The 115,343-nt window shown below is 37.9% G+C and carries 104 protein-coding genes, 18 tRNA genes, 5 rRNA genes and 4 riboswitches (1 of these 131 cut by a window edge); of the genes, 25 read left to right on the top strand and 102 right to left on the bottom strand.

The annotated features are described in order from the left end of the window. Window positions 1–19 precede the first annotated feature (19 nt). The gene (locus CEQ83_RS02650) at window positions 20–247 is read right to left on the bottom strand and encodes a hypothetical protein (protein WP_047751692.1); all 228 of its coding nucleotides are present in this window, start codon (window positions 245–247) and stop codon (window positions 20–22) included. 30 nt (window positions 248–277) lie between these two features. Then, on the bottom strand, window positions 278–670 hold the full coding sequence (locus tag CEQ83_RS02645; RefSeq protein ID WP_013081630.1) for a YhcU family protein: 393 nt from the start codon (window positions 668–670) through the stop codon (window positions 278–280). Between the two features lie 155 nt (window positions 671–825). Here CEQ83_RS02645 and CEQ83_RS02640 point away from each other — a divergent pair, with 155 nt between their 5' ends. Beyond that, window positions 826–1,737 (top strand): RluA family pseudouridine synthase, encoded by a 912-nt coding sequence (locus tag CEQ83_RS02640; RefSeq protein WP_028414321.1) that lies wholly within the window; start codon window positions 826–828, stop codon window positions 1,735–1,737. Between the two features lie 37 nt (window positions 1,738–1,774). On the opposite strand, the gene CEQ83_RS02635 is transcribed toward CEQ83_RS02640, so the two are convergent. Both CEQ83_RS02635 and CEQ83_RS02630 read right to left on the bottom strand, forming a co-directional pair. After that, window positions 1,775–3,793, bottom strand: coding sequence for a methyl-accepting chemotaxis protein (locus CEQ83_RS02635; protein ID WP_155017003.1), 2,019 nt, complete (start codon window positions 3,791–3,793; stop codon window positions 1,775–1,777). A gap of 141 nt (window positions 3,794–3,934) precedes the next feature. After that, entirely contained in the window at window positions 3,935–4,810 is an 876-nt protein-coding gene (locus CEQ83_RS02630) for a cation diffusion facilitator family transporter (RefSeq protein ID WP_028414323.1), read from the bottom strand. 333 nt (window positions 4,811–5,143) lie between these two features. Here CEQ83_RS02630 and CEQ83_RS02625 point away from each other — a divergent pair, with 333 nt between their 5' ends. Then, window positions 5,144–6,100, top strand: coding sequence for an L-lactate dehydrogenase (locus tag CEQ83_RS02625; RefSeq protein WP_098112833.1), 957 nt, complete (start codon window positions 5,144–5,146; stop codon window positions 6,098–6,100). A gap of 62 nt (window positions 6,101–6,162) precedes the next feature. Continuing rightward, window positions 6,163–7,743: a lactate permease LctP family transporter gene (locus tag CEQ83_RS02620; protein ID WP_028414325.1), complete on the top strand. Its 1,581-nt coding sequence runs from the start codon at window positions 6,163–6,165 to the stop codon at window positions 7,741–7,743. Between the two features lie 97 nt (window positions 7,744–7,840). Here the strand turns inward: CEQ83_RS02620 and CEQ83_RS02615 are convergent, their stop codons facing one another. Then, entirely contained in the window at window positions 7,841–8,833 is a 993-nt protein-coding gene (locus CEQ83_RS02615) for a zinc-binding dehydrogenase (RefSeq protein ID WP_098112832.1), read from the bottom strand. 415 nt (window positions 8,834–9,248) lie between these two features. Between CEQ83_RS02615 and CEQ83_RS02610 the strand changes: the two genes are divergently transcribed. Continuing rightward, window positions 9,249–9,779: an IseA DL-endopeptidase inhibitor family protein gene (locus CEQ83_RS02610; RefSeq protein ID WP_028414327.1), complete on the top strand. Its 531-nt coding sequence runs from the start codon at window positions 9,249–9,251 to the stop codon at window positions 9,777–9,779. 340 nt (window positions 9,780–10,119) lie between these two features. Here CEQ83_RS02610 and CEQ83_RS02605 read toward each other — a convergent pair whose 3' ends face one another. After that, window positions 10,120–10,389 (bottom strand): hypothetical protein, encoded by a 270-nt coding sequence (locus CEQ83_RS02605; protein ID WP_028414328.1) that lies wholly within the window; start codon window positions 10,387–10,389, stop codon window positions 10,120–10,122. Between the two features lie 127 nt (window positions 10,390–10,516). On the opposite strand from CEQ83_RS02605, the gene CEQ83_RS02600 reads away from it, so the two are divergent. Next, window positions 10,517–11,659: an AI-2E family transporter gene (locus tag CEQ83_RS02600; protein WP_013081622.1), complete on the top strand. Its 1,143-nt coding sequence runs from the start codon at window positions 10,517–10,519 to the stop codon at window positions 11,657–11,659. Window positions 11,660–11,694: 35 nt separating this feature from the next. Here the strand turns inward: CEQ83_RS02600 and CEQ83_RS02595 are convergent, their stop codons facing one another. After that, a complete protein-coding gene (locus tag CEQ83_RS02595; protein ID WP_028414329.1) occupies window positions 11,695–12,090 on the bottom strand; it encodes an SET domain-containing protein in 396 nt (131 codons plus the stop codon). Between the two features lie 335 nt (window positions 12,091–12,425). Here CEQ83_RS02595 and rarD point away from each other — a divergent pair, with 335 nt between their 5' ends. After that, a complete protein-coding gene (gene rarD / locus CEQ83_RS02590; protein ID WP_033580677.1) occupies window positions 12,426–13,346 on the top strand; it encodes an EamA family transporter RarD in 921 nt (306 codons plus the stop codon). Window positions 13,347–13,408: 62 nt separating this feature from the next. After that, the gene (locus CEQ83_RS02585; protein WP_098112831.1) at window positions 13,409–14,179 is read left to right on the top strand and encodes a TatD family hydrolase; all 771 of its coding nucleotides are present in this window, start codon (window positions 13,409–13,411) and stop codon (window positions 14,177–14,179) included. A 32-nt stretch (window positions 14,180–14,211) separates the two neighbouring features. Here the strand turns inward: CEQ83_RS02585 and CEQ83_RS02580 are convergent, their stop codons facing one another. Then, window positions 14,212–14,349, bottom strand: a complete 138-nt coding sequence (locus CEQ83_RS02580; RefSeq protein ID WP_013055244.1) for a lmo0937 family membrane protein — start codon at window positions 14,347–14,349, stop codon at window positions 14,212–14,214. A 187-nt stretch (window positions 14,350–14,536) separates the two neighbouring features. On the opposite strand from CEQ83_RS02580, the gene CEQ83_RS02575 reads away from it, so the two are divergent. Next, window positions 14,537–14,980 carry a YfmQ family protein gene (locus tag CEQ83_RS02575; protein ID WP_028414332.1) on the top strand — a complete coding sequence of 148 codons (444 nt, stop codon included), beginning with the start codon at window positions 14,537–14,539 and terminating at the stop codon, window positions 14,978–14,980. A 572-nt stretch (window positions 14,981–15,552) separates the two neighbouring features. Here CEQ83_RS02575 and CEQ83_RS02570 read toward each other — a convergent pair. From CEQ83_RS02570 to CEQ83_RS26905, 5 genes are all read right to left on the bottom strand, one after another. Then, window positions 15,553–16,080, bottom strand: coding sequence for a GNAT family N-acetyltransferase (locus CEQ83_RS02570; protein WP_098112830.1), 528 nt, complete (start codon window positions 16,078–16,080; stop codon window positions 15,553–15,555). 69 nt (window positions 16,081–16,149) lie between these two features. Beyond that, window positions 16,150–17,691 (bottom strand): nickel ABC transporter substrate-binding protein, encoded by a 1,542-nt coding sequence (gene nikA, locus CEQ83_RS02565; RefSeq protein ID WP_098112829.1) that lies wholly within the window; start codon window positions 17,689–17,691, stop codon window positions 16,150–16,152. A gap of 144 nt (window positions 17,692–17,835) precedes the next feature. Beyond that, window positions 17,836–18,026: riboswitch (cobalamin riboswitch) on the bottom strand. A 2-nt stretch (window positions 18,027–18,028) separates the two neighbouring features. Next, the gene (gene ftsZ / locus CEQ83_RS02560; protein ID WP_098112828.1) at window positions 18,029–19,033 is read right to left on the bottom strand and encodes a cell division protein FtsZ; all 1,005 of its coding nucleotides are present in this window, start codon (window positions 19,031–19,033) and stop codon (window positions 18,029–18,031) included. 359 nt (window positions 19,034–19,392) lie between these two features. After that, window positions 19,393–19,782, bottom strand: coding sequence for a tautomerase family protein (locus CEQ83_RS02555; protein WP_028414336.1), 390 nt, complete (start codon window positions 19,780–19,782; stop codon window positions 19,393–19,395). Window positions 19,783–19,949: 167 nt separating this feature from the next. Further along, a complete protein-coding gene (locus CEQ83_RS26905) occupies window positions 19,950–20,108 on the bottom strand; it encodes a hypothetical protein (RefSeq protein WP_013081614.1) in 159 nt (52 codons plus the stop codon). 260 nt (window positions 20,109–20,368) lie between these two features. On the opposite strand from CEQ83_RS26905, the gene CEQ83_RS02550 reads away from it, so the two are divergent. Further along, a complete protein-coding gene (locus CEQ83_RS02550; RefSeq protein WP_098112827.1) occupies window positions 20,369–21,322 on the top strand; it encodes a TRM11 family SAM-dependent methyltransferase in 954 nt (317 codons plus the stop codon). Between the two features lie 37 nt (window positions 21,323–21,359). On the opposite strand, the gene rluF is transcribed toward CEQ83_RS02550, so the two are convergent. Continuing rightward, complete coding sequence (rluF, locus tag CEQ83_RS02545; RefSeq protein ID WP_014461744.1) at window positions 21,360–22,076, bottom strand: 23S rRNA pseudouridine(2604) synthase RluF; 717 nt, start codon at window positions 22,074–22,076, stop codon at window positions 21,360–21,362. A 276-nt stretch (window positions 22,077–22,352) separates the two neighbouring features. Between rluF and CEQ83_RS02540 the strand changes: the two genes are divergently transcribed. Beyond that, window positions 22,353–22,886 (top strand): MFS transporter, encoded by a 534-nt coding sequence (locus tag CEQ83_RS02540; RefSeq protein WP_224980786.1) that lies wholly within the window; start codon window positions 22,353–22,355, stop codon window positions 22,884–22,886. 56 nt (window positions 22,887–22,942) lie between these two features. Here CEQ83_RS02540 and CEQ83_RS02535 read toward each other — a convergent pair whose 3' ends face one another. The 4 genes from CEQ83_RS02535 to CEQ83_RS02520 all read right to left on the bottom strand — a co-directional run bounded on the left by CEQ83_RS02535 (window position 22,943) and on the right by CEQ83_RS02520 (window position 25,006). Continuing rightward, complete coding sequence (locus tag CEQ83_RS02535; RefSeq protein ID WP_028414339.1) at window positions 22,943–23,290, bottom strand: hypothetical protein; 348 nt, start codon at window positions 23,288–23,290, stop codon at window positions 22,943–22,945. Window positions 23,291–23,317: 27 nt separating this feature from the next. Next, a complete protein-coding gene (locus CEQ83_RS02530; protein WP_028414340.1) occupies window positions 23,318–23,563 on the bottom strand; it encodes a hypothetical protein in 246 nt (81 codons plus the stop codon). 69 nt (window positions 23,564–23,632) lie between these two features. Further along, window positions 23,633–24,082: a hypothetical protein gene (locus CEQ83_RS02525; RefSeq protein WP_028414341.1), complete on the bottom strand. Its 450-nt coding sequence runs from the start codon at window positions 24,080–24,082 to the stop codon at window positions 23,633–23,635. 435 nt (window positions 24,083–24,517) lie between these two features. Next, a complete protein-coding gene (locus tag CEQ83_RS02520; protein WP_028414342.1) occupies window positions 24,518–25,006 on the bottom strand; it encodes a QueT transporter family protein in 489 nt (162 codons plus the stop codon). 9 nt (window positions 25,007–25,015) lie between these two features. Continuing rightward, window positions 25,016–25,060, bottom strand: a riboswitch (PreQ1 riboswitch). Window positions 25,061–25,255: 195 nt separating this feature from the next. Here CEQ83_RS02520 and CEQ83_RS02515 point away from each other — a divergent pair. The 3 genes from CEQ83_RS02515 to CEQ83_RS02505 all read left to right on the top strand — a co-directional run bounded on the left by CEQ83_RS02515 (window position 25,256) and on the right by CEQ83_RS02505 (window position 27,484). Continuing rightward, window positions 25,256–25,666, top strand: a complete 411-nt coding sequence (locus CEQ83_RS02515) for an Lrp/AsnC family transcriptional regulator (RefSeq protein WP_028414343.1) — start codon at window positions 25,256–25,258, stop codon at window positions 25,664–25,666. Window positions 25,667–26,049: 383 nt separating this feature from the next. Then, window positions 26,050–26,916, top strand: a complete 867-nt coding sequence (locus CEQ83_RS02510) for a YitT family protein (protein ID WP_028414344.1) — start codon at window positions 26,050–26,052, stop codon at window positions 26,914–26,916. 349 nt (window positions 26,917–27,265) lie between these two features. Further along, window positions 27,266–27,484: a hypothetical protein gene (locus CEQ83_RS02505; RefSeq protein WP_098112826.1), complete on the top strand. Its 219-nt coding sequence runs from the start codon at window positions 27,266–27,268 to the stop codon at window positions 27,482–27,484. Window positions 27,485–27,728: 244 nt separating this feature from the next. On the opposite strand, the gene CEQ83_RS02500 is transcribed toward CEQ83_RS02505, so the two are convergent. The 7 genes from CEQ83_RS02500 to iolG all read right to left on the bottom strand — a co-directional run bounded on the left by CEQ83_RS02500 (window position 27,729) and on the right by iolG (window position 36,406). After that, entirely contained in the window at window positions 27,729–28,517 is a 789-nt protein-coding gene (locus tag CEQ83_RS02500) for a 5-deoxy-glucuronate isomerase (protein WP_098112825.1), read from the bottom strand. A 134-nt stretch (window positions 28,518–28,651) separates the two neighbouring features. Beyond that, a complete protein-coding gene (locus CEQ83_RS02495; RefSeq protein WP_033580685.1) occupies window positions 28,652–29,677 on the bottom strand; it encodes a LacI family DNA-binding transcriptional regulator in 1,026 nt (341 codons plus the stop codon). 60 nt (window positions 29,678–29,737) lie between these two features. Beyond that, on the bottom strand, window positions 29,738–30,634 hold the full coding sequence (iolE, locus tag CEQ83_RS02490) for a myo-inosose-2 dehydratase (RefSeq protein ID WP_098112824.1): 897 nt from the start codon (window positions 30,632–30,634) through the stop codon (window positions 29,738–29,740). Between the two features lie 84 nt (window positions 30,635–30,718). Next, window positions 30,719–32,653, bottom strand: coding sequence for a 3D-(3,5/4)-trihydroxycyclohexane-1,2-dione acylhydrolase (decyclizing) (gene iolD / locus CEQ83_RS02485; RefSeq protein ID WP_098112823.1), 1,935 nt, complete (start codon window positions 32,651–32,653; stop codon window positions 30,719–30,721). A 112-nt stretch (window positions 32,654–32,765) separates the two neighbouring features. After that, entirely contained in the window at window positions 32,766–34,223 is a 1,458-nt protein-coding gene (locus tag CEQ83_RS02480; protein ID WP_028414349.1) for a CoA-acylating methylmalonate-semialdehyde dehydrogenase, read from the bottom strand. Between the two features lie 73 nt (window positions 34,224–34,296). Then, window positions 34,297–35,304, bottom strand: coding sequence for a 5-dehydro-2-deoxygluconokinase (iolC, locus tag CEQ83_RS02475; protein ID WP_028414350.1), 1,008 nt, complete (start codon window positions 35,302–35,304; stop codon window positions 34,297–34,299). A gap of 79 nt (window positions 35,305–35,383) precedes the next feature. After that, complete coding sequence (gene iolG / locus CEQ83_RS02470) at window positions 35,384–36,406, bottom strand: inositol 2-dehydrogenase (RefSeq protein WP_028414351.1); 1,023 nt, start codon at window positions 36,404–36,406, stop codon at window positions 35,384–35,386. Between the two features lie 424 nt (window positions 36,407–36,830). On the opposite strand from iolG, the gene CEQ83_RS02465 reads away from it, so the two are divergent. Further along, entirely contained in the window at window positions 36,831–38,111 is a 1,281-nt protein-coding gene (locus CEQ83_RS02465; RefSeq protein WP_033580688.1) for an MFS transporter, read from the top strand. A 61-nt stretch (window positions 38,112–38,172) separates the two neighbouring features. On the opposite strand, the gene CEQ83_RS02460 is transcribed toward CEQ83_RS02465, so the two are convergent. Both CEQ83_RS02460 and CEQ83_RS02455 read right to left on the bottom strand, forming a co-directional pair. Beyond that, entirely contained in the window at window positions 38,173–39,171 is a 999-nt protein-coding gene (locus CEQ83_RS02460) for a LacI family DNA-binding transcriptional regulator (RefSeq protein ID WP_028414353.1), read from the bottom strand. 137 nt (window positions 39,172–39,308) lie between these two features. Then, window positions 39,309–40,643, bottom strand: coding sequence for a prolyl oligopeptidase family serine peptidase (locus CEQ83_RS02455; RefSeq protein ID WP_028414354.1), 1,335 nt, complete (start codon window positions 40,641–40,643; stop codon window positions 39,309–39,311). Between the two features lie 270 nt (window positions 40,644–40,913). Here CEQ83_RS02455 and CEQ83_RS02450 point away from each other — a divergent pair, with 270 nt between their 5' ends. Then, entirely contained in the window at window positions 40,914–41,123 is a 210-nt protein-coding gene (locus CEQ83_RS02450) for an alpha/beta-type small acid-soluble spore protein (RefSeq protein WP_016762907.1), read from the top strand. Window positions 41,124–41,355: 232 nt separating this feature from the next. Here the strand turns inward: CEQ83_RS02450 and CEQ83_RS02445 are convergent, their stop codons facing one another. The 4 genes from CEQ83_RS02445 to CEQ83_RS02430 form a co-directional block, all read right to left on the bottom strand. Further along, entirely contained in the window at window positions 41,356–41,583 is a 228-nt protein-coding gene (locus CEQ83_RS02445; protein WP_028414355.1) for a hypothetical protein, read from the bottom strand. A 75-nt stretch (window positions 41,584–41,658) separates the two neighbouring features. After that, window positions 41,659–42,150 (bottom strand): YflT domain-containing protein, encoded by a 492-nt coding sequence (locus CEQ83_RS02440; protein WP_098112822.1) that lies wholly within the window; start codon window positions 42,148–42,150, stop codon window positions 41,659–41,661. 174 nt (window positions 42,151–42,324) lie between these two features. Then, window positions 42,325–43,776, bottom strand: coding sequence for a cardiolipin synthase (cls, locus tag CEQ83_RS02435; protein WP_028414357.1), 1,452 nt, complete (start codon window positions 43,774–43,776; stop codon window positions 42,325–42,327). Window positions 43,777–44,253: 477 nt separating this feature from the next. After that, a complete protein-coding gene (locus tag CEQ83_RS02430; RefSeq protein WP_028414358.1) occupies window positions 44,254–45,084 on the bottom strand; it encodes a GNAT family N-acetyltransferase in 831 nt (276 codons plus the stop codon). Between the two features lie 147 nt (window positions 45,085–45,231). Between CEQ83_RS02430 and CEQ83_RS26900 the strand changes: the two genes are divergently transcribed. Further along, window positions 45,232–45,405, top strand: a complete 174-nt coding sequence (locus CEQ83_RS26900) for a hypothetical protein (protein WP_165573906.1) — start codon at window positions 45,232–45,234, stop codon at window positions 45,403–45,405. A 161-nt stretch (window positions 45,406–45,566) separates the two neighbouring features. Next, a complete protein-coding gene (locus CEQ83_RS02425; RefSeq protein WP_028414359.1) occupies window positions 45,567–46,103 on the top strand; it encodes an SH3 domain-containing protein in 537 nt (178 codons plus the stop codon). 53 nt (window positions 46,104–46,156) lie between these two features. Here CEQ83_RS02425 and CEQ83_RS02420 read toward each other — a convergent pair whose 3' ends face one another. The 23 genes from CEQ83_RS02420 to CEQ83_RS02310 form a co-directional block, all read right to left on the bottom strand. Continuing rightward, on the bottom strand, window positions 46,157–46,273 hold the full coding sequence (locus CEQ83_RS02420; protein ID WP_155010634.1) for a YjcZ family sporulation protein: 117 nt from the start codon (window positions 46,271–46,273) through the stop codon (window positions 46,157–46,159). Between the two features lie 229 nt (window positions 46,274–46,502). Beyond that, window positions 46,503–47,264 (bottom strand): M15 family metallopeptidase, encoded by a 762-nt coding sequence (locus tag CEQ83_RS02415; RefSeq protein ID WP_028414360.1) that lies wholly within the window; start codon window positions 47,262–47,264, stop codon window positions 46,503–46,505. A 208-nt stretch (window positions 47,265–47,472) separates the two neighbouring features. Next, window positions 47,473–48,735: a 3D domain-containing protein gene (locus CEQ83_RS27715; protein WP_099330599.1), complete on the bottom strand. Its 1,263-nt coding sequence runs from the start codon at window positions 48,733–48,735 to the stop codon at window positions 47,473–47,475. Window positions 48,736–49,015: 280 nt separating this feature from the next. Continuing rightward, window positions 49,016–50,788 (bottom strand): extracellular catalytic domain type 1 short-chain-length polyhydroxyalkanoate depolymerase, encoded by a 1,773-nt coding sequence (locus tag CEQ83_RS02405; RefSeq protein ID WP_028412729.1) that lies wholly within the window; start codon window positions 50,786–50,788, stop codon window positions 49,016–49,018. A 248-nt stretch (window positions 50,789–51,036) separates the two neighbouring features. Beyond that, entirely contained in the window at window positions 51,037–51,534 is a 498-nt protein-coding gene (locus CEQ83_RS02400; RefSeq protein ID WP_013055206.1) for a GNAT family N-acetyltransferase, read from the bottom strand. 584 nt (window positions 51,535–52,118) lie between these two features. Further along, window positions 52,119–52,724 (bottom strand): hypothetical protein, encoded by a 606-nt coding sequence (locus CEQ83_RS02395; RefSeq protein WP_028412728.1) that lies wholly within the window; start codon window positions 52,722–52,724, stop codon window positions 52,119–52,121. Between the two features lie 138 nt (window positions 52,725–52,862). Continuing rightward, window positions 52,863–52,939 (bottom strand) — tRNA-Met (locus CEQ83_RS02390). An 11-nt stretch (window positions 52,940–52,950) separates the two neighbouring features. Beyond that, window positions 52,951–53,066: ribosomal RNA gene (rrf, locus tag CEQ83_RS02385) — 5S ribosomal RNA — on the bottom strand. A gap of 62 nt (window positions 53,067–53,128) precedes the next feature. Next, window positions 53,129–56,064 (bottom strand): 23S ribosomal RNA (locus tag CEQ83_RS02380). 225 nt (window positions 56,065–56,289) lie between these two features. Continuing rightward, window positions 56,290–57,841: ribosomal RNA gene (locus CEQ83_RS02375) — 16S ribosomal RNA — on the bottom strand. Together the 16S, 23S and 5S rRNA genes with 1 tRNA gene alongside form the textbook arrangement of a ribosomal RNA operon. Before the next feature lie 374 nt (window positions 57,842–58,215). Next, window positions 58,216–59,229, bottom strand: coding sequence for a C40 family peptidase (locus CEQ83_RS02370; protein ID WP_028412667.1), 1,014 nt, complete (start codon window positions 59,227–59,229; stop codon window positions 58,216–58,218). Between the two features lie 32 nt (window positions 59,230–59,261). Further along, a complete protein-coding gene (locus CEQ83_RS02365; protein WP_028412668.1) occupies window positions 59,262–60,335 on the bottom strand; it encodes a dipeptide epimerase in 1,074 nt (357 codons plus the stop codon). Between the two features lie 59 nt (window positions 60,336–60,394). Then, window positions 60,395–61,561 carry a DUF819 family protein gene (locus tag CEQ83_RS02360; protein WP_028412669.1) on the bottom strand — a complete coding sequence of 389 codons (1,167 nt, stop codon included), beginning with the start codon at window positions 61,559–61,561 and terminating at the stop codon, window positions 60,395–60,397. Between the two features lie 93 nt (window positions 61,562–61,654). After that, the gene (locus CEQ83_RS02355; protein WP_028412670.1) at window positions 61,655–61,978 is read right to left on the bottom strand and encodes a DUF3870 domain-containing protein; all 324 of its coding nucleotides are present in this window, start codon (window positions 61,976–61,978) and stop codon (window positions 61,655–61,657) included. A gap of 223 nt (window positions 61,979–62,201) precedes the next feature. Next, on the bottom strand, window positions 62,202–62,939 hold the full coding sequence (locus CEQ83_RS02350) for a glycerophosphodiester phosphodiesterase (RefSeq protein WP_028412671.1): 738 nt from the start codon (window positions 62,937–62,939) through the stop codon (window positions 62,202–62,204). An 86-nt stretch (window positions 62,940–63,025) separates the two neighbouring features. Further along, complete coding sequence (locus CEQ83_RS02345) at window positions 63,026–64,366, bottom strand: ABC transporter substrate-binding protein (RefSeq protein WP_028412672.1); 1,341 nt, start codon at window positions 64,364–64,366, stop codon at window positions 63,026–63,028. Between the two features lie 13 nt (window positions 64,367–64,379). Next, the gene (locus tag CEQ83_RS02340) at window positions 64,380–65,192 is read right to left on the bottom strand and encodes a carbohydrate ABC transporter permease (RefSeq protein WP_028412673.1); all 813 of its coding nucleotides are present in this window, start codon (window positions 65,190–65,192) and stop codon (window positions 64,380–64,382) included. Further along, a complete protein-coding gene (locus CEQ83_RS02335) occupies window positions 65,189–66,124 on the bottom strand; it encodes a carbohydrate ABC transporter permease (RefSeq protein ID WP_028412674.1) in 936 nt (311 codons plus the stop codon). Before CEQ83_RS02335 ends, CEQ83_RS02340 begins: the two co-directional genes overlap by 4 nt. After that, window positions 66,121–67,236: an ABC transporter ATP-binding protein gene (locus CEQ83_RS02330; RefSeq protein ID WP_028412675.1), complete on the bottom strand. Its 1,116-nt coding sequence runs from the start codon at window positions 67,234–67,236 to the stop codon at window positions 66,121–66,123. Before CEQ83_RS02330 ends, CEQ83_RS02335 begins: the two co-directional genes overlap by 4 nt. Window positions 67,237–67,256: 20 nt before the next feature. Next, window positions 67,257–67,835: a glycerol-3-phosphate responsive antiterminator gene (locus CEQ83_RS02325; protein WP_028412676.1), complete on the bottom strand. Its 579-nt coding sequence runs from the start codon at window positions 67,833–67,835 to the stop codon at window positions 67,257–67,259. A 244-nt stretch (window positions 67,836–68,079) separates the two neighbouring features. Then, on the bottom strand, window positions 68,080–69,075 hold the full coding sequence (bioB, locus tag CEQ83_RS02320) for a biotin synthase BioB (protein ID WP_034264346.1): 996 nt from the start codon (window positions 69,073–69,075) through the stop codon (window positions 68,080–68,082). Window positions 69,076–69,487: 412 nt separating this feature from the next. Then, complete coding sequence (locus CEQ83_RS02315; protein ID WP_099330598.1) at window positions 69,488–71,713, bottom strand: alpha-galactosidase; 2,226 nt, start codon at window positions 71,711–71,713, stop codon at window positions 69,488–69,490. Between the two features lie 19 nt (window positions 71,714–71,732). Beyond that, window positions 71,733–72,278 (bottom strand): hypothetical protein, encoded by a 546-nt coding sequence (locus CEQ83_RS02310; protein ID WP_228123056.1) that lies wholly within the window; start codon window positions 72,276–72,278, stop codon window positions 71,733–71,735. A gap of 321 nt (window positions 72,279–72,599) precedes the next feature. Between CEQ83_RS02310 and CEQ83_RS02305 the strand changes: the two genes are divergently transcribed. Then, on the top strand, window positions 72,600–73,913 hold the full coding sequence (locus tag CEQ83_RS02305; RefSeq protein WP_028412680.1) for an APC family permease: 1,314 nt from the start codon (window positions 72,600–72,602) through the stop codon (window positions 73,911–73,913). A 334-nt stretch (window positions 73,914–74,247) separates the two neighbouring features. Here the strand turns inward: CEQ83_RS02305 and CEQ83_RS02300 are convergent, their stop codons facing one another. The 5 genes from CEQ83_RS02300 to CEQ83_RS02280 all read right to left on the bottom strand — a co-directional run bounded on the left by CEQ83_RS02300 (window position 74,248) and on the right by CEQ83_RS02280 (window position 79,676). Next, window positions 74,248–75,039, bottom strand: coding sequence for an EcsC family protein (locus CEQ83_RS02300; protein WP_028412681.1), 792 nt, complete (start codon window positions 75,037–75,039; stop codon window positions 74,248–74,250). 24 nt (window positions 75,040–75,063) lie between these two features. Further along, window positions 75,064–75,669: a DedA family protein gene (locus tag CEQ83_RS02295; protein WP_013055189.1), complete on the bottom strand. Its 606-nt coding sequence runs from the start codon at window positions 75,667–75,669 to the stop codon at window positions 75,064–75,066. A gap of 159 nt (window positions 75,670–75,828) precedes the next feature. After that, window positions 75,829–76,860: a sporulation integral membrane protein YtvI gene (ytvI, locus tag CEQ83_RS02290; RefSeq protein WP_013055188.1), complete on the bottom strand. Its 1,032-nt coding sequence runs from the start codon at window positions 76,858–76,860 to the stop codon at window positions 75,829–75,831. Window positions 76,861–77,073: 213 nt separating this feature from the next. Continuing rightward, complete coding sequence (locus CEQ83_RS02285) at window positions 77,074–78,333, bottom strand: glutamate/proton symporter GltT (RefSeq protein ID WP_028412682.1); 1,260 nt, start codon at window positions 78,331–78,333, stop codon at window positions 77,074–77,076. Window positions 78,334–78,438: 105 nt separating this feature from the next. Next, window positions 78,439–78,578: riboswitch (cyclic di-AMP (ydaO/yuaA leader) on the bottom strand. Window positions 78,579–78,851: 273 nt separating this feature from the next. Beyond that, window positions 78,852–79,676: an undecaprenyl-diphosphate phosphatase gene (locus tag CEQ83_RS02280; RefSeq protein WP_028412683.1), complete on the bottom strand. Its 825-nt coding sequence runs from the start codon at window positions 79,674–79,676 to the stop codon at window positions 78,852–78,854. 458 nt (window positions 79,677–80,134) lie between these two features. Between CEQ83_RS02280 and CEQ83_RS02275 the strand changes: the two genes are divergently transcribed. Both CEQ83_RS02275 and thiC read left to right on the top strand, forming a co-directional pair. Next, window positions 80,135–80,425, top strand: a complete 291-nt coding sequence (locus tag CEQ83_RS02275; protein ID WP_014461804.1) for a hypothetical protein — start codon at window positions 80,135–80,137, stop codon at window positions 80,423–80,425. Window positions 80,426–80,506: 81 nt separating this feature from the next. Then, a riboswitch (TPP riboswitch) is annotated at window positions 80,507–80,621 on the top strand. Between the two features lie 112 nt (window positions 80,622–80,733). Continuing rightward, a complete protein-coding gene (gene thiC, locus CEQ83_RS02270) occupies window positions 80,734–82,503 on the top strand; it encodes a phosphomethylpyrimidine synthase ThiC (RefSeq protein WP_028412684.1) in 1,770 nt (589 codons plus the stop codon). Window positions 82,504–82,670: 167 nt separating this feature from the next. On the opposite strand, the gene CEQ83_RS02265 is transcribed toward thiC, so the two are convergent. The 11 genes from CEQ83_RS02265 to queG form a co-directional block, all read right to left on the bottom strand. Then, a complete protein-coding gene (locus tag CEQ83_RS02265) occupies window positions 82,671–83,126 on the bottom strand; it encodes a VanZ family protein (protein ID WP_228123026.1) in 456 nt (151 codons plus the stop codon). Window positions 83,127–83,325: 199 nt separating this feature from the next. After that, on the bottom strand, window positions 83,326–84,435 hold the full coding sequence (locus CEQ83_RS02260) for a Ger(x)C family spore germination protein (protein ID WP_098112435.1): 1,110 nt from the start codon (window positions 84,433–84,435) through the stop codon (window positions 83,326–83,328). Then, window positions 84,425–85,516, bottom strand: coding sequence for a GerAB/ArcD/ProY family transporter (locus tag CEQ83_RS02255; RefSeq protein WP_155017001.1), 1,092 nt, complete (start codon window positions 85,514–85,516; stop codon window positions 84,425–84,427). The genes CEQ83_RS02260 and CEQ83_RS02255 overlap by 11 nt, the downstream gene beginning before the upstream one ends. Beyond that, window positions 85,509–87,035: a spore germination protein gene (locus CEQ83_RS02250; RefSeq protein WP_098112437.1), complete on the bottom strand. Its 1,527-nt coding sequence runs from the start codon at window positions 87,033–87,035 to the stop codon at window positions 85,509–85,511. The genes CEQ83_RS02255 and CEQ83_RS02250 overlap by 8 nt, the downstream gene beginning before the upstream one ends. A gap of 104 nt (window positions 87,036–87,139) precedes the next feature. Beyond that, a complete protein-coding gene (locus tag CEQ83_RS02245) occupies window positions 87,140–88,036 on the bottom strand; it encodes a cation diffusion facilitator family transporter (protein ID WP_226313313.1) in 897 nt (298 codons plus the stop codon). Window positions 88,037–88,179: 143 nt separating this feature from the next. After that, window positions 88,180–89,211, bottom strand: coding sequence for a DUF3231 family protein (locus tag CEQ83_RS02240; RefSeq protein WP_028412690.1), 1,032 nt, complete (start codon window positions 89,209–89,211; stop codon window positions 88,180–88,182). Window positions 89,212–89,315: 104 nt separating this feature from the next. Beyond that, window positions 89,316–90,494, bottom strand: coding sequence for a sporulation protein YhbH (gene yhbH, locus CEQ83_RS02235; RefSeq protein ID WP_028412691.1), 1,179 nt, complete (start codon window positions 90,492–90,494; stop codon window positions 89,316–89,318). A 324-nt stretch (window positions 90,495–90,818) separates the two neighbouring features. Continuing rightward, on the bottom strand, window positions 90,819–92,714 hold the full coding sequence (locus CEQ83_RS02230) for a PrkA family serine protein kinase (RefSeq protein ID WP_013055179.1): 1,896 nt from the start codon (window positions 92,712–92,714) through the stop codon (window positions 90,819–90,821). 458 nt (window positions 92,715–93,172) lie between these two features. Further along, window positions 93,173–93,646 (bottom strand): tRNA (uridine(34)/cytosine(34)/5-carboxymethylaminomethyluridine(34)-2'-O)-methyltransferase TrmL, encoded by a 474-nt coding sequence (gene trmL / locus CEQ83_RS02225; protein WP_016762878.1) that lies wholly within the window; start codon window positions 93,644–93,646, stop codon window positions 93,173–93,175. Window positions 93,647–93,710: 64 nt separating this feature from the next. Then, the gene (locus CEQ83_RS02220) at window positions 93,711–94,598 is read right to left on the bottom strand and encodes an amidase domain-containing protein (RefSeq protein ID WP_028412692.1); all 888 of its coding nucleotides are present in this window, start codon (window positions 94,596–94,598) and stop codon (window positions 93,711–93,713) included. A 72-nt stretch (window positions 94,599–94,670) separates the two neighbouring features. Continuing rightward, window positions 94,671–95,807: a tRNA epoxyqueuosine(34) reductase QueG gene (gene queG, locus CEQ83_RS02215; protein WP_033580873.1), complete on the bottom strand. Its 1,137-nt coding sequence runs from the start codon at window positions 95,805–95,807 to the stop codon at window positions 94,671–94,673. A gap of 129 nt (window positions 95,808–95,936) precedes the next feature. On the opposite strand from queG, the gene CEQ83_RS02210 reads away from it, so the two are divergent. Continuing rightward, the gene (locus CEQ83_RS02210; protein ID WP_028412694.1) at window positions 95,937–96,602 is read left to right on the top strand and encodes a B3/B4 domain-containing protein; all 666 of its coding nucleotides are present in this window, start codon (window positions 95,937–95,939) and stop codon (window positions 96,600–96,602) included. Window positions 96,603–96,717: 115 nt separating this feature from the next. Here CEQ83_RS02210 and CEQ83_RS02205 read toward each other — a convergent pair. Next, window positions 96,718–96,791, bottom strand: a tRNA-Gly gene (locus tag CEQ83_RS02205). A gap of 660 nt (window positions 96,792–97,451) precedes the next feature. On the opposite strand from CEQ83_RS02205, the gene CEQ83_RS02200 reads away from it, so the two are divergent. Continuing rightward, window positions 97,452–98,666 (top strand): restriction endonuclease, encoded by a 1,215-nt coding sequence (locus tag CEQ83_RS02200; protein WP_155017000.1) that lies wholly within the window; start codon window positions 97,452–97,454, stop codon window positions 98,664–98,666. Between the two features lie 741 nt (window positions 98,667–99,407). Here CEQ83_RS02200 and CEQ83_RS02195 read toward each other — a convergent pair. Next, complete coding sequence (locus tag CEQ83_RS02195) at window positions 99,408–100,136, bottom strand: hypothetical protein (RefSeq protein WP_155016999.1); 729 nt, start codon at window positions 100,134–100,136, stop codon at window positions 99,408–99,410. Between the two features lie 128 nt (window positions 100,137–100,264). On the opposite strand from CEQ83_RS02195, the gene CEQ83_RS02190 reads away from it, so the two are divergent. Both CEQ83_RS02190 and CEQ83_RS02185 read left to right on the top strand, forming a co-directional pair. Continuing rightward, the gene (locus CEQ83_RS02190; protein ID WP_155016998.1) at window positions 100,265–100,573 is read left to right on the top strand and encodes a hypothetical protein; all 309 of its coding nucleotides are present in this window, start codon (window positions 100,265–100,267) and stop codon (window positions 100,571–100,573) included. Window positions 100,574–101,275: 702 nt separating this feature from the next. Continuing rightward, window positions 101,276–102,019: a DUF4145 domain-containing protein gene (locus tag CEQ83_RS02185; RefSeq protein ID WP_155016997.1), complete on the top strand. Its 744-nt coding sequence runs from the start codon at window positions 101,276–101,278 to the stop codon at window positions 102,017–102,019. Window positions 102,020–102,269: 250 nt separating this feature from the next. On the opposite strand, the gene CEQ83_RS02180 is transcribed toward CEQ83_RS02185, so the two are convergent. The 10 genes from CEQ83_RS02180 to CEQ83_RS02135 form a co-directional block, all read right to left on the bottom strand. Further along, complete coding sequence (locus CEQ83_RS02180; protein ID WP_155016996.1) at window positions 102,270–102,824, bottom strand: recombinase family protein; 555 nt, start codon at window positions 102,822–102,824, stop codon at window positions 102,270–102,272. 790 nt (window positions 102,825–103,614) lie between these two features. After that, entirely contained in the window at window positions 103,615–104,094 is a 480-nt protein-coding gene (locus tag CEQ83_RS02175) for an adenylate kinase (protein ID WP_155016995.1), read from the bottom strand. Between the two features lie 79 nt (window positions 104,095–104,173). After that, window positions 104,174–104,509, bottom strand: coding sequence for a hypothetical protein (locus CEQ83_RS02170; protein ID WP_155016994.1), 336 nt, complete (start codon window positions 104,507–104,509; stop codon window positions 104,174–104,176). Window positions 104,510–104,544: 35 nt separating this feature from the next. Further along, the gene (locus CEQ83_RS02165) at window positions 104,545–104,802 is read right to left on the bottom strand and encodes a hypothetical protein (RefSeq protein ID WP_155016993.1); all 258 of its coding nucleotides are present in this window, start codon (window positions 104,800–104,802) and stop codon (window positions 104,545–104,547) included. Window positions 104,803–104,810: 8 nt separating this feature from the next. Continuing rightward, window positions 104,811–105,437: a hypothetical protein gene (locus tag CEQ83_RS02160; protein WP_155016992.1), complete on the bottom strand. Its 627-nt coding sequence runs from the start codon at window positions 105,435–105,437 to the stop codon at window positions 104,811–104,813. An 18-nt stretch (window positions 105,438–105,455) separates the two neighbouring features. After that, window positions 105,456–105,731 (bottom strand): helix-turn-helix domain-containing protein, encoded by a 276-nt coding sequence (locus CEQ83_RS02155; RefSeq protein WP_155016991.1) that lies wholly within the window; start codon window positions 105,729–105,731, stop codon window positions 105,456–105,458. 285 nt (window positions 105,732–106,016) lie between these two features. Continuing rightward, window positions 106,017–106,247 carry a hypothetical protein gene (locus CEQ83_RS02150; protein ID WP_155016990.1) on the bottom strand — a complete coding sequence of 77 codons (231 nt, stop codon included), beginning with the start codon at window positions 106,245–106,247 and terminating at the stop codon, window positions 106,017–106,019. Continuing rightward, complete coding sequence (locus tag CEQ83_RS02145) at window positions 106,244–106,534, bottom strand: hypothetical protein (RefSeq protein ID WP_155016989.1); 291 nt, start codon at window positions 106,532–106,534, stop codon at window positions 106,244–106,246. The genes CEQ83_RS02150 and CEQ83_RS02145 overlap by 4 nt, the downstream gene beginning before the upstream one ends. 273 nt (window positions 106,535–106,807) lie before the next feature. Next, complete coding sequence (locus CEQ83_RS02140; RefSeq protein WP_155016988.1) at window positions 106,808–107,500, bottom strand: hypothetical protein; 693 nt, start codon at window positions 107,498–107,500, stop codon at window positions 106,808–106,810. 314 nt (window positions 107,501–107,814) lie between these two features. After that, window positions 107,815–108,195: a hypothetical protein gene (locus CEQ83_RS02135; RefSeq protein WP_155016987.1), complete on the bottom strand. Its 381-nt coding sequence runs from the start codon at window positions 108,193–108,195 to the stop codon at window positions 107,815–107,817. Window positions 108,196–108,360: 165 nt separating this feature from the next. Between CEQ83_RS02135 and CEQ83_RS02130 the strand changes: the two genes are divergently transcribed. Continuing rightward, on the top strand, window positions 108,361–109,170 hold the full coding sequence (locus CEQ83_RS02130) for a Shedu anti-phage system protein SduA domain-containing protein (RefSeq protein WP_155016986.1): 810 nt from the start codon (window positions 108,361–108,363) through the stop codon (window positions 109,168–109,170). Between the two features lie 83 nt (window positions 109,171–109,253). On the opposite strand, the gene CEQ83_RS02125 is transcribed toward CEQ83_RS02130, so the two are convergent. The 20 genes from CEQ83_RS02125 to CEQ83_RS02030 all read right to left on the bottom strand — a co-directional run. Continuing rightward, a complete protein-coding gene (locus CEQ83_RS02125; protein ID WP_155016985.1) occupies window positions 109,254–110,063 on the bottom strand; it encodes an abortive infection family protein in 810 nt (269 codons plus the stop codon). 757 nt (window positions 110,064–110,820) lie between these two features. Beyond that, entirely contained in the window at window positions 110,821–111,810 is a 990-nt protein-coding gene (locus CEQ83_RS02120) for a tyrosine-type recombinase/integrase (RefSeq protein ID WP_155016984.1), read from the bottom strand. A gap of 177 nt (window positions 111,811–111,987) precedes the next feature. Beyond that, window positions 111,988–112,069 (bottom strand) — tRNA-Leu (locus CEQ83_RS02115). Window positions 112,070–112,099: 30 nt separating this feature from the next. After that, a tRNA-Leu gene (locus CEQ83_RS02110) sits at window positions 112,100–112,188 on the bottom strand. Window positions 112,189–112,202: 14 nt separating this feature from the next. After that, window positions 112,203–112,276 (bottom strand) — tRNA-Cys (locus tag CEQ83_RS02105). A gap of 37 nt (window positions 112,277–112,313) precedes the next feature. Beyond that, window positions 112,314–112,388, bottom strand: a tRNA-Gly gene (locus CEQ83_RS02100). Between the two features lie 5 nt (window positions 112,389–112,393). Then, window positions 112,394–112,468: transfer RNA gene (locus tag CEQ83_RS02095), tRNA-Gln, on the bottom strand. 28 nt (window positions 112,469–112,496) lie between these two features. Continuing rightward, a tRNA-His gene (locus CEQ83_RS02090) sits at window positions 112,497–112,572 on the bottom strand. A gap of 30 nt (window positions 112,573–112,602) precedes the next feature. Beyond that, window positions 112,603–112,676 (bottom strand) — tRNA-Trp (locus tag CEQ83_RS02085). Window positions 112,677–112,681: 5 nt separating this feature from the next. Then, a tRNA-Tyr gene (locus CEQ83_RS02080) sits at window positions 112,682–112,765 on the bottom strand. A 10-nt stretch (window positions 112,766–112,775) separates the two neighbouring features. Then, window positions 112,776–112,851: transfer RNA gene (locus CEQ83_RS02075), tRNA-Thr, on the bottom strand. Window positions 112,852–112,876: 25 nt separating this feature from the next. After that, a tRNA-Phe gene (locus CEQ83_RS02070) sits at window positions 112,877–112,952 on the bottom strand. Window positions 112,953–112,967: 15 nt separating this feature from the next. Then, window positions 112,968–113,043: transfer RNA gene (locus CEQ83_RS02065), tRNA-Asp, on the bottom strand. Window positions 113,044–113,046: 3 nt separating this feature from the next. Next, window positions 113,047–113,123: transfer RNA gene (locus tag CEQ83_RS02060), tRNA-Met, on the bottom strand. 11 nt (window positions 113,124–113,134) lie between these two features. Continuing rightward, window positions 113,135–113,210, bottom strand: a tRNA-Val gene (locus CEQ83_RS02055). Between the two features lie 23 nt (window positions 113,211–113,233). Further along, window positions 113,234–113,308: transfer RNA gene (locus CEQ83_RS02050), tRNA-Glu, on the bottom strand. Window positions 113,309–113,317: 9 nt separating this feature from the next. After that, window positions 113,318–113,408, bottom strand: a tRNA-Ser gene (locus tag CEQ83_RS02045). 3 nt (window positions 113,409–113,411) lie between these two features. Then, a tRNA-Asn gene (locus CEQ83_RS02040) sits at window positions 113,412–113,486 on the bottom strand. 9 nt (window positions 113,487–113,495) lie between these two features. After that, window positions 113,496–113,611 (bottom strand): 5S ribosomal RNA (rrf, locus tag CEQ83_RS02035). A gap of 110 nt (window positions 113,612–113,721) precedes the next feature. Then, window positions 113,722–115,343: ribosomal RNA gene (locus CEQ83_RS02030) — 23S ribosomal RNA — on the bottom strand (it continues 1,314 nt past the right edge of the window).

Here is a 115,343-nt window from a genome sequence, read left to right as displayed (position 1 = left end):
GATACATGAACTGAACCGCTTATGACACCGCCGTTGATTTCCATGCAAGGCTTCGCTTTCCGCGGGCGGGCGCTGAGCCTCCTCGTCGCTTGCGCTCCTGCGGGGTCTCATCTGTCCCGCTTTTTCCGCAGGAGTCTTCGCCTTGCCCTTCAATCAACTGCTGGAAGGACGAAACAGATGAAGTTGTATTCACCATAAAAAAAACGAACCACTCATCAAACTTGCTGATCAATAGTTCGTTTTTCACTTAGGCTAAAATACTTTTCTCCCAGCCTCTTTAATTTATGTATGAATTATAAAACGATTCATACGAATACGTAATCAAATTGTTTTCTTTTGCAAAACACTCAATGGAAACAGGAAATAAGAACCCGTATTTTTTTAAAATTGCAATATTTTTTTCGAATTGCTCGCAGTCGCTTTCTTCAATCGGCCGATGTTGAATCGCTTCAATCACGGCAATTATTGTCTGAAGGCTACTAATGACTTGCAATGCTTCATCGAGTAAGCCATTATATAAATGGTCTGTACAATAATCTGGATTTAATAATTCATCAGGATTAAGCTTATCTACAGATACATACCGAGGTAACAAGTCATAGCGAAGCTGTTCAGTCAACTCTTCTATGTAATTCTCCATTTCTGGCGGAGCTGCTTGGGCAATTTTCATGGTTACCCCCCCTTTTTTCTCTTAACTTATGTCTCTTTATTTAGCATAACATAAACATAAAACGAGAACTTCAGGTAGTTATTTCCTCCTAATTATTTACAAGTTCTTTTTAAAGATTAAAGGATATTTACTAGTATGTAAGGAAGGGATTAAATATGAGTATACACGGCCAATGGCTAGAAGATAAAATCGCAAAAAATGATGCAGGGCAAACAATTGAAGATTATTTAAAAACGAAATGGCGTATTCCCAAAAAAACGTTGCATCAGTTTCGGATGAATAAAAATGTGCTTATAAACGGTGAGCCTTTACCATGGAGGAATACTCTTAAGGAAAATGATAGAGTATCACTCCCTTTTTTTGAAGCAGAACCTAATGAAATAACACCTTACCATGTTAATATAGAGATTTTGTTTGAAGATGAACACGTGCTAATCGTAAACAAACCAATAAACCTAAATACTCATCCTTCATCAGAGCAGGACCAAAAAACTCTTTTAAATGCTGTAGCTGCTTATTTTCAAAAAATAGGCCTCAAAACAAAACCTAGACACGTTCACCGTTTGGACAGCGATACATCAGGTGCTATCTTATTCACGAAGCATTTTGTAGCAAGCTCTGTGTTTGACCAGCTGCTGGCTGAACGTAAAATTAACCGGACTTATGTTGCTCTTGTCCAAGGACTCATGAAACAAGAGCAAGGAATCGTTAATGAACCTATTGGACGCGATCGCCATCACGCTACGAGAAGAAGAGTATCTAGAACGGGACAAGCTGCCAAAACATCTTATCGCGTGTTAAAGCGCAATATGGCAAAAAATGAAACGCTTATTGAACTTTCGCTCGAGACCGGACGCACTCACCAAATACGTGTTCATATGAGTCACATCGGCCATCCATTACTTGGTGATACGCTTTATGGCGGAAAGAGATTAAAAGATCAGCAGCAAGCTTTACATGCCATTAAGCTTTCTTTTATACACCCGTTTACACATCAGCGCGTGTCAGCTGTTGCACCTCCAGATCAGCAGGTTTTTTTACCGTACAGCAACTTGTTTTCCTATTAAATAAAAAAGAGCGCCAATATGTTATTGGCGCTCTTTTTTATTTAATTTTAAATTGACGAATCAAGTTCGCCAATTCTTCACTAATCTCTTGCAAATGTTCAGCCGATTGAGAAACAGTAGAAATAGCTCTAATTTGTTCTTCTGTAGAAGCCGTAATTTCTTCCGTTCCTGCTGCTGATTGCTGTGCAATAGCTGCTATACTTTGAATGGCCGCTACCACGTCTTCCTTATGCTCATCAATGCTGTCCATGCTGCTTGTTACATGTTCGACAGCCGCTGCCACCTGCTCAATGGTAGTAGCAATTTCACGAAAAGCTTGTTCTGTGTCTCCTACCACAAAGTCTTGAGATTTTGAAAGTTCTTCTGTCCGGTTGCATTCTTCACGAGCAGCCGCGACTTCCCCTTGAATCGCTGCAATCGTGTGGCGAACTTGTTCAGTAGCTTGAGAGGACTGTTCAGCAAGTTTTCGTACCTCTTCAGCTACTACCGCAAATCCTTTGCCATGTTCTCCTGCACGAGCTGCTTCAATACTAGCATTTAGTGCAAGTAAATTTGTCTGATCTGAAATGCTATTAATTGTAAAAATAATAGATTCAATTTCTTTCATCTTACTTGTTAACTCTTCCATTACCGTTTGAACACCGTGAATCGTCTGAGATGATTCGGTAGTTTGATTGCGAAGCAGCTGCATTTGTTTTAAGCCTTTTTCATTGATGGTTACAGCTTCAATCGTCATTTTATTAATCTGGGCGTTTTGTTCAATGACTTCTTCAATTTGTGAAGATAAACTCATCGTTTTGTGATTAGTAGAGTCAGCGTCAGAAGCCTGCTGCGTGGCGCCGCTGGCAATCTCATGGATAGCCCGGCCAATTTCTTCACTGGATGCAGTTGCTTCTTCAGATACAGCACTCAAGTCTTCAACAGACGTTTTTACTGTCTCAACAGACGTCTGAACCGTGCCAATCAATGTTTTCATTTTAGCTACCATATCGTTAAATAAATGAGTAAGTTCACCAATTTCATCTTTTGACTTCGTCTGAACCTGAACTGTTAAATCGCCAGCTGTTACTTTGGCTACTTCGTTTTTCAAGCGGCGAATCGGATTCGTAATGATTCTTGAGAAAAAGATGGTTAACACCACTGATAATAAGATGCCAATTAACGCAATCCAGACAATCACATTCAGTAAATGATGAGCGCTTGAGAGCATTTCATTATAAATAAAGGCGTTTCCTATCTTCCAATTCGTTCCTTCGAGAGTATCATATGCCATCACTCTCTCTTCACCTTGAAAGGTATACTTCATGAAATCTTTATTCCGGTCTGCTTCGTACATTTTTTTCATAAATGGCTGATTCATTAAATTTTTTCCAGCTTCTGTTGGATGAACGAGCGCTGTGCCATTTTGATCAAATAAAAATGCATATCCACCGTGATTTACTTCTGCTTTACCTACAATGTTTTTTAATGCATCTAAGTCTAAATCAGTAGCTATAACGCCCAGCACATTTTTAGTATCTGGATCTAAAATAGCCTTTGCAATCGTCACAACCGTCTTTTTCGTTGCTGCATCTTCATATGGATCCGTGTAAACAACCTCATCAGGTGATTCTACTGCTTGTTTGTACCACACCCTGGAAGTCGGATCATAGTTTGAACCAAACTCTTGCTTAGGAACAGAATACATTCCTTTATTTTTTGTGCCTATGTATTCAAGTACTAAGTTAGGATACTTTTCTTTAAACTGTGTAAACTCTTTTTGAACTGTGTTCCATGTAAAATACGGATTTTTCTCTTGGTTTGTTTGATCTCCTTCTTGCTTAACAAAATTAACAATTACATCATTTTCACTATACGTCAGCAAAGAACGACTATACATGTCTAAGTACGTATGAATCGTTTCTCTTAACTCTTTCACTTGACTTTGAGACTGAACTTCTACATCTTTTTCTATTTGTGTTTTGGTAAATTGATAAACAGCCCCTGAAACAACTAATAATAAAATAGCTATAAAAATACTAAAAAATACTACGAGTTTTGCACTTAACCTCTTCATTCCCTCACCCTTCTACAAAAATCTTTATATTACTAATAACGGCTTTTCATTTTCACTTTTGAAGAAGTTTTTGTGATTTATTTCAAATTTCCCCAAAAATAAAACCAGCTCATCCTTTCATAACGAAAGAACGTGCTGGTTTTATTTTTGCTTTTCGTATGCATCAGGTTCAATATGAACAAGCGTATCTTTAATCTGATGCTCATCGTTCATCATATGTTCAATTTGATCAGCAATTTCATGGCTTTTAATAACATTTAAATGAGGATCTACTTTAACAGTTACATCAATCACGACTTGATTACCAAGCTTGCGCGCTTTCACATCTTCTACTTCTTTTACCCCTTCTACAAGCCCAATGCTTTCTTTGTAGTGTCCTAACTTTTCTTCATCAAATCCGTCCGTTAAAGAATGAGCCGCTTCTTTAAAAATCTCGATGGCTGTTTTACAAATAATAATTCCCACAGCAAAAGCAGCTACCACGTCCAGCCAGGGCAAGCCGAATTGCGAGCCGAAAATTCCCACAACAGCCCCTATGCTCACAAGTGCATCAGACAAATTATCTTTAGCAACCGCATATAAAGACTGGCTATCAAGTTTTTTAGCAAGCTTAATATTATATCGGTAGACACCACCCATAACAGCAGCCGCTCCAAGACCTACCCAAGCAGCCAGTAAATTAGGCGCTTCAGATTTGTCCATAAATAATGACTGACCCGCATCGACCAATACTTCTAGTCCAATGACCATCATGATAAAAGAAGCAATAAGTGAAGAGATATGTTCCGCTCTGGAATGTCCATAGGGATGATCATTATCACGAGGTTTTTTAGAGATTTTTAAGCCGACTAAGACGGCAATTGATGCAATAATATCTGTAACATTATTAAGACCGTCGGCTTTTAATGCAGAGGAAGCGGTGACACCCGCAATAATAAGTTTACATGCTGATAAAAAGATATATGATAAGATACTAACCCAAGCGCCTTTTTGGGCTTGCTCATAGTAGTTCTCCATCCCTTCAACTCCTTTATTCAAAATAAGCAAACTTAGTGTAACAAATGGATTTCGTGTGGGTCTATAGAAACATTATTGGCTGTTAACATACAAATAGAGAATGTTAAACTCTTTAGCTTTCCGCAAAACAAGTTGCCTTTACTCAACACTTTAAACGTTTGAGATCGTTCTAAATGTGGCACTTCATGTAGAAGGACCCTTTTTTTAAATCGCCCTGTAAAATTGTTTACTATTTTTTAAAGGGTGTGATTTTTATCACAGCCGAGGGTATTTATTCTTGTTACACTAACATTGTGAAAAACATCACAAAATAAAATTCAAAGGATGATACAAATGAAAACACAATTTACACCAAAAACACGAAAAGTTGCTGTTATCGGAACTGGTTTTGTTGGCTCAAGCTACGCTTTTTCAATGGTGAATCAAGGTATTGCCAATGAATTAGTGTTAATCGATATGAACAAAGAAAAAGCGGAAGGTGAAGCACGCGATATCAATCACGGTATGCCATTTTCCACACCGATGAAAATCTGGGCTGGAGATTATAAAGACTGTGCTGACGCTGATTTAGTAGTTATTACAGCGGGCGCTAATCAAGCTCCAGGGGAAACGCGCTTAGATCTAGTTGAAAAAAACGTTAAAATTTTTGAATGCATTGTAAAAGATATTATGAACAGCGGATTTGACGGCATCATTTTAGTGGCAACAAATCCAGTTGATATTCTCGCACACGTTACACAAAAAGTATCAGGATTACCAAACGAACGAGTAATTGGTTCAGGAACGATTCTTGACACAGCTCGCTTCCGCTACTTGTTAAGCGACTATTTTGAAGTAGATTCTCGCAACGTCCACGCTTATATTATGGGGGAACATGGAGATACGGAATTTCCTGTTTGGAGCCACGCGCAAATTGGCGGTGTGAAGCTCGAACATTTTATCAATACTGCTGCTATTGAAAAAGAGCCGGATATGCAGCATCTATTCGAACAAACACGCGATGCGGCTTACCATATTATTAATCGAAAAGGAGCGACTTATTACGGAATTGCGATGGGACTTGTACGCATCACCAAGGCTATTTTAGATGATGAAAATTCTATTTTAACGGTATCTGCTTTATTAGAAGGACAATACGGTATTTCTGATGTGTATATCGGCGTGCCGGCTATCATTAATAAAAACGGCGTGCGCCAAATTATTGAATTGAATTTAACTCCTCACGAACAGCAGCAGCTCGAGCACTCTGCTAGCATTCTTAAGCAAACTCGCGACAGAGCTTTTGTGTAACATCAAAAGATTTTTGCGGGGGACTCCCCCGCTCCCTTGTTTTAAATATGTAGTAGAGGTGTATGAATATGACGTGGACTCAAGTATATAATCCGTTAAATAATATTTGGCTTTCTGCACTAATTGCACTCATCCCCATCATCTTTTTCTTTATTGCTTTAACTCTTTTGAAATTAAAAGGACACATTGCTGCTGGTATTACGGTACTTCTTTCTATGATTATTGCTATTTATTTTTATGATATGCCTGCCTCAATGGTCTTAGGAGCCACAGGCTATGGGTTTTTGTATGCACTTTGGCCCATCAGCTATATTATTATCGGCGCGGTGTTCTTATACAAGCTAACTGTCAAAAGCGGACAGTTTACTACCATTAGGCAATCTATTATTTCAATAACCGATGACCCCCGCTTGCAAATGCTGCTTGTTGCTTTTTCCTTTAATGCTTTTTTAGAAGGAGCAGCAGGATTTGGAGCTCCAATTGCCATTACAGCAGCGCTTCTAGTTGGACTTGGATTCAAACCGTTAAAAGCAGCGGCGCTATGCTTAATTGCTAATACAGCTTCAGGAGCTTTTGGCGCCATGGGGATTCCTGTCATTGTCGCAGGACAAGTATCTGGCATTGATCCAAAAGAAATTGCTCATTTTCTTGGCACGCAGCTTCCGATTATTTCTTTTCTTATCCCTTTTTTACTTGTCTTTATTATGGATGGGATAAAAGGATTAAAAGACGTATGGAAAGCAACGAGCATCACAGCCATTTCCTATGCACTGACGCAGTATTTAACTGTTACATACATCGGCCCTGAACTTCCAAATATCACATCTTCTATTGTGAGTTTGCTTGCTCTTGCTTTTTATATTAAAAGAACAAGCTCGGCAGCAGCTAAAAGCTTCAGCCTGTCACCAAAACAAATTTTAAAGGCTTGGTCTCCTTTTATTCTATTAACGATACTCGTTACGGCTTGGAGCATTTCTTTTGTCAAAACGGCGCTTGAACATCTGAACCTGCTTATTAACGTCCCATTTTTACACAATCACGTAATTAAAGCAGCGCCTTTAGTAAAAGATCCTACGCCTTACGCTGCTGTCTTAAAAATAGACTTATTTGCAGCAACAGGTACGGCAATTCTTATCGCTTGTATCCTTTCAGTTTTCTTGCTTAACGTATCGGCAAAAGTGGCATGGACCACTCTTTTGGAAACCGTAAAAGAACTATCAAGACCTATTATGACGATTATGATGGTCATTGCTTTTGCTTTTATTTCAAATTATTCAGGACAGTCCTCTACACTTGGATTGGCACTCGCTACATCAGCTGCTTATTTTCCATTTTTATCTCCATTTCTTGGCTGGATTGGCGTATTTCTAACGGGGTCTGTCGTATCGAATAATGCGCTGTTCGGCAACTTGCAGCTAACTACAGCTCAGCAAATTAATGTCTTGCCAATTATTCTCGTAGCGGCTAATACTGCCGGCGGCGTGATGGCTAAAATGCTTTCTCCTCAATCAATTGCTGTCGCTGCTGGAGCAGTAGGTTTAGCTGGAAAAGAGGGTGAACTGTTTAAATACACGCTCAAATACAGCATGGGATTTTTGATACTAGGAGGATTTGTTACCTTTTTATTGGCTTGGTGGTTATGATAAAAAACTTCTAAAAATCCTGTTATTACCTTGTTTCTTTCATTTAAACAAACGTTTGATTATATAAAAAAGTCCCCAGTTAGCGCCGGGGATTTTTTTATTCTGAAATAAGTAAACCTATATTGCCAAATTGTTTTCCTTTATCTAATCGTTCGCAAGCTGCAGCTGCCTCTGACAGCGGATAGAATCTATCGACGATTGGTTTAATTTGATGTTTCTCTATAAAATCCATCATGTCCACAAATTCTTCCTGACTTCCCATAGATGTGCCAAGTATATTGAATTGAGGATAAAAAATAGTTCTTAGAGGCAATTCAACTTCATTTCCAGAACTCGCACCAAAATTAACAATTCTTCCATTTGGCTTTAGTATTTCAAAATACGTCGGAAATAAAGCTGCCCCCACACTATCAAGTATGATATCTACTTTTCTATCGTTGATTTCTTCTTTTAGGTTACTTCCACTGTCTAATGCATAATCAGCTCCATACTTTAGGGCTTGCTTTCTTTTTTTATCACTTCTAGAAGTAACCGTTACGTCAGCTCCGATAGCTTTTGCGAATAACAAGCCATAAGTCGCGACTCCGCTCCCTATACCAGGAATAAGTAGATGTTCTCCTTTTTTTAACTGCCCTTTTGTAAAGAGAGCTCTATACGCAGTTAAAGCTGATAATGAAAGAACTCCCGCTTGTTTCCAAGATAGATAAGGCGGCTTTTGCACAACATTATCCGCTTTTATGATTACATACTCTGCAAACGTTCCATTCGATGGACCACCTAAAATTTTAGGCGTAAACGGAATGTCCTCTATACGATCCCACTCCAGACTTGGATTAATGATCACTTCTATTCCAATTTTTAAACCTTTTACGCCTTCTCCCACTTCTTCTATAATACCTGCACCGTCTGAACCGGGAATAAACGGCTTATCTCCTTTGCCTCGATTATTCATAACAAATAAATCTCTCCGGTTTAAACCTGCTGTTTTTAACCTTACTTTTACTTCTCCTCTTTCAGGGGGCATCTCCTGAAGATCTCTGTAATTCATGCCTGCTATACCGCTTTTCTCACTATGTATAATGGCTTTCATGATTTCGCCTCCTCTTAATCTACTCTACTAAAAAGCTCAAAACCGCAAAAGAAATATGCCCCAAAAAAAGGAAAATAAACTTTTAAAATCGCTTTTTCACCGTTTTATCTTTATTTTTCTGTATCCTAAAAGTATTCAGCTTCTTTTATTACAGATTTGTTACAAAAAAGATTGTTTGTAACAAAACGAATATAAAATAGAAAAATCGGTTTGGAAATTCTGATAAATCAACATTTATCCGCAATTTATTTACTATATCTACTTCAGAAACTAGTAAAAATCTAAAAAAATTTAAGAAAAAAAGACAAAACACTTTCTTTTATTACAGATTTATTGTAATATAAATGTAACAAAAGAAATATAAAACACATAATTGTTACATAAATAAGGTTAATTAATTAGGAGTGAGTTAGAAATGAAAAAAATTGGACTAGTTTTATCATCAATCGCTATTTTCTTTACACTAAGCACTGGAGTTACAGCACAAACAACATCTCCAACACTAACGGATGCAAATGCTGTCAAAATTGCAGCTAGTGCCAGCAATCATTTCTGGAGTGCTCTGCACGGTTATAAAAACAAACCATGTACAGAACGTACATTTGAATATAAAGGAACTGAGTACGTGTACCTTTGCCCTGAATTTGATACAAAAGCTGAGCTATCAAGCTACTTATCTGAGACATTTACAAATAGTGCAGTAGAAAAAGGATTAACAAATTACGGCTATATCACATATAACGGCAAACTTGCACATCCAATCGGCGACGGATTCAGCATGTTAGAGTGGTCAAAAGCAAAAACAAAGCTTGTGTATCAAACAGCAACAGTTCGCTCTTATGAATTCACAGTTCCAACTGTAGATGGCGGCAGTGTAAAACGAACTGTCACATTCTATAAATCTAATTCTCAGTGGAAAGTAAATAAATTTGACGCTGTTCAATAATAAAAAAAGCAGGCCTGCTTGAGCAGACCTGCTTTTTTCTTTTTGATCGATAACATAAATAAAACTTCTACTTACAGCGCTCTAATAGCTGTAAATAGAAGTTGAGATCACAAGTTTAAGTAAATCAAATTTTGTCGAATCCTGTAGAAACATTGATAAGTTACGTTTTATATTACAGGCTAAATTGCTTGTTGTCAACATGATTTAACAAAAAGATAAATCGACATATACTAAACATATCAAAGACTTTTTGATATCGCAGTTGGCAGACATTATTCTATACATATATCAATGCAAGCAAGAAAGAAGCGCTCTTCATTTCCCATTAAAAATAAAAACATTAGCTTGGATTTTGTTCATGTTCCTTTGGGTTATCATGTACAGGGTGCGCCCCTGGGAATAACCTTTGAGCTTTTTCATGAAGGTTTTTGTTTTCATAATTAAATGCGCTATACGTTCGCTGCCCTTCTTCCCATGAAGTAGATTTCCCCAGTTTTTGATTAACCGGAGAGCCGAAGGGACCGTCTGGAAATTCTTCAGCGGTTATATACTCGTGGCTTTTTTCTACTGTAGAGAAATCACGATACGAGGGCTGTTTGTCTTCTTTCAATGATTTCACCCCTTCTTTCTAGAAGATTTTCTACTAGTATGCACACTTCTTTGTAAAAAACCCTCTTAAATTAGTCTAAATCAGGGTATGATAACTATACATTTACTTTTTAAAGGAGTTGAACAGCTTGGAACCTAGACCTCAGAAAGGAACTTTTTTCCGAGAAAAAATCTTAAATAATAAATTTGTTGTATATACAATTATTATTTTTATTCTCAGCATGACTATTTTTTCATTATCAAAAATCGGATTTATTTTAATTCCTATCTCTATTTTTATTAAAACAATCGCACTGCCGATTATCTTAGCAGGAATTTGCTTTTATTTATTTAATCCGCTTGTTGACTTTTTAGAACGAAAAGGTGTAAAACGAATTATTTCCATTCTTGTTTTATACATAGTGATTATCGGCGCATTAGCCATTATTATTTCATCGGTTATCCCGCCTCTAAAAAATCAAGTTGACCGTCTTATTGATAATATCCCAGAGCTGACGCATGACGTTCAGCATGCGGTGACGAATCTTTCGAATAACCGATATGTCGAACAGGGTCTTCAGTCGGCTAACACGGACCTAGATAAGATTTCAAAAGATGCATCAAAACACTTGAGCAAATATGTTTCTGGATTTTCAAGCGGTATTGTGAACTTTGTCGGTACCATTACAGAAATTATATTATCGGTTGCCGTTTTACCCTTTATTCTTTTCTACTTATTAAAAGATGGGAAAAACTTACCTAATTACATTGTAAAACTGCTTCCAAACCGCTCTCGTTCTGAAGCTAAATTCATTTTAGCCGACATGAACCACGCATTAAGCGCATATATTCGCGGGCAAATTTTTGTTGCGATTTGTATAGGTGTACTGCTTTTCATTGGCTATCTGATTATTGGGTTAGATTATGCATTACTTCTAGCGATTATCGCCATGGTAACCAATGTTGTCCCTTACCTTGGTCCTATTATCGCCATTATTCCAGCCATTATTATTGCGTTTATTACGTCTCCTTTCATGCTTGTAAAACTGGCCATTGTCTGGGCAGTTGTTCAATTGCTTGAAGGCAAAGTAATCTCTCCGCAAATTATGGGAAGAAGCCTGGATATTCACCCGATTACGGTCATTTTTGTCATTCTAACCGCCGGAAACTTATTCGGAATCATCGGTATTATTTTAGCCGTTCCTGGATATGCCGTTTTAAAAGTTATTATTACGCATATTTACCAATTCATCCGTTTGAACTCTACTATGTATCCAGATAAAAAAGCATAATAAAAAGCCCATCGATTTTCGATGGGCTTACCTTTTTACTTTTGTTCTTCTTCATCTTCACGATCAAACCAAAGGAGCTCTTGATCATCTTCATCTCCATTATAGTTGATGAGAATTTCTTCTCCTGCTTGGATATCCGTATATGCATAAAAATCAAAGGTATGATTGTCAAAATTAATTTCATACGTAGCATTGGGTGTATACGAGTGATTAAACAGCATACCGTATCCCAAAAGAATAGCCGTATGATTCACTCCATATTCAAAAGCATAATCCGCTAGTGTTGTTTTCTCAATAAAATCATGCTCTTTATTAGGATAAGCGATAACAGGAGCTTCGTGAATAAGCGTTCCTTTTTTAATATCTTGCTTAGCAAATACACCTCTGTTAAATTCTCCGTCGCTTATCGTAGACATTTTTATTTCGATCATATTCGTCACCTATATATTCTTTCCTCTAAGATTTTCTTCTTCCCTAAGCTTGACAGTTTATAATGGGGAAATCAACTGTTTTTCATAACCACTTGAATATAAGCTGAAGGAACGCTTATCATACGCACTTGTGTAAGCACTTACCTTGTTAGAAACACGCAATTTGATTTTATTTTAGACATAGAAAAGCAATGACCTGGCGCATAGCGCTTTTTTGAGCCATTCAACATGTGAAGAATCGTTTTTCTCTGTGATATAATCGTTTATGCTGCTTTTTTATGTTAATCTATGACTTTTATTACTGATTTTATCTTATGTTAGAAAGAAGGTTTCACATGAACTTAAATCACGACAGAGATGGTGTGATATATGCGGTCCTTTCTTATCTTATGTGGGGGCTCACGCCAATTTATTGGAAGCTGGTTCACCACGTAGCACCAGGTGAGATTTTAGCTCAGCGCGTTTTTTGGTCTTTTATTTTTATGCTTATTCTTTTATTAATGACAAAGAAATGGCGTACATACATTACGTTTATAAAAGAAATAGTGAAAAAACCATCCTTATTCTGGTCCCTTTTTACTGCGTCTGTACTTATTAGTGCAAATTGGGGCATTTTTATGTGGGCTGTCATTAATGGAAAAATAGTAGAAGCGAGCCTTGGACAATATATTAATCCCCTAACAAGTGTTTTATTAGGTGTTATTTTCTTAAAAGAGAGATTAAGCGGGGCTCAAATTTTTGCATTTATACTAGCAGGAATCGGCGTCTTAACGCTTAGTCTTCATTATGGTGTGGTTCCTTGGATTTCGCTTAGCTTAGCTGTTACCTTCGGATTATATGGTTTGGCAAAGAAAAAGATTAAAGCTGATTCAACGATTGGATTAACTCTTGAAACGATGGTCATCTCCCCTATTGCATTAGCATACATAGGCTACCTTACGTTTCAATCACACTTGCAGTTTTTTGATTCTTTTTCAACAAGTCTTTTATTAATGGGCAGTGGAGTAGTTACAGCTTTACCACTCCTATTATTCACAAAAAGTGCTAAAAAAGTATCATTATCAATGCTTGGTATTCTTCAATATATTTCACCAACCTTGTCTTTGCTAGCAGGAGTCATTCTATACCATGAATCGCTAACAAAAGCTCATGTTATTGCTTTTAGTTTTATTTGGTTAGCTCTTATTGTTTATACGTTCTCATCTATTACTAAATGGGGGAACAGAAAACAAATAAGAAATAAAGTGGAGGCTTAACAGCATCATACACTCTCTTACGTATTATTTTTAAACAAAATAGGCTGAGAGGAGCATTATTTATGAAACGCATTATTGACTCGCATATTCATCTAGATCAATATGAACAGAAAAGCTGGAAAGACATAGTTGAGCAGGATCCTTCGTTACAAGCGCTTATTTCTGTATCTTCTACATTACACTCTTGCCAACTTAATCAAAAAATCAGCAAGTTATATTCCTGCGTGAAACCTGCCTACGGATTTCACCCTGAACAAATGCTGCCTTCTTCAAATGAATTAGCGGAGCTGTTTGCTTGGATTGATCAAAACAATGAAGAAATGATTGCGGTTGGTGAGGTTGGTCTACCTTATTACTTAAGTCAGACCTATACTCTTTCTCTAGAGCCCTATTTGGAGCTGCTTGAAGCTTTTATTATTCATTCAAAAAAATGGGGGAAACCGTTAATTCTTCACGCTGTATATGAAGATGCTGAGATCGTGTGCGACTTGCTAGAAAAACATTCTGTGCCTAAAGCTCACTTCCACTGGTTCAAAGGAGGTAAAAAAACCGTTGAACGAATGAAAAACAACGGCTACTATATTTCCCTTACACCTGAGATTGTATATAAACCTAAAATCCAAGCGCTTGCCACAGATTACCCTCTTGACTACTTGATGGTCGAAACAGATGGTCCGTGGCCATTTGAAGGACCTTTTCAAAACCAGACAACGGTTCCATCAATGATGCATCAGTCCGTTCAGGAAATAGCACGTCTCAAAAGGGTTTCTGTAACGGAGACATATGATTTTTTATATCGAAATACAGCTCATTTTTATAATCTCTCCACATAAAAAGCCTTTCCCTAAGGAAAGGCTTTTTATATCTAAATTCGTTTCACAAGTTTTACGATCAGCACAATCACTGCAATGACAAGAAGAATGTGAATGATGCCGCCGCCAATATGAAAAACTAATCCTAATAACCAAAAAATAAATAAAAGTCCAATAATCGTCCACAACATAATTTTTTCTCCTTTTTTATATGTAGTATTTGTTATAATTTTATATTTCCCTAAATGTGCATAAATAAACGCATTTCATATACATCTTTTCACTAAAGAAGGTTCACATAATGTACAAAAAGCAATCATGTTCTCTGTGGTAAAATAAGTATGTAATCTTATTTAATTTAAGCGGAGATGATTAACTATGACATGGATTGTATTACTTTCCATCATTCTTGTAAGTGCACTCAAAATATTAATAACGTGTCTTCCAACTCCAGTGGTCAAATGGCTTATGACTAAATTTCAGTTACACCCAACACTTGATGATCAAAACGCTACTGTCACAGTTGATGGGAAACATTTAGAAGGCAAAGACAAAATGCAAGTGATTGATTATTTTAATAAAGCAACATTTTTAAAACAATATTATGTCCATGAAGGAAATAAGGACTATTATAAACACCTAGAAGACAGTGAAACTCCACTTGTTATCGATACGAAAAAAGGGAAAAACGATGTTCGACTATGCGTATATAGCTATCATGATCATGTCGACGTCGTGAAACAATACAAAAAGAAGATTATCGCCTACAGCCTGCTGTCTGATCACCTTCAAAAGCAGTCCATAACAGCTGACCTAGCTTAAACCAGTCGCCTACAAGGCGGCTTTTTTAGTTTTTAGGTTTAGTTTGAAGTTACCTTACTTAAAAATACCAAACTTTAACATTAATTCTAATGCTATAACATAAATTAATAGAATTTTCTATTTTTTTAAGAGGTGATGGATAATGCTTTCTTTGTTAGGGTTTGGCATAATTGCGACTTTTCTTTCTTTTCAAGTGGGCCTTTGGGACAACTATTGTCATGACGATTACAGCCATTTTAACGAATGCTATTTCATTTTAGAATCCTACCATAAAAAGGAAGCCGACTACCATAAGGCAATCGGCTCACACATGTAGGATATTGATTTAACACTAACAAAGTACAACACAACACTAGTAATTATATAATATATTTCATTTTTTTGAAAGCGATTTCATATATATTTTTAAAAATATTTTGTTACTTGTTTTTTACAGAAAAGAACCACGTTTCAGCCAATTCGAAACGTGGTTCTTTTCTGTAAGGACTTGCCCTACAGGCTATAAATGTAAGTTACGTTCATTATAGCATGAGCCCATATACAGATTCCATGGTAATTACTGTATGATCTCGTTACGTTACGACTCGTTGTATTTTTCTGTCCATGTGCAGCGTATTCCATGGTTCATCCTGTTCAGCTAGCCTTTTGATAAAGCCTTGTGAAGCCCAAAAAGGAATAGCGCCAGGTAAAAAAGGATGAGTATGCAGATACAGCGTGTCATAAAAATGACTTTGGGCAAATTGTTCAACTGCTTTTAACAGCTGCTGTCCAATGCCTAGACGCCGGTACGCTGGATCGACATAGCATTTTACAACCTCAGCTGCAGTTCTATGTTCATATCGCTCTTTTAATGCATGAAACCGTCCATCGTAAGCGTATAAACCAATGGTTCCAATTACTTGTTGATTTTCCGTAACAGCTGCAAAAAAAGCAGCGTCTTTCGCTTGAACGTAATGTTCATTAAAATGAAGCAAATCCACAGGAAGCTGATTTTTTTCCAGCATAGGAAATAGCTCATTCCGCATATTCATGACAAACTGAATCACTTCAGCATCATTTTCTTTTACTTCTTTAATTTGATACATTTGTACTTCTTGCACGTTTACTGTCACATCCTTTTAGCGATCATTGTATACTTTTTCTTTTCTCTGCTTATGCTGCAATGTTAACTACGGTGTTACGTCTAAATGCTGAGTCAGCATATAATACTCGCTTGGATTTGTTGTCCAGTTTTTCACTTTTTGATTATAAGCAACAACAATGTTTGGATGTACAATCGATGACGTCAGCATTTTTCTATTAATCAAAGCGGTTGCTTGTTTGGCTAACTGATCTCGTTTTGCGTCATCTACTGTTGAATTTAACTGTTCTATCATTTTTGTTAGCGTATCATCATTAATCCGGCTGGCATTTAAACCACCGCCGGGCAAATAGTTCGTACTTAAATAATAGCTGGCATCTCCTCTAGGTGCTGTGATAAGGCTGTACAATGCTAAATCCCAATCATCTTTTGCCATTACATATTCATCGCTATCTTCAACTAGGTGAATCTTAATAGTAATTCCTAACTCTTTGGCATTAGACTGTATAAGCTGAGCAATTAAAGGCAGTTCTGGCAAAGAACTGTATGTGACAAGAGAGAGCGATAGTGGCTTTCCATTTTTGATTGCTTTGTCATTTTTGATTTGATAGCCTGCTTTCTCTAAATATTTTTTAGCAGATGTCATACCTCTTTGCTCATTAGCAGTACTATCAGCAAAAGGAAATTGGGGTAAAAATGGACCTCGAGCCGCTGCCGCTTGATTGTTCATGATGCTGCTAACAATTTCTTTTCGGTTCAATAAGGTATCGATAGCTTTTCTTACATTTTCGTCTTTTAATGCGTCATTAGTTTGATTGTAAAGCAATAAATGGGTGCGCACACTAGGTACTCCACTTACTTTAAAAGACGGATCTGTTTGTAAAGTGCCCAAGCTTTCTAAAGGCGGGCGATAAATAATATCGGCTGTTCCAGATTGAAGAGCAGCAACTCGCGCATTAGCATCTTCGTTAAATCCAAAGATCGCACTTTTCAATTTCACTTTTCCACCCCAATAATTTTCATATCTTTCTAATTTTACTTGATTTCCTTGATCAAAAGACAAGACGCGAAATGGACCCGTACCAATGGGCTTCTTAGCTATATTAGAAGCATCAACATCTATAATAGCTGTATTTGGATGCACTAATTCAGAAGGAAATTTAGGCATTGGTTCTTTTAATGTAATTGTCAGCGCATGACTGTTCGCTTTCATTTCTTTAATATTTAAAGCGTTTTTCATCGCATAACTTTGATCTATCGTTCTTTGAAGAGAAGACTTAACGGCATTTGCATCTAGCGCTTTTCCATTTTGAAACGTGATGTTCTTTCTTATCATAAATGTCCATGTAAGGCCGTTATCTTTCGTTTCCCACTTTTCAGCAAGCCAAGGCTTTATTTTTAAATCGTCGTTGATTTTAACAAGCGTCTCCCCTACTCCCCCACGAACTGCTGTATAATTATCGTCCGTATGAGGATCAAGCGTTGCAGATGTAAAATTAAATAAAAACGTCACACTTTTATCCGTTTTCTTTCTTTCTTTTATACTTACGCTCTCTTCATTAGGAGCGCAAGCAGTGAGGCAAAGTAACACGAGAAATATCATAGATACAAGTTTTTTATTATTTATCATTCATTTTTCCACCTTCTATTTTAATACACAAAAAAAAGCACTTCTAAAAAGAAGTGCTTGCCTTCACAACAAATTCAGATAAACGTATCCCTTGTTTATCGTATTTTTGATTCTGCCAAAACACCTCCCTATCCTCGTAGGTTATTGTGTGCTGCGATTTATGGCAGGTCTCCTGGCTTCAAGTCATTGCCTTATACCGCCTTCCCGTCTCTAAATAGACAGTGGCTTTTTGACATAAGGCTCCTTGTTACAGTGGCGGGACCGCTCCGGATTTTCACCGGATTCCCTTTTAAGGCAATTGAAAAACAATTGCCACCATAAAAGCTGGTTATTTAATTTAGTAGCGTGCTCTTGAAACTCTAGAAGTGGAAGCTGATGGTGAAATACCTTCATCATCAAATCCAGTGGCAATAACGGTTACCATCATTTCGTCCTTTAAATCTTCATTAATCACAGATCCAAAAATCATATTTAAGTCCTGATCAGAAGCGGACGTGACAATATCTGCTGCTTCCTGTACTTCGTAAAGACTCAGGCTGCTGCCGCTCGTAATGTTCAGCAGCACGCCTCTTGCTCCATCAATCGATGCATCTAGCAGCGGACTAGAAATCGCTTTTTTCGCTGCTTCAATTGCTCGATCTGATCCCGAAGCTCGTCCGATACCCATAAGCGCAAATCCTTGATTAGACATAATTGTTTTTACATCAGCAAAGTCAAGGTTAATCAGCCCTGGAACAGCGATTAAATCTGAAATACCTTGAATACCTTGGCGAAGAACATTATCTGCTTCACGGAATGCTTCAAGCATAGGTGTCTTTTTATCAACGATTTCAAGCAAACGGTCGTTTGGAATGACAATAAGGGTATCTACCGATTCATTCATCGCAGTAATACCGCCTACTGCTTGCTTGGTACGTTTATTTCCTTCAAACTTGAAAGGACGAGTAACTACTCCAATTGTTAAAGCATTTAGTTCACGGGCAATTTGGGCAATAACCGGAGCTGCTCCAGTACCAGTGCCTCCCCCCATGCCAGCTGTTACGAATACCATATCTGCGCCTTGCAGTACTTCTTGAATTTGCTCTCTGCTTTCTTCTGCAGCTTCTCTTCCTACTTCTGGATTAGCTCCTGCACCTAATCCTCGCGTTAATGCCGCACCAATCTGCATTTTCACATCTGCTTTAGATAAATTAAGCGCCTGAGCATCCGTATTAACGGCGATAAATTCTACCCCTTGTACACCATGTTCAATCATACGGTTAACGGTGTTATTTCCTCCACCGCCGACTCCAATTACTTTAATTCGCACTAATGGCGATACATCTCCATCAAATCCAAACATTCTAAGTTCCTCCTCAATGATCAAAATTACTTTCTCTTATTATCCGAAAAAACACGTGAAGAACCTTTTACTCCTATGTTTAACGCGTAACTGTTCTTTTGTTTTACAGATTTTATACATTTCTCTTTTAACCTTTAAATCTTTACATCTTTATGTAAAATTATTGTTGTTCCGAAGTTAGTACGCCGAACTCTTTTTTGGTTTTCCCACTCAAAACGGCATATAAGCTTATTGTATCATTCATTTGACAGATGTCTGTATTTAATTTTGAGTAAGATGTGACTAAGAGAATAATATTTTTATAGACAAAATGAGAAAAAGCCCTTAGAAATAAGGGCTTCTCTAGATAATAAACCATTTTATAATTTCCCAGTTAAGAATTGAGCTTCTCCCATACCAAAGCTCCAGTCAGCATTACCGTTTTCAACAATTGAAATCATAATGTCGCTTGGCTGAATTCCGCAGCTTTCTCCCAGCTCTTTTACAATTAATTTGTAAAGAGCTTGTTTTTGCTCTTCTGTTCGCTGTTTGCTCGTCACACTTATAATAACCAAATCCTTGCTTCTCTCAAAGCCAAGACCTGTATCTTCAATAATCATTTCATGAGCAGGATGCTGATGTACAATTTGATAACGATCGCGTTCTGGGACGCCAAAGGCTTCTAGCATCGCTCGATGAGTAGCGTCTAGTAATGTTTTTAACTCTTTTTCGTCTCTTCCTTCTATTACATCAAATCTAAGTAATGGCATACTAAGTAACCTCCAGCTTTTTGTCTAATGTATTATTGCTTTATCATATCACAACTATCATTTGTAAAAAAAAGATATGCTATTCACAATGTGCTCTCTAGTGAAAGAGACCTCAAACTCTTCAATAAAAGCTGAACCTAATAAAAAGAAATGAGCAGCATAACGGCTCATTTCATTAGTACAAAAATATTTATAATAAGAGCTAAAATACATACAGATACAATGGCAATGAGTACGTTCATCACAAGGTTTTGCGAGGATGTTTTAGCTTGTTTTTTCATATCAGCCCGACTCATCTGTTGCTTTTCATGATCACTTTTAGACATCACGTAGCCTCTCCTATTCATCAAAATGTCAGCAGTGTATAAATGATTTTTGAGAAACCTTGATCCAGTTCTTTTGTATAAACAGCAGCACATGCAGGTTACCATCAGTTATTTTAGCATGTTTTGTCAAATAAGTGGACTATGTAGCGCTTCAATTTAGTATTCACAGCCAAATATATTTAAATTCGTTGCTTTTCTCTTCTTTTCTCGCTATTGTTTGAGAAGAAGGATAATTAGATACGATAAAGGATGATACGATATTGAATAACCATACGCAGCTGCCTCAGTATATCTACACATACGCATGCAGCGAAGAGGAACTCTCACTATGTCAATTAGAGAGACGCTCTCTTTTTGAAATTGAAACTGAGAAACCTATCATAAAAAGCGCCGTTAAACTTGATCCAAGCAGAAGCCCTTTTATCAAAGAGCGATTAGATATTATGTATGAATCAGATGACCTTGCAGATATTTGCAAACAAGTAGAAGATATTGACCTTGGAAATCAAACATTTAAACTCATTTTTATGAAAATTAATGACTTGGAAAAAGATCAAAAAATAAGCTATAAAGGTCAGCGTGCGATTGAACGTGATGTGGGTTGGCATTTTGTAGCAGAAGCAGACTTGCATAACCCTGACCATTTGTTTGGAATTGTTCCATTTGAAGGACGCTGGTATTTTGGAAAATATCAAAAAAGCGAAGCTGTATGGCTGCATCATTTGAAGAAACCGCGTGAATACTCTACGGCACTCAGTACCCGCCTTGCAAGAGCTGTAGCTAACATTGCCGTTCCAAAGCCTGAAGGAATCAAAGCTATTGATCCATGCTGTGGTATTGGTACAGTCCTCGTAGAAGCTCTTTCAATGGGCATTGATATTGTAGGACGCGATATCAACCCACTTGTGACCGACGGATCTCGTGAAAATATTGCGCATTTCGGCTTAAAGGGTGATGTCAAAACCGGACCGATTTCGGATGTTACCACTCACTATGACGTAGCGATCATCGACATGCCTTACAATCTCTACACCCACGCGACGCCTGAAGATCAGCTTTCTATTTTAAAACACGCTCGCCGCTTTGCGGATAAAGTAGTCGTGATTACAGTAGACACGATTGACCATATGATTCATGAAGCTGGCTTTTCTATTTCAGATCGCTGCGTAGCGCGCAAAAGCGTATTTTCTAGACAAGTAGTTGTATGCGAATAAAAAAAGACACCAGTCTAACAGGCTGGTGTCTTTTGATTTACCACTCTTTAGGTTCATAGTCTAATTCTTTGAATAGCTGCGTACGCTCTTTTTTCGTTAAATCTCTCCATTGCCCAACAGGCAAGTTGTTTAAGTGAATATTCATAATACGCGTACGCTGAAGTCGGTATACTTCATATCCGAGCACTTCACACATACGGCGAATTTGACGATTTAAGCCCTGTGTTAAAATAATTTGAAACTCGTACTTAGACAGCTGTGTCACTTTACAAGGAAGCGTTTTTGTACCTAAAATTTTTACTCCCTCAGACATGTTTTTGATAAACTCGGGTGTAATCGGCTTATCTACTGCAACAATATATTCTTTTTCATGCTTGTTTTCTGCACGTAAAATTTCGTTAATAATATCGCCGTCATTTGTAAGTAAAATTAAGCCGTCTGAATCCTTATCTAGTCGTCCGACATGATGAATACGCAAAGGGTGATTGACTAAGTCAATGATGTTTCCCTTTACTTTTTTCTCACTCGTACTTGTAATGCCGACTGGTTTATTAAGTGCAATATATACATTATTTCGAGCAATCCGAAGCTGTTGGCCGCTTACTCGAATATCATCGCCAGGCTTAACTTGATCTCCGATTTTTGCAACCTTTCCATTAACGGTTACTCTTCCTTCACTAATTAACTTATCTGCCCCGCGTCTTGACGCTTTGCCAGATTCGCTAATAAATTTATTCAGTCTCAGGTGAATCACAACCTTACATTTAAAAATTTTAAAATTTGTCTCTTCTATTAGAAACCGATATGTGTCAATTTCTATACCGTCCCTATCGTAACATGCTATACGCTTCTCGTCTTCTTTTAATTTCATTACTTGACTATATTTTTTTAACAGAAATAAAAGGATAGCCTCAAAATACTTTGTAACCTTATTCTTAACATTTCAAGCAATGCTTACACCTGTCAAACCAACGTCAATCTTCACTCCTATACAAGACATAGACGTCTGGATTGACTGATCAGTATAGAGTTGCTACCATCAGGTTTTCTTATGCTTCCAGGAGGAGTAACGCTGGCTCTGACAGCTATGGTCGGAGGACATTTGTTCGATAAAATTGGATTTAAGCCGCTGCTTTTAACAAGTTTAATTCTTTTAACGTTTATTTTAAGTTTGTTCACTACCATTTCAAGCGAAACAACTACGATGACTGCAGCTATTTTATACGCTGCCTTTACAATTGGCGTAGGTTTAAGCATAGGGCCCGTGATGACGCTTGCTTTAAATCAAGTACCTAAACCTCTTCACGCTCACGGTTCAGGCATTTCAAATACGATTAACCAAGTTGCAGGCGCGATTGGACCAGCTTTGTATACAAGTATTATGACTATGGCTTCTCAGCACTTTATTCAACAATCAAATGAAGCGAATAAAACGCTGTTACAAATAAAAAGTATGACAAGCGGGGTCCATACCGTCTATTATGTAGCCATCGCTTTCGCTATCGTTTCGTTCCTGCTCACTCTTACGTTAAAGAAAAAAGACCAGCAGCTGGAGACGCAATAAATAAGAAACTAACGAGAGCTGCTCAAGTCATGAGCAGCTCTTGTTACATGCCGAATTTATATTACAAATGTAAAAGCAATCATAGATACTATGAAAGCAAGAATAATAATACCTCTCTTTTTTTCTGTTTTCCATGCTTCAATAGCGCCCGCGATACCACCAATGACTAAAATAAAAGTACCTATAATGTGCAGAGGCAGCAGCGATAATACTCTACCTAAACTCGCCATCACTCCCCCAATCAATATAAAGCCTGTTGTTATAATCGATTTTAATGATGTTAAGTCTCGTATAGCTTCTTGTTTTTCAGTCTTACTCAGTTTAAAGTACTCTATTATACTAAAAGCAGCGGGTGTTCCCCATAAAATAAAGAAGCTAACTAATCTATCCGTGTCTACATTCACTGTTTATTCACCACCGCTATTAGTTTCTTATACACTTTTCCTAACCCATTTTTTAGAGATAAAAAAAGCGGCTGTAGCTGCTACAGCGGGAATCATAAAAGCAAAGCTACCAGAATAACTGCCAAACGTTACTTTACTTGATAATCCTTCGATTGAGCTCCACATAGTCGAACTTTCTGGAACATATAAGAGCGTAAGAATCATTCCTGATAGCAGTTGAAAGCTACCCAAGAAAACGATGAAACTAATGATAAATAGTCCATATCTCTTCAATAAAATCTCTCCCTTGATTTATATACGATTTCACGCTTCATAAGTTCCATCATTTAACAAATCCATGTATTATTCTCGCTTCAAAGATCCTCCAAAAGAAAATTGATGGTAGTCATCGATCTTATTCCAATATCCTATGCACTTTACGTCAGGCTCATCAATAGCTAACGCTTCTTTATTAATTCCTTTATAAGGAAGAAATGCAGTCAACTTTACCTTTTGTTTTGGCTTAATATTTAACTTATTGCCTTCTGCTAACACCTTAAATTTATTTTCAGAATAACCGTTTTTTATTTTTAGTGGATACGATAAAAATACGTCGTTTTGTTTGATGGTCAAATCGCTCTTGTTTACGAATTCCAATTCATACGAAATCCCTTGCTTCATCTTTTGTTCTTTGATGACGTTAATATGGATTTTTTCTAGTTCTCTTAAAGGAACGTTGTCTTCTTCTTTTGAACACCCGGCAAATAAGATAGCTAACACTAATAAAACAAGAATTCCTAACTTTCTATTCAAAAAATAATCCCCTCTCTCGTAACAAAGATTATTTTACAATTATAACTCAAAAAAGTTATTTAATGGTAAAAATACACAATTAAAAAAGCAAACCTTGTCGGTCTGCTTTTTTAATTGCTACGCATAGGTAATGTGTTGTTGTGCGAAAAACTTTTCGATAAGGAGTTTGCCAACTATATGTATATCGTAACAAAAGAAAAAAGAACGCGCTGTGAGATTTGTCACGTCTTCTTTCAAAATAATCTAATTGAATACTCGCTATTGCGTTACGCAAAAAGAGCAGAACGCAATAGCGACCTGCTCTTTTCACATGCTAGATATGGGTAATTTGTCCATGCGTGAAAAGCTCTTCAATAATAAGGGGTTTATCACTACACTTATAGAATAACAAAGAAAAAAAGATGCGGCTGTGAGATTTATCACAGCCGCATCTTTTTATCCAACTAGCTTATTAAATTGTACACGTTTATTAATGGCCGCCATAATTGGTGCTCCAACAAGCATAACCACAAACTCACCAACAGCTGTTGTTAACCATGTAAAGAAAAATGGTAAATCAAATGCTAGGTGCAGTTCAAACGCAATAATAAACATCGTAAACGTAAACACAAGTGTATTAATAAGCATACGAGCCCACATATTTTTAATGTAGCGCATAGAAAAAATGGTAATGAGTAATGATAGTACAGATTGTCCTACCCCAAACACCAGATCATAAGCGACCATTGGTGAAAAAAACAAATTCGTCAGAAATACCCCTAGTACAATGCCGTACACGTACTTTTTATTAAATACAATCAAATGATTGAACATTTCTGATATACGAAATTGGATATTGGTGAAGCCAAACGGCTGAATTAACATGCTAACAGCAATATACATAGCTGCTAAAAGACCGTTGACGCAAAGTGTTCTTATATTCATCTTACTATTCTCTCCTTAGTTTTTTAACGTGGGATGGTTACGAACCACGTAAACACTCAAAGAATCATACAGCAAGCTTAAGCTTTCGTCAATCTAGCTGTTTGCAAACTACTGCTGCTTTCATGTCTTCCATATTGACTGCTCTTTTTTCTTACTTTTCTTTAGTATAAAATAGAAGACGTATCCGTATACATAGGTGACATAAAGTAGTTAACCCTTTTGATTTGAAATACGAAAGGATTTGTAGCGATGTTAGATAATACAGATAAGCGCATACTAGAAGAGCTATCAAAAAATGGACGTATGAAGATGAAAGAATTAGGAGAAAAAGTGCATTTAACCGGACAAGCCGCTTCTGCTAGAGTATTAAAGTTAGAAGATGAAGGCATTATCAAAGGCTATACAATTAACATTGATGAACGAAAACTTGGCTACACCGTCCATGCATTTTTAAATATCTATACGCAGAGCATTCATCACCACCCCTACCTTACATTTGTAGAAAGTCAGAAGAAGTACGTCATCAACAACTTTAAAATCAGCGGCGATGGCTGTTACTTACTAGAATGTAAATTTCATTCGAATGAAGAATTAAATGATTTTTTGACAGAGCTAAATCAGCATGTGAATTACAAACTTTCAATCGTCATTAACAAATAAATTTTTTTAAAAAATAAAGGTATATTAATTTATGAAAATGGTAATCCTAATAACGTATTCCCCCTATTCCAATAAATTTGAAAATCCTTTGCGCCGTCGCAAAGGATTCTTTTTTTATGTAGGAAACCGCCTTCTATTTTTTGAAAAGTTGAACATCTCTCATAGCGTTGACATAGCGGTCAGAGGTTTATATAATCGGTGACATCGAAGCATAGAAAAGCAGACTCAAGACATTATACACGTATCGTAATTCTTCGTCTTAGAAGTTGATCAGTTTTATAACTAGACAATTTCTAAGACGTTTTTTATTTTATCATTTGTGAAACACTACTAAAAACAAGATTCCACGTGAAAATATCCTAATGATCAGGGAGGTTTGCATATTGAAAACAATCTATAAAGACATCATTTTAATTATTGCCGGAGCGCTTTTAGTTGCTGCATCCATTGACTTTTTCGTCATTCCAAATAAATTAGGTGACGGAAGTACGGTTGGTATTGCTCTTGTTTTATATTATTTATTTCATATCCCTACAAGTATCAGCACATTTCTTGTGAACCTTGTATTCATTGCCTTAGCTTATAAATTTCTAACTAAAAAAACCATTCTCTATACGATTCTAGGAGCTGTCATGACGTCCGTTTTCTTAGGTCTGGTCAGCTATATTCCTTTTCACGTTCACGACATGATTTTAGGAATTGTATTCGGGGCTTTACTAATGGGAACAGGACTGGCACTCATTTTTATCGCGGATGGATCTACCGGCGGCACAACTCTTTTAGCTTATTTATTAAACTACACAAAAGGCTACAATATCTCGAAAAGCATGTTCTACATGGACAGCGTCATTATTTTAGCATCGGTTTTTGCTATTGGCGTCAACAATACCCTCTATACTTTTATATTCGTCTATCTTTGTGCTAAAATCGTCGATGTTGTTATCGAAGGTTTCCACAACAAAAAAGCAATGACGATTATGTCTGATCAGTACAAAGACATTGCGCAAGTTATCACCAGTGAATTTGGAAATGCAGCTACCATTTTTTATGGATATGGCTACTATGCCAACAAAGATAAACGCATTATCTACGTTGTTATTAAAAAGAACGAGTTATTAAAAATTAAAAAGAAAATCCAGCAAATTGACCCGAATTCTTTTATTGTCATCCACGAAGTAAAAGAAGTTGTCGGCGGAAAATTTGGATTTATCGGCAATTCGCCTCATGAAACAAAAGCCGCTGCTAAATAAAAAAATCCACCTCTTGGTGGATTTTTTTATGAAAAAACCGTTAAGAAAAACGAAAAGATCCCTGCTAAAAAGTAAACTGACCCTAACGCAATTGCTCCTGTAACGACCGTAAATACACTTAATCCGATAGCCACCTTCATTTTCATCCACATCCCTTTTTAGATTAGTAGTATAAGTATGTCCAAGAATAGAAGATTTATAACTATGCCACCCTATTTATTTCATATATCGATGCAACAATTGTCTATTCAACGTGTTCTAAAACCACCCCTGACGACATAACGTATAGGAAGGATTTCATATACACATCTTTGTATCACACATATCATATGAAATTAGGTGAGATAAAATGGTGGCTGTCCACTTTTTTGAAAACAGAAAGCTTCTATTAAGCCAGCTGAGGGAAAACATTCCTTCTACGGGTGATGATTTAAATATTAAGGGACGAAAAGGAACCGTCGTGCTTGTGAATGACATCGATGAAAAAAATGTTCACGTGGAAGTTGCTTTAGAAAAAGTAGTGAAAAAGAACTTAGCGTTAGATAATGCTAAAAAGAAAAGGAGATAAGCGGCTACGCTTATCTCCTTTTTTTTGATTGACATACGATCTCTTGCTTCTGTTTAGAAAAAAAAGAGACTCCTAAAAAAGGAATCTGCCAAAAAGAGCGATATCATCGCCTGAATATTAATACAAGCTATACTTTAACATATAAAAACATATTTTACAAAAATAAACTATTATTTTACGCATAATTATTTTTTTATTCGAGGCTTTTCAACATTTGAAACCCATTTCGTATAAAGAGTTTTATTTATTTTTCAGGCCAAATTTTTGCATCCGGCTCTAATAACCACTTATGCTCTTCTTCCATAATACGGTCTGTCCATGGATTATTGTCAAGATGGCGAATCATCCAGCAGAAGTACATCGCATAGCCGGGAGCCGTTGCTTGAGGATGATCTAATTCACCTGGAATTGTAATAAAACTATTATCAACTACACGGTATGCATCTTCTCCAACCATTGCACAGCCAAATCCTTGCGGCTTGTCAAAACGATAGTAATATACTTCAGGCTGGTCATGATGATGAGGCGGATAGCTCGACCATCTTCCTGGATAAGAAATAACTTCTCCAATAACAAGGTTAGAATAAGGAGCGTTATTATAATCAAAGATTGTCCGAATGACACGCTGAGCGGTACCTTCCCATACTCCTTCACCAGCTACTGTATTTTGACAGTCTTCAGGCGTATATAATTTTGATGAAAATTCTTTTTCATTATCCGTTTTTTGAACTAGTACTTCACTATTGGCAAGCGCGGTAATTTTAACCTCCACATTTTTCGAAACGTGCAAACACCAAGGCTCTTCTTCAAAAAGAGACTCACGCTGAATTTCTCTCGAATGTCCTTCCCACTCTAGCTTTACCTTTCCTTCTAGTAAAAGAATAGCCGTTTCATTGCTGCTGTCTAGTAAAGTTTCCTCTTTTCCTTGAGACATATTATAAATCCCAATATCCATCAGCATATCTTTGTGCTGACCGGCCATTTCTGTAAGTACGTTGTATCCTTTATTTAATTCACCTAATTTACCTAGCATGTTTAACTTCCTCCTTTATGTAGTAGCACAATCAGAATTTACTAATCACTCATTTTTTCTTCATAGACTTTATACATTCTTTTGAATATGTGACTGTGAAGAGTTTTTATTAACAGCAATACTCTTGATTGTATTCAATTATTTGCAGATGCTGTGGCGTTTCTTCGTAACGGAGCCGTCGATTTCCGGACAATCAATTTCGGCTCAAGAAGTAAATGTTCTTTATGCATCGTTGAGTATTCCATTTCTCTAACCAGCAAATCCACTACGTTTACAGCCATTTCTTTTGTCGGTTGTGCTACCGTCGTCAACATGGGCGTGATGGTAGTAGAAAGGACGGTATTATCAAAGCCAATCACTGATAAGTCATTCGGCACATCAATGTTGAATTCTTTTGCCGCTTGTATGACGCCAATAGCCAGTAAATCGTTACAAGCAAAAATAGCCGTCACTTTCTCCTTCATTAAAAAAATTTGCTTAGCACTTTCATATCCTTTTTGAATACTTGCTTCGGTCGTAATAACGTGCTGAGGTAACACAGTGATTCCATTTTCTTGCATGGCATCTCGAAAAGCATCTAAACGGGCGTGATTACTTTTTGCATTTTCTGTAATAATCGCAATTTTTTTATGATGCAAAGATAGCAAATAATCAGTCGCCAAATAGCTTCCCTTATAGTCATCCACTGTCACTGTATTAACAGATATGTGAGGGATTTCTGAAGCAATAACGCTAATGGGTATATCTTGCTTCAGCATATTTTTTAAAAGATTAGCATTGCGAAAAGCAGATGCTACAATTAAACCGTCGATTCTCTGACGAATTAACAGCGATAGATATTTTTTCTCTTTTTCCGCATCGTTATCGGTATTACACATTACAACATGGAAACCTCGCTCATGACTTCGGTCTTCTATGCTTCTTGCCAAATCGGCAAAAAAAGGGTTGGAGATGTCGGGTACGAGAAGCCCAATCGTTTTAGTAGGCTTTCCTGTTAAAGCAGATGCTACGACGCTTGGATGGTAATTCAACTGCCCCATAACCTCAATTACTTTTTGTCTTGTTCTTTCACTAATGTGACCGGTTTGATTGATAACTTTTGATACGGTGGAAATTGATACACCTGCTTCTTCAGCCACACTATAGATGGTTGGCTTCATTTCATCTCCTCCTTTCCTTTCATAAACATATAAAAGGCGTAAAACCTTTTACAATAGAAATTAAAGACCGCTTTTTTCTTTAATAAAGTTTCTTGCTTTTAACGCATATTCAAAAGGATTAGCAAGCGCTGGATCCTGTTCTGCTTCTACGACAAACCAGCCGTTATAATCAGAAGCGGCAAGCGTAGTAAATACTTCATCAAATTCAATAACTCCGTCGCCTGGAACAGTAAAGGCTCCTTCTTTTACCGCTTGCAAGAAGCTCAGGTCTTGTTGTTTGACTCGATCAACTACTTCTTGGCGAATATCTTTTAAATGAACATGTTTAATACGATGAAGATATTTTTTTAAGATATAAAGAGGTTCTTCGCCTGAAAAAACAAGATGACCGGTATCAAATAGGAGCGAAACAAGCTCTGGATTGGTAAGCTCCATTAGCTGCTCAATTTCTTCTGTTGTTTGGACGCCTGTTCCCATGTGATGATGATAGACAATATGCATATCTTTCTCTCTTGCTAGTTTCCCAAGATAGTGCAGGCCTTCTATAAGGCTGCTCCACTCTGTTGGCGTGAACACGGGCTTGTCTTTGAATAAAGGTACATCCATCATCCCTTGAATGCTGTGTCCTTGTTCAGATACAACAATTACTTTTGCTCCCATTTCGTATAAAAAATCGCGATGTTCAATAAATGGCGTCACCGTTTCTTCCAGCGGCTTTGTCGTTAAAAATGTACTAAACCATGCGCTTGCAATTTCTAAATTCCGAAGTGATAATGCCTTCCTTAAGATCGAAACATTTCGCGGATATTTGTTTCCTACCTCACTTCCTTTAAAACCGGTTAAAGCCATCTCACTGATACACTGTTCAAATGTATTTTCAGCTCCTAGTTCAGGCATGTCATCATTTGTCCAAGCGATTGGAGCAATCCCCAGTTTGACCGTGTTTTCCTTGAACATGTCTTCCTCTCCCCTATATCAAATTGAAAACGCTATTATATTCACCGAATGTTTCCCCTCAACATCGGCCATTTCTCTTGCTTGTTAATAACCTCTGGCCATTTCAAGATTTTTCACTTTATCCTTATAGGCTTCTTGTACATGGTGATTTTCAGATACCTCTGCTACTCCTACATGCCACCACGATTCATAACCGTTTGTCATAGTTTTGGGTAGCACTTTAATATCAATTAATGTAGAAGTCTCTTGTTTTTGTGAATCTTCCATTGCCGTTTTTAGTTCTTCAAGAGAGCTTACACGATATGTTTTTACACCGTAGCCTGCGGCGCTGGCTGCAAAATCAATTTTCATCACGTTTCCGTTTAATTTTCCTGTTTCATCGTTGCGATAGCGAAACTCTGTTCCAAAACTCCCCATTCCATTTGACATTTGAAGATTATTAATACATCCAAATCCTGAGTTATCAAACAGTAAAATATTTATCTTTTTTCTTTCTTGAAGGCTTGTAATGAGCTCTGAATGCAGCATTTGATAGCTTCCATCTCCAACCATCGCATACACTTCTTTAGCTGGTTCAGCCAGCTTAACTCCAAGTGCACCTGATACTTCATATCCCATACATGAATATCCATATTCCATATGATAGGTATTGGGTTTATTAGACTTCCACATTCTCTGTAAGTCACCTGGAAGACTTCCAGCTGCACCAACAATGACGGAGTTGTCATCAAGGAGCTTATTCACCTCTCCAATTACTTCTGTTTGCGTTAATTGAGTACCAAGTGATTCTGCATATTCAGCTAAGCTTTCATCTAAATGACCTTTTATTTCTGGAATAAAATCTGCCCCTGTAAAACGTATGCTATGTAGACGCTCTAATTCTGCTTCCCATGCGTCTTTTGCACTTGCAATTTCTGTCGTGTAACCAGACTGATAGCCAATTGACATGAGCTCTTTCCTAAGAGCAAACAACCCTTCTTTTGCATCAGCTACAAGCTTCACGGCATCCAGTTTATTTGCATGAAATTCAGACGTGTTAATAGTAAGAAATTGCACGTCGGGATGTTGAAAAAGCTGTTTAGATGCTGTTGTAAAATCAGTAAATCGAGTGCCTACTCCAATTACTAAATCCGCATCTTTAGCGATTGTATTAGCAGCTGAGTTTCCTGTTACACCTATTCCGCCAAGATTATAGCGATAGTCGCTTTCAACGGCACTTTTCCCAGCTTGAGTTTCTCCAAATGGAATATGGAACTCACTAGCAAATTGTTTTAACTCTTTTGCAGCTTCTGAATACCGAACGCCTCCTCCGCAAATGATGATTGGCTTTTTCTTTGTTTTTATTGCTTGAATTGCATCTGCTAGACTGTCCCTAGTCGGAAGGCGACGCTCAATGCGGTGAACGCGCTTTTGGAAGAAATAAGCTGGAAAGTCCCATGCTTCTCCCTGCACATCTTGAGGCAAACAAATAGTTACAGCTCCCGTATCTGCAGGATTCGTTAACACACGTATCGCATTAATCATAGCTGTCATCAATTGTTCAGGGCGGCTTACGCGATCCCAGTACTTACTCACTGGACGGAAAGCATCGTTTGTAGAAATAGATAAATCATATGACTGTTCAATTTGCTGCAAAACAGGATCAGGCTGTCTAGTTGCAAATACATCGCCGGGAAGCAACAAAACTGGAATGTTATTAGCTGAAGCTGTTGCTGCCGTTGTAACCATATTTGCCGAACCTGGTCCTACTGAAGATGTGCAAGCCATAATCTGCTTTCGATGTTTTTGTTTTGCAAAAGCCATCGCTGCATTGGCCATTCCTTGTTCATTACGTCCTTGATATACATCTAGATTTCCTGGGTCTTCTTCCAAAGCTTGCCCAAGACCTACTACATTTCCGTGCCCGAAAATTGTAAAAATCCCTTTAATAAACTGATGCTGCTTTCCATCAAATTCAACATACTGCTGATTTAAAAACTTCACTAATGCTTGTGCCGTCGTCATTCTAACTGTTTCCATGCTTCTTTCTCCCTTCTAATACTAGATTGCGATTTTAAAAAAGGAAGCATAAGGAATATCTTTAATTCCTGATACCTCCTTTTAAAATGGAATGCGATTTTTAATGAATCACTTACCAGCGCGTTGTTACCATTTTCTTTCTTGTATAAAACTCCACGCCGTCCGTACCATTTGCATGAAGATCACCGTAAAAAGAATCTTTCCAGCCAGAGAATGGGAAGAATGCCATAGGTGCCGGTACCCCTACATTTACTCCTAACATACCAGATTCAATATTTTCACGGAACTCACGTACGCTTGCGCCGCTATCTGTATAAATACAAGCACCGTTTGCAAATCGAGAGTTATTAGCTACTTCAATAGCTTCTTCTAATGTTTTCACACGTACAATAGACAGCACAGGTGCAAAAATTTCATCTTGCCAAATTTTCATTTCTTGCGTAACATGATCAAAAATCGTTGGTCCGACAAAGTAGCCCTTGCCATTTACTGCTGCATCTGTGCGACCGTCACGAATAAGCTCCGCTCCTTCTTGCACGCCTGATTCAATATAGCTGAGCGTACGCTCTTTATGATTTTCACGAATGACTGGTCCTAAGAAGACGTTTTCTTCTAAGCCGTCCCCAATTACAATATCATTTGCTTCCTCTACTAATCTTTCAATTAGCTGATCCGCAATTTCTTCTTGTACAGTAACAACAGATGCTGCCATACAGCGTTCACCTGCTGAACCAAAAGCGGCTCCGATAATTTGTTTTGTTGCTACGTTCAAATCTGCATCATTTAATACAATTGAATGGTTTTTAGCACCGGCTAAAGCTTGAACACGCTTTAAGTTTTCCGTACCTTTTTTGTACACGTACTCAGCTACAGGCTGGGAACCTACAAACGAAATAGCTTTCACTAATTTATGTTCAAGAAGACCGTTTACCACATCATGCGCGCCGTTTACAATATTTAATACACCTTTTGGCAAACCAGCTTCTTCAAACAGCTCAGCTAATCTTGCAGCTAACAGCGGCGTACGCTCAGAAGGCTTTAACACAAATGTATTGCCGCAAGCGATCGCAAGCGGGAACATCCAGCAAGGAACCATCATTGGAAAATTGAACGGTGTAATTCCTCCAATGACGCCAATTGGATAGCGGTACATGCCAGACTCAATATCTGTTGCAATATCAGGAAGCTGTTTCCCCATCATTAACGTAGGAGCTCCTGCCGCGAATTCTACGCATTCAATTCCACGCTGCACTTCACCTCGCGCTTCGTTAAAGCTTTTTCCGTTTTCAACTGTCACTAACTTTGCTAATTCATCCCAGTTATCTACTAATAGCTGCTGATACTTGAATAAAATTCGTGCACGTTTAGGCACAGCTGTTTTTGCCCACCCTTTGAACGCTTCATTTGCTGCTTGCACCGCTTGATCTACGTCTTCTTTTGTAGAAAGAGGTACCTGTGCGATTAATTCACCTGTTGCTGGGTTATACACAGGTTCCGTTTTTGATGCAGCTGATTCAATCCATTGTCCACCAATATAGTTTTTTACTGTTTTTACTGCTGTTTGCGTCATAGAATATCTCTCCCTTTATCTCATTTTAATAAGCTTCTATTCCTTTAATCTCTCAAGATTTTCCCTTTGTTTATTAGGCTTCCTGCAAAACTTCAGTTGCTGTCTCCATAAAGTTGAAGAGCTCAACGCTTGTCGGCATAGCATCTGAACAGCTGTGTCTTGAAATGACAATCGAAGCGGAGGCCCCCCCCAATCGCATTGCCTGTGGAATTTCCAGTCCTTGCATCAATCCATAAATAAAGGCTGAAGCATAGGAATCACCAGCACCAAACGTTTTCAGAACTTTTGTTTTAAATATTCCTCCACGGTGAGACTTACCATCTCTTGTATAGGCAATAGATCCTTCTCCACCATGCTTAATCACGACGATTTGAGCATGGTGAGAAAACCAGCGCTCTGCTGTTACTTGATCATTAGATTCTTTATAATTTAAAAGTTTTTCCATCATGTCAAACTCTTCTCGCGTACCAATAATCACATCTGATTTTTCAGCAGCTAAATTAAAATAGACTGCCGTTTCAGCTTCCGATTCCCATGTATATGGACGATAGTCAATATCAAAAAACACTACAACTTCATGCTTGCGTGCGTATTCTAATGCTAGAAATACAGCTTCACGAGAAGGACTTTGTGCAAGAGCAGTTCCAGATATTAAAAGAGCCTTTGACTTCTTAATATATTCTTCTGATACTTCTGTAGGATCTAGTTTTAAATCCGCTACGTTATCTCGATACATTAAGATGCTGCAATCTGTAGGGCTCTTGATTTCCGTAAAAGCAAGCCCCGTTACAGCCCCTGTTTTATCGACAGCAATACTATCTGTATTAATCTTATTTTTTTGAAGATACCCAGTAATGAAGCGGCCCATTTGATCATCTGATACTTTTCCGATAAAACCGGTTTTTAAGCCTAGCCTTGCTGCTCCAATCGCAATATTAGCTGGAGAGCCTCCTACATATTTAGTGAATGTTTTAGTCTCTTCCATTGGACGCTGTGTTTCATTTGCATTTAAATCAATACATAAGCGACCGATAGCGATAAAATCTAACTCACGATTTTCTTTAAAAACAAGCGGATTCATCTTTACTCCTCCTTAGTTAAGCGCTTTCCTAAAAAGGCGAAAAGAGCAAGATATTCTCTTTCAGCCCACATTTCTATCATTAATTCACTGCGTATTTTTTATGTTCAATCTTCACTGGCTGCCCTGATAGTAAAGATTTTTTTGCTGCTTTAGCAATTCGTTCTGCCTGTAATCCATCGTTACCTGTACAAATTACGCTTTGATTTTCCATAATTGCTCTTGCAAACTGTGTTACTTCATCTATATATGCTTGTGTATAGCGTTCAAGGAAGAAATATAGCGGCTTCTCTTTCACTACACTTTCGCCTGTTGATATTTCTACTGTAGTTGGACGGCAATTATCAGCAGTAGCGGAACCTTTTTCACCAAAAACTTCAAGGCGCTGGTCGTAACCGTAGACAGCTTGACGACTGTTATCAATCACGCCTAAAGCTCCGTTTGCAAATTTTAATGACACAATTGCCGTATCTATATCCCCTGCTTCTTCAATAGCAGGATCGATGAGCGTCGTCCCGTAAGCCGATACTTCAATTACTTCACTGTCCATTACATAACGAGCCATATCAAAATCATGAATCATCATATCCATGAACAATCCTCCTGAAGCGCGGACGTATTCTGGACTCGGAGGCTGAGGATCTCTGGAGGTGATTTTTAAAATGTGCGGCTGTCCTACTTCTCCTTGCTGTACAAGATCATGCACTTTTTTAAAGTTGGGATCAAATCGTCGGTTAAAGCCAACTTGAAGCTGTACGCCGTGTTCTTTTACTACTTCTAACGCTTGGATTGTTTCTTCTACTGAAAAACTAACGGGCTTTTCACAGAAAATATGCTTTTTCGCTCGAGCAGCTTCTTCAATAATCGATGCGTGCGTATTCGTTGGCGAACAAATGAAAACGGCATCAATTTCTGAATCTGCTAATAAATCTTGATAATTTGTTGTTAACGTTGAAATTCCTTTACTTGCAGCCCACTCGTGCAAATGATCTACCACTACGTCTGAAACCGCTTTAATTTTTATTTGCGGCATTAATTTTAAATTATCAACATGTAATTTACCTATTCGTCCAGCACCAATTATTCCAATTGTAAGAATCCCCATCTTATTTTCCCCTTTAATTAAAAGTTAAGAAAACATTCGCTCAAACCTATTTTTAGGTTAAGCGCTTTCCTATTTCCAATTATACATACTGTTTTTTGAAATGCAACGTTTTTTATAGATTATTTAGAATATTTGTTTTTTATTCATCTGATTGTACAGTATGAAAAACCTTATTTTTATCTATTTATGCTTAAAATTAAGGGAATTCTCTATATTTAAGTATTCTTATAATAAGGGCAAGTTATTATAATCTTATCTACTATTATTTCCACTGTCGAAATCATTTAATTGAAAATTAGATATATTTAAAATTTTAATTGACGTTTAAAAAATGTAAGCGTATACTTTTTATCAAATAGATTAAGCGCTTAACCAAATTAGTTTGATGTTTTCAACAAAATAATCGATCTGGTGGTGTGGAAAAATGAATGAATTTATTTCCAGAAAAACAGCTCTTGACAGGATTGGGATCCCTTCTCATTTAACGTGGGGATACATAGGTATTATTGTTTTTATGATTGGCGATGGCTTAGAACAAGGATGGTTATCTCCTTATCTTGTAGAAAGAGGTTTAACCATTGAACATGCTGCTTTACTTTTTACCGTTTACGGTATTACGGTCTCTATTTCTTCCTGGTTCTCCGGCGTACTGGTTCAGCTGTGGGGTCCTAGAAAAGCAATGGCATTCGGCTTGATATCCTTTATTATTGGTTCAATTGGATTTATAGGTATAGGACTTCATATTATGAATTACACAATTATATTAATTTGTTATGCTCTTAGAGGATTTGGCTACCCTTTATTTGCTTACTCATTCTTGGTCTGGGTGTCTTACCGCACGCCCCAGGAAATGCTTTCAAAAGCAGTAGGCTGGTTTTGGTTTGTCTTCCAGCTTGGTTTAAGCGTAATCGGAGCTTTTTATTCCAGTTACATGGTTCCTAAAATCGGCGAAATTGCTACCTTGTGGAGTGGTTTACTTTTTGTTTTGATCGGCGGAATCTTTTCAATTATCATGAATAAAGACAGATTTACCGTTCAAAAAGTAAGCGATAACAAAACAAAAGAATTAATGAAAGGGATTACAATTGCATTTGAGAACCCTAAAGTAGGAATCGGTGGAGTTGTAAAGATTATTAACTCCGCTGCTCAATTTGGATTTGTTGTCTTCTTGCCAACCTATATGATGAAACACGATTTCACAATGAGCGAATGGCTTCAAATCTGGGGCACTCTGTTTTTTGTGAATATGGCTTTTAATATTATTTTTGGTATTGTTGGAGATAAATTTGGCTGGGTAAATACAATCAAATGGTTTGGTGGAGTAGGATGCGGAATTGTAACACTCGCTCTTTACTATGTACCTCAATTCGTAGGACATAATTATTGGGTAATGATGATTGTCGCATGCTGTTACGGTGCAACACTAGCAGGATATGTCCCTCTTACAGCGTTAGTGCCTTCCTTAGCTCCGGAGAATAAAGGAGCTGCGATGTCCGTATTGAATTTAGGATCTGGACTTTCTGCTTTTGTAGGCCCTTTAATTGTAACTATTTTCATAGGTCTTTTAGGCACGGGCGGCGTAATCTGGATCTTTGCTTGCCTATATTTCTTTGGAGCTTTTTTAACGGGTTTCCTTACAATTCCAACAGAAACAACAGTCAAAGGCGAAACAATAAACGAAGTCAAAAATCCGGTCTCTCTATAAATATTATTAAGTAAAAAAGCTGCATGTGCCTGGGCACATGCAGCTTTTTCTTTTCTCTGTTTTATAGCTTTTTTACCGACGCACGTTCTACTAGTTCTGGAATAATTGTTATTCGCTGCTTTGCATGCTCTTCTTTTTTCATAGACTTTAACAGCTGTTCGAACGTACTAGTTGCCATCTGCGAAATAGGTTGTTCAATCGTTGTCAAACCAGGCTCAGCAATATCGGCATAAATTGTATTATCAAATCCAATTACCGACAGATCTCCTGGAATTGAAAGCCCCTGCTTTCTTGCCTCATTTATGAGGGATATTCCAATTAAGTCCGTACATGCAAAGACTGCTGTCGGCCTATTAGGCAAAGAAAGCAGCTGTTTACTTGCTCTTCTGCTATCTTCTACTGTTGAATAACAGCTGATAATGGACTGATTTTCTAGTGATAAATTTGCCTCTGTGAGCGCTTGTTTAAATCCTGCTAATCGCCCCTCACTGCTTTTTCTATCTTTTTCAGTGATAATCGTTACCGATTGATGACCTTTTTCTATTAAATACGTACCTGCGATATATCCTCCGCGAACGTTATCAATTGTCACTACATGCGTTGAGATAGAAGGATGATCAACTGAAAACAATACAAGTGGTACATCATGCTTCACAATCTTCTTTACGAGCTTCGTATCATTTAGTTCGGTTGCGATAATAATTCCATCTACTTGCTTTTTGAATAAAAGATCTATGTATTCATGCTCACGTTCTGTTTGATGATCCGTACTGCATAAAAAAAGCGTGTATCCCGCTGCTCTGGCACTATTCTCAAAAGCTCTTGCTACCTCTGCGAAAAAAGGATTAGAGATGTCAGGAACTAGCACGCCAATTGTGTATGTCTTTTTCCCAGTTAACGCAGCTGCAACACTGCTAGGCTGATAATCTAATTCCATCATTACTTCATTTACTTTTTTTATCGTTTTTTCACTAATACGGCCTGTCTGATTGATTACTTTGGATACAGTGGCTATCGATACCCCTGCTTTTTTCGCAACATCGTAAATGGTTGGTTTCACTTTCACTGTTCCTTTCTTCGTGATCTCTTTCCTTATTTTATCACGAAAGTATTCAATCGTTTATTTTAGATATATGCTTTAGCTTTAAAAGAGACATAAAAAAGCTGCTCTACTTGAAACAGCTTTTTTATAAATGATTAATTGTTGTTCAACGATTGCTTGCTCATCCATTCCATTATGGTTGTTGTAGCTCCATTTATTTTAGCGTTGGGTTCATTATTATACAGATATATCCAAGATGAATGCCCGTTATACTGATAGGGCGAACCATCATTATTTTTGTATAAACCCGTGGTGTCATGCACATCTTCAAATAGTGATAAATAAGCATTATTTGCATGGCTTTTCACCAAACGTTCATAAGTTGGAAGAGTGTTAATCGTTGGTGGAAGAACCGTATCATTTTTAGCGGCTACGAACCAAATAGGCGTTTCTTTCATCTTTTCAAGATCTTGATCCGTAATTAATCTATCATTTAGTCCTTCACATACTGGAAATGCTGCTGCAAAATAGTTTGGATAATCACGAATCATAAGCATAGTCATATATCCGCCGTTAGATGCTCCTCCGATATAGATTCTATTGGGATCAATATCAGGATTTTTAGCAACATATTCTTGAATTAGTGCCATCAGTGATTCTTTATAAATCGAAGTTCCATCCGCTTCACCTGTATAACCATCCATCCATTTCGTTGGCGCTTGAGGTACTAAAACGTAGGCGCCTTTAAAATAAGCCTGAGTGTCATTTGTGACAAAGCTAACAGCTTTATTGGCAGATAAGGGAATTGTTGCATCTGTTCCTCCCTCTCCTCCTCCATGCAGCCAAATAATTAACGGATTCTTTTTCTTATCTTTTTTCGGCGCGTAACTTGCGTATGCCAATTCCATATTATGATATATACCTTTTTGAATGGTAAAATCATCTACGAGCTCTCTTTTCTCTCCCTTAAACTGTTTCACTACAAGCCCTGACAACTTTCCTTTTTTTGTTACGATATCTTTTTGCTGGGTAATGGTATATTGACTGTCTATCCATGCATTTAACCCTGTACCATATTCATCATAATTTAGTGGTGCTCCTAATGAAACAGCTGGTCCAACTTCCATTTCTAAAACTGCATATTTTCCAGTATGTACGGCTGGTTGTCCATCTTTATCGGATACATAGGCTTTTTTTATTGTACGATCTCCTTGTTCCAATAAAGACGGTTTTAATCGACTATCACTTCGAGCCACATGCACCTTAAACGTTTCTTTTGTAAGTGAATTGGTTGGAACAGGTTCACCTAAGTCAATAATAATTTTTGTGATCACCGCTCCCCAGTCATATATCTCTGTCACTGTACGATAAGATGTAGCTTTTTCGTGCGCCTGCTTCGCAAGCGCTTCTTTCTCATAAGAGAGTACAATGCCAATTGCTAGACTCCATGTAACAGCCAATAGTACATATTTTTTTAATGTTTGATACATGATGGACTCCTCCTTTTAAATTAGAATAGGAATATTAAAATTCTCTTTCTATCTCGATCATCATGTAATCGCTTACTTACTTGTGTTCTATTTTACGTAACCTCTCTCTCTTTCTACACATAATTATTTTCCGTTACCTAGTGGAAAACTTTGTAACTATATTCCAATAAGCATATTCTATAAGTCCTTGAAAAAATTTTTTTATTTTATGTATAAAAACTATCTATTAATCAAATCATAATCTTAACCTTATAAAAGGAGTTGATTATGATGGCAAACAGCAGAAATAAGAGCAGCAACGAATTAGCAGTACACGGTGCTCAACAAGCAATCGATCAAATGAAGTATGAGATCGCTAGCGAATTTGGCGTAACTCTTGGTCCTGACACAACTGCACGCGCAAACGGCTCAGTAGGCGGAGAAATCACAAAACGCCTTGTGCAAATGGCTGAACAGCAACTTGGCGGCGGACGTTTCTAAATCACTATCATAAGCAATACGGCTGGAGGAAGAGCGAATGACCGTTCTTCCTTTTTCCCATTTTTATATAATGTCTTATCGCGTTCCTTCTCATCTATATGTATCTAAAACAAAATCACTACCCCCATAACGTTCACATCCGGTTATATAAGATTGTCTTTCTCTCACAATAGACTGTGTATAATAAAACATAAAAAGAAGTTCCTTTTATAGGAACTTCTTTTATCTCACTTTATAAATGTGCAAGCTCTTCAGATATCTTTTCGGTCTTTGCTTTGAGCTGTTCTTGCTGACCTTCTAAATCAGCGATTACAGCTAACACTTCTGTATTGGTCGGTTCTTCTTCATACTGTTTTAACGTAGCGACAAGAGACTGTGAAACTTTGATGAGCTCTTGATTAACTTCTTGCTGCTGTTTTAAATAGTCAAGTTCATATTCCGTTTTTTCTAGATTTCTCATCGGTCCCCTTCCTTTCGTTAACTAGCTTTTATTTAAGAACGCAGTCTTTTATTATCTTATTTAGTTCCTTCAACATTACCTTATTTTATTTTCGTGATTGCCGTATAACATTTTTTCATTCATTGGTTCAGCTGATTTTTCAGCAGGTGTCACGGTTTGTCCTAGAGCTGAATTGTGTTTATCATGCTCAACTGCGTCTACCATCAGCAAAACTTTTCCGTTTTTAAGATCAGATACATACGAGGAAGCTTCCGCAGCAGGTACACCATATTCGGTTAATTGATTTTCGATTTGATTAACATCTTGATCCATTTTTTCTTCAGACGAAGTAAAAGCATTTTTTATTTTCTCCATAAAGGATTGATGGTGCTTTGAGTGTTGATCTGTATCAACTGTTTGCACATCGATTCCTGCAGAACGCTCAATCACTTCTGTATTTTCATGATGAGGACCACTGTTTGTCAAAACAGAAAGTGCACTGTCCGGATATCCCTGTGTTTTTAAATTTCGAATCGCTGTAATAACGGCCTCTTCTGAATCATACGTACCTACTACATTTTTTGTCATTTTCTATTCCTCCTAGGTATTATCATTTTTTAGCTTGTTATAGTATTAATACCCTTGGATTTTTTGGTAAAACTTTTTAACTTTATCTCTAGCTCTCCTTACAAGGAGAAACCAATAAAACAACAGACCTGAATCTAAAAATTCAAGTCTGTTTCATGATATCAATGATTTTTATTATAAAATTGGTGACAGTAAGCGAGATACCGCTTCTTTAAATTTTATAAGAAGAGAGCGCTCTTTATATCGTTCAAACGTTAATTTTGAACTGCATTGCACATCTTCAAGAAACAGGTTCTGCAACTTTTTGGAAATAGGCTGGTCATATACAACTGCATTCACTTCAAAATTAAGGCTGAAACTTCGCGGATCGATATTCGTCGTTCCTACAGAAGACACTTCATTATCTACTACAATCGTTTTAGCATGCAAAAAGCCTTTTTCATAGAGATAAATATTCGCACCGTATGCCAGCAGTTCCCCTACATGAGACCACGTAGCCCAATAAACAAAAGGATGATCAGGTTTGTTTGGAATCATAATATGAATCTCTACTCCAGATAATAAAGCAATTTTACAAGCATCCATAAAGCTTGCGTCAGGAATAAAGTAAGGCGTTTGAAGGTATACACTTTCTTTGGCCGACATAATCAATGAGATATACATGTTTTTCAGGTGCTGGGTAGTCGAATTGGGACCGCTTGCTACAATTTGTACAGGAACTGTTCCAGAATGAGTTTCTGTACGATGCAAAAATTGTTCCAGTTCAATTGGCTGCTTTGTTGCTTGATGCCAATCTAAAATGAATCGCCCTTGAATATCGTTCACTGACTCTCCTTTAATGCGAAAATGAGTGTCTCTCCAATAACCCATTTTTGGATCTAACCCTAAATATTCATCTCCTACGTTAAATCCTCCTATGTATGCTACTTCACCATCGATAATACAAAGCTTTCGATGATTTCGATTGTTAATCCGAAAATTAATTAAGCGAAGAATTGAAGGGAAAAATGCCTGTGCTTCGCCGCCATATGAAATAAGCTCCTTAAAGAATGATGGCGTCATTTTTCTAGATCCTACTTCATCATAAAGAACGCGAACCTTTATGCCTTCTTTTGCTTTTTTTGTTAGCTCATCTCTTAATTTTTTCCCAAGATTATCTCGTTGAATAATATAATATTGAATATTAATTTCTTTTTTAGCATTTCGAATATCCTCAAACAATGCCTCAAATTTTTGATTACCGTCACTGAAGATATCAATTTCGTTGTCGATGCGCACAAGTGACTTAGAAGAATTTAAATTAGTGAACAGCAGTTTATTATGTTGGATTAATAAATCATTTCGATATTCATGGGTCGCTTTAAGCTCTTTTAATTGCTCTTCCACTGAAGATCTTAAATATTCCCGCTCATCAGATGACAATTTATAAAAGTTTTTCTGTTTTAGCTGTCTTCCAAAGAATAGATATACAATAAAACCGACAATTGGTATAAAAAATAAAATAAGAAGCCACGCCCATGTAGATCCTATATCTCTTCGTTCAATGAAAATAAGAATACCGGCTAATAAAATATTAATAGCTGTTACAACAGATACACTTAGTGTAAAGATATGGGCAAATTCCATCCTTTTACTCCTTTCTTTCTATTATATCGCTTTATTAACTCATTCCCTTTTTTAACGTTCTCATTCACTTTACTATACATAACACAGATGGCTTCCTTTTTCATCTTTAGGATCCAAATTTTATTGTTTTTTCTTTTTTGCTACACTAAACATGTGAAATATTTCTTTTTATTGTGTATTAAAAACAAGGGGGGAGATAATTTGTTTTTTTCGTTTATTTTTCTTAGCCTCATCAATGTATTTGTCAGTATTAGCCTGGGGTATATGGCTTATCAATTATTTAGAAAAGCATTTATTGGAGGTATTCTTACGTGTATCCTTGCTTGCAGTGCTCCAATCTTATTTGTATGGCCTTCCCTGTTTTTATCAACGGGCATATCACTTTTTCTCTACTTTCTCATTATTTACTCAAAAAATCACATATCATCTAATATGTAAATAAAAAACACGAAAATCTAAGATTTCCGTGTTTTTTATCTACAAGCTGTATACGTAATAATCCTGCACGTGATATGAATCGAAGCCGCATGTTTCGTAAAGTTGCAAAGCGCGTTTGTTTTTTGCTTCAACCTCAAGAAATACATCATATCCTAGCTGATGCTGCTGTAAAACGACTTGTTTTAAAGCAGCCTTTCCTATTCCTAATTTTTGATAGGAAGGTAAAATACCAAATCCATAAATCCATGCTTCGCTTTTATCATAAGATACCCTTAACTTTCCAACCGCCTGACTATTGTACTCTACGATAAAATGATTTTGCTGTTCTTCCGTTTTCATTTGCTCATAATAAGCAGCTGCTTCTGTTAAAGACATACCAAAGCATTCCATATTAACTTGCATTTCCATTTTCATATCGGTATCTAATAGGGAAGAGCGAAGTGTAACAAAGGGATTATCATCTTCTAATTCTTTTTTCACCCACTTCATTTGATATTCTGAAAAAGTAAATGAACATGGAATCTTCTTTAAGAACCCCCTGCCTGAAATCGAATCGCCAGGAGCATTTAATAAAATCTCTGTATACTCACGCTTCTTACACATATGTAAAGCTTGAGAAAACAGCTTTGAAAAAATCTTTTTTCGGCGATAGCTAGGATCGACCATTCCGCATATTTCTACTGTATTCCCAAACCCATAAAGACCAATAAATCCAACAAGCTGATTATTTTCATAATAAAAAAAATCGTTAACTTCATTTTGTTTTCGACTTCGTAACATGTCAAAATTCAGCTTCAGCTCTATTTTTTCTTCTTGTTGGCAAATAGACTGTAGCTTTTGTATATCTTCTAGTACATGTTGTTTTAACATACGTATCCTCCTGCATCTCTCTTTTTATTATAAGTTCGGCTTTGTTTAACTTTTTCCTTTCATCTTTAGCGCAATGACCGAATAATTATAGGGTAAAGCACGATCAAAAAGCGTATAGAGTAATTAAACTAAATAGGCGGGGTGCTTATGAAAAAGACCATTTTAATAAGTTTTATTGCACTAGTTGCTTTAACCATTATTTATTGCCTGCAGAAAGAATTTATTTTTGCTTTAGCTTTGTGGAGCATTTATGGGACAGTATTATCAATTTTTGTATATTTTTCTTTTCATAAATCAACGGAAGATCGCGAGGGTGAGTAACAATAGCGCTATTAAAAGGTCTGTGAAATAAACCTTTTTACAGACCTTTCGTAAATTTACAACTAGGATGCATGTTGGTAACAATTTAGAAACAAGTATTCTTTATTCTTAGTGTTATAGAAAAAGATATAACCTATTTCACTAAGGAGTTGGATATTCGCATGAAGACAATTACAAAATCTATATCGGTTTTTGCATTAGCAGCTGGCTTTACTTTTTCATCTCTATCTGGAACACTGCCATTCACTCACGAGCAAACAGCAAGTGCAGCAGAAAAAATAAACGCACCGTTCAGCGTATATGAAGTGACAGCAAACGTACTCAATATACGTTCAAAACCTAGCACTCAGGGAAAGATTCTTGATACATTAAGAAAAAAAGATCAAATTGAAGTAGTCAAGTTTGTAAATGCAGACTGGGCTGCCATTAAAATAATTGGCGGCACCGGATATATCAGTACTTCCTATTTAATGAAAGTCCCTACTATTGTTCATACAGCTGCTAACCTTAATTTACGCACAGGGCCTAGCACAAGCAACAAAGTTGTAACAACTGTTCCTAGAGGAAAAAGCGTCAGCTTCTTAGCTTGGGGCTACTCAAAAGATAACAAGCTTTCATTTGATTGGGCTTTTGTAGAATACAACGGCTTTAAAGGATATGTAAGCACTTCGTACTTACAGTTACCTAGTTATAGATAAAAATAGATAACTCCCTTGAATTATTTCAAGGGAGTTTATTTATGGACACCTTATTAATAGTGCCCTGCCCATGAAGCACCGATGATGATTAGTAAAATAAATAGCACAACGATTAACGCAAAGCTACTTCCGTGACCTGCTCCGTATCCATAACCTCCGTAAAAACTCATTTTCTTTCACCTCCCTTTTTTGTAGAATATGTGAAGGGAAATGAAAACGAACATGAGTATTCTTTATCACAAAATTCATTATAATTTATAAGCGATAACTCTTTTACTAGTAAGGCATAGGATATAGCATCCCGTGGTTCATCTCTACATCTTTCCCTCGTTCCAACTTTTAAAGTAAGGGTATATTCCAGCAATACAAAAAAAGAAGAGTTTATATAACTCTTCTTTTTTATTGAACTGGATTATCAACTTGCATGTAGTCATTATAATATTCTTCTAACGTAATTCCTTTTTTATACACTTTAGAGGCGAGTTCTTTTCCGACAAATCGTATATGCCACGGCTCATATTTATAACCTGTAATCTGCTGCTTTCCCTCTGGATAGCGAACAATGTATCCATATTTATATGAATTTCTTTCAATCCATTTGGCTTCAGGAGTATCTTTAAAACAATCTTGAGCCGCACACTTACCTGTGCTGCTTGATACATCTATACTTAAACCAGTCTGATGCTCACTGCTGCCTGGATGGGCGCTATAATGACTGGCTGCCGCTTCTCCATCTTGCTTTATGTACGCTTGATAAAGAGATTCCTGGCGAATTTGAGAACGATAAGCGGAAACACCGGCTAGGTAAATCCCTTCTCGTTCAGCAGCTGAAAACATTCTTTCTAACGCTTTTGCTGCTTCTGTACGCATTTGTCGCTTTTCAATTTTTTCTTTAAATATAAACCGAACGTCTGGGTATACAAGGTCAGCGGGTTCATAGTGATCAGGAAGAAGATTTTGCTTATTTACTAGCACGGCAATGGATTCGGGGTTCCCAACAACTTCTATGCTATTTTGCTTCTGTTTAGAAGAAGATAAAGGATTATGATCAGACGTGTTCAAATGATCGTCGTGCCGAAATAATCCCTGATAGCCTAGATACGAGAATCCTGCGATCACACCCAGCACTATTAGTAATGCTATTTTTTTATAAAATTTCATATTTCTATACTCCTGACATAATTTAAGCTTTTTAAGACACTCAAACATTGTATATAAATTAAGAAATAATTACTAATATAACAAACTAATTCCTACTATAAATTTCAGTATGCCCCGACCTATTTTTTTCAAACGTTTATTTTAAGCATAAAAAAAGAGATGTCTTCTAAAAGACATCTCTTCTTACTTCTATTCTATAAGACTAGTATTAGTCGATAACTGTAATTTTAACTGATCTTCTGCCCCAGTCTTGTGCAGCACTATCTGAAGAAACGAATACGTCAATTCGATTTCCTTTAATTGCGCCACCCGTATCTGCCGCTACAGCTTGACCATAACCTTCAACGTATACTTTTGAACCTAATGGAATAACGCTAGGATCAACCGCAATTACTCGTTGATTTGGATTTGATTTTAAATTTACTCCAGTAGCTGTCGTACCACTGCATCCAGCACAGTTAGCTGTATAAGCTGTTGCTTCAACAGTCATAGACTTGCCGCTAGCTTGCTGTTGAGACTGCTGTTGTTGCTGAGCTTGTTGTTGTTGCTGTTGAGCTGCTTGTTCTTTTTGTGCCTGCTCTTGGGCTGCCTGTGCTTGTGCTGCTGCTTGAGCTTGCTCTTGTTCTTTTTGCGCTTGCTCTTGGGCTGCCTGTGCTTGTGCTGCTGCTTGAGCTTGCTCTTGTTCTTTTTGCGCTTGCTCTTGGGCTGCCTGTGCTTGTGCTGCTGCTTGAGCTTGCTCTTGTTCTTTTTGCGCTTGCTCTTGGGCTGCCTGTGCTTGTGCTGCTGCTTGAGCTTGCTCTTGTTCTTTTTGTGCTTGTTCTTGTGCTGCTACTTGAGCTTGCTCTTGTTCTTTTTGTGCTTGTTCTTGTGCTGCTACTTGAGCTTGCTCTTGTTCTTTTTGTGCTTGCTCTTGGGCTGCTGCTTGAGCTTGCTCTTGTTCTTTTTGTGCTTGCTCTTGGGCTGCTACTTGAGCTTGCTCTTGTTCTTTTTGTGCTTGCTCTTGGGCTGCTTGTTCTTGCTGAGCTTGTGCCGTTTGAGACTGCTGCACTTGTGGAGCTGCCTTTGCTACTGGCGCACTAGCTGTTTGAGATTGAGCTGCTTGTGCCGCTTTAATTTTAAATTGTTCTCCAGGGAAAACTAAGTCTGATGTTAAACCGTTCCATTCTTTAATTTCTTCTACTGTTACGCCATAATGTTGACCGATTGACCACAAAGTGTCACCACGTTTTACAGTATGTACGATTTCTTTTATGCTAGATAAGTTTAGTGTCTGATTTGGATAAATTAGTGTTGATGTTAAGTTATTAGCATCTTTTAGCTCGTCTACGCTCACATTATGATTTTGAGCGATTTTCCATAAAGTGTCACCTTTTTGTACTTCATACGTTCCGCTTGTAGAGGCAGATGCTGCACCTACAAATCCTGCTGAAAGAATTGCCGTTGTCCCTAGAGTAAATACAAATTTCTTCATTTTCCGAATACCTCCTTATTTACTCAATGACTGAATGATACCACCTGTTCATTTCACTTCCATTACAGGAATATTTTACTTTTATTACGGATTTAATTAATTTTAAACATTTTCTTGTAATATTTCTGACAATTCATTTTTGAATAATGATTAAATTTCATCAAAATCATGTCAAAATTTGAAGAAAACTCTATAAAAAGTTGGAGTTGTATTCGGTGATAAAAGTAACTTATCAGCAAAAAAAAACCTTCTAAAAGCTAACTGCTTTTAGAAGGTTTTTTTACTTATATGAAACAGTTAAAGTTGGAGCATATGCAGGATTGTCGCCCCCATAAATTTCAACTACGTCACTTAAAAAGTCCGCTGAACCTGAGCTTGACAAGCGAAACTGAGTTTTGCCGTTCCTATTCATATATCCCAAAAGTGAGGAAGGAAGTTGAATAGTTGTATATCCATTATCGAGTGAAGGCACTGACATTTGGAAGGCCGCTGAAATAGATGGTGAGGCCTGGTAATCTATTTGTTCTAAAGCACTGCTAGTTCCAAATACACCGCTTTTAATATCGCCTTTCAAAGATGAAATATTACCAGTTGAAGATTTGCGATAAATTTTCAAAGATACATCCGTAATACTTGCATCATCAGGTAAAGAGCTTGTATCAAAAGATAAAATGGTTCGGTATGTGTCGGTATTGTACATTCCCTTATCCCCAATTTTATGAATAGAACTACTCATACCGTCAGCTGATAAATTTCCGATAAATCCATCTTCAGCAGCAAGCGAAGAAAATACTGAGGATTTCTCTGAAGTTCCAGAAATTTGATAAACTTCCGTCTTTACTCCCTCTTGATTACCCGCAGCGTCTACACTAAAAAATTTTATTGTTTTGCTAGAGTTGATGCTAATAGGCTCAGAATACTTTAGAGAATTAACAGTTGGTGTACTTCCATCTAATGTATAGTAAGTGGTGGCAGGTTCATTGGGTGATAATGTGACAGAAACAGAACTTCCATACGTTCCTCCCGCTGGTGAAGCAGCTGTAACCGGCGGGGATATATCTCCTGGATTAGAAGCGTCACCATTCTTCGGATGATTTTTAAAAAAGTTCCAACTTAATTTAGTTGCATTTGGCCCTTTAGGATCTGTATAAGAACCGGATGTACTTCCCCCTGACCAAGCATGTCCCATTCCTTCTATCATGTACTTTTCCATTACTGTTTTTCCTGCTGTATCTTTGTAAATATATTGCGTATAGCTTCTTCCACCAGATACTGTACCTGGTAAAGTTTGATCTGCCGTATCATCAATATTGTTATTATCCAGTCCATCAGACGCTCTATCATTTGTTTGAGCCCATTGCGATAGTATTTGATGCGCATTTATAGGGGCAACAGTGTAGTCAGCTGTCCCATGAAACAAAATAACCGGAACCACTCGCTTATGCTCTCCCATGGCTGAATAGGCTAAATCTCCTTGTTGGATAGGATTAGGACCTCCACTGCTCATTGCTGTATAAGCACCTGTTACACTAGTGGCTGCTTTATATTCTAAGCCCGCCCCAACGCTGATAGCCGCAAATATGTCTGGATAAGTAGCTCCCATAATAACACTCATAGCTGCACCAGCAGATAGCCCTCCAACAAAGACTTGGTCGGCATCTATTGAATAACTGCTTTTTATTTGATTGACCATTCCAGCAATTAACGCTGGTTCACCGCTTCCCCTTGATTGATGAGCAGTATCAAACCAGTTCCAACACTTATTTGAATTAGCAGAAGAGGGCTGTTCTGGATAGAGGACAAAGAACTTCTCTGTTTCTGCCAGTGCATTCATTTGTGTTCCTGCTGCAAATTGATCAGGGTCTTGAGTACAGCCATGTAGCATAACTACTAGAGGTAAGGCAGCACCTCCCTGATAACTGCTAGGTACGTACAGTTTGTATGTTCTTCCGTTATATGTTTTAGAGGTAAAACTTCCTGCGGCTGAAGAAGATACAGCACCTAAAGATAAAAAAAGCATAAAAATCATCCCTGCTATAAATAATCGTTTCATCTTCCTGCTTCCTCCTTATATTGATATGGTTATACTTAGCAGCAAACGTACATATCGGTATGGTATGGAAATGAATAAGAGTTACTAGTAAGATGATAGCAAGGTTTTATGTAATAAAATTTATATTGACTGCACGATTTGCCTACAGTTATGAGGACAAATAAAATCATTCATCTCCAAATAAAGAAAACGCTTACATAAAATTGTAAACGATTGTGTCGATAAATACTATAAAAAAGACATACCTTTTAAAAATAGGCCGGTATGTCTTCTATGGATTGCTTACTTAAGTATTCATATTGTGACTCGCTGCAATTTACCATAGCAATGGATTGAGGATAACGCTGTAAATGAGAAGGGAGCTCCTTAAACCCAAACTGATGATAATATTCAGGAAGAATATCGCTATAAAGCATAAAAATAGCGCTGCGCTTCTCTATCTTCATCTTTTTAAAAAAGTCTTCAAGCATATCTCGGCCATACCCCATTCGTTGATAAAGCTGATGAACAACAACGGACCCAATACCATGCAAAGCAAACTTTAATCGAGGAGTTTGTAAAAGAAGCAAAATAAATGAACCAATAATTTGATTCTCTTCATTTACATATACATACCGAATTCCATATGTTTCTTCTTTTTGATTATCTCTAACATACTCTTTGTACGTCCTGCCTTTAGGCCATGCCGCATATCCCATTTGATAGACTTCTGCCAATTCTTCAGACTTTATTTTTCTTAATAACATGAACATCCCCTCTTTATTTATAATCCCATACGTCAGCAGACATTTTTTATAGAGTTAAAAATTGTTCCTGTATGTATATATTATACTTCATCCTACGGAAGCTTTCTTGCTCGGAGTACTATTAACAGCTAATATGCAGGCTGCTTTCTCAAAAAACTAGAAAGATTCCTGATAGTTGTTCTTCACCCATATCAGTCATATATGTAAAGATACTCTTTATCATTCCATAAAAACATAGAGATGTAAATATATTTCCAGCTTCACTTAACATTCATTATGTATCACCTATCAAAAAAGAGATTGGGCCATAACGAAATGAATGCAATCTAAAGACGAACAACCCGGATAAATAACCTGGGATGCTTGTTCCGCCGCTGTTGCTTTACGTGCAAGGCTTCGCTTTCCGCGAGCGGACGATGGAGCCTTGCCCTCCAACCAACAGCTAGAAGCACCTCATACTGAAACCTACGTTCACCATGACCATTAAAAAACACGAACTATCTATTTTTGATAGATAGTTCGTGTTCAACGTTAACTAAACTGCTTTTGTCCCAGCATCTTTATAGTAAAAGTAATCATCATTTTTAAGCTTTTTCGTTCTCTACATACTCCACTAGATGAAAGAAAAAGCGATATGTAAGAACAAGAGCTTCACCTATTGACATTTTTTCATCAAACTCTTTTATAGCATCTAACTCAATATTCACATCCCATAATCCATCTTTATCATTAAATAAAAGCTGGACGCTTGTTGGGCTTTCATTAAGCTCTTTAGCAAAAAATTGTTTTAGTACAGAACCGAATTTTTTTTGCATATGTAACCCCGTTAATACTTTATATGTGCCAAACACATCATCCACTTCAAAAGAACATCCATCAAGCTTAATAAATTCAAACCATTTTGATTCTACATATAGAAATTCACTTCTGTGTTCTTTTAAGTAAGAAAGAGGAGTATCTAAAAACGAAAGAGGAGATTCTTCTGCGATCAGCTCGTCCGTTTCTTTATCTACTCTTTCGATATAAGAATCTTTAAAACGTGAAGATGCCTCTTTTTCTTCTATCATCAGGTTTTGCGGCACCAACTCTTTTTGCAACGCATATTCCTTTTCTTCTTGATATAGAGATAAAGATTGACCTTGAACGTTCATTTCTTTTTCAATATAAGTTTGAATATTACTTTGTAACATAAAAAACCTCCTGATTAATCTGCATCACTATCTTATATCATAACCTAAACAAGTGTTTATAAATATAGCCAAACAAAAAATCCTTAGGCTATGCCTAAGGATAGTAATAATATATTCAAGTATGTATAAAAGATAATTTGGTTGCGGGGACAGGATTTGAACCTGCGACCTTCGGGTTATGAGCCCGACGAGCTACCGAACTGCTCCACCCCGCGATAATAAAAATGCCTGGCAACGTCCTACTCTCACAGGGACAAAGTCCCAACTACCATTGGCGCTAAAGAGCTTAACTTCCGTGTTCGGTATGGGAACGGGTGTGACCTCTTCGCTATCGCCACCAGACAAGAGATTGTTCTCTCAAAACTAGGTAACAGTTTGCTGAGTAAAGCTTACGCTTTTAAAGTTTGGTTAAGTCCTCGATCGATTAGTATCAGTCAGCTACACATGTCGCCACGCTTCCACCTCTGACCTATCAACCTGATCATCTTTCAGGGATCTTACTAGCTTGCGCTATGGGAAATCTCATCTTGAGGGGGGCTTCATGCTTAGATGCTTTCAGCACTTATCCCGTCCACACATAGCTACCCAGCGATGCCTTTGGCAAGACAACTGGTACACCAGCGGTGTGTCCATCCCGGTCCTCTCGTACTAAGGACAGCTCCTCTCAAATTTCCTACGCCCACGACGGATAGGGACCGAACTGTCTCACGACGTTCTGAACCCAGCTCGCGTACCGCTTTAATGGGCGAACAGCCCAACCCTTGGGACCGACTACAGCCCCAGGATGCGATGAGCCGACATCGAGGTGCCAAACCTCCCCGTCGATGTGGACTCTTGGGGGAGATAAGCCTGTTATCCCCGGGGTAGCTTTTATCCGTTGAGCGATGGCCCTTCCATGCGGAACCACCGGATCACTAAGCCCGACTTTCGTCCCTGCTCGACTTGTAGGTCTCGCAGTCAAGCTCCCTTGTGCCTTTACACTCTACGAATGATTTCCAACCATTCTGAGGGAACCTTTGGGCGCCTCCGTTACATTTTAGGAGGCGACCGCCCCAGTCAAACTGCCCACCTGACACTGTCTCCCGGCCCGATCAGGGCCGCGGGTTAGAATTTCAATACAGCCAGGGTAGTATCCCACCGACGCCTCCACCGAAGCTAGCGCTCCGGCTTCTCAGGCTCCTACCTATCCTGTACAAGCTGTACCAAAATTCAATATCAGGCTACAGTAAAGCTCCACGGGGTCTTTCCGTCCTGTCGCGGGTAACCTGCATCTTCACAGGTACTATAATTTCACCGAGTCTCTCGTTGAGACAGTGCCCAGATCGTTACGCCTTTCGTGCGGGTCGGAACTTACCCGACAAGGAATTTCGCTACCTTAGGACCGTTATAGTTACGGCCGCCGTTTACTGGGGCTTCGATTCAGAGCTTCTCCCAAAGGATAACCCCTCCTCTTAACCTTCCAGCACCGGGCAGGCGTCAGCCCCTATACTTCGCCTTGCGGCTTCGCAGAGACCTGTGTTTTTGCTAAACAGTCGCCTGGGCCTATTCACTGCGGCTCTCTCGGGCTATACACCCTACCAGAGCACCCCTTCTCCCGAAGTTACGGGGTCATTTTGCCGAGTTCCTTAACGAGAGTTCTCTCGATCACCTTAGGATTCTCTCCTCGCCTACCTGTGTCGGTTTGCGGTACGGGCACCTCCCGCCTCGCTAGAGGCTTTTCTTGGCAGTGTGGAATCAGGAACTTCGGTACTATAATTCCCTCGTCATCACAGCTCAGCCTTTATGATGAGCGGATTTGCCTACTCATCAGCCTAACTGCTTGAACGCGCATATCCAGCAGCGCGCTTACCCTATCCTACTGCGTCCCCCCATTACTCAAACGGCGGGGAGGTGGTACAGGAATATCAACCTGTTGGCCATCGCCTACGCTTTTCAGCCTCGGCTTAGGTCCCGACTAACCCTGAGCGGACGAGCCTTCCTCAGGAAACCTTAGGCATTCGGTGGACAAGATTCTCACTTGTCTTTCGCTACTCATACCGGCATTCTCACTTCTAAGCGCTCCACCAGTCCTTACGGTCTGACTTCACAGCACTTAGAACGCTCTCCTACCACTGACATCAAAGATGTCAATCCACAGCTTCGGTGATACGTTTAGCCCCGGTACATTTTCGGCGCAGAGTCACTCGACCAGTGAGCTATTACGCACTCTTTAAATGGTGGCTGCTTCTAAGCCAACATCCTGGTTGTCTAAGCAACTCCACATCCTTTTCCACTTAACGTATACTTGGGGACCTTAGCTGGTGGTCTGGGCTGTTTCCCTTTTGACTACGGATCTTATCACTCGCAGTCTGACTCCCATGGATAAGTCTTTGGCATTCGGAGTTTGACTGAATTCGGTAACCCGTTGGGGGCCCCTAGTCCAATCAGTGCTCTACCTCCAAGACTCTCACAACATGAGGCTAGCCCTAAAGCTATTTCGGAGAGAACCAGCTATCTCCAGGTTCGATTGGAATTTCTCCGCTACCCACACCTCATCCCCGCACTTTTCAACGTGCGTGGGTTCGGGCCTCCATTCAGTGTTACCTGAACTTCACCCTGGACATGGGTAGATCACCTGGTTTCGGGTCTACAACCACATACTAAACGCCCTATTCAGACTCGCTTTCGCTACGGCTCCGCCTTATCAGCTTAACCTTGCATGGGATCGTAACTCGCCGGTTCATTCTACAAAAGGCACGCCATCACCCGTTAACGGGCTCTGACTACTTGTAGGCACACGGTTTCAGGATCTCTTTCACTCCCCTTCCGGGGTGCTTTTCACCTTTCCCTCACGGTACTGGTTCACTATCGGTCACTAGGTAGTATTTAGCCTTGGGAGATGGTCCTCCCAGCTTCCGACGGAATTTCACGTGTTCCGCCGTACTCAGGATCCACTCAAGAGGGAACGAAGTTTCAACTACAGGGTTGTTACCTTCTTCGACGGACCTTTCCAGGTCGCTTCATTTACTTCGTTCCTTTGTAACTCCGTATAGAGTGTCCTACAACCCCAAGAGGCAAGCCTCTTGGTTTGGGCTAATTCCGTTTCGCTCGCCGCTACTCAGGAAATCGCATTTGCTTTCTCTTCCTCCGGGTACTTAGATGTTTCAGTTCCCCGGGTCTGCCTTCAATATCCTATGTATTCAGATAAAGATACTGTTCCATTACGAACAGTGGGTTTCCCCATTCGGAAATCTCCGGATCAAAGCTCACTTACAGCTCCCCGAAGCATATCGGTGTTAGTCCCGTCCTTCATCGGCTCCTAGTGCCAAGGCATTCACCGTGCGCCCTTTCTAACTTAACCATTAGCGAATAAATGGTACAACATAAAGTTGTGTTATTTATTGGTTTGATTAAAGAAAAGTTTCACTTTTCCTCAGCAATTACTGTTATCTAGTTTTCAAAGAACAATCGCAACCAAAATTCTTCTTATCTAATAAGAAGAAAGTAGTATGCTTTCTATAATTGAGAGATTGAACTCTCAAAACTGAACAAAGTGTCAAAACGTACGTCATGTAAAAATCCTTAGAAAGGAGGTGATCCAGCCGCACCTTCCGATACGGCTACCTTGTTACGACTTCACCCCAATCATCTGTCCCACCTTAGGCGGCTAGCTCCTTACGGTTACTCCACCGACTTCGGGTGTTACAAACTCTCGTGGTGTGACGGGCGGTGTGTACAAGGCCCGGGAACGTATTCACCGCGGCATGCTGATCCGCGATTACTAGCGATTCCAGCTTCATGTAGGCGAGTTGCAGCCTACAATCCGAACTGAGAATGGTTTTATGGGATTGGCTTGACCTCGCGGTCTTGCAGCCCTTTGTACCATCCATTGTAGCACGTGTGTAGCCCAGGTCATAAGGGGCATGATGATTTGACGTCATCCCCACCTTCCTCCGGTTTGTCACCGGCAGTCACCTTAGAGTGCCCAACTAAATGCTGGCAACTAAGATCAAGGGTTGCGCTCGTTGCGGGACTTAACCCAACATCTCACGACACGAGCTGACGACAACCATGCACCACCTGTCACTCTGTCCCCCGAAGGGGAACGCTCTATCTCTAGAGTTGTCAGAGGATGTCAAGACCTGGTAAGGTTCTTCGCGTTGCTTCGAATTAAACCACATGCTCCACCGCTTGTGCGGGCCCCCGTCAATTCCTTTGAGTTTCAGTCTTGCGACCGTACTCCCCAGGCGGAGTGCTTAATGCGTTAGCTGCAGCACTAAAGGGCGGAAACCCTCTAACACTTAGCACTCATCGTTTACGGCGTGGACTACCAGGGTATCTAATCCTGTTTGCTCCCCACGCTTTCGCGCCTCAGCGTCAGTTACAGACCAAAAAGCCGCCTTCGCCACTGGTGTTCCTCCACATCTCTACGCATTTCACCGCTACACGTGGAATTCCGCTTTTCTCTTCTGCACTCAAGTTCCCCAGTTTCCAATGACCCTCCACGGTTGAGCCGTGGGCTTTCACATCAGACTTAAGAAACCGCCTGCGCGCGCTTTACGCCCAATAATTCCGGATAACGCTTGCCACCTACGTATTACCGCGGCTGCTGGCACGTAGTTAGCCGTGGCTTTCTGGTTAGGTACCGTCAAGGTACGAGCAGTTACTCTCGTACTTGTTCTTCCCTAACAACAGAGTTTTACGACCCGAAAGCCTTCATCACTCACGCGGCGTTGCTCCGTCAGACTTTCGTCCATTGCGGAAGATTCCCTACTGCTGCCTCCCGTAGGAGTCTGGGCCGTGTCTCAGTCCCAGTGTGGCCGATCACCCTCTCAGGTCGGCTATGCATCGTTGCCTTGGTGAGCCGTTACCTCACCAACTAGCTAATGCACCGCGGGCCCATCTGTAAGTGATAGCCGAAACCATCTTTCAATCATCTCCCATGAAGGAGAAGATCCTATCCGGTATTAGCTTCGGTTTCCCGAAGTTATCCCAGTCTTACAGGCAGGTTGCCCACGTGTTACTCACCCGTCCGCCGCTAACGTCATAGAAGCAAGCTTCTAATCAGTTCGCTCGACTTGCATGTATTAGGCACGCCGCCAGCGTTCATCCTGAGCCAGGATCAAACTCTCCGAAGAAATGTTTGACTTGCTCAATTAAAAAATAAAAATTAACGTTGACGTTTGTCGCTTTGTTCAGTTTTCAAAGTTCAACCGCCGCTCTTAAGCGACTTTATTATCTTATCAAGTTACCGACGTAATGTCAACAACTTTTTAAAATTCTTTTTTTTAGCTTCATTGTTACTGTTATGTCTCAACGACGCTTTATAATAATATAATGCCCTGCACATAAAGTCAATATGTTTCGAGAAGAAAAACGTTTTTTTCTTACTTTACTTCTTCCCCTACTGAGAAGTAGTTAAACATAAATAATCTAAATTTTCTAATTTTTATTTATACCTATATTAAAAAAGAAGCCCTTCACAAAAAGAGCTTCTTTCTTATCTTACTAATTAAGGTAAATAACGACGTGCACCTGCATACTCTTCAATATACCCCTTCGTGTTTAAAGGAATAATCTCTACTGTCCGCTCGGAGTTCGGCGAATGAATCATCATACCATCTCCCGCATACATTGCTACATGGTGGACGCTTCCTTTTCCTTGGTTATAGGCAAAGAATAATAAGTCTCCGGGTTGAAGATTGTTCATCTCTACTGGTTTCCCTGCTCTAGACTGTGGGCCTGAGTCACGTGGAATTGTAATACCATGGGACTGGTACATCGTAAACGTAAATCCAGAGCAGTCAAATCCAAAACCACTCATGCCAGCCCATAAATATGGAAGGTTTAAAAATGCCTTTCCGCTTTCAACAAGCTCCGTGCCAGTTGGTACAGGAATATCTTTTTGAGAAGCGTAGATTTTTCCTGCTTTTGCAGAAACCCATGCTGTCTTTCCATTTGGTTTTAATACTTTATATGCACTCTTTGATTTTACCAAAAGAGGTAAGCGCGTATTATAGCTAACTTCAATACCTTTCTTTTTCAAAGAAGGCGAATGATATAAATAAGTAGTCGGAGCCGTCACCATTATAAAAGGCTTCTTTGCATACTGTTCGTACCTTTTGCTATAGGTTAATTGTTTAGTAGGCATCCACCCGGGATATCCTAATTCATTTCGAGAAGTAGGCTGTCCGTCTACAGCTACTTTGACCCAATCTCCTTGTCTCTCTAAAACCGTTACTTTGTTTCCATATAACGCTTGTGTCTCAAGCATCCCGTCACTAGATAACTGCTGCTTCTGTTTCAAATTCATCGATGTGGTCCACTTCTTCATATCTACAGGATTAGTAGCTGACGGAGCGTCCACTTCACGCAAGATGTTTGGTGCTGTCCAAAGAGTAGCTGCTGCGACATCTATATAAGCAGTTTCTTTTTCTTCAGAAGCATGAACAGAAGGAACTGCACTGACTCCAAATGTAGCTAAAATAACTGTTGTTACCGTCAAAAGCCAACGTTTTATATTCATCGTCTCTCTCCTTCTACTATATTACTATCTTTTTATTTTGAGATAGGAACGGTGATTTCTCCTATTCCAGGAAGATCTGATAAGAAAACCTCTTGACCGCTGTACTTTAACACATCCAGTTCAGTTGAAAGCCAAAGAGGAGCATCTAAGTCAAAATACGTGATATTTGGATGAGCGGCTGCCAGATGAGCAGCTGCTCCCACGGAAAGTGATGGTTCCATCATGCTTCCAATCATACACGCAACACCGTTCGCCTCAGCAATACTCGCGATTTTTCTTGCTTCATTAATGCCTCCGCACTTCATTAGCTTAATATTTAAAAGATCCACGTACCGCCCGCTTACAAGCCTTAATGCATCTTTGGCAGAAAATAGACTCTCATCTGCCATAATGGGTATGTTTACTCGTTCAGTCACAAACTTTAACCCTTCCCAATCATGAGCAACGACAGGCTGTTCTACCAGTTCAATACCGAAATTGAGAGCTTCCATTTCATTAATTAATTGCACTGCTTGTTTTGGAGTCCATCCTTGATTTGCATCCAACCGAAGTTTTACATGATCCGGAATGACAGATCGAATATGTTTAATACGCTCAAGGTCTAGCTCAGGAATTGAACCTACCTTCACTTTTAAAATGTCAAATCCGTCCGCTGCACTTTTTTGTGCGTCTTCAGCCATTTTTTCAGGTGTATCAACACTTATCGTCATACACGTAGAGATAGGCTGCTTATCGCCCAAGAAAGCATATAAAGGAATGTTGAGAAACTTTGTATAAGCATCATGCAAAGCGATATCAGCAGCCGCTTTAGCACTTGAATTGTGAATACAGCAGCTTTGAATTTTTTTTAAGAGTTTTTGAAACTGACGTATATCCTCCCCTATTAGCGCTAGTTTAATAGGTCCTTGAAGTGCAGCTTGAATGCCTTCTAAAGAATCGCCTGTAATAACATATGTTGGCGAAGCCGCTCCTTTTCCTTTTATTCCGTTTTCTAACTGAATCTCTACACTTATGCTGTCTATCTCTGTTGCTGTTCGAAGCGCTGTTTTAAACGGAACGAGCAGTGGAACGGTTTGATGCTTTACAGTTATGTCTTTAATTATCATTTCAATCGCTTCCTTTCGATTCAGCACACATGTTCTTTTATACCTATTTTGGTTTATTCTTAGATCGCCCCTAAAATTTTGGCGATCATCATACCAAAATAAGTACCTAAGAAGGAACCCATCAGAGCCATAATGACTCCTACCGGAATCAGTGCACGGTTATAAGCAGCTGCAAGCATTGGAGCAGACGCCATTCCGCCAATATTAGCTAAACTGGCTACCCCGAGCGTAAATAAATCATATTTAAATAGTTTAGCTAGCAACAGCATGATCACTAAGTGGACGAACATAATGAGAAAACCAGATACTAAGTAAATAGGAGCCTGAACTAAATTTGAAAAATCTGATTGAGAAGCAATTAACGCTACAACGATGTATAACATAACGTTTGATACATCGAGCGTACCTGGAATTTTTGCCGCTGGAGTTACAGCAAGCACTAAACCAACGACAGAAGCAATCATAATCGTCCAGCTCGTTGCATTAATAACGGCTCCCACTTCAGGCAAACGCCCTCCGATAAATGTAGACAATGCCGAAACGAACAAACCTAGCCCAAGCAAATAAAGAAGATGCTGAAACTGAGGACCTTCTTTTTCGCTTTCAGATGTTGCTGCGACTTCATCTATACTATTCTCAATAAAGCTGACGTCTGCTTTTGTCCATTTATTAAATTTAGATGCAAATGGTACAAGCCAAAACATAAACATAACCCATACGGCATAGTTAATCGTATCCATCATAAGAGCGTAGCCAAATATATTTTCTGGAACATCCAAAATCCCTTGAAGGGCAACCATGTTAGCTGACCCACCGGTCCAACTTCCTGATAAAGCACCAAAAGCTTTCCACGTATCCTCTACATAGAAATTCTTAAAGATGGCATAGACGAGGAAAAAGCCTATCATTATACTAAAAACCGCAACGATGAATCCTCCCAGCATTCTTGGACCAAGTTTAATTACACTTCGAACATCACACTTTAACAGCATAAGCATCAGCATAGCAGGAAGAAGTGCATTTTTAACGCCTGCATACATGGCGGCATTTGACTCGCTATCCCCAAATAATCCTGCCGTTTGCATAAGAGCCGCTCCTATATAAATAAGTACAATACCTGGAATAAACTTAAAAAATCCATTGGCTTTAAATCGTTTTTCAATCCCTACCATGAGCGCAGCAAAGGCAGTTAACACACTCACATACATAAATCCATCTTGAATCATTTATTCTTCCCCCTTCATCTCCCCGAAAATGTTTTTATGCAAAACAAAATCCAGCCCAACGTTTGAAAACGTCAGGCTGGATTTCGTCTAGGTCTATGTAGACAAAGCAGCTGTTATTTGCTGATATTTTTTCTGTGCATCATGAAACGCTACCACCAGCGCTTTTTGGGAAGACCCGAAGTAGCGGCTGTTAATGTCGTCTATAAGGGTGGGATCACTTATATGACGTCCAATAAAAATTGATTGAACAAATCGAACGGTTAACTCAATCGTCGCTGAGCATTCCACATCAATAATTTTTCCATTTGTTTTATCAACTACCAATCCTAGAAAATACTGATTGAACTTTTTAGTAATCGGATTGCTTTGAGGAGCTTTGGCATCTCCAATAATATAGATAGTATCTTGATCATACATGATTTTTTATTCCTCCTAAAAGAGATAACAGACGATGCTAGGGACCGGCAAATGAACGTTTGCGGAGCTACGCAACATGTATCCGCTTTCATAAGGAACATTATAATCTACTCTCAATATATCATCTATAAAACAATTTCACAATATAAATTTTATACTATTCAGAATAAAATAATATTTACCCTATAAAAAAGGCCGTACGAATACATACGGCCTTTCTTCGTCATCCTTTGAACATTGTAGAGGAAAAACGGTTAGGGTAATCTGTCATCACTACTTTTACTGAAGCCTGCTGGAGCTTCAAAAAGTCATTCAGTTCATTAATTGTATATACTCGTAAGTCTAATCCTTCTTGCTTTGCTTTTTTCCCGTACGAAGAAAGAGCAAACGACATATCACAGTGCAGGTGCGCACCTATCGATTTTGCTTTTCCAATCGCATCTTCACTCACCCCTTCAAATAAAAATCCTGTTGGGATATATGAATGGAGAGATCTCACTTTAGCCAAGCTATCATAGTTAAAAGATGACAAAATAACTTGATCTTCTAAATCAAACTCATCGATTAGACGAAGAACTTTTTCCTCAAGTTTTGGATAGTAAATTTGGTCATTTTTTAATTCAATGTTCACGGTCATTTCTGTCTTTTTGTCCATCATCCACTCAAACACTTCTATTAACGTGGGAATTGATTGTTTAGAAAAACGAGAATCATACCAGCTTCCAGCATCGAATAACCGCAGCTGTTTATATGAAAATTCTTGAACATATCCCATTCCATTCGTCGTTCTGTCAATTCGTTCATCGTGAATCACTACTATTTCTCCGTCTTTGGTTAGTTGTACATCCAATTCAATACCTGAAACTCGCATTTTTCTAGCTTCTTCAAATGCAATCATTGTATTTTCAGGATATCGTCCGCTAAAGCCGCGATGCGCATAAAGATCAATTGAATTATTCATTGTCCTCTATCTCCCCTAACTAGTCATTCACTAAATAAAAAGCTCGTCCTCAAAATAACTTGAAAGACGAGCTTCGTAATCATACGTTATTTTTGATTGGCTACTTCTAATGCTCTATTCGTTTCTTTTGCTGCTTGATCAAGTGCTTGTTTCGGCTTTACTCCCTGGTACAGGCTCTCCATTCCTGTTACTACCTTTTGGCGTGATTCCGGAAATACCGAAATTAAAGCGCCTTGTGTTGCCGGAGTTGATTTAGTTTTATGAAGCTGATCAACCGTCACTTTTAGTTGAGGATATTTTTTCCATTCTTTCTTTACGATTTCTTGATCATATGCTTTAGGATTAACCGCAAAATAGCCACTTTCCACGTGCCATTTTGCCTGAACTTCTGGTGTTGCTAAATATTTCATGAAGTCCCACGCCGCTTTAGATGTTTCATCACTAATTCCTTTAGACATCCATAAAGATGCTCCCCCGATAGCTACTCCTTGGCGATCCTCTTCTTTTGGCACAGGAAGATCTGATACACCCACATCAAATGGAGCATTGTCTACTAATGTTTTAATACCTGCTGATGAATCTAAAAACATTGCAATTTTTTTAGATTGAAATGCTGCGCGCATATCGTCCCAGTTTTGCCCTACATTGTAGAAAGTACCTTCTTTGTACATGTCATTGATTAAATTAAATGCGTTTTGTCCTTCTTTTCCATTAAATACTGCCTTCTCGGCATCCCCTTTACGACCGTTTTCGTGATCTACATACAAACCGCCTTGAGAAGCAACTAGCTCTTCAAAGAACCATCCGTAATTTAGAATTGAAAAACCGTATTGTGATGTTTTATTTCCTTGTTTCTCTGTTAGTTTCTTTGCAGCTGCCTTTAATTCATCATACGTTTTTGGTGGATTTTCAGGATCTAACCCTGCTTTTTTAAAGGCATCTTTGTTGTAAACTAACACAGGTGTTGAAGAGTTAAACGGCATTGAATATTGCTTTCCATCTACTTGGTAATAGCTTGAAATATTTTTCTCCCACTGTGAAGTATCGTAGTGGTCTTCATCAATGAATTTTTGAACAGGCTGAACCTTACCACTGTCTATCATGAATTTCGTTCCTACTTCGAACGTTTGCATGATAGCCGGTGCATCTTTAGTTCCTGCTACCGTATTAAATTTTGTTTGTGCTTCCTCATACGTTCCTTGGAAAACGGGCTTTACTTCAACTTTATCCTGAGATTTATTGTACTCATCGACTATTTTATTGAGTGATTTTTCAAGGTCACCGCTCATGGCGTGCCAAAAAACGACTTCTGTTTTACCTGATGCTGTTTTTTTAGTTTCTTGCGCTTCCGAAGAACCAGTTGAGTTTGAGCAAGCGCCTAGAATGACTAGCAAGCATGCCGTTACGATAGCCAATATCTTTTTCATCACATTCACTCTCCTATTTAATTGCACCTTGTGTTAATCCTTTTTGAAGACGTTTTTGACCTAGGAATAATAGTAATAATGTCGGTATAATAACAACTACGACAGCGGCCATAACCACTCCCCAATCAGTTGAAATCTCCTGCGTTTGCATTTGTTTTAAACCAATCTGAACGGTACGAACATCCTCTGTATTTGTAACTAACAGTGGCCATAAATACATATTCCATGTTGTTAAAAAGCTATATACGCCAAGCGTAACTAGACTTGTTTTAGAAACAGGAAGCACAACATTCCAAAAGAAACGAAAGCGGCTGATCCCTGCGACTTGAGAAGCTTCATACAGCTCGCCCGGAATGGTTTTAAACTGTTGACGCAATAAAAATGTTCCAAATGCTAAGGCGAAAAAAGGAATTGTTAATCCCAAATAGTTATTAATCCAGCCTAGCTTTTGTGCTGTTAAAAAGTTAGGAACCATCGTTGCTTCCCATGGAATCATCATCGTAGAAATAAAGAGAAAGAAAATAGCATCTCTTCCTTTAAATTTAATAAATACAAATGCAAAAGCAGCCAAACTTGAAACTAACAGCTGCCCAGCCATGACAAAAATAGATACAGCAAAACTATTAATTAAATAATGAAGCAGCGGAACTTTTTCAAAAGCATCCCGATAGTTTTCAAATGAAAAAGATGATGGCCAAATCTTCCCTTCCAACACTTCCGCTCCACTCATAAAACTAATGGAAAAAGCGTATAGAATAGGAAACATCAATACTAAAGTAGCTGCAATGAGTAACAAATAAGTTGTCCATTTTCTCGTGATGCTCATTGATAATGTACCTTCCTTTCTCCAAGCTTAAATTGAAGAGCCGTAACCAGTAGAATACAGAAAAACAAAATTGTAGCTTGAGCACTTGCAGAGCCAACATTATAGTTTACAAATGCATCTTTGTAGATTGAATAAACAATGACATTTGTGGAATCTGTAGGCCCGCCTTTTGTTAAAATGTCAATTTGTCCAAACGTTTGAAACGCGTTAATAAACGAAACGGTGATAATAAAAAACAGCGTTGGCGAAAGCATAGGAAGCGTAATTTTACGGAGCTGATACCAATAGCTAACTCCAGCAATACGCGCGTTTTCATACAGCTTTTCATCAATATTTTGTAACCCGCCAAGTAAAATTAAAAAGGTAAACCCAATGTTCATCCAAATCGTAGAGATGGACACAGCAATCAGCGCATACTTAGGATCTAATAACCACTGCACATCATGAATGCCTACAAGATTTAATACTTTATTAATAACACCGATTGTCGGGTTATACATAAACATCCAAATTACAGAAGAAGCCGCTACGCTCATTCCCATCGTAGATGAAAACATTGTTCTGAAAAAACCAATTCCTTTTAGCTTTTCATTTGCGATTAGCGCTAGGAATAATGCAATAATTAAGCCAATAGGCACCGTGTATAGTACAAATAAAAAAGTGGCTTTCATACTTTGTAAAAAGTTTGGATCTGTAAATAGATAAAAGAAATTTTGTAATCCTACAAATTTCAAGGGATTTCCCTGTGTGTCTGTAATAAAAAGACTTAAATATAAGGTCTTAATCATTGGGTAGAAAAGAAATACACCAAATAACAATAATGATGGCAGCAAGTAAGATAATCCTACCAATAGGTTAGGCATTGACTTCTTTTCTTGTGGATTTGATGAAACAGAAACAGGCGAGTTTGCTGTTTTGGTAACAGCACTCATACAAATGCCCCCTTTACAGTTAAATCTTCCGTTGATGGTTCATAGTGCAAGCATGAACCTGTATCACTATCAAATAAAAACAGGTGTTTTGGATCGATAAAAATAGGGACGCGCTCTCCCACTTTTATATTCCATTGACCGTTCCACTTAGCCATCCACTGTTTGTCTCCCATTTGAAATGTAAGCAGTGTTTCCGTTCCTAGAATTTCGACATTATCTACCTCTACGATAAAGCTGGTGTTGTCGTTTGTCGCAAGCTGAACGTGCTCAGGTCTTACTCCAACCACAACTTCCTTTTTACCGCTAAGGTTGTTGTATGATGCACTCATAGAAATAGCTCTTCTATCTTCAAAAACGAGTAAGTTATTTTCTATAGAAACGTTTGATAAGTTCATAGGGGGAGAACCTATAAACGACGCTACGAACGTGTTTGCCGGTGCATTGTAAATATCGAGCGGACGCCCAACCTGCTGAATATTACCTCCATTTAAAATCATCATTCGATCCGCCATCGTCATCGCTTCCGTTTGATCATGCGTGACATAAATCATCGTAATACCTAACTTACGCTGAATCTGGCGAATTTCTGATCTCATCTTTGCTCGCAGCTTCGCATCCAAGTTGGATAACGGCTCATCCATCAGGCAAATAGGTGAATGAGTAACTATAGCACGTGCGAGTGCTACACGCTGACGCTGTCCTCCCGAAAGCTGTCTAGGCTTTCGTTTTAAATATTCACTTAAACCAAGCATTTCTGCTGCTTCCCTGCAGCGCTTGTGCTGTTCTTGCTTTGAAATCTTCTTTGTATGCAGACCAAAAAGAATATTTTGTTCTACTGTCAAATGCGGATATAAAGCATAGTTTTGAAACACCATGGACAAATCGCGCTGACTTGGAAGCAGTTTATTTGCTTTTACATCCCCGATTAGCAACTCTCCCTGTGTGACTTCTTCTAATCCGGCAATCATTCGCAGCATTGTACTTTTCCCGCACCCTGAAGGACCTACTAATACGAAGAATTCTCCAGGTTCAATTGTGACATTAATATCTTGAATGACATTTGTTTTTTGATCGTATGACTTTCCAACGTTAACTAACTCTACTTTTTTCATTAAAAACGCTCCTTTCTCGCTCATTCATATTTTTTCCATAGCCATGATTTTCCTGTAGAAACTGCCGTAGCCCCTGCTTTTAAAGCAGCTTGGATATGGCTTTCATTTTGAATGAGTCCACCTGTAATAATAGGGATACTTGTTTTTTTAACGATTTTCTCTATCATCTCCGGAATCAATCCTGGCATTAGTTCTAATGCATCCGGTTTAATATCTTGAACGGTTTTTAACCCCTGTGCTACTGCGTCTGTATCCACTAAAAACAGCCGCTGAATAGCAACCAGCCCTTCCTGTTTTGCGTAATTAATGAGTGAACTTTTAGTGGTTACGATACCTGTGGGCTTTACAAACTTAGCGAGAAATTTAAGCCCTTCCCGGTCATAGCTAATTCCCGGAATTTTTTCAATGTGTAAGAAAACCGTTCGATTATGCTGTTTGAGTAAATCTACATAGCGTTTAATTACACTGATGTTTCCCGTTAATAAAAAGGCGGCCTGGATCTCTGTTTCTAAAAATTGCTCTAAATTTTTCGGACTTTTAATGGATGCAATTAAACGATCTTGTCCAAGCTGTTGTAAGAAATCTGCTTCCTTATTCAAAACGATTCCTTCCTTTCATTTATAAAAAAACCACAAAAAACGCATAGGATGTTTATATAGACCTATTGTTTTTTGTGGTTTCTCAATTTCATAACCTTAGTAACTATTCACTTATCGTTCACATGTTTTATAATAATGGTTATTTGTGAAGGCAATATAAAGAAGCTGTTGAGTTTTGTAAAGTAAACGTATAGTTCCTGTAAATCTGCTGAAGATAAAAAAAGCCGTTGATTTCTCAACGGCTTCACAGTGCACATTCTTCGATTTCAAATCCTAAATCTTCAATTAATCCCCAGTCAGCTGTAGGTTCTTGACCTTGAGTCGTTAAATAATCGCCTACAAAAATTGAGTTTGCAGCAAACAAACCAAGCGGCTGAAGTGATCTGAGGTTAACTTCTCTGCCTCCTGAAATTCGAATTTCTTTGGTTGGATTTACAAAACGCATCATCGCTAACAGCTTTAAGCATTGCATTGGCTTTAACGCCTTTTTGTCTTCTAGAGGCGTTCCTGGAACGGCAACAAGAAAATTGCATGGAATAGAATCTGCATCTAACTTTTTAATTTGAAAAGCTAATTCAACGGCTTGTTCATTTGTCTCGCCCATTCCAAAAATTGCACCGGAACAAGGTGACAAACCTGCTTTTTTAGATGTAGTAACCGTATCGACTCGATCTTCATAGCCATGCGTAGAACAAATATTGTCATAGTTATCAGCGTGAGTATTTAAATTATGATTATAGCGATGAACACCCGCCTCGACTAGTTCGTGTGCTTGATCATCTGTTAAAAATCCTAGACAGGCACAGATTTTCAAGTCTGTCTTTTGACGAATTTCCTTTACCGCTCCAACTACGTGCGCTACTTCTTTATCAGTAGGGCGGCGGCCTGACGCTACGATGCAATATGTACCTGCTTTTCTTTTTTGAGCTTCAAAAGCACCTTCTACAATTTTCTCTTTTGTTAACCACGCATACTTATCAATCGGCGCTTCTGATACAATCGACTGCGAACAATATCCACAGTCTTCTGGGCATAAACCCGATTTAGTATTAATAATCATATTAAGCTTTACTTTTTTTCCATAATGATGATGACGAATTAAGTACGCGGCATTCATGACCTCTAACACTTCTTCATCCGGTACATAAAGAAGTTGAAGCGCTTCTTTATATGTAATTTCTTTCCCTTTAATAATAGACTGAGCAAGTGCTTTCCAATCTCTTAAACTTGTGGTTTCCATCGATTCCCCTCCACTTTAGTAAACTAAAAAAATATAAAGTTAACAATTATAACTAAAAGTTACCATTATCACGCCTTTTATGTCAACACTTCATAAATAATAGTTAACTTAAAGAGGCTGGGACAAAAGTAGTTGAGCCCAAGTAAAAAACGAACCATTCATCAACCTGTTTGATGAGTGGTTCGTTTTTTTTTGATGATGCATATCGTTTTATTTGTTTCGTTCCTTCTAGCAGTTGATTGGAGGGCAAGGCGAAGACTCCTGCGGGAAAAGCGGAACAGGTGAGACCCCGCAGGAGCGAAAGCGAAGCCTTGCACGGAAATCAATTGCGGTGTCATAAGCAGTCCAGCTCATGTATCTCATTTGTTCATCTTTCGATTGGATTTATTTCGTTATGTCCCAGCCTCTTTGCTTATTGCGCTTGCAGTGTGTAAATAACCGATACAAAGTCTCCAGATTTTTTATCGTATGCTTCAACACCCGGATATTCATGAGTTAGAGCAATTCCTGCGTACATGAGCTCATCTCCATAAGCTGTTTGGTCTGTTTCCATCACTGTATATTCATAATCAGGATGAAGCCCTTTTAGCTCAATGCGTTCATAAGAAGGATTTGATCTAGCTAATACTTGATAATAACCGATGATTGCCTGCTTTTGATCGGATGAAACAACCATCCAGCTCGTCACATTTCCATCTTGTTCAAACGGACTTTTTAATCGATAGAATCTTCCATTTTGAATAAGAGATCGGTATTTTTTATAATACTGAATTTGTTTTTTTACCGTTTCTTTTTCATCTTCTGTCATCAGCGTAACATCTAACTCATAACCGAATGCGCCAAAATACGCAACGTCTCCTCTTGTTTCTAGACTTGTTACTCTGCGTACTTGATGATTTGGTACGGCTGATACGTGTGCTCCCATTGAACTGATTGGATAAGCAAAAGACGTGCCGTACTGAATTTTTAGACGTTCAATCGCGTCCGTGTTATCGCTCGTCCAAGCTTGAGGAGCATAATAAAGCATTCCCGGATCAAATCTAGCGCCCCCGCTTGCACACGATTCAAATAAAATATCCGGAAACTTCTTTGTTAGTCGCTCATACAAATCATATACTCCTAAAATGTAGCGATGTACTACTTCAAACTGGCGATTCGCGGGTAGCCCAACAGATCCAATCTCCGTTATATTTCGGTTCATATCCCATTTTATATACGAGATAGGTGCTTCACTTAAAATAGCTTCCATTCGTTCATAAATATAATTCACTACTTCTTCTCGTGAAAAATCAAGCACATATTGATTTCGTCCATGAGACTGATGACGATTTGGCACATGAATCAACCAATCTGGATGCTTTTCATACAAGTTGCTTTGCTTTGAAATCATTTCAGGTTCAAACCATAATCCAAAGTCCATACCTAAATCCGTTACTTTTTGAGCCAATGATTTCATACCGCCCGGAAGCTTTTTTTCATCTACAAACCAGTCTCCAAGAGAAGTTGTATCATCATTACGTTTACCAAACCAGCCGTCATCCAATACAAAAAGTTCAACGCCCAGCTTTTGTGCTTCTTTGGCAATGTGTACAATTTTCTCTTCGTTAAAATCAAAATACGTCGCTTCCCAGTTATTAATTAAAACTGGTCGCTCTAAATCCCGCCATTTTCCTCTAGCGAGACGCTTGCGATAAAGCTCATGATACTCTTGGCTAAGACCGTTTAGCCCGTTATTTGAATAAGCCAATACTAGTTCTGGTGATTGAAAAGTTTGTCCACTTTCTAGTCGCCACTGAAAATCAAAAGGATGAATACCCATCGTTATTCTTGATACATTATAGTGATCTACTTCCACTTGTCCAAGAAAGTTTCCGCTGTATACAAGACTAAAACCGTACGCTTCTCCACTGTGTTCAGTTGCAGCTGGATTCTTTAAAATTAAAAATGGGTTTTGCTGACTGCTGCTTGTACCTCTCGCACTAGAAATACTTTGAATACCCGGCTGAAGCATTCTTGTTTTCACGTGTCTCTCTCGAATCCAAGCACCGGAAAGCTGAACCATTTCATAGTTTGATGTGGGCAAATCAATGCTGCCGCTCATGATACGCAAAATATCGACTGGTTCTTCTCCTCTATGTTCAAATCGTGCGTGACGCGTAATAATATTTCGGTCTTCGTAAACGGTATACGTTAAAATAAGTGATGCATTGAGCAATTTATCAATCAGTTCAACTTCTACACTCGTGGCTTCACTCTCTTCTTCTACGTATGTAGCAGGTAAGCCGTTTAATGACTTCTTGCCCTTGTAAATTTTATGGTTATCGTATTCAAAATTGGTGACTCGGCTTCCGTTTTGCTGAAGAAGTTGGTAGGCTGGCTCTCTGAAGTCTGTTGTCCCATAAGAAGGATACTCTTGTTTGATTGTTTCAAGAGAAAATGCTAGTTCTCCTTCATAGACCGAAGCGCTAGCTCCTCTTGTTTCCACACGTAAAAAATGCTGAAAAGACGGACGGTGCTTAAGCTTTTTTCCATAGTATAAGTGACCAAGCTGCTCGTTTCTCAACACTGAAAAGATATAACTTACATCGCGGCCCTGCAGGTGAAACTCCTTTGTACGTTCATTAAATAAGATCCCCACTTTATCTCTCTCCTCACCATCAAATATCTAACGAGACATTTCCTTTTTCATCTATTGCCGTTGCATGCTCAACAGCAGATGCTAGATTAATCTCTTTTCTTTCATACCATTTCGCTAAATCTTTGAATAACTCTTCTGTTTCAATCATTCTTGTATCTACTCGCAGTTCAGTTTCGTAGCTATGAAGAGACCAAGTGCTTTCACTAAATAAGTTCATCTCCACATCTAGACACATTTCCTTCCAATTGGGGGCACACCGAATAGGGTGAAGTATGTCTGAACATGCAATAGTGTAGCGGTTAGAGCCATTTTTATTTATAAAACAATGAACAGAAGAGGTACTCACATCTCCCTGACTAGTTTGTATAGATTTATATAGCTGGATATCTAACAACGGAACGCTCCATTTTAACGCCATTTTTGGAAGACTTCTTTTTTTAATCGACTTGACCGTTAATTTAATAAAATAAACACCATCTTTTTTTGTTTCATCCAATACAACATGCACACCTGGTCCCTTGTTTATCTCCAAGTTTATATAGGGTGTAGCAATCACTTCCTTCATCTCCTTTATCATCATTATAAGTTTATACACCCGCAAAAATGTAACCGCATTCAAAAGTTTGTTTTCGTATTTATTACAAGTAGATCATACTAATCGAAAGCTTTTTTACTTTCTTTCATTTTATGTAAAATGCTTTCTAGACTCAATGGTAAAAATCAAAGTGAAAAAAAGCATTTTTTTGCTTTATCTAGTAATTAACTAAACGCTCTTTATCTCTTAGCGCGCAATTTTCTCTTCTTTTTCAAAAAAAGATGACAAATCTAACAATATAGTATAATAATAAATATTGCAGAATGATTATACACAGAAAGGATGACAAATATGAATCATGGACCTTCTCTTCTTAAACAACTAAAATTATGGCATATCGTCGTGATAGGATTAGGCTACATGGCACCCATGGCCGTTTTCGATACATTTGGCATTGTAACTGAATCCACAGATGGACATGTTTCAGGTGCTTATGCATTCACGTTGATTGCTATTTTATTCACAGCCATTAGTTATGGAAAAATGGTAAAAGCTTTTCCCGGAGCTGGTTCTTCTTATACATACGCACAGCAAGTAATGAATCCAAGCATTGGTTTTTTGGTAGGATGGACGGCTCTTCTTGATTATCTATTTCTACCGATGATTAATGCACTTTTGACAAATATTTACCTAAGCTCTCTGTTTCCAGGTGTTCCAAAAGCCGTATGGATTATCAGCTTTGTGGTCATCATGACCATAATGAATATTTTTAGCGTTCATTTAACCGTTTCTTTTGGTACGCTATTAGTTGCTTTTCAAATTTTAGTAGCTATCATCTTTATTATTTTAAGTGCTACAACTCAAGGGCAAGAGCTATCATTTAAACCGTTTATAAGTGAATCGGCTTCTATATCTCTTTTATTAAACGGAGCAGCTATTTTATGCTTTTCTTTTTTAGGGTTTGATGCTGTAACCACCATGGCTGAAGAAACACTTAAGCCTGAGAAAACCATTCCCAAAGGGATTCTCATTATTGCATGTACGGGAGGCGCCTTATTTATTACGGTTTCTTACTTTGCTCAGCTTCTTTTCCCTTCAGCCTCTTTGTTTCATGATTTAGAAGGTGCATCGGCTGAAATCGCTTATAAAATTGGCGGCCAGCTGTTTCAATCTATTTTTGTAGCAGCAGCCTTAACATCAACTATTGCTTCTGGACTTGTCTCACATATGAGTGCATCAAGACTTCTCTACGCAATTGGGAAAGATGGTTATCTGCCGCGGAGAATTTTTGGCTATATTCACCCTAAAACAAAGACGCCTGTTTGGAACGTAGTCATTATTGGTGGTCTCTCTTTAATTTCACTAAGTCTGTCTCTTGAAAAAGCTACCTCTTTAATTAATTTTGGTGCTTTAATTGCGTTCAGTTCAGTTAACATAGCGGTTTTTATCCATTATTTTATTCAACAAAACAAACGATCTCTCAGTGGATATATTTCATATGTACTTATGCCTTTACTCGGCAGTTTATTTTTATTTTTTATGTGGCTTAACTTAGAAAAAACATCCTTATTTATCGGTATTGTATGGAGTATAATTGGCATTATTTATTTACTGATTGCCAGACGAAAAAATACTATTACCATTCCTACTTTTCATTTTGATTAAGGAAATAGGCTTAACACACCTCGACATATTTCCCCAGAAATAATGTCGAAAAAAAGTAATTGAGACATAAACAAATCAATCCCATCTACACACGAACAAAAAGGTAAACGATCTAATATAAATCGCTCGTTACACCGCTTTTGATTTCCGTGCAAGGCTTTGCTTTCCGCGGGAGTCTTCGCCTTGCCCTCCAATCAACACCTAGAGGCAACTAAATACATGAAAGCTACATTTACTATATCAATAAAAAAATCCGAACGTATTTGATTCTCAACTAAGAATCAAACTCGTTCGGATTTTTCTTCAACTAAAATACTTTCATACCAGCCTATTTTTATTTTTTAGATTGTGAGACTTTTTCTAAAATGCGTCTTTTACGGTAAAGCATCATTCCAACTTCTCCTATATCGCTAATCGCTTGTTTGTTAATATACGCCCCAAACACCATCCCTGCTATAGGAATCATTTGAAATAGCTTTTTCCATCCCAAGTTGTCTCTATAGGTTAGAAACACTTCTCTCCAACCTTGGAGCTGCTGCAAGCTCTGCGTTCGATTGCCGCTTGCTAATTCTTCTAAAATCGCACGCTTTCCTACAATATCAGAGGATGAAAACTGCATGCATTTGACCATAAAAATGCGTTCCTCTTGCTCAGTGGGATCGTAACCATAAGAAACAGCCACTTCTTGCAGTGTCTTAAGCGTAAGTCCCAATACAAAAGGAATATCAATCGCCAGTGTAAAAATTCCACCTACTCCGGTTGTAGCTCCTTGCAGCTGCGCATTCTTTTTTCGAACTTCAATAAAATACTCCGCCAACTCATCCATTTCCTGCAGAGATAAATGCTGAACATCCTCTATTGACAGCTGCTTATTTTCTTGTAATTGGGCTGATGCTTTCTCTAGCGTGGCAGACGTATTAGCTAAATACTGGCCTCCATTATCAACATACTTAGCAATTTCATCTAATAATTTTTCTATTTTTTGATGAATGAACTTTGGCGTTACTTTATCTAAAGCTGAAAAAGGCAAGCGAGCCAGCCGCTCCCAGAAAAAAAGTCCTTTTTGGTCTTTCTCCCACTTTTCAATTTTTCGTAATTCTATTCTCAATTGTTCATGCTCTGACATATCCTCACTCTTTTCCTCGATTTATCAGCTCTGTCCTACTTGTTTATTCCGCACATATTTAATGATAAAAAACAACGCAATTAAAACAACAATTCCGATTCCAATAGGCTGCATGTATTGAGATACAATCGGACCCACCTCTTTCCACTTAGGTCCTAACTTATATCCTAAATATACGTAAATAGCCGTTACTGGAAGCATCGCAACAAATGTGTAAATAGAAAACAGCCATACATTCATTTTTGCCATCCCGCATGGAAAAGAGATAGCCGTACGCACTCCTGGAATAAACCGTCCAAAAAAAGCGACCCCGCTGCCGTACTTATTAAAAAAGCGATCGGCAGCGTCAATTTCTTTTTCTTTCACCAAAAAATATTTTCCATATTTTAAAACTAGCGGTCGTCCACCGTAACGTCCCAGTGCATAAAGAGTCAACGGTCCACACACACCGCCTACTGTACCTGCAAGGATAGCCAGATACAAGTTCATATCACCTTGGTACACCCAATACCCTACTAAAGGTAAAACAAGCTCTGCGGGGACAAACTCAAACGTTAATGCTAAAATTACGCCAAAATAAGAGAGCTGTTTTAGCGCTTCAATTAAAGAAAGTAAAACCGACTCTAACAAAAATTCTCCTCCTCATGTCATTAAATCTAAGACTGCAAAACTATAATTTAGCCGATTGATAGATAAAAACCAACGCGACATAGTTTTTTCCTTTCCCTCTTTACGTATGACGTACTACAAAAGTTTCAATAAAAAAAGCGCTAGTTTTATCCAGCGCTTTTATAGTTTAAAGTTAATTTGAATAATACCTACTTTACGAAGAGCATCGTATAAAATAACTAAAGCCGGTCCTAAAAACAACCCGACAAAACCTAAAAGTTTAAATCCAATGTACAAACTAACTAATGCAGCCAAAGGTGAAATACCCATATTTGTAGAAAATACTTTTGGTTCTACTACACGTCTTACTACCGTAATGACTCCAAATAGAATAAATAAGCCGATTGCTAATGAGTCATGTCCTTGCGTAAGAGCAAAAATCCCCCATGGAACGAGCACCGAGCCTGTCCCAAGGATTGGTAAGATATCGACAATTACAATTAATAAACTAAGCAGCGCGGTATACGGAACATCTAATAGCCAAAGCCCTACATAAGCCATTACAAACGTCATGACACTTAAAATAATTTGTGCCTTAATAAAACCAACCCCCGCTTGGATAAGCTGAGTGATGACAACTTGTAGCTTATATTTCGTTTCTTCTGTTAAAAATGACTTAATTTTATTTTTAATAGCAGGCAGCTCAAGGCTGATAAATACAAGCGCTACTAAATAAATAAGAAACTCTAGTAGAAACCCAGGAACAGTAGCAGCAAAGCTAATGATGATTTCCACGGTACTTTTTAATAGAGAATCTAATGAATTTACGGTTTTTTCAAGCGTGCGCTCGATAGAAGAAATCACTTCTGTAGGAAGAGCGTTTGAATAGTATTTCCACTTGATAATAGTTGGATAAATCGCGGTTTCATAGATTTCTTTTACAAATGAAGGCGCTATCTTTGAAAGAGCAACCACTTGCGTGACGATTGTCCGAACAATAAAAAATCCAATAAGTATGAGCGAAACAACATATAAAATGAAGGTCATAAGCACTGCGTAGACTCTCTTCATTTTAAAAGATTGATGCAATTTTTGAACAATACCCTCAAGCGCTAATGCTGTTAATAAAGCAAACACAATCGGTAAACTGTAAGGGATTAACAAACATACGATTACTATCGAGGCGATGACCCATATTCGCTTTTTCCACATACTCTACTATCCCCCAACTAGCTAAGCTATCTCTATATTTACTGATAAAGAAAGGAACCAGTGACTGCTTTTATGTAAGAATAAAATTTGGATATATTTATACCTGATGTTACATATTATAGGGTCAATTTCCATAATAATAAAGGAATTATTATGAAAAAAGCTACTTATTCTAATTTTTTGAATAGAATAAGTAGCTTTTTAATTTATAAATTAGCCGGCTCTCATGACCTCTGTACCTTTTTTAGGGTCAAATTTGCCTTCAGATTTAGACATTACAATTGCTGCTAGTGTGTTTCCTACTAAGTTAACAACCGTACGTGCCATATCCATGATTCTGTCTACTCCCGCAATGAAGGCTAATCCTTCTGCCGGAACGCCGATTGTTCCAAGAGTAGCCAGTAATACAACAAATGATGTTCCTGGCACCGCAGCCATTCCTTTAGATGTAACCATCAATACCAGAATGAGCGTCAGCTGTTGAACGATCGTTAAATCAATACCATACACCTGCGCTAAGAATAACGCTGCAATCGCTTGATAGAGAACAGAACCATCTAGGTTAAATGTATAACCAATTGGTACAACGAACGATACGATAGCTTTTGGACAGCCCATCTTTTCAAGTTTTTCCATAATTCGCGGAAGAACTGTCTCAGAACTAGATGTACTGTATGCTAACAACAGTTCATCTTTCATATAGCGGAATAAGTGGAAAATGTTAATTCCTGCCCATTTCGCAATTCCTCCTAATACAACAAGTAGGAAGAAAATTAACGCTAAGTAAACTAAGATAACAAGCTTTCCTAATGAAAGGAGTGACTCTAAACCGAATTTCGAAACTGTTACACCAATTAAAGCAAATACTCCAATCGGAGCCACTTTCATTACTAGGTTTACCACGTGAAACATTGCGTGAGAAACGCCGTCAAAGAATTGAACAACAGGCTTTCCTCTTTCTCCAATTGCCGCTACTCCAAGTGCGAACAATACTGTAAAGAAGATAATTGCTAGCATGTCTCCTTCAACAATTGACTGGAAAAAGTTTGTCGGAACAATGTGTAAGAACGTTTCAGCCACTGACTTTCCTTCTTGCTGTTCGGATGTTTCAACGTATTGTGAAATATCACTCTTCTGTGCTGAATGAATGTCTACACCTTGTCCAGGATGAAAAATATTAGCAATCAATACACCGATTACAATTGCGAAAGTTGTAATAATTTCAAAATAGAGAATGGTTTTAACGCCCAGCTTTCCGACCTGTTTACCGCTACCTGCTCCTGCAACTCCAACGACTAAACTTGAGATAACAATTGGAATAACAATCATCTTAATCAATCTTAAGAACAAGTCTCCCAGCGGCTGCAGGTATGTTACTACACGCGGATCGTTAAACCAAATTACTCCTACAAGAACACCGAGGATTAAACCGGTAAAAATCTGCGTAGCCAAACCAAAACGAATTTTTTTCATAGATGTACCTCCCCAAAGATGTATGACATTTGTATATACTTTTCTGAAAAAACAAAAAAGACTATTCTTAAGAAAGAACAGCCTTTTACTTACGCTATTTTGGGCTCTTTCTCTCAATAAAGCAAACGAGGTTAACTGTCGGATTCGGAATTGAGAGTTTCCTACCTTTTGTAAGGATTCACCCCAAGGCAGCTTTACTGCCGATAATGATTCCCCCGCTCTATACGATTAAGCTTATTATTCAATTTTTATAAAATTAAAACGATCTATACGTTGTCATACGTTTTTTACAGTCAATAAAACTAAACAGAAGTCTTACTTTTACTTAACTTTATACTGCACAAATATTAATTTACTATTTTTCGACACGTTTTGTCAATACCCATGTTTATAAAACGCTTTCAAAAGACAATAATATATATTTATGCAAAAAAGCTATTGCAATGTTGCAATAGCTTTTTCTTGCTTTTTAAGTCTTTATCAGAAGTTTAAATGGCTATAAAATACGCTTATTTATTTTATAAAAATACAAAATATAGAATAGCCGCTAAGACAATTCGATAAATGGCAAACGGAACTAATTTAATGCGGTTGATTAATTTTAAGAAAAAGCGAATCGATATAAGCGCAAAAATAAAGGCGCTGATAAAACCAGCAATAAAAAACGGTAGTGCATCTGATGTGAAATACTGCCAGTTTTTAACCAATGAAAGTCCACTTGCTCCTGCCATAATTGGCACTGCCATAATAAATGTAAAATCTGCGGCTGCCTTATGGCTCATTCCAAGAAGAACCCCTCCTGAAATCGTTGAGCCTGAACGAGAAAAACCTGGCCAAAGAGCAATACATTGAAACAGTCCTATACCTAGTGCTTGTCCATAAGACATTTGGTCCACCGTCTCTACACGCGGACGTTTAGGTCCAAACAAATCTGCTAGAATCATTAATACAGCTCCGACCACTAAGCCAATTAGCACCGTATTTAAAGAAAACAAATGTTCATCAATGTAATCATCAAACAAAAGTCCTAACACTCCTGCGGGTAACAAACCAACAATTACCTGCATTAAATTTAAGCGATTTGTCGGTCCAATTGCAGCAGCTGGTTTTTTTCCCAATCCTAATAAATTAATAAAACGATCTTTAAAAATAACAACTACTGCTAAGATCGACCCTAGCTGAATAACAATCTTAAATGTATTAGCTACTGGAGATGAAAATAATTCTTTTGAATTTAACCACAGGTCATCCACAATAATCATATGCCCAGTTGACGAAACAGGAGCAAACTCTGTTAAACCTTCTACAATCCCTAAAATGATTGCTACAATAATTTCCCACATAAAGCTATGTACCTTGCCTTTCTTTCAAATTAATAAGCTTATCGCTTCGTTTTACATGCTCAACTATTTTCCTATTTTGACACTTGCTTTTTTATCATAATTGTTAAAACTATGAAATACAATGTGTATTTGCAAAAAGATAAGAATCTTTAATAATTTGTAATAAAAAGCTTACATGCTACAACCAAAAAACACGATATCAGCTTTTATTTATTTTAAAAAGCAGTCACTATGTTCAGTATAAATTCTGGTTCCTTAGCTAAAAATGAATCATCTAGACTATTTTTCTTTAGTGTGAAAAAATGACTAAATCATTATGTTTTTTCCATCCCCCTTTACTGTCATCTATCATTTTAATCCAATAGGGCTGAATTATACGACATATCCCCTAAGTAATTTGAAACTTTTTTCTCTCTTTTCTCGTATATAGTAGTATCTTTTTTAGGAGGCTTTTTACTATGAATGGAAATGTACGTACAATGAAATGGGTCACTGCTGGGTATGAAGCCTTGCTGGGAATTCCTTTAATTGGCGCGGGGATTGTTATGGGCTTTAGCTATACTCCTCTTTTTATTGGATTTATTCTTCATGCTATCACACTCATTTTAGCTAATAGACGAGGGTTATCTGCTTATGGAAACATACTAGGGCTTGTTACCTCACTGGTTGCTTGGATTCCATTTTTGGGATTTATCATGCATATTATTACAGCTATTGTGATTGCAATCGATGCTGCTAGACAACGCTAATTGTCTAGCTTTTTTTATTTAAGGGTTGATTTTTTACCGAATGATGGTAAACTTAAGCCGTAAATTGAATAATTTGAATGTTATTTCTACTAGGGGTGTCTGATAGCTCAGACTGAGAGAAGAGTGCAATAAAACTCTTTAACCCTTTGAACCTGATTTGGGTTATACCAGCGGAGGGAAGTAGTCTTGAAAAGAATAGTATAGTTTTATTCTTTTTTTGCCTATTCCATCGGGTTCTGTCTATCACAGAACCCGATTTTTTATGGTTCGGTATAGCTACACTTTATGCGAAACCGGAGGAATATGTAATGTCAAAACAAAATGTATCAGTTTCTATGAAAAAGCCTTTTCCAAACAGTCACAAAGTATATGTCCAAGGATCCAGACAAGACCTTAAAGTACCTATGCGTGAAATTCATCAGTCTCCTACTACAGGGTCTTTTGGTGAAGAAGAAAATAGTCCCGTACGTGTATACGACACGAGCGGTGTTTATACAGATCCCTCTTATGAAATTAATTTACAAAAAGGATTACCGGCTCTGCGCGAAAAGTGGATTGCAGAACGAAACGATGTAGAAACATATCAAGGCCGTACGGTTCAGCCACAGGATAACGGTTATTATGACGGTGATCCAAGAGATCAGTACGAGCGCTTTATCACTAAACGTTTACCTTTGCGCGCGAAAAAAAATCAAAATGTAACGCAAATGCACTATGCGAAAAAAGGAGTCATCACGCCCGAAATGGAATTTATCGCTATTCGTGAACAGATGAATCCTGAAATTGTGCGTGAAGAAGTAGCAAGAGGACGTGCGATTATCCCTAATAATATCAATCACCCTGAGAGCGAACCGATGATTATCGGCCGCAAATTCCATGTGAAAATTAATGCTAATATCGGAAATTCAGCTATTCGTTCAGCTATTGAAGATGAAGTAGAAAAAATGACATGGGCAACGCGTTGGGGAGCCGATACAATTATGGATCTATCAACAGGAAAGGATATCCACACAACACGCGAATGGATTATCCGCAACTCGCCTGTTCCTGTAGGGACCGTTCCTATTTACCAAGCGCTTGAAAAAGTAAAAGGCGTAGCAGAAGATCTAACGTGGGAAGCATACCGCGATACATTAATTGAACAAGCAGAACAAGGTGTTGATTACTTTACTATTCACGCAGGTGTTCTTTTACGTTATATTCCTCTGACAGCGAAACGTACGACAGGTATTGTTTCACGCGGAGGATCCATCTTGGCGCAGTGGTGTTTAGCTCATCATGAAGAGAACTTTTTATATACTCGCTTTGAAGAAATCTGTGAAATCTGTAAAGCATACGATATTGCTATTTCGCTTGGCGATGGGCTACGTCCTGGTTCCATTGCAGATGCTAATGATGAGGCACAGTTCGGTGAATTAGAAACGCTTGGTGAATTAACTAAAATTGCTTGGAAACACGATGTTCAAGTTATGATTGAAGGTCCTGGACATGTTCCAATGCATCTCATCAAAGAAAACGTAGATAAACAAATGGAAATATGCCAGGAAGCCCCCTTCTATACTCTTGGACCGCTTACAACCGACATCGCTCCAGGCTATGACCATATTACATCAGGTATTGGTGCTGCAATGATTGGCTGGTTTGGGACAGCTATGCTTTGCTACGTAACGCCAAAAGAACATTTAGGACTCCCGAATAAAGAAGACGTTCGCGAAGGCGTTATCACCTATAAAATTGCTGCGCATGCTGCTGACCTAGCAAAAGGCCATCCAGGAGCACAAAAACGCGATAATGCTCTGTCTAAAGCAAGATTTGAATTTAGATGGAATGATCAATTTAACCTGTCACTAGATCCAGAGCGCGCAAAAGAATATCACGATGAAACACTTCCCGCTGAAGGTGCTAAAACAGCCCATTTCTGTTCAATGTGTGGACCTAAATTCTGTTCGATGCGTATTTCTCAAGATATTCGTAACATGGCTCAAGAAAATGAAAAAGATGTAAACGAAGTAAGAAAAGAAGGAATGAAAGAAAAAGCTAAAGAGTTTGTTAACAGTGGTTCAAATATCTATCAATAATGAAGTAGAACAGCTTAAAAAACAAATTAAGCAGCTTGAAGGAAAGTTATTATTTGTTCAGCAAAATTGTCAGCACATTATCGTTGAATCCTCACATTCTTCCGTAAGACGCTGCATTAAGTGTTTCTATCAACAAGATGCAAAAAGGACTTCGTAAAGAAGTCCTTTCATCTTTTTTTGAAACGTGCTTTCAGCATGTTCTTGATCCAATATAGTATTTTAATAATAACCCAGCCTATAAATGTACCTAGCGTATTCAAAAAGATATCATCAATATCAAATACTCGTTCCGTTAGCTTGTACTGTAAAATTTCAATCAGAAAACTGATTAAGAAACCAGTCGTAAAGACTTGAATAAAACCGTCAAACCACTTCATAAACAACGGAATAAACATTCCAAGCGGCGCAAACATCACGATATTTCCCAGTATATTTGTCAGAGTGAGCATTATATTACCGCTGTCCCACATCAGACGGATTGTACTAAATAAATCCAAGTTCATTGCTTTTCCGTAAACATGTTCGTTTTCCCGTATGAGAGTAGCATAAATGACCACTGCCCCGTACGCAATAAATAGAATGAACATGACTTTTTTAACGATTGACCTGATGCTTACATTCACTTCAACATCACCTTCTTTGACTCCCCAAACCATTTATTATTATCTATATGTATATGTCCACTGCTTTCATTCGTAGTGAATGGATTTACATGCTTTTTTTATCCTATCACATCAATAAATAAATACAATTCCCTTTTTATTATTTTGTAAACTAACATTTTTCCACTTAAAAAAAGCCATGCGTTTCGCATGACTTTTTTTAATTAATAATTCCACGATGGATAATTTCCACTTGTACTTTCGGATTAATCGAGATGTTTTTATAGTCCTGTCTCCATTTAAGCCTTTTCCATATACTCGGATGATAAGCAGCTGCTTCTCTTCCTATTTCCAGAAAATCACAGTTAGCTTTTTGTAGCTTTCCAACTACTTTTTCAGCTTTTTTTTGTAGAATCTTTTCAATTTCTTCCTGCACCTTTTTTGTCAATGCAGGAGATGACATTTCATTTTTGGTAAATTCATTAATGCTTACTTTTACATGTAGCGGTATGGTTACTTTCGCTCCGTACATCGCATCCGGTTTAAGGTGCATTTTTGCTTTAGCGCCTGACACATCATACGATACTACATACTGTTGATCATGTATGGTAATTTTGTGACTCATAATCATATATTTATCTTTTTGATTTCCTAATAAAAGAAGCACCTTGGATTCCTCAGGATTTAATGTAATGCCTGAAAATTTATCTTCATTAAATAAAGCTGTACCGATTACATCAACGGTCTTATTTTCAGTATTTAATTTCACATAAGGGAGTGCTAGTCCTTTTCCTTCATCAAATAAAACGGTACAAAGTGACTGAAGAGTTTCAACAGGCACTAAAGAATTGACTTCAGCCGTATGAACAACTCCGTCTAAATACTCTCCAATTAGCTCTTCTCCTACTTGCTGTAATTCAACTATGGTACTCGGCTTTCCTTCTACAATGACATACTTAGCTGTCAAAGGACTTTCTGATGTGCGATATAAAACGTCGGATAATTCTAATACACCCTCCTTAGCTAATTGATTTTCAAATAAAACAATTCTTTTTTTAGCAGACATAACAATTCCAGAAACCTGCTGGTTAATTTTTGTACGATCGTCTCGAGGTGAATCCCCTGCTACATGATAGGTTTTATTCACTAATGTCCCTTCTTTAGACGTATAGGAACGGATCGCAATAGTAGAAATCACCTTATCTTTCTTTTTTTCATAAGCCACTGTAGACAAAAACATCGTATCTTTTAACAATTTTTGATCCCAGCATCCTGTTAGAAAACTTAAAATTAAACATATGCTCAATACCTTGATAAGTTTATACTTCATTTTTTACTGTTCCTTTTCTTATCCATGATAGAATTAACAAACAAATAGGAATACAGAAAATGAATACGTAAATTAAGTAGTTAGTTGCCTGTGACAAAGCTGCCACAAGATTATCCGTTCTTGAAAAATAAATAGAAAGACCTGTTACGAATATCAATACAATTGGAACAAACGGACGGTGAGTTTTCTTTTTGAATATTTCCTGCATGCCTACACTTGAAATATACACGTACATAATAAGGGACGTAATAACAGAAATAATCCAAAAAGTAATAAAAACCAAATCGATTCGTTCAATCACTGAGTTTTGTGTCGCCTTCAAAATATATAAAACCGGTTCTGGTACAATTAAAATTTCATCTGGGCTAAAAAACATATAACAAGCAATGATAATATACACATATAAAATCGTAACGATACAATTACTAAGCATGACCATTTTCAATGTCATAGTGGATTTTGCCTTTACAAACGGTGCTAAAATCAAAATGGCTTCAAAGCCTAGCATTGAGATACTTCCTTCTTTTGACGCTAGCAAGATATTTTGAATACCGCTGTGCCCAATCGGAAATAGATACCGGACATCAGCCTCTTTATAAGCATTTGACACCAGTAAGACTAAAATGATTAAAAATACAGATACAATTGTAAAAAAACGCCCTATGTTTCGAACATTCTCTTTTGCAAAATATAGGGCAATAACAACTAATAAAAGGACCAAAACATATGCTGGGGTTAAGTGGTACAGCCAGCGCTTTAACACGTTTACATACAAAACAGTAATAACACTTGAAACAATGATGTAATAAAATACATATCCTACATTTAGAAAATTCCCTATCCACTTACCAAGCAGCTTGCTGGTCATTTGATATAAAGTTAGACCTGGCAACCGATGCGTTAGTCCCCAGTGGAACAATGTAATGACTTGAATTATACACCCGCTAATTAACATGGAAATCCAGCCGTCCGTATGCGCCGTCTTAAATAAGTTATAAGGTAACCCTAAAACACCAATACCAATTTGAGTTTGCAAAATGATAAAGAACAGCTGGCTGGCTGAAATACTATTTTTATTCATTTGAATCCCAATTCCTTATCGCTTTTTGACGTTGGCGTTTTTGAGGCTTAGCGTTAGCAGGCCTTTCATTCAAATAGAGCTGATGCATCCTTATAAAAACATCCTTTAAGCCAGAAAATTTAAATGGCGCAAAAGGGATTAAGTAAGGCATCGTAATAGACTCTAAAATAACTAAATGCATAACAATAAGAACTAGTACAAAAACAATACCCAAATAGCCAAAAGCGGCTGCTCCAATCATCATAGGAAAACTTAAAATCCGCAGCGTGGTACTCATTTCGTTTGACGGCACAACAAAGGAAGAAACGGCTGTTAGAGCAATAACAATAATCATCATATTTGAAACTAAACTCGCCTCAACAATGGCCGTGCCGATAACTAATCCCCCAACGACTCCAATTGTTTGAGCAATTGATGAAGGTAGCCTGAGCGACGCCTCTTTTAGTAACTCTAATATTAAAACCATAATAAACGCTTCTACTATCGGAGGAAACGGAACGTTCTCAAGAGAGCCTTTTACGGTAAAAACTAAGTCTAGAGGAATTAACTCGTAATGAAAAGAAATCGTTGCTATATAAATTGCAGGTAAACTCATCGCAACAAAAAAACTAAATACGCGTAAAAGCCGGAAAAATGAGCCATAAAGTGCACGCGTATTATAATCTTCGGGTGATTGATAAAAAGTAAAAAAGTTAACAGGGGCAATCAATGCAGAACTATTACCATTTGTTAAAACTGCCATTCTTCCTTCTAACAAGTTACCCATTACTCGATCCGGCCTTTCTGTATTCAGCAGCTGAGGAAATGGTGACAGAGGTGAATCTTCTAGAGCCTCTTCAATGACACTCCCACTATCCACTCCATCCACTTCAATTTGTTTGATACGATCAATAATCATATTACAAATTTCTATGTTCGCTATATTTTTCAGATATAAAACTGCTACTCGAGTGCGTGAAATACTGCCTACTTCGATGTAGCGTACAATAAGGCTTCCATCTAAAAATTTTTGACGCATCATGTTTAGATTTTTGTCCAAACTCTCAACAAAACTTTCCTGTGAACCTCTAACCACTTTTTCGTTCAGTGCTTGATTAACTTCTCTTGTAGCCGTTTTGGTAGAGTCAATTGCATACACAAACGAATCATTCTCAATTAGTAGAATAGACGCACCTCGGCTCATTAAACTAATCATTTCATCCAAATCTTTTGCAGGAGTAATCGAAGCGGCCTGTATGACTTCTTTTATCTCTCCTTCTTTTTCTATTAATAAAGGTTTGATAACATGATCGTTTAGCTTCATTGAATCCATAAGAGGGACAAAATAGACTAAAAGTGCACTCTCGTGATTAAATTTCAGCTGTCTTTTCCCTATATCGTTTGAATAATCTAACCGTTCTTCAAGTTCTTTTACAATTTCTTCTATGTTTTTACCAGGTTCAATTTCTGCTTTTTCTTCTGCTTCAAGGGAGATAGGACTTTTTTTCCATTTAGATCTTCGTTTGATTAACAGTGCCACTCACCTGCCTCGATGTCTCTTGTTATTATTCATTGTTTCTAAAAAAATGAATAGTATGTAAAAAATGCAAAAAGACGCAGCGGAAATTTTTTCGCTGCGTCTTTTTAATCTGGAAAATACGGATTCAAATGAATCAGTACTTCTTGAATATTATCATGCTTTTTCATAAGTGTAGCTTTGATTTCTCGTCCTAAATCATGACCTTCCTTAATTGTTTTAAAGTGGTCAATTGAAATACGTACATCCACTAATATGTAATGGCCATGTTCTCTTGCTCGGACGCGATCAATCCGCTTCACATCTTCAAATTCATAAATACTTTCTTCAAGTTCTTTCAGTAGCTCTTCATCAATATTGCCTTCCATTAAGATTTGAAAAGACTCTCCCATCATTTGTCTGGCAATGTTAAAAATTAAATAAGCAACAAAGATACTTGCTATTTTATCTCCGTATAACAGCAGTTGAACATCCATTTTATCACCAATAATGGATAATAAAACACCAATTGCCGCTGCAATAGAAGCAACAATATCTGCTTTATGATCAAATGCAATTGCCTCAATTGCCTTACTGTGGTGCTGCTTGGCTACGTTTAAAGAATAACGGTACAATAATACCTTTGCTATGTATGAAATAACAGCAATCCACATGGCTAAAATATTTGGAGATTCAACCGGATGGAATAAACCAACGACTCCTTCAAATACCACATAAAATGATACAAGCAATAAAATAATTCCTACAATTCCTGAGACAATTACTTCTGCTTTTCCATGCCCGTATGGATGATCATCATCTGCTGGCTTATTTGCTACTCGTATAACCAACAAGACAATAATAGAGGCAAATACGTCCGCTGCAGAGTGAATACCATCAGCAAATACGGCATCACTATTTCCAATCCATCCTACTATTACTTTTCCTAGCGTAAGGGCAATATTGCTCCATACGCTAATCCATGCTACTTTTTTCGCAATGGACTCCCTTATACTATTATTCATTTGCACACCTCGACTTACTTCTTGAAAAATCAGCTTTTTTATCTTATCACTGTTCATTCAAGTGGGTCTAGAGCAACCTATTTTCATTTAGCTATATATGTTTCAGCACCGCAAAATTACTGATAATCCACAACATATCTTTCTTATTTCTCTGCCAACTTCTTACGATCAGTTGCCATTGGAGGTTCTTCCATCCACCCTTGCTCAATCATAATTCGAATTCCATCTTTTCCGTACTTCCCTATACGCCCAATTAGCTGAGAAAATTCTACTGCTACATCCGAACGGAAGGCCATAGACAAACCAGCACCGCAGTTATCAATAGCGATCGTCACCGCTGTAGAAGTATGATACATCATCAGCTTATCTGAAAACGGTGAAATCGTTGAGTTGGTTACATATGCATCAAGCAACCTCGGACTTGGTAAATCAGCTTCAGACAGTAATTCGGTGAAGTGCTTGATTTGCTTACTTGCAAGCTTGACTCCATCAAAAAAATAAGAGCGTAATTTTTGTGTGGTAGCTACTTGACTAAAGGCCAGCATCAGCGTTTTACCTAATACATTTGTATTAACAATTTCTTGAATAGCGGTAACCTCTAAAGAAGTTAAAGGATGCATTTGAGAGAAAAATGGTGATATAAATGTTTTTTCGTCCACAAAATTCACTTTTACAGGATAAGGAATAACCGGAGGTCTCATCAGCATGCTTTTTCTTAAAATAACGTGGTTAGAATTCTCTAAAAGAATGTCGCTTTCTTTTACACATCGAGATAGGTGGTCATAAATATCTTGCCTTCTCACTGCGCTTAGCGCTCTGGCATATTTCTTCATACCTCCAATGGCCATTTCGTTTACATAAATAGCCATAAAAATATCATCGAATAAAGCAGGAACTCCTTTGTTCACATCTTGTTCCCCAAACCCTACTGGAATTGGAATTTTTTCTGAACTGAATAATTCCGTCAATTCGTCTACATGAGTTTGTGAAAACTGATGTGCTTTTTTTAAAAGTTCCTTAATCTCTGGATCTTTTACAACAGATAGAAAATATCCAAGAACGCATACATACAGCGTATCGCCTAAATATTGCGCCCATAAGTAACCTAACTCGGCTGCATTCAACCGCTGATTTTGTTGATGTTTTTGCATTTCACTCTTTATATTTTCGTTCATTCACTTATTCTCCTTTTGGATAAAGTCGTACTTTTACTATCTCCAAAGAAGCGCTGAATAAACCGCATAAAAAAGACCTAGATAACAAGTCTAGGCCTTTTAGGTTATGCATATTTTTGGTCTTCGGTCTCTTTTCTAAAAAAGCTTTTCATCGCATGAAAAACGTCTGATTTTTGTTTTAAAATAAAGTGTCTAAAGCTTTCGTCTTGAATGTTTTTGTACGCAGACATTAAAGTGGAATGTCGATTGTACTGATTTACTTCCCCATACCCAAACATATTTGACACTTTCATTAATTCATTTACTAACTTTACACACCTTGCGTTATCTGAAGTTAAGTTATCACCATCTGAAAAATGAAACGGGTAAATATTGTAACGGCTCGGATCATACTTTTGGTTAATTAATTCAAGCGCTTTTCGGTAAGCAGATGAGCAGATGGTTCCTCCACTTTCTCCTTTGGAGAAGAAGTCTTCTTCTGACACTACTTTTGCCTCTGTATGATGCGCAATAAATTCAATTTCCACCGTTTCGTATTTCGTACGTAAAAAGCGTGTCATCCAAAAGAAAAAGCTTCGTGCCATATATTTTTCCCATATGCCCATCGAACCGCTCGTATCCATCATAGCTAAAACGACTGCTTTCGATTCTGGCTTTATAACTTCATTCCACGTTTTAAATTTTAAATCCTCCGGATAAATAGGATGAAAAGCAGGCTTTCCTGTCATTGCGTTTCGCTTATAAGCGCTCATCATCGTTCGTTTTTTATCAATATTCCCCATCAAACCTGTACGTCGTATATCATTAAATTCAATGTGTTCCACAACAATTTGATCAGATTCTTTTCGCTGAAGATTAGGCAGTTCTAATTGAGCAAATAAAGCCTCTTGAAGCTCCATGAGGGACACTTCCGCTTCAAAGTAGTCTTCTCCAGCCTGATCACCTGCTCCTTGACCTTTTCCTGCTCCTTTTTGACCATCTCCAGCAGATCCGTCACGTGCTACTACATCCCCAACTTTACTGTCTCCATCACCTTGACCCACATGTTTGTTTTTATCATAATTGTACCGAATTCGATATTCATCCAATGATTTGATCGGGATTTTAACAACTTCTCTTCCATTGGACATCACGATATTTTCTTCTGTAATTAAGTCCGGTAAATTATTTTTAATGGCTTCTTTAATTTTTTCTTGATGTCTTTTTTGATCATCGTGGCCTTTACGATGGAGGGACCAGTCTTCTTTTGAGACAGCAAAACTTTTATCTACTTCTTTTCCCACGCTATTCCCCTCCTTATTTAAAAAACACCTGCACGTTTTTACTCGGCATGCATAAGCTATACCGAAAGTTTCTGACAAATACCTTTAGTTCAAAGGTTGGTTACTCTTATCCTATGCGCAAGAATGGTATACTTGCTAACTAATTCTTTTACTATTAACTATTCATTTTATAGTGTCTAGTGTCATGTATATGTTTATGACTTATCATATGATGGTTAAGTGCAATGCGTACTACACACTAGCCTAATTATGCAGAGTTTATTTTAAGAGATAAGAAAAACATGGCACAGATCGGAAGTGCCATGTTTTCTTGTTAGTACTGAGTTATCGATTTAACAAACTTCCTACATAGCGCAGCAGTTCATTAGCAGATACTGAATTGTACCCATGCTCATCAATCAATCGAGCCACTACTTCATTTACTTTCTTCAGCTGCTGCTCATCTGGTGTTTTAGTGGACGTTGTAATTTTCACTACGTCTTTTAAATCTGCAAACAGTTTTTTCTGAATCGCTTCACGTAAGCGTTCATGAGAATTATAGTCAAATCGTTTTCCTTTACGTGCATAAGCGGAAATACGAATTAAGATTTCTTCGCGGAATGCTTTTTTCGCATTTTCTGAAATACCAATTTGTTCTTCAATTGAACGCATTAATTTATCATCTGGATTTAGCTCTTCTCCTGTTAGCGGATCACGAAGCTTATTTTTGTTGCAGTATGCTTCGACATTATCTAAATAATTATCCATTAATGTTTTAGCAGACTCTTCGTAAGAATAAACGAACGCTTTTTGCACTTCTTTTTTAGCAATTTCATCATATTCTTTACGCGCCAGAGAAATATAATTCAGGTAACGCTCTCGGTCCTCAGCAGAAATAGACGCATGCTGTGCTAATCCTTCCTTCAATGAACGCAGTACATCTAATGCATTGATTGATTTAATATCTTTTCGAATGATGGTAGATGAAATGCGGTTAATGACATAACGAGGATCAATACCGCTCATTCCTTCATCCGTATATTCTTTTTGTAACTCTTCTACGTCTGCATCATTATAGCCTTCTACAGATTGACCGTCGTATAAGCGCATTTTCTTTAACAAATCGATATCGCCTTTTTTAGGCTCTTTTAATCTTGTTAACGTAGTAAAAATAGACGCAATACGTAGTGTATGAGGGGCAATATGAACATCTGATACGTCACTTTCACGAATCATTTTGTCATAAATTTTTTCCTCATCACTCACTTTTAAGTTATATGGAACAGGCATTACAATAATTCGTGAATGCAAAGCTTCATTTTTCTTATTGGAAATAAACGAGCGATACTCTGTTTCATTTGTATGCGCTACGATTAATTCATCTGCACTAATTAAAGCAAATCTTCCTGCTTTAAAGTTTCCTTCTTGGGTTAAAGAGAGTAAATGCCATAAAAATTTCTCGTCACATTTTAACATCTCCTGGAACTCCATCATTCCCCGGTTTGCTTTATTAAGCTCTCCGTCAAAGCGGTAAGCGCGCGGATCTGACTCAGATCCATACTCTGCAATTGTTGAAAAGTCAATGCTTCCTGTTAGGTCAGCAATGTCTTGAGATTTCGGATCAGAAGGACTGAACGTTCCAATTCCAGTTCGTTTGTCCTCTGAGAAGAAAATGCGTTCGATGATGACGTCTTCAATTCTGCCTCCATACTCTTCCTCTAATCGCATTGTATTTAAAGGAGATAAGTTTCCTTCAATTCGGATACCATACTCTTCAAAGAAGTCTTTACGTAAATGATGTGGAATTAAATGCAGCGGATCTTCATGCATTGGGCATCCTTTAATAGCGTAAACAGCTCCTCGATCAGTAAGCGAATAAGCTTCAAGCCCTCTTTTTAACATGGTCACTAGCGTCGATTTACCACCACTTACTGGACCCATTAAAAGTAAAATACGTTTACGAACATCTAAACGCTTTGCAGCTGGGTGAAAATATTCTTCCACCAAGCGTTCTAGCGAATCTTCAAGTCCAAACATTTGTCCACTGAAAAATTTATAATGTCTTTTACCATTTACCTCTTCAATTCCTGCATCCTTTATCATGTTGTATACTCTAGAGTGTGCAGGCTGAGCAATTAAAGGCTCATCTTTAATCAGCTTTAGGTACTCTTCAAATGTCCCTTCCCACTTAAGACGATTCTCTTCTTCGCGGTATCTTTCAACTTTCTTTAATATATCCATTAAAGGACCTCCCCTACTAGTTATGGTGCTAGTGAACAAGATTAATACAATCTATGCAGCAAAATGTTTGAACATGCTTTTTAAATTGTAAAATTCAGAAATTTGTCCTTGCTAGGCATTCACAGTGAAGTATTTATTAGCTATAATAAAAGAGTAAGAAGGAACGGTTAAATTTTATTAGAGAACTTACGTCTCTAGAAGAGTTATTTTGTCATTATTATCATCATGAGATATGGGAAGTCGGTTTTAACTGCAGTAGCTGTATAATCCTTTTAATTAGATTGAGGAGGAAAATCAATGCGCTTACTTTTAGTATTAGGAGTAACAATTGCTTTTTTAGCATCCATCTTCAGAGCGGGATACAATGATAAACCGGGCGTTAAAAAATAACCACTACATATCATCGTCGACATAAATAAAAAAGCGAGGTTCAAATTTTATTGAACCTCGCTTTTTATTTAAGATAAACCAGCGTAATTTTGTTGACGCAGCGCTTCATAGATTAAAATAGCTGCTGTATTAGATAAATTTAAAGAACGAACATTTTCTGTCATCGGTAAACGAAGACATCTTTCCATGTTCTCTTCAATAATGTGCTTTGGCAGACCCTTTGTTTCTCTCCCAAATACGAAGAAATGATCCTGCTCTAAGTCACTATAATCAAATGTTGTATGTGGCTGTTGACCAAATTTTGTGATGAAGTAAAAGCCTGCTTCAGGATACTTTTCAAATACTTCTTCTAATGAATCATGATACACCACATTTACAAATTCCCAGTAATCCAATCCAGCTCGCTTTAACATTTTATCATCTGTTGAAAAGCCTAACGGCCGAACTAAATGCAGCGTCGTATTTGTTGCTGCACATGTTCGCGCAATATTTCCTGTATTTGCTGGAATTTCTGGTTGAAATAACACTACGTGTACTCCCACAAATTTTCACCTCTGCTAACAAATCTATTCATCATTATACCACTAACTTGCTAAAACGAAAGACTTACCGATCAACGATATGGAAAAAATCATACTTAATCTTTGGCGTGTAAGCCGTTGAATCTTCATAAGCCCAATATCTCATTCGACTATTATACGTGTTCGCATTCACAAGAGGCATACCGTGACCGTCTTTTGCTACAACAATCGTCGTATGATTCCATCTTCCATCTCCTTCAAAATCGTAGCAGATAACGTCTCCCGGGACAAGTTCGCTTGCTGAAGATTTCCTCACAGCCCGAAGTCCTGATTTGGAGTTACTTAAATAGCTGTGCATGGAATGAGCAACGGCCCAGCTATAGCTCCAGGCGTTCCCTCTCATCCACCATCCGTTTGCTTTTTTAGGATACCCCCGCATCGGCGCCTTTCCTGCATGCAAACACTGTGAGATATAGTTGGTGCAGTTTACCTCAAACTGCTTATAACTTTCATTAGGTTTATCCCAATGTTTTTCTGCATACTGAACAGCTGCAAGACGATCATAATAAGAGGCTCTTTCTTCGTCTTCCTCTACTTCTTCTACATCCATTTCAACCTCATCTTCAGAAAAATCCTTTACCAGCAGCTCATCTTGAATAAGTGTATCTTTATAAAAAAGAGCTAAACGATCTTCAATTTCTTCTTCTATATAGAAAAAATCGTTTTGTTTTAAAAATGCCTGAATGTGCACCTTATATAATACTCTTGTTTCTTCCTGATCCGTATGAGCAGATTGAATAGAACCTTTCATATTACATTTTAAAACATCAACTTCTCTTTTTTTTACAAGAGACCGCTTTAGCTCACACTGCTGTTCAATGAAAGGCTTAAAGTCTTCATGAAGCTCACCTTTTACATAGCTGTCCGCACGCGCTTTAATTAAAGTATATAATACATTCCTTTTTGTTAGCATAATGTCACCACTTTTCTAAGCGTTTATTATACGCTATGACTCATTAGCTAACTTTATCAATAAAAATACGGTTTAGATCTCTTGAAGCATCTCTATACCTTTTGACATTTCTTCAATTACTTCTTGATCCTTTTCTTTTTCTCTTAAGTTCATAAGTGTATCTAATGCTTCTTTATCACCAATTTTGCCTAACGCCCATGCCGCCGTTCCTCTAATGACAGGGCGAACGTCATTTTTAATTAACTCAATTAAATCTGGAACAGCGGTTTGGTCTTTAAAATGGGCAAGTGCAATAATGGCATTACGCTGAATTGGCTTTTTCCCTCTCCATGACCCTGAAACATGTCCAAATTTCTCTTTGAACTCACGATTACTCATCGTTAAAAGCGGTTTTAATTTAGGCTTCGCAAGTTCTGGGTCAGGCTCCATCTCAGGGTGAAAATGAAAGTCTTTGCCTTTATTTTCAGGACACACAGTTTGACATGTATCACAGCCATATAAACGATTGCCTAATTTACTTCGAAATTCTTCAGCTAAAAATCCTTTTGTTTGGGTTAAAAAGGCAATACATCGCTGCGAATTCAGCTGACCGCCTGTTACAAGCGCACCGGTAGGGCACACATCCACGCACTTATTACAAGTACCACAGCCGTCTTCTATCGGTTTATCAGGAGGAAACGGGATATCTGTAATCATTTCCCCTAAATACACGTAGGAACCGAATTCAGGTGTGATAATGGCACAGTTCTTACCGCTCCAGCCAATACCAGCTCTTTCTGCTACAGCTCGGTCCGACAGCTCGCCTGTATCTACCATCGATTGAAGGATAGCTGCAGGTACTTTTTCTTTTATGAAAGCTTCAAGCTTTTGAAGCCTATCACGTAAAACCGTATGATAATCTTGTCCCCAAGAAGCACGGCAAAAGATCCCTCGGCGATCTTCCTTTGTGCTCTTTGGTGCATCCTTTAATTTAGAAGGATACGCAAGTGCAATTGAAATAATGGATCTAGCTTTTGGAACAACTAATGTGGGATCTACTCTTTTTTCAATATCAGGTTCCTCAAAGCCTGAAGCATAACCTAACTCTTGCTGTGCTAACAATCGATTCTTTAACTCATCAAACATAGAAGCACTCGCAAATCCAATCTTATCGATTCCAATCTCTTTGCTGTATGAAATAATTTCTTCCTTCAACTGATACGCATTCATAGTGAGTAATAGCCTCCTTTCTAAGAAATTCTATATATTCATGCATTGAACTGTTTTCTCACTCAATGAAATGATAGGATGGTATCTATAAACGAACAAATACTAATTATAATAGAAAGGATCAAAAAAATGAACTTTACATTATCACCCGCTATTAAACAGCTTTGCCCTTCTTTTAAAATGGGAATCATTCAGTATAAAAATATTGAAGTTGGCGATTCTCCTCAAATGCTAAAAGGACGTCTGCGCCTTTTTCAAGAATCCATTTATTTTGACCTTGAGTCAAAAAAAGTAACAGAATTTGAAGGTGTTAGCGAGTGGAGAAAGCTTTTCAAAACATTTGGAACGGATCCAAGTAAATACCGTCCTTCTATAGAAGCTTTAATTCGACGGATAGGAAAACAAACGTATCTTCCTTCTATCAATTCTGCTGTGGACATTAATAACTTTTTTTCATTGCAATATGAAGTACCAATTGGAATTTATGATTCTTCTAATTTAGAGGGCCACGTTGAATTTACTATCGGTAAAAAAGAAGAGTCTTACGAAGCTCTAAATGAACGTAACATTTCTTTAGAAAATAAAATCATTTCAAAAGATGCCCTAGGAGCTTTCGGAAGCCCTTATGTGGATTCTAACCGAGCGTACGTAACTGAAAAGACAACACAAGCTGTACAGTTCATCTATTTAAAACCTTCACTTTCAGAAGAACAGGCTTATAAACTAACTAAATCCTTAAGTGACATGTTCATTCAAATTCACGGCGGCGAAGCAACCTATCAAGTCATTAACTGATGTACGTAAATATAGCGTCTATCTTTTCAAGATAGACGCTATATTTACGCTAAAAATAAAAAACGCAACATCTCAGCTTTGAAAGCGAGACACTGCGTTGTGATAACAATATGTATGGAGCGGGTGATGAGAATCGAACTCACGACATCAGCTTGGAAGGCTGAGGTTTTACCACTAAACTACACCCGCAAATATTATCAAAATTTGTCGACCAATAAGTAAAAATAAAAACAGGAATCATCCTGTCAAGTAAAGCTAAAGTACCGATGGTCGGGGTCGAACCGACACTCCCGAAGGAACACGATTTTGAGTCGAATTGTTCCTCTTCAACCACAAGTAGTTACCGTTTATTACAATAATACTAAGTAATTCTACAGTAATTGTATCTTGTACTTAAAAGCTGTTCACACGATTAACTAACAAAATCTATTATATACCCGTTTGTCGAACTTCGCAACCCCTTTTTTTGTTTTTTATAATAAAAATAAAATCAATGTATCCAATAGATAAATTGGGTATTGTCTTGCCTCCCCCCCTTAAATAATTTCAGCATTCAGTTTAATTAAATTAGTTCTGCTAAATAATAATCTTTATTTTATTAACGTAGGCATTTTCATTCTAATATTCCGAGTTTCCTCATATTTAAATAGTTATTCTAACATTGCTTAAACAACTGCGAGTATAGATATATTCAATTTTTATTACTAAGAATCTTTAAGCTAGCCTAAAATTAAAGGATTTTTAATGTAAAGTGCAAATTTTCAAAATTACATTCATTCTAGATACTCACATAAATATGAAATTGTTGTAAAATTAAAAACAGGCATTTAGTAATGGGGGGAAAATAATTTGCATAAATACAGTATCAAAGATTTAGCAGATACATGCGGATACGCTAGAACTACTGTAAGAGATTGGGTAACACTCTTTAACGAATACATTCCTTCTCAGGAAGATTTAGATGGATCCATTTACTATAATGATAAATCTGTTGAGTTTATTCACTATTTAAAACAATTACGAGATAGAAAGCTACGTAAAAATGTAATAAGAGAATTTTTAAAGCTAAACCCAGAACCTTTAAGTAGTAAAAAAATCGATAATAAACTTGATGATTTATTAAAGAATAACTTTGTACTCAAAGAAAAAAAAGCATTAACACCTACTCAATTTAATATTCCCTACCTCAAAGTTCTAAGTGATGGTAAAATTCATCATGTCTCTGAGATAAATGAATTATTAGCAGATTATTTCTCCATTGAAGGTGAACAACGTGAGAACTATCTATATGGAGGAGACTCTAAATTTAAAATACGGGCACGCTTTGCACGACGCGAGTTACAAGTGTCTGGCCTTGTAGAACAACTAGAATCTAATACTTACCGCATTACGGAATTAGGACACGAAGTTTATAGACGCTTTCCTTACGGGGCTAGCATATCATTAATTAGCAAATTCATTAAAGAGAGAGTAAATGAAGAGCAAACGGACCGAGACATAAATACAGAAATATTTGAAGATAGCGATGCAGATAATGAAAACGATATTACTCCTACTGAAATTATGGACGATCAATTTAAGAGGATTAATAATCTACTCGCACTAGAAATTTTGGAAAAAGTAAAAAAGGTGAATCCAAAAAGGTTTGAAGAGATTGTTTTAGATTTATTATTAGCTATGGGTTACGGAGGTTCATTAGGCAGTGGGCAAACTACAGACTATATAAAAGATGAAGGTGTAGACGCTATAATTAAGGAAGATAAGCTAGGGCTAGATGTTATCTACGTTCAAGCAAAGAGATGGAAAAATACTGTAGGAAGACCAGATATTCAAGCCTTTACAGGTAGTTTAGAGGGAAAGAAAGCAAGGAAAGGCGTATTTATTACTACTTCTCGTTTCACTAAAGAAGCACATGAATTTGTGCGTCATATTGAAAAGAAAATTATCTTAATTGATGGAGAATTACTCGGAAAATATATGCTTGAACACAATGTAGGTATGTCAGAGGACAGAAAATACATTGTAAAGAAAATTGATACTGATTATTTTAATGTTGAAGAATAAAACATCTAAAGATGCTGTCTATATTTAAGCCAAGACAACGTCTTTGTGTTTTTTATTGATTTCCTATTTTAGTGGATTTATTTTTTTTATAACTGTAATTGCTAATTAAATTATTTTATATGATATTTTTTATAGAAAATTGTGCGAAGTGGTAATAAACTAACGAATTAAATAATGTCTTCACAACAGGGATAGTACCCTAAGCTAGAGAAAGTTAACTAATACAAAGAGTGTGATTACTGCAGGGGAATAAATGCACTATTATAATCCTTTACAGCTGAATATTTTTGGCAACATCTTTTGTATCAATATTGTACTTCCCTAAAGCATCTTGCAAATTCTTCTTCCCTAATACAATTAAAAACTACACGACTGGATGTATAATCAATTTTAGTTAAACTTATTCTTAGTTATGAAGTAACTTAGATTTCAAAAAATTTGATTATAATTTCTAATTTGACTTTCCTATATACTCTCTCCTTTTAAAAAAGAAAAAAGACACTAGTTTCCCTCTCAATTAAAGGAGGCATTCCAGTGTCTTTAACTAAGTTTACAGAAGGATTGCCGTCCAACTGTAACACGTTGAGATTCTTTTTCTGTTCCGTACTATATTTGTTAAGGTTAATGATACCGCATCAGCCATAGATAATCTAGTAAAATTCGATGTGAATCTAGTATTTCTACAATTGTTACTCAATCGAGTAACACAAACTTCGTCTATCGCATATTAGCATCTATTAATCACTTATCTGGAGAGTCTGCTTTTTCTGGGGAATCTTTCATATCTTTCATATCATTCTGTAAGAGTAACGTTTCCGCATCAAAACGTAATTCAGCAAAAAGTTTTACAACTCGTTCTTTCAACTTTATACTTTCATTTAACAGTTCGTTTGCCTCTGTTAAATTGGCTAGAGGTTCTTTTATTTTATTTCTCATATTAATCAGAGACGCTTTACAATTCCTATATTCGCTTGTAATGCTTGTAATGATGTCCTCACCGTTTCGTTTAATATATCTATAATCTTCCCAACTGTTGTCAATCATGCGTTCACCTTCTTCAAGGTTCCCCCTAATTTGACTGGTAATAGATAAGATTGCAATATCTTTCTTCAAGTTTGCTATTTCTTCAGAGTTTACAAGAGAAATTAGTTCTGAGAACTCTTTCCTAGTTTCCTCCCTATATGCAGTTAAATCGGCTTGATCTTGTATTAGTGCCAATCTAACTGCCTCAGCTTCTCCTAACACCTTCTCGGCATCTTTCATCTTTTTCTCTGCTTGCCTATTAGCGTAACCTATATATATGGCAATAATGCCGATTACGGAAACAACTCCACCAAATATCCACCCTAGGTGAGTGATAAAGTTATTTAAGAATTCTAACTCATGCTGTTGAATTTCTGTAAGCTTATTTTGCATATCAGTAACAAGTTTATCGTTATTTGATGCTTGGGTTACAGCTAATAAAAACATAAAATTATTCCAGCCTCTCCAGTTTAATACACTTATTTTACTGTCGATGTATTGTTAAGTAAATGTAAATTTGACAGGATTTAAGAATTGTTGTGTCGAAATGTATGAATTCATGAGGAGGGATATGGATGTGTAAAGACTTAGTAAGCGAATTGTTAAATCAAGGTTTTAATGTAGTTGATTTGAAACTTGTAGGACATAAAACTATCAGTGTGGAAAAAGAAATTTGGTTAAACGAAACAAGTAGTGAAGAAATCTTAGACATGGTCTCACTAGATAAAGATAGTGTCGAATACTATTTAAACGAACAACCGCCTTACTTTGAAGGGAAAACTAAGCCACTGGCCGGCTATGTTAATTCAGAAGGTGAGGTTCCTACTGTACAAGATACCGTGGCTTCTTTTAAGGTATTTATTTTACCAAGTCAAGTACTGTAGAAAATGATGAGTAATTATGAGGCATCCATTTAGGATGCTTTTACTCTTCGTGGTTCCAACCGCTTCATAATAAAAAAAGTAGCCCCACCAATCTACAAAGATCAGTGAGGCTATGGAGTATATACAATATAAGAGTAATAAGCGATAATTTTAATATTAGCTGTCTTCATTACAATATCCTGCTTTAAGATGTAAAGAGATTAAAGAACATTGCTTACGCCGCCTTCATTCACTACATTCATTCAGTGCTATTTCTAAAACCACTAACTATAACCTTTTGCTGGCATCTAGGATAGATTAGTTAATTTTTTTTAGTTAAAGCAGTTGGTAATTTAGTACCAACCGGCGAAGCCGTTATCTTTTATCTTTTATTCTCTTTACTTCTTCTATTACTAGTTCTTGGGACTATGGTGTTTTACAGGTAGTTTAAAGTCACAAATTTAGGGATTAACTCCAAATCCTTGGGGCTGTAGGTCTCGTGAATTGTCTGACTTTTATTTTGAACCTGTATAGATTTTTGGGCTTATTGAGGTAGGTAGTTGTTAATCACAACGTATTGGGACTTTACTTGTGATTATTAAATCTCTCCATCTATTGGTATATCAATCTTTTTTTTAACTTGTTAATCACAGGGATAAATGAGATTATATGTCTAGGTAACAGGAAAAAATTAACGAATTAGTAAGCTAAGGGGGAAGGTTTATGTCAGAGTATGGAAAATTTAAAAAACGAGTGTATTGTAGACAGTGTAAGCACAATACAAACCACCAAATACTACTGAAACACACTGTAGATGAGGAAATTCCAGAGTATAACTTTTATATGACTGAGGATTATATGATTTGTGAATGTATGGGTTGTGAGACTGTTAACTTTGTTAGAGAATATGATGATCCGTCGATGCATTACTATGACGCTGAGGAGGGAGAAGAAATACACCATGAGGATATTCAAGTGTTTCCTCCTAAGCCTTTGACAGATAAAGAGGAAAGCTATGAAGTCAAACAGTACAAGCATTTACCTCCATTACTCAAAACCTTATATAAACAAGTTGTAGCAAACGTTGAATTAAAATATTATTTGTTGGCTGCTGCTGGATTAAGGATGATAATTGAGGGTATTTGCAATGATTTATCGATAAAAAAGGGCTACATTATAGACGATGCAACCGGAAAGAGGGCTACGGATGAAAATGGTAACGAAAAAAAGAGTAGCAACTTAAACGGTAGAATAAACGGCTTGTCAGAGGCGAAGATCTTAACTGAAGGACAAACAACAATTCTTCACATTATCAGAGGGTTGGGTAACCAAACAGTTCATAAGTTGGAAGAACCTAAACGAGGAATTATTCTTGATGCCTTGGAAATAGTAGAACACACCTTCACCAATATTTACGAACTGAAGAAGTATGACTCTTTAAGAGACCAATACGCGAAAAAGTCTTAAATTAAATCCGAAGAAAATGGAATTAAATTCAAAGGGAGTAGCCTGAATTACCTTAGTCAATTTTGTGCCTTAAAATCCCTTGCTTGCCCCCTATATAGACAAGGCATCAAAACTTTTTTTTGCACAAGATTAGGTCTACTGGGCTTTTCTTTTGGGTTACATAGTTAACCAACACTATCCATAGCACAGGGGCAGAGATAGCCCCTTCCTGCTATCTGATTCTTAAAAACAGAAATAAAAAAAAGACGACTCACTTGGTCGCCTTCTTCTTAGCCCTGATTAACGTGCTTTTACTTATTCCTGTCATGTTCTCCACTTCTTTGTAAGAGTTTGTTTCCAGTAGTTTTAATGCATGTTCCAGCTGTTTCTTGCTATATTTATTCGGTCTGCCTTCCCTGAAGTCCTCACGCTGTTTAGCTATCGCCTTACCTTCCTGAGTACGTTCTACAATCATATCCCTTTCGAACTCCGCAAAAGAACTCATAATATTAAAGATTAAGCGTCCAGTTGGTGTATCCTCTACAAGTCCCATATTAAGCACGTGTACTTTCACACCTTTCTGAAATAGCCCTTTCACTGTTTCTATTGCATCGGTAGTAGAACGTGCGAAGCGGTCTAATTTTGTAATGACTAAAGTATCTCCGGTTTCTAATATTGAAAGAAGTTCTTTAAATTTTGGGCGATCCGCCTTAGTTCCAGTGAACTTCTCAGAATAGATTTTTTCACAGCCTTCATTTTCTAGTGCTGAGATTTGTCCTTTTAAATCTTGGTTAGCTGTTGATACCCTTGCATAGCCGTATTTCATTATGTATGACCCCATTTTTATAATATTTATGACACTAAGTTATGACACCTTTTGATACCTTGATAATACAGCATCGCCAAAACGGTGTCAATACCTTTAAGTTATGACACCGGTAAAGGTACGTGGTTCAATAACATAGATATAGTGGTCGCCCATTCAGCCAAGCTATGCACCTATATAAGAGGCACTATAGATAAGGCATACTAGAACACTAGGATAGTAAGGATGGACGATACAGCCAAACCCACAACCATAGGCGGGACCACGTGTCAGTAACGCACACATGCATGACGTGGTGTAATGGTAGAACACATGAGGCAGGCACACACCCACCCAACCACATGCACAACTCAACAGTAATGCAAGTGAGTAGAATGATAGGCAATGCGAACGGTAGAATGCGGGCTGAAGCACTTGCACAACTCACTTGCACAGGGTGAATTTCGGCTGTCCCCATATCACTCCTAATATATGCACTCAATCTAAGGCAGGAATAAAGCAAATATCATAAGCCCCCACCCATGGGTCAGCCCCCCGTATATATGGCCGAACTGCTATCCAAATCGTTTATACGGTATTTTTGAAACTATTTGGATGACTAATGTACAAAACGTACAATAGAGTGTTGCTATGGGCTATTCTGAGGCGACTAACTTTAGATTGACGGTCTATGCCTCACTAGAACGAAGGGGGGGCACCCCTTTCATCGAATTCGAAAACAAAAAATGTCTCTTTATTTTTTTGCAGGATTTTTGAAAAGTAATCGCTGCACAACACTATCTCTAATCTTTTATAACAGTCCTTCAGTTTTAAAGTAGTCTTTGACAAGAGGTAGTGCTATATCTAACTGTTTAGAAATTTCTTGTGGAGTATAGTCATTAACGACCATTTCATAAAATCTATCGCTAGTAACCTCGGCCTTCTTCTTTCTGACTTTGTTTGTAGTAGATATAGAAAGAAATTGATTGCCTCTGCTATCACCATAAGGCATGGAACACTTATGACGTTCATGATCTTTGCCTAGCATGTTGGCCGGACGGCCGTAGAACTCAGTGCCACAACCATTGCAAAAATGAAGCAACACGGCATGGTGGTTTAAATATTTCTCCTTGGCCGTTACTTGGTTATTATATATTTCGTCCAGTGCCTTTTGATAAAGACAATGGCTATCTTCTTGGTTATTTTGATTGCCTGCTGCTTGCTTGGCCGTCTGCTTGCTTCTCTTTAATAGTCGCTTTCTAAAACGCTTCTTCTTGTCTCGTTTGTTCACTATCTTTCCTCCTGTTGCAATAGTTTGTGTTGCAATGAATACTAACCTACCCGATCTCTGTTTTTAGCCTCAGAAACCCTTATATATCAAGCCCTCGTTCAGCTAAACTCTTGCGTGAACGGCTTTCTCTTTCTGACTTTCTTTTTGCTGAATTTCTACATGTATTAGAACAGTATCGTAATCGTAAATTATCAGTTTTAAATATCTGCTTACACCCTCTACATTCTTTAGAAGAAAGTCCCACGTCTTCACCAATACCGTTAATTCGGTTAAGGTAGTCACATTCAATATTCTTTTTATTAAAGCTATAGCGTTCATGCTTCACTAATAACGGGCAGTGTGAATCCTTCAGTAAACACCAATTCTTCTCACCATTGAACTCTCTAGCTAAGTTACTGCACTCTTTTGCTTCCATCGTCTCTATCTCCTTAAATAAAAAAAGCCACCAGCTTATCTGCTAGTGACCTTCTTGTTCTCCTCCATTTGCTTAATAATACGTTCTTTTACATCGCTATCGTCCATCATATCTAATACGGCCGTTCCTACGGCTTCGCTATTAATAGGTGAGTCTTTAGTTTGTCCCACCTCAGCCTGCAACGCCAAGCCGTATGACATCGCCACAGATGGTGGTAGTCCTTTTAGAACGGCCGTGTTACCTTGCTTTAGTTCTGCTAGAATGTCCTGCTTGGCAGATAGTGTGGCCGTCATTAAATTTGTCATTTCTTTTCGCCGTCCTCTTTCGGTGCTTTTAAACCTTGAGGTAGCCAACCCTTACACGCTGAAAACACTTCATCTTTGGAAATAACACTCTTAGTCATCCAAGAGAATGAAGGGCTGTATCTATCGTCTTCATATGCGTTTGCTAGTCGTGGGTAACGTTCTTTTACCTTTTGATCTTGAAACACTTCTCGAATATCAGGTGCTATTGCCGAAAACTGTTCACGCATTTGGCCACCAATATCGGCAATCTCAGTTAGCATCATGTAGCGATAGCGTTCAGCAATTTCGGTAGCATTGTATTCATGGTATGGTGTTTTGGCCAATGCCTCACGTAACACGGGAACAAATTTTAGTTTTAATTCTGACCGTTCCTCTGCCAATTCCTCCAATAGAACGTTAATGATGTCATTTCGATTCACAAGTTCCTTTGCCTGGATCTTGAGGTACACTGATTCTGATACAGTGGCGTTTTCCTGTGCGAATACGTTGGCCGTCATTTCGGCTTCAATCGTAGCTAGTTCAGTGTTTAATTCGCGTTCTTGTTCATCTAACTTTTTTACCTGTTCCTTATAAGCAGCAAGTGCTTTTTCTGTCTCTGTAAATAGCTTTTTTACTTTTGTCATGTTGCTACCTCCAATAATTTATTTATAACCACGTTGACTTTTCATCTCTAAAATCTTGCTAATGCTTGCTAGTTCGATTCCTGATACCCGAAGACGCTTTATTGCCTCAGTGAACTTACTCTGATAAAGTGGGGTGAATTTCAACTCGCCTCTTTCAAGCTTTCCGATTGTGCTAGGGTCTACGTTCATAAAATGGCTAAACTCTGCTAACGTTTTGTTTCGTAAATGCCTAACTGGGCGAATGTGTTTACACGTGAATTCCTGACGATAAGGGATTCGGTTTTTATCTTCCATTCTTTTCACCTTCCTTTTCTTGAAATACAAAAAGGCAAAGCTATTATAGCCCCGCCTAAGATTTTTCTACTTATTTGTCTATGAACTACTATTGATTTACAGGTACTTTTTAATTCTTTTTTTAAGAAATATCAAACCTATAAGGTCACTAACATCAATGATTTGAATTCCTAATTTCAACAATTTACTTTAACTTTAAACCTTTTAAATCCTCAAAGCTTTCTTTTCTACAAATAAACCCTCCAATAGTTTATGTAGATTTCCTAACTACCTCTTAGTCATAGCTTATTCTTTCTTTGTAAAACTCTCTAGATTTATAGAGTATTTCGGAAGAGTAAATTTAATTGAGGTAGGTATCCCCTCTTCCTCGGTTAAGATTGTAACTTCACTCGGTTCATTCTGACTATTTGAGGTAAATAATTCGATATGTGAAGGGACACAAGTGTAAAAATCCCATTCCTCGTTTTTAGCGTCAAATATAATTACTGTCTCCTGTTCTTCTTTACAAATTTTCATAGTTGTTCTCCATATCCAAAGTAAATTGTTTTACCATAACCCATTTCAATAGCTAGTCCATCTGTCGGAAGTTTTGTTTCATCATTCCAAAGGGGAAGGTTTATCATAACTACATCGTACTGCATATACTCTTGTCTTTCTTTAAGAACTCCTGTAATAACTTCATTGTTATCTAAATCTAACATAACCATTGAATTACTTGGGATATTGTTTCCAATAATACTTATACATGGATTAGAGTCAATAACCCCTAATTTTATTAGTTTGTTTTCTGCATTTTTTTTCATTTGTATGTCCTCCTAAAGTGTATGTTTTGTTGCTACAAAGAAGTACTTGCAACTTCTACTTAAAAAAAGACAATGAATCTCAAAAAAATATTAGCAAAAACACCTATGCCCAAACTTGTCTAATTACAATGCTTTTGAAAGCTTCTTGATAACCTTTGCTTCCTTATAGATTTCTCCTCGTTATCTATTTTATTAGTTAATCTGTATAAGGTATTATTCCCGTCGTGAAGACATTATTTAATTCGTTAATTTGTTACTACTTCGCACACTTTTCTATAAAAAAACATGGAAAATCTTACATTTAATTCTTTGAAGCATACGGATAACTTGTTGATGGTGTTTTAGTCCAATGACTTCTGCCCAGTCCTTGTAGCTAGCATCAGGGTTATTATAAATCTCTTGTAGCAGTTTCTTCTCCTGTATAGTCAAAGCTTTATCATTAAGTATCTCAGTCACTAAATTACGATTTAAGACTTCCTTTTCAATGTCTACAGCATCAGCAAATGTCTCAACTATCTCCTCTTTCAAAGGTAATATACTGGCTTCAAATCCTCCTCTTTGGGTTTTGAACTTTCTAGTCAAATCAATTGCCCTACGTTCAAAAATCAGCAGTATTGTTTCATAGAAATAAAACTCACTAGACCACTCATATTCATCGCATAATTTGAACGCTGCTTCGTAAAAAACACTTTCAAAATCTGAAGGTGATAATCGCTTATCTCTCCAATTCTTTCCCCAATACTTGGCTAACATCTCAATCTTATAGCTTAATGTTTTAAGTAGGTCGTTCATCAAGTTTTCATCAGACCTATTGAACGCATAAGCCTCCCACTTCTTCTCTACACTTAAAATATAGGCTTCTTTTCCATTATTAGGACAACGTCTCTTTAAACCTTGTAGCTTCTGCTCAGTAAAGGATAAAGGCTTTAATTCATTATTTCCAACTTTCTTAGTTAAATGTGTCATTGCAGGTCTCCTTGTATTTCTAATTTCTACAGAAGAACTTGCAATGTTGATAAGTTTAAAGACAAAAAAATCGCTTTTCTAAATCCAATTCATTATATTGTTAAAGTTAATCACAAATCATAGTCATATTACCTGTTTATGTAAAAAAAGCCAATGCAAGTTGCATTCGCTTTTGATTGATTTAATAACTTTTATATAAATCCATTTATTAAAAACTTATGGAAATATATAGAATAACCTTTTTTTAACTACTTACTTTCTAAATTACGCAGTAATAGATTTAATTTTCTGTCTTTTATGAATTTAAATCGCTGTTAAAATATCGCTAAATTTATATTTTCTTCTTTTTTAAATCCGATTTGATATTGACGTTGAGGGAATTTTTCATATAGCCTTCTAAAATACTCAAAATGGCTATACGTAATAAAAAATTTATTTTCTTCCTTTCCATCATAAATTTCTATACCACACCAGTATCCATCCATCACGGGGATTTTTATCTTATAGTTTTCTAAAGTTTTCAAACCAGAAAAGTAAGTTGATTCGTATCCTATTTGCAAATCATTTCCTTCGTATTTCTTTAATAAAAGTAAAACTTCAATTAAAGAGTTGTGATCTTGTGGAACATTTTTTTCCTCAAACAACTCCTGGAGATATGTTTCTTCCTGAAATCCTTCTATAATACTGACCGGCATAAATACACCCCTTCATACAATTTATTCTAATAACTAGATTATACCTTAGAAAGTAATTGCTAATAAATAGAATTTCCCTTCACTCTTTATTATCCTAATAATTAATATCTTTTAAAAATTTGATTTAGTGATATGATATAAATAAAAATACATGAGGAGGTATTTATGAAATTATATTCTCGAGATTATAATGATTTAACAGAAGAAGAATTAGAAAAATGGAACACACTTAAAGAATCACAGGCTGCCCACAAAATCGGTTCTATAGAAGTTAAAGAATCTAATTACCCAAACCTTCCAAAAACACTACGACATTATCTTAGCCTTTTCCCGAACAATTATTTAGATATTTTAGCATCTAATAATCTAGAACAGTTACAGTTGCTAATAAATCAATTTTCTTCACTATTAAATGAAACTTCATCAACAGAACAAACCATGTTGAACTTTATCCGAGAGAAAGAAGCTTATTTTATAATCGCTTCTCTTTTTGATAATTATAGGTTCGGTCATCACGATGCATATATTTTTCCTGAATTCCAATTAGGAACTGACTATCGAGTTGATTTTTTATTAGTTGGAGAAGGTTCCGGTGGATATCAATTTATATTTGTGGAACTTGAAGACCCTTATAAAAAGATTGTATTGAAGGATGGAAATTTAGGGGAAGCTTTTAGGAAAGGGATTATTCAAATTTCAGATTGGAGAAGGTGGCTTTCTAGTGAATTCCAATCGCTTAGCAGGACATTTGAAAAATATAAAAGTAGAAATGCAACTCTAAAAAAAGAATTCATGAGGTTTGATCCAAGTAGATGCCACTTTGCAGTAGTCGCTGGAAGAAGGTCAGACTTTAATAAAAATAAGGAAAAAACTTATCGAATTAGTAGAGAACATGAACATCAAGGTATTAAGCTTTTTCATTATGATAATCTAATTGACTTTTCAAAATCCGTAATAAGGAGAAGGACATACTAACTAATGAAAAGGCACCCTCTATAGACCTCGGGTGCTCTTTAATATTTTAAAAAGGGAATAATGTTGAACATAAAATACTCTTTTTATTTATCAACTAATTGAAGCTTTCCTTTTTCCTTTTGATATTCGTATGTATGAAAGAGAAAGCTTGCTACGGTTTTAGCTGAATTAACAGCAAGAACTGCATGATGAAAAGAGGGATTTCCCATTTTAGAATGACTATCACTACTCATATTTCTAACTTCAGTTAGTCCCTGAATGACTTTCGTAAATCCTGATATAATTTCCTTTAAAGATTTATCAAATTTCTTATTACTGGAATCTAAATTTAAGTATTTTGACAAATTATTAAAAAGTTTTGGAAGAGTCAGGTTTTCGTCATTAGAATTTTCAGCAAGTATATTCAAAATTTCTTTGCATACGCCTTCAACCAGAGTTTTAGCTGATGTAATTGCACCCGCATAATCTTTATCAGCAATCCGTTTATCACAATTATTCAAGTCTCTAACTATATTTTGATAAGTTAGATCAGGAGGTATACTACATTGTACCTTTACTATTTCAATTTCATAAAGATTATCCTCTAAATAATTGCTACAATCGTTAAAAAGTACTGAAATATCCTGCAGGCAATATGAAAAATTCCCCTCATTTTCTGCATATATATATTCTATAAATTCTTCCACGGTTCTACTATTCTTGATTTGTTTGTTGATATCATTACCCTGTTTATCATTAATCTTCTTTATTATCCTTATTGCTTGTCTAAAGTTAGTGTCTGAAACAGATGCATTATAATCAATATCAACTTTATTTCTATTATAAAAAAACTCTTCAAAAGTATGCCTTAAACCAGCTTTAACTGTATCAAGAAACTCAACAGTGTTGTTCACTTGTAGTAGTCCTCCTTAGACCATAATTAATATTATAATTATACCAAGAAAAAACTGGAATTATTAAGAAATCCACTTGTTTATTTTTAATTTTTTTGCCAACATGGGTTGAGAATAAGGAACACGGCTTGGATATAAATTGCCTACCTACAAAAACAAAAAATAAAAATGTCAATGTAAGTAGTAGGCGATTTAATATTTTGCACACCATGGTGTATCGAATTAAGGTATCCGTTTATGTATTATCTCTGTTATCGCTAGTGTTTCCACTTAACAAACTTACTGTTTCAGATGTCCCTGACAGTTTCATTATCCTGCAATTTTACGCTTTGGCTTTTCAATTGCTTAATTCCTTACCTCATTTCTTCAGAGGACTAGGAAAAGAGATAATTACTTATAGCTTGTTCTACGCAACCATAATTGCACACCCTTCCTAACGACAGCACTAAGGTAGCTTTCACCTTTCAGACGCAACAGCAACAGAGAACTATTATATGCATCCTAGACTTAGTTATTGCATCGGATAAGTCATAACCTTTCAAGTTTAGTTTTACTTGCTGTTATTAGGCTTTCCAGCAAGTGAATCCCTATCGGTGCTTTTAAAAAAGGCATTACTTAATAAACCTTGCATCATCTAATTTTTTTCGATAGAATGAAGGTTAATTAAAGCTGATAGTGTTCAGCTATTCAGTTTTATACGAGTGTTTTCTTTGGGTCACGTACTAGTAATACGTGGCTTTTTTCTATTTATAAAAATTTAAATACGCTTATTTAGAACTTTTAAAGGTGAAAATTCTTTATGTCTTTCTCTTACATCCGTTCCAAAAAGATTTACATACGTTTTAACAATTTCCATACTGGTGTGTCCCAAAATAGCCTGTAATTCAAAAATATTAGCCCCTTGTTGAACACTTAATTTAGCAAATGTATGTCTAAAGGTGTGGCAGCTACAGCGAACATCTTTTAATTTCGCTTTTTCCCCATATCTCTCTATCCTTGTTTGAACGCCACGTTTTGTTAACGATGTACCATCAACTGTTACAAATAAAGCATCACTCTCCACATATCCACGAATAGCAATGTATTTTTTAAGCTGACTTCTCATTTCCTTTTGGATAGGAACTAGACGTTCCCGGTAACTCTTCGCCTGACGAATACGTACCAAGCTATCCTCCCAACGAATATCAGCTAATGACAGCCCAACTAATTCATTTACACGTATACCAGTTTCAAGAAACAACATCATTACCGTATAATCACGAACACCCGTAAATGTTCTTAAGTCAGGCTGACGAAATAACTTGTTAAGTTGTTCCTTTGAAAATGTAGGAATAACTTTCTTTCTATCCTTTAGTAACTTGATGTTCCCCATAGGGTTTTTGGGAATATGCTTTTGCTTATGCAGGAAATTATAAAAGGCACGTATGGCACGTAAGCGAGTGTTGATAGTGACCACTCTAAGCCCTTTATAATTACGCATATACAGGATCACATTCTCTTTAATATGTTCTTCCGTGACGTTATAGGGTTTTAAAATTGTAGTATCAATATCCTGTTCCCTTAGTGAATTAAGAAACGCATTTAACTCGTTTAAATAATATTGAATAGTAAGTGGTCTAAGATTTCTTAACTCACAGTCCTTTACGAATAAATCAATAGCTTCCTTAAACGTTTCAACACAGGATTTCGTTTTCTTCTCAATAATCGCTAGTTCATAATCATCTAAATTGTTACTCCTTCTGGGCAATTAAAAACCACCTTTCCTAAGTATGAACACGATTTTAAGTACACGATTGAAAAACTGTACTTAAGCGAAAAAAGACAAATAAAAAACGCCTCTACAAAACTGTAGAGACGTTGTATAAACGTTAATATTACTTAATTCTATTGTAATTACGGTATGTAATAAAGAGTAAAGCTAAAGTACCGATGGTCGGGGTCGAACCGACACTCCCGAAGGAACACGATTTTGAGTCGTGCGCGTCTGCCAATTCCGCCACATCGGCAAAATAAAAAAGGCAAGTTAAAATTATAAATGGTGCCGAGGGCCGGACTTGAACCGGCACGGTAGTCACCTACCGCAGGATTTTAAGTCCTGTGTGTCTGCCAATTCCACCACCCCGGCAGCTTGTAAATAAATGGAGGCGGCAACCGGATTTGAACCGGTGATAAAGGTTTTGCAGACCTCTGCCTTACCACTTGGCTATGCCGCCATTTACTCAAGACTAAATAACTTTATTAAAATTAAATTGGAGCGGAAGACGAGGTTCGAACTCGCGACCCCCACCTTGGCAAGGTGGTGTTCTACCACTGAACTACTTCCGCAAATATGGCTGGGCTAGCTGGATTCGAACCAACGCATGACGGAATCAAAATCCGTTGCCTTACCGCTTGGCGATAGCCCAATATTGGAATATGCATATCGTTTATAAATGGGGCGACTGATGGGAATCGAACCCACGAATGCCGGAACCACAATCCGGTGCGTTAACCACTTCGCCACAATCGCCACGTATATATGCAATGTTAATTTTATAATTGGCAGGGGCAGTAGGAATCGAACCCACACTGACGGTTTTGGAGACCGTAGTTCTACCTTTAAACTATGCCCCTGTAAATGGTGGAGGGGGGCAGATTCGAACTGCCGAACCCGAAGGAGCGGATTTACAGTCCGCCGCGTTTAGCCACTTCGCTACCCCTCCACAATAACTGTGGTGCCGGCAAGAGGACTTGAACCCCCAACCTACTGATTACAAGTCAGTTGCTCTACCAGTTGAGCTACACCGGCATTTTAAAAACAAATGTTTTTAAAATGGTGGCTCGGGACGGAATCGAACCGCCGACACAAGGATTTTCAGTCCTTTGCTCTACCAACTGAGCTACCGAGCCTTATTAAATTTAAAATGGCGGTCCCGACGGGAATCGAACCCGCGATCTCCTGCGTGACAGGCAGGCATGTTAACCGCTACACCACGGGACCACTTGGTTGCGGGGACAGGATTTGAACCTGCGACCTTCGGGTTATGAGCCCGACGAGCTACCGAACTGCTCCACCCCGCGATGATAATATATGGTGGAGGATGACGGGATCGAACCGCCGACCCCCTGCTTGTAAGGCAGGTGCTCTCCCAGCTGAGCTAATCCTCCACTATTATGTAGATAAAAATAAATGGTGACCCGTACGGGATTCGAACCCGTGTTACCGCCGTGAAAGGGCGGTGTCTTAACCGCTTGACCAACGGGCCACTATAAAATGGCGGAGAAGGAGGGATTTGAACCCTCGCGCCGCTTACACGACCTACACCCTTAGCAGGGGCGCCTCTTCAGCCACTTGAGTACTTCTCCAAATGGCTCCACAGGTAGGACTCGAACCTACGACCGATCGGTTAACAGCCGATAGCTCTACCACTGAGCTACTGTGGAAGAATAACAGCCTGGCAACGTCCTACTCTCACAGGGACAAAGTCCCAACTACCATTGGCGCTAAAGAGCTTAACTTCCGTGTTCGGTATGGGAACGGGTGTGACCTCTTCGCTATCGCCACCAGACATATTATATTATACATGATTTAAAAAAGAAAGCAAGACTTTTTTTAAAAAGTTTTGTTCTTTCAAAACTAGATAACAGGTTGCTGAGTAAAGCTTACGCTTTTAAAAGTTTGGTTAAGTCCTCGATCGATTAGTATCAGTCAGCTACACATGTCGCCATGCTTCCACCTCTGACCTATCAACCTGATCATCTTTCAGGGATCTTACTAGCTTGCGCTATGGGAAATCTCATCTTGAGGGGGGCTTCATGCTTAGATGCTTTCAGCACTTATCCCGTCCACACATAGCTACCCAGCGATGCCTTTGGCAAGACAACTGGTACACCAGCGGTGTGTCCATCCCGGTCCTCTCGTACTAAGGACAGCTCCTCTCAAATTTCCTACGCCCACGACGGATAGGGACCGAACTGTCTCACGACGTTCTGAACCCAGCTCGCGTACCGCTTTAATGGGCGAACAGCCCAACCCTTGGGACCGACTACAGCCCCAGGATGCGATGAGCCGACATCGAGGTGCCAAACCTCCCCGTCGATGTGGACTCTTGGGGGAGATAAGCCTGTTATCCCCGGGGTAGCTTTTATCCGTTGAGCGATGGCCCTTCCATGCGGAACCACCGGATCACTAAGCCCGACTTTCGTCCCTGCTCGACTTGTAGGTCTCGCAGTCAAGCTCCCTTGTGCCTTTACACTCTACGAATGATTTCCAACCATTCTGAGGGAACCTTTGGGCGCCTCCGTTACATTTTAGGAGGCGACCGCCCCAGTCAAACTGCCCACCTGACACTGTCTCCCGGCCCGATCAGGGCCGCGGGTTAGAATTTCAATACAGCCAGGGTAGTATCCCACCGACGCCTCCACCGAAGCTAGCGCTCCGGCTTCTCAGGCTCCTACCTATCCTGTACAAGCTGTACCAAAATTCAATATCAGGCTACAGTAAAGCTCCACGGGGTCTTTCCGTCCTGTCGCGGGTAACCTGCATCTTCACAGGTACTATAATTTCACCGAGTCTCTCGTTGAGACAGTGCCCAGATCGTTACGCCTTTCGTGCGGGTCGGAACTTACCCGACAAGGAATTTCGCTACCTTAGGACCGTTATAGTTACGGCCGCCGTTTACTGGGGCTTCGATTCAGAGCTTCTCCCAAAGGATAACCCCTCCTCTTAACCTTCCAGCACCGGGCAGGCGTCAGCCCCTATACTTCGCCTTGCGGCTTCGCAGAGACCTGTGTTTTTGCTAAACAGTCGCCTGGGCCTATTCACTGCGGCTCTCTCGGGCTATACACCCTACCAGAGCACCCCTTCTCCCGAAGTTACGGGGTCATTTTGCCGAGTTCCTTAACGAGAGTTCTCTCGATCACCTTAGGATTCTCTCCTCGCCTACCTGTGTCGGTTTGCGGTACGGGCACCTCCCGCCTCGCTAGAGGCTTTTCTTGGCAGTGTGGAATCAGGAACTTCGGTACTATAATTCCCTCGTCATCACAGCTCAGCCTTTATGATGAGCGGATTTGCCTACTCATCAGCCTAACTGCTTGAACGCGCATATCCAGCAGCGCGCTTACCCTATCCTACTGCGTCCCCCCATTACTCAAACGGCGGGGAGGTGGTACAGGAATATCAACCTGTTGGCCATCGCCTACGCTTTTCAGCCTCGGCTTAGGTCCCGACTAACCCTGAGCGGACGAGCCTTCCTCAGGAAACCTTAGGCATTCGGTGGACAAGATTCTCACTTGTCTTTC

It is taken from the genome of Priestia megaterium, from assembly GCF_009497655.1.
Taxonomy (GTDB): Bacteria; Bacillota; Bacilli; order Bacillales; family Bacillaceae_H; genus Priestia; species Priestia zanthoxyli.
Note: the sequence above shows the minus strand (reverse complement) of the source record. Positions and strands in the feature narration are given on the sequence as shown.

Coding starts and splice junctions, on each gene's coding strand:
- CEQ83_RS02515 (WP_028414343.1), top strand. CDS start 25,256: ATGTTAGATAATACAGATAAGCGCATACTAGAAGAGCTATCAAAAAAT.
- CEQ83_RS02240 (WP_028412690.1), bottom strand. CDS start 89,211: ATGAACGAAAATATAAAGAGTGAAATGCAAAAACATCAACAAAATCAG.
- CEQ83_RS02500 (WP_098112825.1), bottom strand. CDS start 28,517: ATGCTAGGTAAATTAGGTGAATTAAATAAAGGATACAACGTACTTACA.
- CEQ83_RS02630 (WP_028414323.1), bottom strand. CDS start 4,810: ATGGAGAACTACTATGAGCAAGCCCAAAAAGGCGCTTGGGTTAGTATC.
- CEQ83_RS02260 (WP_098112435.1), bottom strand. CDS start 84,435: ATGAAGTATAAACTTATCAAGGTATTGAGCATATGTTTAATTTTAAGT.
- CEQ83_RS02160 (WP_155016992.1), bottom strand. CDS start 105,437: ATGACAAAAGTAAAAAAGCTATTTACAGAGACAGAAAAAGCACTTGCT.
- CEQ83_RS02255 (WP_155017001.1), bottom strand. CDS start 85,516: ATGAATAAAAATAGTATTTCAGCCAGCCAGCTGTTCTTTATCATTTTG.
- CEQ83_RS02440 (WP_098112822.1), bottom strand. CDS start 42,150: ATGACAAAAAATGTAGTAGGTACGTATGATTCAGAAGAGGCCGTTATT.
- CEQ83_RS02645 (WP_013081630.1), bottom strand. CDS start 670: ATGAAAATTGCCCAAGCAGCTCCGCCAGAAATGGAGAATTACATAGAA.
- CEQ83_RS02365 (WP_028412668.1), bottom strand. CDS start 60,335: ATGATAATTAAAGACATAACTGTAAAGCATCAAACCGTTCCACTGCTC.
- queG (WP_033580873.1), bottom strand. CDS start 95,807: ATGAATGCGTATCAGTTGAAGGAAGAAATTATTTCATACAGCAAAGAG.
- CEQ83_RS02465 (WP_033580688.1), top strand. CDS start 36,831: ATGAATGAATTTATTTCCAGAAAAACAGCTCTTGACAGGATTGGGATC.
- CEQ83_RS02450 (WP_016762907.1), top strand. CDS start 40,914: ATGGCAAACAGCAGAAATAAGAGCAGCAACGAATTAGCAGTACACGGT.
- CEQ83_RS02405 (WP_028412729.1), bottom strand. CDS start 50,788: ATGAAACGATTATTTATAGCAGGGATGATTTTTATGCTTTTTTTATCT.
- iolC (WP_028414350.1), bottom strand. CDS start 35,304: ATGAATCCGCTTGTTTTTAAAGAAAATCGTGAGTTAGATTTTATCGCT.
- ftsZ (WP_098112828.1), bottom strand. CDS start 19,033: ATGTTTGGATTTGATGGAGATGTATCGCCATTAGTGCGAATTAAAGTA.
- CEQ83_RS02140 (WP_155016988.1), bottom strand. CDS start 107,500: ATGACACATTTAACTAAGAAAGTTGGAAATAATGAATTAAAGCCTTTA.
- CEQ83_RS02300 (WP_028412681.1), bottom strand. CDS start 75,039: ATGTCAGAGCATGAACAATTGAGAATAGAATTACGAAAAATTGAAAAG.
- CEQ83_RS02330 (WP_028412675.1), bottom strand. CDS start 67,236: ATGAAAAAAGTAGAGTTAGTTAACGTTGGAAAGTCATACGATCAAAAA.
- nikA (WP_098112829.1), bottom strand. CDS start 17,691: ATGATAAATAATAAAAAACTTGTATCTATGATATTTCTCGTGTTACTT.
- CEQ83_RS02350 (WP_028412671.1), bottom strand. CDS start 62,939: ATGAATAATTCAATTGATCTTTATGCGCATCGCGGCTTTAGCGGACGA.
- thiC (WP_028412684.1), top strand. CDS start 80,734: ATGTCAAAACAAAATGTATCAGTTTCTATGAAAAAGCCTTTTCCAAAC.
- CEQ83_RS02185 (WP_155016997.1), top strand. CDS start 101,276: ATGTCAGAGTATGGAAAATTTAAAAAACGAGTGTATTGTAGACAGTGT.
- CEQ83_RS02445 (WP_028414355.1), bottom strand. CDS start 41,583: ATGAGAAATCTAGAAAAAACGGAATATGAACTTGACTATTTAAAACAG.
- iolD (WP_098112823.1), bottom strand. CDS start 32,653: ATGGAAACAGTTAGAATGACGACGGCACAAGCATTAGTGAAGTTTTTA.
- CEQ83_RS02505 (WP_098112826.1), top strand. CDS start 27,266: ATGGTGGCTGTCCACTTTTTTGAAAACAGAAAGCTTCTATTAAGCCAG.
- CEQ83_RS02360 (WP_028412669.1), bottom strand. CDS start 61,561: ATGATTCAAGATGGATTTATGTATGTGAGTGTGTTAACTGCCTTTGCT.
- CEQ83_RS02275 (WP_014461804.1), top strand. CDS start 80,135: ATGAATGGAAATGTACGTACAATGAAATGGGTCACTGCTGGGTATGAA.
- cls (WP_028414357.1), bottom strand. CDS start 43,776: ATGGAATTTGCCCATATCTTTACACTAAGTGTATCTGTTGTAACAGCT.
- rarD (WP_033580677.1), top strand. CDS start 12,426: ATGAACTTAAATCACGACAGAGATGGTGTGATATATGCGGTCCTTTCT.
- CEQ83_RS02370 (WP_028412667.1), bottom strand. CDS start 59,229: ATGAATATAAAACGTTGGCTTTTGACGGTAACAACAGTTATTTTAGCT.
- CEQ83_RS02395 (WP_028412728.1), bottom strand. CDS start 52,724: ATGTTACAAAGTAATATTCAAACTTATATTGAAAAAGAAATGAACGTT.
- CEQ83_RS02520 (WP_028414342.1), bottom strand. CDS start 25,006: ATGAATATAAGAACACTTTGCGTCAACGGTCTTTTAGCAGCTATGTAT.
- CEQ83_RS02580 (WP_013055244.1), bottom strand. CDS start 14,349: ATGTTGTGGACGATTATTGGACTTTTATTTATTTTTTGGTTATTAGGA.
- CEQ83_RS02635 (WP_155017003.1), bottom strand. CDS start 3,793: ATGAAGAGGTTAAGTGCAAAACTCGTAGTATTTTTTAGTATTTTTATA.
- CEQ83_RS02640 (WP_028414321.1), top strand. CDS start 826: ATGAGTATACACGGCCAATGGCTAGAAGATAAAATCGCAAAAAATGAT.
- CEQ83_RS02305 (WP_028412680.1), top strand. CDS start 72,600: ATGAATCATGGACCTTCTCTTCTTAAACAACTAAAATTATGGCATATC.
- CEQ83_RS02340 (WP_028412673.1), bottom strand. CDS start 65,192: ATGAGCATCACGAGAAAATGGACAACTTATTTGTTACTCATTGCAGCT.
- CEQ83_RS02230 (WP_013055179.1), bottom strand. CDS start 92,714: ATGGATATATTAAAGAAAGTTGAAAGATACCGCGAAGAAGAGAATCGT.
- CEQ83_RS02595 (WP_028414329.1), bottom strand. CDS start 12,090: ATGATCGAAATAAAAATGTCTACGATAAGCGACGGAGAATTTAACAGA.
- CEQ83_RS02400 (WP_013055206.1), bottom strand. CDS start 51,534: ATGTTATTAAGAAAAATAAAGTCTGAAGAATTGGCAGAAGTCTATCAA.
- CEQ83_RS02420 (WP_155010634.1), bottom strand. CDS start 46,273: ATGAGTTTTTACGGAGGTTATGGATACGGAGCAGGTCACGGAAGTAGC.
- iolG (WP_028414351.1), bottom strand. CDS start 36,406: ATGGGGATTCTTACAATTGGAATAATTGGTGCTGGACGAATAGGTAAA.
- CEQ83_RS02495 (WP_033580685.1), bottom strand. CDS start 29,677: ATGAAGCCAACCATCTATAGTGTGGCTGAAGAAGCAGGTGTATCAATT.
- CEQ83_RS26905 (WP_013081614.1), bottom strand. CDS start 20,108: ATGTCTAAAAGTGATCATGAAAAGCAACAGATGAGTCGGGCTGATATG.
- CEQ83_RS02615 (WP_098112832.1), bottom strand. CDS start 8,833: ATGAAAGCCATTATACATAGTGAGAAAAGCGGTATAGCAGGCATGAAT.
- ytvI (WP_013055188.1), bottom strand. CDS start 76,860: ATGTGGAAAAAGCGAATATGGGTCATCGCCTCGATAGTAATCGTATGT.
- CEQ83_RS02620 (WP_028414325.1), top strand. CDS start 6,163: ATGAATATGACGTGGACTCAAGTATATAATCCGTTAAATAATATTTGG.
- CEQ83_RS02430 (WP_028414358.1), bottom strand. CDS start 45,084: ATGTTAAAACAACATGTACTAGAAGATATACAAAAGCTACAGTCTATT.
- CEQ83_RS02180 (WP_155016996.1), bottom strand. CDS start 102,824: ATGAAATACGGCTATGCAAGGGTATCAACAGCTAACCAAGATTTAAAA.
- CEQ83_RS26900 (WP_165573906.1), top strand. CDS start 45,232: ATGAAAAAGACCATTTTAATAAGTTTTATTGCACTAGTTGCTTTAACC.
- CEQ83_RS02415 (WP_028414360.1), bottom strand. CDS start 47,264: ATGAAATTTTATAAAAAAATAGCATTACTAATAGTGCTGGGTGTGATC.
- CEQ83_RS02190 (WP_155016998.1), top strand. CDS start 100,265: ATGTGTAAAGACTTAGTAAGCGAATTGTTAAATCAAGGTTTTAATGTA.
- CEQ83_RS02610 (WP_028414327.1), top strand. CDS start 9,249: ATGAAAAAAATTGGACTAGTTTTATCATCAATCGCTATTTTCTTTACA.
- CEQ83_RS02135 (WP_155016987.1), bottom strand. CDS start 108,195: ATGCCGGTCAGTATTATAGAAGGATTTCAGGAAGAAACATATCTCCAG.
- CEQ83_RS02155 (WP_155016991.1), bottom strand. CDS start 105,731: ATGGAAGATAAAAACCGAATCCCTTATCGTCAGGAATTCACGTGTAAA.
- CEQ83_RS02165 (WP_155016993.1), bottom strand. CDS start 104,802: ATGACGGCCACACTATCTGCCAAGCAGGACATTCTAGCAGAACTAAAG.
- CEQ83_RS02195 (WP_155016999.1), bottom strand. CDS start 100,136: ATGTTTTTATTAGCTGTAACCCAAGCATCAAATAACGATAAACTTGTT.
- CEQ83_RS27715 (WP_099330599.1), bottom strand. CDS start 48,735: ATGAAGAAATTTGTATTTACTCTAGGGACAACGGCAATTCTTTCAGCA.
- CEQ83_RS02150 (WP_155016990.1), bottom strand. CDS start 106,247: ATGAAAATTTGTAAAGAAGAACAGGAGACAGTAATTATATTTGACGCT.
- CEQ83_RS02455 (WP_028414354.1), bottom strand. CDS start 40,643: ATGTATCAAACATTAAAAAAATATGTACTATTGGCTGTTACATGGAGT.
- iolE (WP_098112824.1), bottom strand. CDS start 30,634: ATGTTCAAGGAAAACACGGTCAAACTGGGGATTGCTCCAATCGCTTGG.
- CEQ83_RS02555 (WP_028414336.1), bottom strand. CDS start 19,782: ATGCCATTACTTAGATTTGATGTAATAGAAGGAAGAGACGAAAAAGAG.
- CEQ83_RS02145 (WP_155016989.1), bottom strand. CDS start 106,534: ATGAAAAAAAATGCAGAAAACAAACTAATAAAATTAGGGGTTATTGAC.
- CEQ83_RS02575 (WP_028414332.1), top strand. CDS start 14,537: ATGACATGGATTGTATTACTTTCCATCATTCTTGTAAGTGCACTCAAA.
- CEQ83_RS02625 (WP_098112833.1), top strand. CDS start 5,144: ATGAAAACACAATTTACACCAAAAACACGAAAAGTTGCTGTTATCGGA.
- CEQ83_RS02425 (WP_028414359.1), top strand. CDS start 45,567: ATGAAGACAATTACAAAATCTATATCGGTTTTTGCATTAGCAGCTGGC.
- CEQ83_RS02310 (WP_228123056.1), bottom strand. CDS start 72,278: ATGAAGGAAGTGATTGCTACACCCTATATAAACTTGGAGATAAACAAG.
- CEQ83_RS02335 (WP_028412674.1), bottom strand. CDS start 66,124: ATGAGTGCTGTTACCAAAACAGCAAACTCGCCTGTTTCTGTTTCATCA.
- CEQ83_RS02170 (WP_155016994.1), bottom strand. CDS start 104,509: ATGGAAGCAAAAGAGTGCAGTAACTTAGCTAGAGAGTTCAATGGTGAG.
- CEQ83_RS02585 (WP_098112831.1), top strand. CDS start 13,409: ATGAAACGCATTATTGACTCGCATATTCATCTAGATCAATATGAACAG.
- CEQ83_RS02285 (WP_028412682.1), bottom strand. CDS start 78,333: ATGAAAAAAATTCGTTTTGGTTTGGCTACGCAGATTTTTACCGGTTTA.
- CEQ83_RS02345 (WP_028412672.1), bottom strand. CDS start 64,366: ATGAAAAAGATATTGGCTATCGTAACGGCATGCTTGCTAGTCATTCTA.
- CEQ83_RS02355 (WP_028412670.1), bottom strand. CDS start 61,978: ATGTATGATCAAGATACTATCTATATTATTGGAGATGCCAAAGCTCCT.
- CEQ83_RS02480 (WP_028414349.1), bottom strand. CDS start 34,223: ATGACGCAAACAGCAGTAAAAACAGTAAAAAACTATATTGGTGGACAA.
- CEQ83_RS02220 (WP_028412692.1), bottom strand. CDS start 94,598: ATGCTAACAAAAAGGAATGTATTATATACTTTAATTAAAGCGCGTGCG.
- bioB (WP_034264346.1), bottom strand. CDS start 69,075: ATGGAAACCACAAGTTTAAGAGATTGGAAAGCACTTGCTCAGTCTATT.
- CEQ83_RS02245 (WP_226313313.1), bottom strand. CDS start 88,036: ATGAATAATAGTATAAGGGAGTCCATTGCGAAAAAAGTAGCATGGATT.
- CEQ83_RS02280 (WP_028412683.1), bottom strand. CDS start 79,676: ATGTGGGAAATTATTGTAGCAATCATTTTAGGGATTGTAGAAGGTTTA.
- CEQ83_RS02130 (WP_155016986.1), top strand. CDS start 108,361: ATGAAATTATATTCTCGAGATTATAATGATTTAACAGAAGAAGAATTA.
- CEQ83_RS02210 (WP_028412694.1), top strand. CDS start 95,937: ATGAACTTTACATTATCACCCGCTATTAAACAGCTTTGCCCTTCTTTT.